Source organism: Psychrobacillus sp. FSL H8-0510, from assembly GCF_038008345.1.
Taxonomy (GTDB): domain Bacteria; phylum Bacillota; class Bacilli; order Bacillales_A; family Planococcaceae; genus Psychrobacillus; species Psychrobacillus psychrotolerans.
The window spans coordinates 106,518-221,860 of the sequence record NZ_JBBOYZ010000002.1 but is presented as its reverse complement, the minus strand read 5'-3'; the positions used below and the strand labels follow the sequence as shown (position 1 = coordinate 221,860).

Annotated in this window: 122 protein-coding genes (2 of these 122 cut by a window edge); 95 read left to right on the top strand and 27 right to left on the bottom strand. The window is 38.0% G+C overall.

Annotation, left to right across the window (positions count from 1 at the left end):
• On the top strand, positions 1 to 813 hold the 3' portion of the coding sequence (locus MHI40_RS20960; RefSeq protein WP_340765189.1) for an endonuclease NucS domain-containing protein. It extends 21 nt beyond the left edge of the window; 813 of the gene's 834 nt are visible here — the last part of the coding sequence; its start codon lies off the left edge, out of view; the stop codon is at positions 811 to 813.
• Positions 814 to 848: 35 nt separating this feature from the next.
• Here MHI40_RS20960 and MHI40_RS20955 read toward each other — a convergent pair whose 3' ends face one another.
• Positions 849 to 1,247: a type II toxin-antitoxin system PemK/MazF family toxin gene (locus MHI40_RS20955; protein WP_340765188.1), complete on the bottom strand. Its 399-nt coding sequence runs from the start codon at positions 1,245 to 1,247 to the stop codon at positions 849 to 851.
• Between the two features lie 166 nt (positions 1,248 to 1,413).
• On the opposite strand from MHI40_RS20955, the gene MHI40_RS20950 reads away from it, so the two are divergent.
• From MHI40_RS20950 to MHI40_RS20855, 20 genes are all read left to right on the top strand, one after another.
• Positions 1,414 to 2,250: a hypothetical protein gene (locus MHI40_RS20950; RefSeq protein WP_340765186.1), complete on the top strand. Its 837-nt coding sequence runs from the start codon at positions 1,414 to 1,416 to the stop codon at positions 2,248 to 2,250.
• Complete coding sequence (locus tag MHI40_RS20945) at positions 2,232 to 2,762, top strand: crossover junction endodeoxyribonuclease RuvC (protein ID WP_340765184.1); 531 nt, start codon at positions 2,232 to 2,234, stop codon at positions 2,760 to 2,762. Before MHI40_RS20950 ends, MHI40_RS20945 begins: the two co-directional genes overlap by 19 nt.
• Positions 2,755 to 4,188 (top strand): hypothetical protein, encoded by a 1,434-nt coding sequence (locus MHI40_RS20940; protein ID WP_340765182.1) that lies wholly within the window; start codon positions 2,755 to 2,757, stop codon positions 4,186 to 4,188. Before MHI40_RS20945 ends, MHI40_RS20940 begins: the two co-directional genes overlap by 8 nt.
• Positions 4,189 to 4,203: 15 nt before the next feature.
• A complete protein-coding gene (locus MHI40_RS20935; RefSeq protein WP_340765181.1) occupies positions 4,204 to 5,025 on the top strand; it encodes a hypothetical protein in 822 nt (273 codons plus the stop codon).
• A 138-nt stretch (positions 5,026 to 5,163) separates the two neighbouring features.
• Positions 5,164 to 5,661: a single-stranded DNA-binding protein gene (locus tag MHI40_RS20930; RefSeq protein ID WP_340765179.1), complete on the top strand. Its 498-nt coding sequence runs from the start codon at positions 5,164 to 5,166 to the stop codon at positions 5,659 to 5,661.
• Positions 5,662 to 5,862: 201 nt separating this feature from the next.
• Positions 5,863 to 6,042, top strand: a complete 180-nt coding sequence (locus MHI40_RS20925) for a hypothetical protein (RefSeq protein WP_340765178.1) — start codon at positions 5,863 to 5,865, stop codon at positions 6,040 to 6,042.
• Positions 6,039 to 6,923, top strand: coding sequence for a prohibitin family protein (locus tag MHI40_RS20920; protein WP_340765176.1), 885 nt, complete (start codon positions 6,039 to 6,041; stop codon positions 6,921 to 6,923). Before MHI40_RS20925 ends, MHI40_RS20920 begins: the two co-directional genes overlap by 4 nt.
• A 237-nt stretch (positions 6,924 to 7,160) precedes the next feature.
• Entirely contained in the window at positions 7,161 to 10,802 is a 3,642-nt protein-coding gene (locus MHI40_RS20915) for an RCC1 domain-containing protein (RefSeq protein ID WP_340765174.1), read from the top strand.
• 136 nt (positions 10,803 to 10,938) lie between these two features.
• Positions 10,939 to 14,250, top strand: coding sequence for an RCC1 domain-containing protein (locus MHI40_RS20910; protein WP_340765172.1), 3,312 nt, complete (start codon positions 10,939 to 10,941; stop codon positions 14,248 to 14,250).
• Positions 14,251 to 14,426: 176 nt separating this feature from the next.
• Entirely contained in the window at positions 14,427 to 14,606 is a 180-nt protein-coding gene (locus MHI40_RS20905; protein ID WP_340765170.1) for a hypothetical protein, read from the top strand.
• 106 nt (positions 14,607 to 14,712) lie between these two features.
• Positions 14,713 to 16,131, top strand: coding sequence for a CHC2 zinc finger domain-containing protein (locus MHI40_RS20900; protein ID WP_340765168.1), 1,419 nt, complete (start codon positions 14,713 to 14,715; stop codon positions 16,129 to 16,131).
• A gap of 130 nt (positions 16,132 to 16,261) precedes the next feature.
• Positions 16,262 to 17,902: an AAA family ATPase gene (locus MHI40_RS20895; RefSeq protein WP_340765167.1), complete on the top strand. Its 1,641-nt coding sequence runs from the start codon at positions 16,262 to 16,264 to the stop codon at positions 17,900 to 17,902.
• Positions 17,903 to 17,962: 60 nt separating this feature from the next.
• Positions 17,963 to 18,268 carry a hypothetical protein gene (locus tag MHI40_RS20890; protein WP_340765165.1) on the top strand — a complete coding sequence of 102 codons (306 nt, stop codon included), beginning with the start codon at positions 17,963 to 17,965 and terminating at the stop codon, positions 18,266 to 18,268.
• Between the two features lie 65 nt (positions 18,269 to 18,333).
• Entirely contained in the window at positions 18,334 to 20,526 is a 2,193-nt protein-coding gene (locus tag MHI40_RS20885) for a VWA domain-containing protein (protein ID WP_340765163.1), read from the top strand.
• Between the two features lie 112 nt (positions 20,527 to 20,638).
• Positions 20,639 to 25,147: a ZmpA/ZmpB/ZmpC family metallo-endopeptidase-related protein gene (locus MHI40_RS20880; RefSeq protein ID WP_340765161.1), complete on the top strand. Its 4,509-nt coding sequence runs from the start codon at positions 20,639 to 20,641 to the stop codon at positions 25,145 to 25,147.
• A gap of 218 nt (positions 25,148 to 25,365) precedes the next feature.
• Positions 25,366 to 29,280 carry a hypothetical protein gene (locus tag MHI40_RS20875; RefSeq protein ID WP_340765159.1) on the top strand — a complete coding sequence of 1,305 codons (3,915 nt, stop codon included), beginning with the start codon at positions 25,366 to 25,368 and terminating at the stop codon, positions 29,278 to 29,280.
• 138 nt (positions 29,281 to 29,418) lie between these two features.
• Complete coding sequence (locus tag MHI40_RS20870) at positions 29,419 to 31,287, top strand: RCC1 domain-containing protein (protein WP_340765157.1); 1,869 nt, start codon at positions 29,419 to 29,421, stop codon at positions 31,285 to 31,287.
• 304 nt (positions 31,288 to 31,591) lie between these two features.
• Positions 31,592 to 35,533: a DNA polymerase III subunit alpha gene (gene dnaE / locus MHI40_RS20865; protein WP_340765155.1), complete on the top strand. Its 3,942-nt coding sequence runs from the start codon at positions 31,592 to 31,594 to the stop codon at positions 35,531 to 35,533.
• 77 nt (positions 35,534 to 35,610) lie between these two features.
• Complete coding sequence (locus MHI40_RS20860; RefSeq protein ID WP_340765153.1) at positions 35,611 to 35,832, top strand: hypothetical protein; 222 nt, start codon at positions 35,611 to 35,613, stop codon at positions 35,830 to 35,832.
• Positions 35,829 to 36,500 carry a TraX family protein gene (locus tag MHI40_RS20855; protein WP_340765152.1) on the top strand — a complete coding sequence of 224 codons (672 nt, stop codon included), beginning with the start codon at positions 35,829 to 35,831 and terminating at the stop codon, positions 36,498 to 36,500. The genes MHI40_RS20860 and MHI40_RS20855 overlap by 4 nt, the downstream gene beginning before the upstream one ends.
• Before the next feature lie 4 nt (positions 36,501 to 36,504).
• Here the strand turns inward: MHI40_RS20855 and MHI40_RS20850 are convergent, their stop codons facing one another.
• Positions 36,505 to 36,984 carry a hypothetical protein gene (locus MHI40_RS20850; RefSeq protein ID WP_340765150.1) on the bottom strand — a complete coding sequence of 160 codons (480 nt, stop codon included), beginning with the start codon at positions 36,982 to 36,984 and terminating at the stop codon, positions 36,505 to 36,507.
• A gap of 238 nt (positions 36,985 to 37,222) precedes the next feature.
• On the opposite strand from MHI40_RS20850, the gene MHI40_RS20845 reads away from it, so the two are divergent.
• The 6 genes from MHI40_RS20845 to MHI40_RS20820 all read left to right on the top strand — a co-directional run bounded on the left by MHI40_RS20845 (position 37,223) and on the right by MHI40_RS20820 (position 41,218).
• Positions 37,223 to 37,825 carry a hypothetical protein gene (locus tag MHI40_RS20845; RefSeq protein WP_340765148.1) on the top strand — a complete coding sequence of 201 codons (603 nt, stop codon included), beginning with the start codon at positions 37,223 to 37,225 and terminating at the stop codon, positions 37,823 to 37,825.
• A gap of 42 nt (positions 37,826 to 37,867) precedes the next feature.
• Positions 37,868 to 38,356, top strand: coding sequence for a hypothetical protein (locus MHI40_RS20840; protein WP_340765146.1), 489 nt, complete (start codon positions 37,868 to 37,870; stop codon positions 38,354 to 38,356).
• A 21-nt stretch (positions 38,357 to 38,377) separates the two neighbouring features.
• Positions 38,378 to 38,863 (top strand): hypothetical protein, encoded by a 486-nt coding sequence (locus MHI40_RS20835; RefSeq protein ID WP_340765144.1) that lies wholly within the window; start codon positions 38,378 to 38,380, stop codon positions 38,861 to 38,863.
• On the top strand, positions 38,860 to 39,315 hold the full coding sequence (locus tag MHI40_RS20830) for a hypothetical protein (protein ID WP_340765143.1): 456 nt from the start codon (positions 38,860 to 38,862) through the stop codon (positions 39,313 to 39,315). The genes MHI40_RS20835 and MHI40_RS20830 overlap by 4 nt, the downstream gene beginning before the upstream one ends.
• A 241-nt stretch (positions 39,316 to 39,556) precedes the next feature.
• Entirely contained in the window at positions 39,557 to 39,688 is a 132-nt protein-coding gene (locus tag MHI40_RS20825) for a hypothetical protein (protein WP_340765141.1), read from the top strand.
• 175 nt (positions 39,689 to 39,863) lie between these two features.
• Positions 39,864 to 41,218 (top strand): IS3 family transposase gene (locus tag MHI40_RS20820; RefSeq protein ID WP_340761762.1). Its coding sequence is split into 2 segments (ribosomal slippage): positions 39,864 to 40,317 and positions 40,317 to 41,218, totalling 1,356 coding nucleotides; the frame shifts between segments, so codons are not numbered across the junction.
• Positions 41,219 to 41,281: 63 nt separating this feature from the next.
• Here MHI40_RS20820 and MHI40_RS20815 read toward each other — a convergent pair.
• Positions 41,282 to 41,752, bottom strand: a complete 471-nt coding sequence (locus tag MHI40_RS20815; protein ID WP_340765139.1) for a hypothetical protein — start codon at positions 41,750 to 41,752, stop codon at positions 41,282 to 41,284.
• Between the two features lie 172 nt (positions 41,753 to 41,924).
• On the opposite strand from MHI40_RS20815, the gene MHI40_RS20810 reads away from it, so the two are divergent.
• Together MHI40_RS20810 and MHI40_RS20805 are read left to right on the top strand one after the other, a co-directional pair.
• On the top strand, positions 41,925 to 46,121 hold the full coding sequence (locus MHI40_RS20810) for a leucine-rich repeat protein (RefSeq protein WP_340765137.1): 4,197 nt from the start codon (positions 41,925 to 41,927) through the stop codon (positions 46,119 to 46,121).
• Between the two features lie 137 nt (positions 46,122 to 46,258).
• On the top strand, positions 46,259 to 50,989 hold the full coding sequence (locus tag MHI40_RS20805) for an RCC1 domain-containing protein (protein ID WP_340765136.1): 4,731 nt from the start codon (positions 46,259 to 46,261) through the stop codon (positions 50,987 to 50,989).
• 175 nt (positions 50,990 to 51,164) lie between these two features.
• Here the strand turns inward: MHI40_RS20805 and MHI40_RS20800 are convergent, their stop codons facing one another.
• The gene (locus tag MHI40_RS20800; protein ID WP_340765135.1) at positions 51,165 to 51,422 is read right to left on the bottom strand and encodes a hypothetical protein; all 258 of its coding nucleotides are present in this window, start codon (positions 51,420 to 51,422) and stop codon (positions 51,165 to 51,167) included.
• 501 nt (positions 51,423 to 51,923) lie between these two features.
• Here MHI40_RS20800 and MHI40_RS20795 point away from each other — a divergent pair.
• The 11 genes from MHI40_RS20795 (at position 51,924) to MHI40_RS20745 (ending at position 58,890) form a co-directional block, all read left to right on the top strand.
• On the top strand, positions 51,924 to 53,765 hold the full coding sequence (locus MHI40_RS20795) for a S8 family peptidase (RefSeq protein ID WP_340765133.1): 1,842 nt from the start codon (positions 51,924 to 51,926) through the stop codon (positions 53,763 to 53,765).
• A 147-nt stretch (positions 53,766 to 53,912) separates the two neighbouring features.
• Positions 53,913 to 54,122: a hypothetical protein gene (locus MHI40_RS20790; RefSeq protein ID WP_340765131.1), complete on the top strand. Its 210-nt coding sequence runs from the start codon at positions 53,913 to 53,915 to the stop codon at positions 54,120 to 54,122.
• A gap of 30 nt (positions 54,123 to 54,152) precedes the next feature.
• On the top strand, positions 54,153 to 54,434 hold the full coding sequence (locus MHI40_RS20785) for a hypothetical protein (protein ID WP_340765129.1): 282 nt from the start codon (positions 54,153 to 54,155) through the stop codon (positions 54,432 to 54,434).
• A 35-nt stretch (positions 54,435 to 54,469) separates the two neighbouring features.
• Positions 54,470 to 54,961, top strand: a complete 492-nt coding sequence (locus tag MHI40_RS20780; protein ID WP_340765127.1) for a hypothetical protein — start codon at positions 54,470 to 54,472, stop codon at positions 54,959 to 54,961.
• Positions 54,962 to 55,020: 59 nt separating this feature from the next.
• Complete coding sequence (locus MHI40_RS20775) at positions 55,021 to 55,308, top strand: hypothetical protein (RefSeq protein WP_340765126.1); 288 nt, start codon at positions 55,021 to 55,023, stop codon at positions 55,306 to 55,308.
• A 73-nt stretch (positions 55,309 to 55,381) separates the two neighbouring features.
• Positions 55,382 to 56,023, top strand: coding sequence for a hypothetical protein (locus MHI40_RS20770; RefSeq protein WP_340765124.1), 642 nt, complete (start codon positions 55,382 to 55,384; stop codon positions 56,021 to 56,023).
• Positions 56,024 to 56,119: 96 nt separating this feature from the next.
• Positions 56,120 to 56,710 carry a hypothetical protein gene (locus MHI40_RS20765; protein ID WP_340765122.1) on the top strand — a complete coding sequence of 197 codons (591 nt, stop codon included), beginning with the start codon at positions 56,120 to 56,122 and terminating at the stop codon, positions 56,708 to 56,710.
• Positions 56,711 to 56,734: 24 nt separating this feature from the next.
• Complete coding sequence (locus MHI40_RS20760) at positions 56,735 to 57,199, top strand: DUF6440 family protein (RefSeq protein WP_340765121.1); 465 nt, start codon at positions 56,735 to 56,737, stop codon at positions 57,197 to 57,199.
• Between the two features lie 36 nt (positions 57,200 to 57,235).
• Complete coding sequence (locus tag MHI40_RS20755; RefSeq protein WP_340765119.1) at positions 57,236 to 57,889, top strand: hypothetical protein; 654 nt, start codon at positions 57,236 to 57,238, stop codon at positions 57,887 to 57,889.
• A 98-nt stretch (positions 57,890 to 57,987) separates the two neighbouring features.
• Positions 57,988 to 58,197: a hypothetical protein gene (locus MHI40_RS20750; protein WP_340765117.1), complete on the top strand. Its 210-nt coding sequence runs from the start codon at positions 57,988 to 57,990 to the stop codon at positions 58,195 to 58,197.
• A gap of 18 nt (positions 58,198 to 58,215) precedes the next feature.
• Complete coding sequence (locus MHI40_RS20745) at positions 58,216 to 58,890, top strand: hypothetical protein (protein WP_340765115.1); 675 nt, start codon at positions 58,216 to 58,218, stop codon at positions 58,888 to 58,890.
• A 60-nt stretch (positions 58,891 to 58,950) separates the two neighbouring features.
• On the opposite strand, the gene MHI40_RS20740 is transcribed toward MHI40_RS20745, so the two are convergent.
• The gene (locus MHI40_RS20740; protein WP_340765113.1) at positions 58,951 to 59,469 is read right to left on the bottom strand and encodes a hypothetical protein; all 519 of its coding nucleotides are present in this window, start codon (positions 59,467 to 59,469) and stop codon (positions 58,951 to 58,953) included.
• A 139-nt stretch (positions 59,470 to 59,608) separates the two neighbouring features.
• Between MHI40_RS20740 and MHI40_RS20735 the strand changes: the two genes are divergently transcribed.
• On the top strand, positions 59,609 to 60,610 hold the full coding sequence (locus MHI40_RS20735; RefSeq protein ID WP_340765111.1) for an LCP family protein: 1,002 nt from the start codon (positions 59,609 to 59,611) through the stop codon (positions 60,608 to 60,610).
• A 67-nt stretch (positions 60,611 to 60,677) separates the two neighbouring features.
• On the opposite strand, the gene MHI40_RS20730 is transcribed toward MHI40_RS20735, so the two are convergent.
• Positions 60,678 to 61,127, bottom strand: coding sequence for an RDD family protein (locus tag MHI40_RS20730; protein WP_340765109.1), 450 nt, complete (start codon positions 61,125 to 61,127; stop codon positions 60,678 to 60,680).
• Between the two features lie 317 nt (positions 61,128 to 61,444).
• On the opposite strand from MHI40_RS20730, the gene MHI40_RS20725 reads away from it, so the two are divergent.
• The gene (locus tag MHI40_RS20725) at positions 61,445 to 62,293 is read left to right on the top strand and encodes a TIGR02452 family protein (protein ID WP_340765107.1); all 849 of its coding nucleotides are present in this window, start codon (positions 61,445 to 61,447) and stop codon (positions 62,291 to 62,293) included.
• 76 nt (positions 62,294 to 62,369) lie between these two features.
• The gene (locus MHI40_RS20720; protein ID WP_340765105.1) at positions 62,370 to 62,855 is read left to right on the top strand and encodes a hypothetical protein; all 486 of its coding nucleotides are present in this window, start codon (positions 62,370 to 62,372) and stop codon (positions 62,853 to 62,855) included.
• Positions 62,856 to 62,916: 61 nt separating this feature from the next.
• Here the strand turns inward: MHI40_RS20720 and MHI40_RS20715 are convergent, their stop codons facing one another.
• Both MHI40_RS20715 and MHI40_RS20710 read right to left on the bottom strand, forming a co-directional pair.
• Positions 62,917 to 64,686 (bottom strand): ATP-dependent metallopeptidase FtsH/Yme1/Tma family protein, encoded by a 1,770-nt coding sequence (locus MHI40_RS20715; RefSeq protein ID WP_340765102.1) that lies wholly within the window; start codon positions 64,684 to 64,686, stop codon positions 62,917 to 62,919.
• 60 nt (positions 64,687 to 64,746) lie between these two features.
• On the bottom strand, positions 64,747 to 65,559 hold the full coding sequence (locus tag MHI40_RS20710; RefSeq protein WP_340765100.1) for a tyrosine-type recombinase/integrase: 813 nt from the start codon (positions 65,557 to 65,559) through the stop codon (positions 64,747 to 64,749).
• A 152-nt stretch (positions 65,560 to 65,711) separates the two neighbouring features.
• Between MHI40_RS20710 and MHI40_RS20705 the strand changes: the two genes are divergently transcribed.
• The 4 genes from MHI40_RS20705 (at position 65,712) to MHI40_RS20690 (ending at position 67,323) form a co-directional block, all read left to right on the top strand.
• Positions 65,712 to 66,128, top strand: coding sequence for a hypothetical protein (locus tag MHI40_RS20705; protein ID WP_340765098.1), 417 nt, complete (start codon positions 65,712 to 65,714; stop codon positions 66,126 to 66,128).
• A gap of 127 nt (positions 66,129 to 66,255) precedes the next feature.
• The gene (locus MHI40_RS20700) at positions 66,256 to 66,441 is read left to right on the top strand and encodes a hypothetical protein (protein WP_340765097.1); all 186 of its coding nucleotides are present in this window, start codon (positions 66,256 to 66,258) and stop codon (positions 66,439 to 66,441) included.
• Positions 66,442 to 66,489: 48 nt separating this feature from the next.
• Entirely contained in the window at positions 66,490 to 66,693 is a 204-nt protein-coding gene (locus MHI40_RS20695) for a hypothetical protein (protein WP_340765095.1), read from the top strand.
• An 84-nt stretch (positions 66,694 to 66,777) separates the two neighbouring features.
• Positions 66,778 to 67,323, top strand: coding sequence for a hypothetical protein (locus MHI40_RS20690; RefSeq protein WP_340765093.1), 546 nt, complete (start codon positions 66,778 to 66,780; stop codon positions 67,321 to 67,323).
• A 55-nt stretch (positions 67,324 to 67,378) separates the two neighbouring features.
• Here the strand turns inward: MHI40_RS20690 and MHI40_RS20685 are convergent, their stop codons facing one another.
• From MHI40_RS20685 to MHI40_RS20655, 7 genes are all read right to left on the bottom strand, one after another.
• Positions 67,379 to 67,693, bottom strand: coding sequence for a hypothetical protein (locus tag MHI40_RS20685; protein WP_340765091.1), 315 nt, complete (start codon positions 67,691 to 67,693; stop codon positions 67,379 to 67,381).
• Positions 67,694 to 67,779: 86 nt separating this feature from the next.
• Entirely contained in the window at positions 67,780 to 68,232 is a 453-nt protein-coding gene (locus MHI40_RS20680) for a hypothetical protein (RefSeq protein ID WP_340765089.1), read from the bottom strand.
• Positions 68,233 to 68,286: 54 nt separating this feature from the next.
• Entirely contained in the window at positions 68,287 to 68,430 is a 144-nt protein-coding gene (locus MHI40_RS20675; RefSeq protein ID WP_340765087.1) for a hypothetical protein, read from the bottom strand.
• Positions 68,431 to 68,460: 30 nt separating this feature from the next.
• On the bottom strand, positions 68,461 to 68,724 hold the full coding sequence (locus MHI40_RS20670) for an LPD28 domain-containing protein (RefSeq protein ID WP_340765084.1): 264 nt from the start codon (positions 68,722 to 68,724) through the stop codon (positions 68,461 to 68,463).
• Between the two features lie 593 nt (positions 68,725 to 69,317).
• On the bottom strand, positions 69,318 to 69,839 hold the full coding sequence (locus tag MHI40_RS20665; RefSeq protein ID WP_340765082.1) for a DUF5698 domain-containing protein: 522 nt from the start codon (positions 69,837 to 69,839) through the stop codon (positions 69,318 to 69,320).
• Positions 69,840 to 69,899: 60 nt separating this feature from the next.
• On the bottom strand, positions 69,900 to 70,400 hold the full coding sequence (locus tag MHI40_RS20660) for a type II toxin-antitoxin system PemK/MazF family toxin (RefSeq protein ID WP_340765079.1): 501 nt from the start codon (positions 70,398 to 70,400) through the stop codon (positions 69,900 to 69,902).
• A gap of 95 nt (positions 70,401 to 70,495) precedes the next feature.
• Positions 70,496 to 71,314: a hypothetical protein gene (locus MHI40_RS20655; RefSeq protein WP_340765078.1), complete on the bottom strand. Its 819-nt coding sequence runs from the start codon at positions 71,312 to 71,314 to the stop codon at positions 70,496 to 70,498.
• A gap of 163 nt (positions 71,315 to 71,477) precedes the next feature.
• Here MHI40_RS20655 and MHI40_RS20650 point away from each other — a divergent pair, with 163 nt between their 5' ends.
• Positions 71,478 to 73,472 (top strand): ATP-dependent DNA helicase RecG, encoded by a 1,995-nt coding sequence (locus MHI40_RS20650; protein ID WP_340765075.1) that lies wholly within the window; start codon positions 71,478 to 71,480, stop codon positions 73,470 to 73,472.
• Entirely contained in the window at positions 73,469 to 73,645 is a 177-nt protein-coding gene (locus tag MHI40_RS20645) for a hypothetical protein (protein WP_340765073.1), read from the top strand. The genes MHI40_RS20650 and MHI40_RS20645 overlap by 4 nt, the downstream gene beginning before the upstream one ends.
• Positions 73,646 to 73,689: 44 nt before the next feature.
• On the opposite strand, the gene MHI40_RS20640 is transcribed toward MHI40_RS20645, so the two are convergent.
• Entirely contained in the window at positions 73,690 to 74,688 is a 999-nt protein-coding gene (locus tag MHI40_RS20640) for a thymidylate synthase (protein WP_340765071.1), read from the bottom strand.
• Between the two features lie 160 nt (positions 74,689 to 74,848).
• On the opposite strand from MHI40_RS20640, the gene MHI40_RS20635 reads away from it, so the two are divergent.
• The 16 genes from MHI40_RS20635 to MHI40_RS20560 all read left to right on the top strand — a co-directional run bounded on the left by MHI40_RS20635 (position 74,849) and on the right by MHI40_RS20560 (position 82,522).
• Complete coding sequence (locus MHI40_RS20635; RefSeq protein WP_340765069.1) at positions 74,849 to 75,466, top strand: transglycosylase SLT domain-containing protein; 618 nt, start codon at positions 74,849 to 74,851, stop codon at positions 75,464 to 75,466.
• A 243-nt stretch (positions 75,467 to 75,709) separates the two neighbouring features.
• Complete coding sequence (locus tag MHI40_RS20630; protein WP_340765067.1) at positions 75,710 to 76,027, top strand: hypothetical protein; 318 nt, start codon at positions 75,710 to 75,712, stop codon at positions 76,025 to 76,027.
• 177 nt (positions 76,028 to 76,204) lie between these two features.
• Positions 76,205 to 76,396 carry a hypothetical protein gene (locus MHI40_RS20625; RefSeq protein WP_340765065.1) on the top strand — a complete coding sequence of 64 codons (192 nt, stop codon included), beginning with the start codon at positions 76,205 to 76,207 and terminating at the stop codon, positions 76,394 to 76,396.
• Positions 76,397 to 76,496: 100 nt separating this feature from the next.
• Entirely contained in the window at positions 76,497 to 76,628 is a 132-nt protein-coding gene (locus MHI40_RS20620) for a hypothetical protein (RefSeq protein ID WP_340765063.1), read from the top strand.
• 357 nt (positions 76,629 to 76,985) lie between these two features.
• Positions 76,986 to 77,159 (top strand): hypothetical protein, encoded by a 174-nt coding sequence (locus MHI40_RS20615; RefSeq protein WP_340765061.1) that lies wholly within the window; start codon positions 76,986 to 76,988, stop codon positions 77,157 to 77,159.
• Between the two features lie 136 nt (positions 77,160 to 77,295).
• Positions 77,296 to 77,517: a hypothetical protein gene (locus tag MHI40_RS20610; RefSeq protein ID WP_340765059.1), complete on the top strand. Its 222-nt coding sequence runs from the start codon at positions 77,296 to 77,298 to the stop codon at positions 77,515 to 77,517.
• A gap of 87 nt (positions 77,518 to 77,604) precedes the next feature.
• Positions 77,605 to 77,796 (top strand): hypothetical protein, encoded by a 192-nt coding sequence (locus MHI40_RS20605; protein WP_340765057.1) that lies wholly within the window; start codon positions 77,605 to 77,607, stop codon positions 77,794 to 77,796.
• A gap of 330 nt (positions 77,797 to 78,126) precedes the next feature.
• On the top strand, positions 78,127 to 78,525 hold the full coding sequence (locus MHI40_RS20600; protein ID WP_340765055.1) for a hypothetical protein: 399 nt from the start codon (positions 78,127 to 78,129) through the stop codon (positions 78,523 to 78,525).
• A gap of 209 nt (positions 78,526 to 78,734) precedes the next feature.
• Complete coding sequence (locus MHI40_RS20595) at positions 78,735 to 79,025, top strand: hypothetical protein (protein WP_340765054.1); 291 nt, start codon at positions 78,735 to 78,737, stop codon at positions 79,023 to 79,025.
• A 53-nt stretch (positions 79,026 to 79,078) separates the two neighbouring features.
• Positions 79,079 to 79,423: a hypothetical protein gene (locus tag MHI40_RS20590; RefSeq protein WP_340765052.1), complete on the top strand. Its 345-nt coding sequence runs from the start codon at positions 79,079 to 79,081 to the stop codon at positions 79,421 to 79,423.
• A 494-nt stretch (positions 79,424 to 79,917) separates the two neighbouring features.
• The gene (locus MHI40_RS20585; protein WP_340765049.1) at positions 79,918 to 80,139 is read left to right on the top strand and encodes a hypothetical protein; all 222 of its coding nucleotides are present in this window, start codon (positions 79,918 to 79,920) and stop codon (positions 80,137 to 80,139) included.
• A gap of 204 nt (positions 80,140 to 80,343) precedes the next feature.
• Positions 80,344 to 80,736, top strand: coding sequence for a hypothetical protein (locus MHI40_RS20580; RefSeq protein ID WP_340765048.1), 393 nt, complete (start codon positions 80,344 to 80,346; stop codon positions 80,734 to 80,736).
• Between the two features lie 30 nt (positions 80,737 to 80,766).
• A complete protein-coding gene (locus tag MHI40_RS20575; protein ID WP_340765046.1) occupies positions 80,767 to 80,925 on the top strand; it encodes a hypothetical protein in 159 nt (52 codons plus the stop codon).
• Positions 80,926 to 80,961: 36 nt separating this feature from the next.
• Positions 80,962 to 81,417 carry a hypothetical protein gene (locus MHI40_RS20570; protein ID WP_340765043.1) on the top strand — a complete coding sequence of 152 codons (456 nt, stop codon included), beginning with the start codon at positions 80,962 to 80,964 and terminating at the stop codon, positions 81,415 to 81,417.
• A 122-nt stretch (positions 81,418 to 81,539) separates the two neighbouring features.
• Positions 81,540 to 82,139 (top strand): hypothetical protein, encoded by a 600-nt coding sequence (locus MHI40_RS20565; protein ID WP_340765042.1) that lies wholly within the window; start codon positions 81,540 to 81,542, stop codon positions 82,137 to 82,139.
• A gap of 215 nt (positions 82,140 to 82,354) precedes the next feature.
• A complete protein-coding gene (locus MHI40_RS20560) occupies positions 82,355 to 82,522 on the top strand; it encodes a hypothetical protein (RefSeq protein ID WP_340765040.1) in 168 nt (55 codons plus the stop codon).
• 194 nt (positions 82,523 to 82,716) lie between these two features.
• Here the strand turns inward: MHI40_RS20560 and MHI40_RS20555 are convergent, their stop codons facing one another.
• Complete coding sequence (locus tag MHI40_RS20555) at positions 82,717 to 83,109, bottom strand: hypothetical protein (RefSeq protein ID WP_340765038.1); 393 nt, start codon at positions 83,107 to 83,109, stop codon at positions 82,717 to 82,719.
• 322 nt (positions 83,110 to 83,431) lie between these two features.
• Between MHI40_RS20555 and MHI40_RS20550 the strand changes: the two genes are divergently transcribed.
• Complete coding sequence (locus tag MHI40_RS20550; RefSeq protein WP_340765619.1) at positions 83,432 to 83,836, top strand: hypothetical protein; 405 nt, start codon at positions 83,432 to 83,434, stop codon at positions 83,834 to 83,836.
• Positions 83,837 to 84,267: 431 nt separating this feature from the next.
• Here the strand turns inward: MHI40_RS20550 and MHI40_RS20545 are convergent, their stop codons facing one another.
• Positions 84,268 to 84,690 (bottom strand): hypothetical protein, encoded by a 423-nt coding sequence (locus MHI40_RS20545; protein ID WP_340765036.1) that lies wholly within the window; start codon positions 84,688 to 84,690, stop codon positions 84,268 to 84,270.
• A gap of 237 nt (positions 84,691 to 84,927) precedes the next feature.
• Here MHI40_RS20545 and MHI40_RS20540 point away from each other — a divergent pair, with 237 nt between their 5' ends.
• Complete coding sequence (locus MHI40_RS20540; protein ID WP_340765034.1) at positions 84,928 to 85,167, top strand: hypothetical protein; 240 nt, start codon at positions 84,928 to 84,930, stop codon at positions 85,165 to 85,167.
• Positions 85,164 to 85,541 (top strand): hypothetical protein, encoded by a 378-nt coding sequence (locus tag MHI40_RS20535; protein ID WP_340765032.1) that lies wholly within the window; start codon positions 85,164 to 85,166, stop codon positions 85,539 to 85,541. Before MHI40_RS20540 ends, MHI40_RS20535 begins: the two co-directional genes overlap by 4 nt.
• Positions 85,542 to 85,850: 309 nt before the next feature.
• Here the strand turns inward: MHI40_RS20535 and MHI40_RS20530 are convergent, their stop codons facing one another.
• Positions 85,851 to 86,357, bottom strand: a complete 507-nt coding sequence (locus MHI40_RS20530) for a hypothetical protein (RefSeq protein ID WP_340765030.1) — start codon at positions 86,355 to 86,357, stop codon at positions 85,851 to 85,853.
• Entirely contained in the window at positions 86,354 to 86,494 is a 141-nt protein-coding gene (locus MHI40_RS20525) for a hypothetical protein (protein ID WP_340765028.1), read from the bottom strand. The genes MHI40_RS20530 and MHI40_RS20525 overlap by 4 nt, the downstream gene beginning before the upstream one ends.
• Before the next feature lie 143 nt (positions 86,495 to 86,637).
• Here MHI40_RS20525 and MHI40_RS20520 point away from each other — a divergent pair, with 143 nt between their 5' ends.
• From MHI40_RS20520 to MHI40_RS20505, 4 genes are all read left to right on the top strand, one after another.
• Entirely contained in the window at positions 86,638 to 88,683 is a 2,046-nt protein-coding gene (locus MHI40_RS20520) for a ribonuclease R family protein (protein WP_340765026.1), read from the top strand.
• Positions 88,680 to 89,123, top strand: a complete 444-nt coding sequence (locus tag MHI40_RS20515; RefSeq protein ID WP_340765024.1) for a hypothetical protein — start codon at positions 88,680 to 88,682, stop codon at positions 89,121 to 89,123. The genes MHI40_RS20520 and MHI40_RS20515 overlap by 4 nt, the downstream gene beginning before the upstream one ends.
• 78 nt (positions 89,124 to 89,201) lie before the next feature.
• A complete protein-coding gene (locus tag MHI40_RS20510; RefSeq protein WP_340765023.1) occupies positions 89,202 to 89,450 on the top strand; it encodes a hypothetical protein in 249 nt (82 codons plus the stop codon).
• A 382-nt stretch (positions 89,451 to 89,832) separates the two neighbouring features.
• Positions 89,833 to 90,498, top strand: a complete 666-nt coding sequence (locus MHI40_RS20505; protein ID WP_340765021.1) for a hypothetical protein — start codon at positions 89,833 to 89,835, stop codon at positions 90,496 to 90,498.
• A gap of 31 nt (positions 90,499 to 90,529) precedes the next feature.
• Here MHI40_RS20505 and MHI40_RS20500 read toward each other — a convergent pair whose 3' ends face one another.
• A complete protein-coding gene (locus MHI40_RS20500; protein WP_340765019.1) occupies positions 90,530 to 91,189 on the bottom strand; it encodes a TlpA family protein disulfide reductase in 660 nt (219 codons plus the stop codon).
• A 191-nt stretch (positions 91,190 to 91,380) separates the two neighbouring features.
• Between MHI40_RS20500 and MHI40_RS20495 the strand changes: the two genes are divergently transcribed.
• The 7 genes from MHI40_RS20495 (at position 91,381) to MHI40_RS20465 (ending at position 96,007) form a co-directional block, all read left to right on the top strand.
• Complete coding sequence (locus MHI40_RS20495) at positions 91,381 to 92,169, top strand: 3D domain-containing protein (RefSeq protein ID WP_340765017.1); 789 nt, start codon at positions 91,381 to 91,383, stop codon at positions 92,167 to 92,169.
• Between the two features lie 790 nt (positions 92,170 to 92,959).
• The gene (locus MHI40_RS20490; protein WP_340765015.1) at positions 92,960 to 93,271 is read left to right on the top strand and encodes a hypothetical protein; all 312 of its coding nucleotides are present in this window, start codon (positions 92,960 to 92,962) and stop codon (positions 93,269 to 93,271) included.
• A gap of 184 nt (positions 93,272 to 93,455) precedes the next feature.
• Positions 93,456 to 93,923, top strand: a complete 468-nt coding sequence (locus MHI40_RS20485) for a hypothetical protein (RefSeq protein WP_340765013.1) — start codon at positions 93,456 to 93,458, stop codon at positions 93,921 to 93,923.
• A 171-nt stretch (positions 93,924 to 94,094) separates the two neighbouring features.
• Entirely contained in the window at positions 94,095 to 94,400 is a 306-nt protein-coding gene (locus tag MHI40_RS20480) for a hypothetical protein (protein ID WP_340765011.1), read from the top strand.
• Between the two features lie 157 nt (positions 94,401 to 94,557).
• Positions 94,558 to 94,905, top strand: a complete 348-nt coding sequence (locus MHI40_RS20475; RefSeq protein WP_340765009.1) for a hypothetical protein — start codon at positions 94,558 to 94,560, stop codon at positions 94,903 to 94,905.
• 69 nt (positions 94,906 to 94,974) lie between these two features.
• Positions 94,975 to 95,601, top strand: coding sequence for a hypothetical protein (locus MHI40_RS20470; RefSeq protein ID WP_340765007.1), 627 nt, complete (start codon positions 94,975 to 94,977; stop codon positions 95,599 to 95,601).
• A gap of 73 nt (positions 95,602 to 95,674) precedes the next feature.
• Positions 95,675 to 96,007: a hypothetical protein gene (locus tag MHI40_RS20465; protein WP_340765005.1), complete on the top strand. Its 333-nt coding sequence runs from the start codon at positions 95,675 to 95,677 to the stop codon at positions 96,005 to 96,007.
• Between the two features lie 81 nt (positions 96,008 to 96,088).
• Here MHI40_RS20465 and MHI40_RS20460 read toward each other — a convergent pair whose 3' ends face one another.
• Positions 96,089 to 96,490: a hypothetical protein gene (locus MHI40_RS20460; RefSeq protein ID WP_340765003.1), complete on the bottom strand. Its 402-nt coding sequence runs from the start codon at positions 96,488 to 96,490 to the stop codon at positions 96,089 to 96,091.
• 194 nt (positions 96,491 to 96,684) lie between these two features.
• On the opposite strand from MHI40_RS20460, the gene MHI40_RS20455 reads away from it, so the two are divergent.
• The 13 genes from MHI40_RS20455 (at position 96,685) to MHI40_RS20395 (ending at position 109,280) form a co-directional block, all read left to right on the top strand.
• Positions 96,685 to 97,275, top strand: a complete 591-nt coding sequence (locus tag MHI40_RS20455; RefSeq protein WP_340765001.1) for a hypothetical protein — start codon at positions 96,685 to 96,687, stop codon at positions 97,273 to 97,275.
• Between the two features lie 147 nt (positions 97,276 to 97,422).
• A complete protein-coding gene (locus tag MHI40_RS20450; protein WP_340764999.1) occupies positions 97,423 to 99,354 on the top strand; it encodes a hypothetical protein in 1,932 nt (643 codons plus the stop codon).
• A 71-nt stretch (positions 99,355 to 99,425) separates the two neighbouring features.
• A complete protein-coding gene (locus MHI40_RS20445; protein ID WP_340764997.1) occupies positions 99,426 to 99,725 on the top strand; it encodes a hypothetical protein in 300 nt (99 codons plus the stop codon).
• 112 nt (positions 99,726 to 99,837) lie between these two features.
• A complete protein-coding gene (locus MHI40_RS20440; RefSeq protein ID WP_340764995.1) occupies positions 99,838 to 100,785 on the top strand; it encodes a hypothetical protein in 948 nt (315 codons plus the stop codon).
• 44 nt (positions 100,786 to 100,829) lie between these two features.
• The gene (locus MHI40_RS20435; RefSeq protein ID WP_340764993.1) at positions 100,830 to 101,651 is read left to right on the top strand and encodes a hypothetical protein; all 822 of its coding nucleotides are present in this window, start codon (positions 100,830 to 100,832) and stop codon (positions 101,649 to 101,651) included.
• A 183-nt stretch (positions 101,652 to 101,834) separates the two neighbouring features.
• Entirely contained in the window at positions 101,835 to 102,215 is a 381-nt protein-coding gene (locus MHI40_RS20430; protein ID WP_340764991.1) for a hypothetical protein, read from the top strand.
• A gap of 88 nt (positions 102,216 to 102,303) precedes the next feature.
• Positions 102,304 to 102,807: a DUF6036 family nucleotidyltransferase gene (locus MHI40_RS20425; protein WP_340764989.1), complete on the top strand. Its 504-nt coding sequence runs from the start codon at positions 102,304 to 102,306 to the stop codon at positions 102,805 to 102,807.
• A gap of 116 nt (positions 102,808 to 102,923) precedes the next feature.
• Complete coding sequence (locus MHI40_RS20420) at positions 102,924 to 103,172, top strand: helix-turn-helix domain-containing protein (protein ID WP_340764987.1); 249 nt, start codon at positions 102,924 to 102,926, stop codon at positions 103,170 to 103,172.
• A 104-nt stretch (positions 103,173 to 103,276) separates the two neighbouring features.
• Positions 103,277 to 103,501, top strand: a complete 225-nt coding sequence (locus tag MHI40_RS20415; protein WP_340764985.1) for a DUF4314 domain-containing protein — start codon at positions 103,277 to 103,279, stop codon at positions 103,499 to 103,501.
• A 171-nt stretch (positions 103,502 to 103,672) separates the two neighbouring features.
• A complete protein-coding gene (locus tag MHI40_RS20410) occupies positions 103,673 to 104,065 on the top strand; it encodes a hypothetical protein (protein WP_340764984.1) in 393 nt (130 codons plus the stop codon).
• Between the two features lie 208 nt (positions 104,066 to 104,273).
• A complete protein-coding gene (locus MHI40_RS20405) occupies positions 104,274 to 105,962 on the top strand; it encodes a PcfJ domain-containing protein (protein ID WP_340764982.1) in 1,689 nt (562 codons plus the stop codon).
• Between the two features lie 126 nt (positions 105,963 to 106,088).
• Positions 106,089 to 107,762, top strand: a complete 1,674-nt coding sequence (locus MHI40_RS20400; protein WP_340764980.1) for a PcfJ domain-containing protein — start codon at positions 106,089 to 106,091, stop codon at positions 107,760 to 107,762.
• A gap of 294 nt (positions 107,763 to 108,056) precedes the next feature.
• On the top strand, positions 108,057 to 109,280 hold the full coding sequence (locus MHI40_RS20395) for a hypothetical protein (protein ID WP_340764979.1): 1,224 nt from the start codon (positions 108,057 to 108,059) through the stop codon (positions 109,278 to 109,280).
• A 47-nt stretch (positions 109,281 to 109,327) separates the two neighbouring features.
• On the opposite strand, the gene MHI40_RS20390 is transcribed toward MHI40_RS20395, so the two are convergent.
• Complete coding sequence (locus MHI40_RS20390; protein ID WP_340764977.1) at positions 109,328 to 109,612, bottom strand: hypothetical protein; 285 nt, start codon at positions 109,610 to 109,612, stop codon at positions 109,328 to 109,330.
• Between the two features lie 332 nt (positions 109,613 to 109,944).
• Here MHI40_RS20390 and MHI40_RS20385 point away from each other — a divergent pair, with 332 nt between their 5' ends.
• Together MHI40_RS20385 and MHI40_RS20380 are read left to right on the top strand one after the other, a co-directional pair.
• Positions 109,945 to 110,433, top strand: coding sequence for a hypothetical protein (locus tag MHI40_RS20385; protein ID WP_340764975.1), 489 nt, complete (start codon positions 109,945 to 109,947; stop codon positions 110,431 to 110,433).
• On the top strand, positions 110,417 to 110,914 hold the full coding sequence (locus MHI40_RS20380; RefSeq protein WP_340764973.1) for a hypothetical protein: 498 nt from the start codon (positions 110,417 to 110,419) through the stop codon (positions 110,912 to 110,914). The genes MHI40_RS20385 and MHI40_RS20380 overlap by 17 nt, the downstream gene beginning before the upstream one ends.
• A 155-nt stretch (positions 110,915 to 111,069) precedes the next feature.
• On the opposite strand, the gene MHI40_RS20375 is transcribed toward MHI40_RS20380, so the two are convergent.
• The 4 genes from MHI40_RS20375 to MHI40_RS20360 form a co-directional block, all read right to left on the bottom strand.
• On the bottom strand, positions 111,070 to 111,726 hold the full coding sequence (locus MHI40_RS20375) for a hypothetical protein (protein ID WP_340764972.1): 657 nt from the start codon (positions 111,724 to 111,726) through the stop codon (positions 111,070 to 111,072).
• Positions 111,727 to 111,918: 192 nt separating this feature from the next.
• Positions 111,919 to 112,740, bottom strand: coding sequence for an ATP-dependent DNA ligase (locus tag MHI40_RS20370; protein ID WP_340764970.1), 822 nt, complete (start codon positions 112,738 to 112,740; stop codon positions 111,919 to 111,921).
• 133 nt (positions 112,741 to 112,873) lie between these two features.
• On the bottom strand, positions 112,874 to 113,617 hold the full coding sequence (locus MHI40_RS20365) for a hypothetical protein (RefSeq protein ID WP_340764968.1): 744 nt from the start codon (positions 113,615 to 113,617) through the stop codon (positions 112,874 to 112,876).
• Between the two features lie 62 nt (positions 113,618 to 113,679).
• Positions 113,680 to 114,309, bottom strand: coding sequence for a hypothetical protein (locus tag MHI40_RS20360; RefSeq protein WP_340764966.1), 630 nt, complete (start codon positions 114,307 to 114,309; stop codon positions 113,680 to 113,682).
• 383 nt (positions 114,310 to 114,692) lie between these two features.
• Here MHI40_RS20360 and MHI40_RS20355 point away from each other — a divergent pair, with 383 nt between their 5' ends.
• Positions 114,693 to 115,343, top strand: partial view of a metallophosphoesterase gene (locus MHI40_RS20355; RefSeq protein WP_340764964.1) — the 5' portion only. 156 nt of this gene lie beyond the right edge of the window; the window shows 651 of its 807 coding nt (coding positions 1–651); its start codon is at positions 114,693 to 114,695; the stop codon falls past the right edge of the window.

Here is a 115,343-nt window from a genome sequence, read left to right as displayed (position 1 = left end):
CAAAGAGATAAAGAAGAAGAAGCTCTTTGTGAACTATTTATTCGTTATGCTATTGCTCACGACACTCGACCATTTCAAAAAGTGGACGACTTGTCTATTTTAGGATTTCTAAAACAGGAAGAGTTTCCTGATGATATATACGAAGCGATGGGGATGTACCATTCATCAATACAAATGGTTCCGTTACGAATACCTTATTGGAAAAACGAAGTAGCGAGTAAGTGGGATAAAATAATACGACTATCAGAATCGATAAAAAGACGCTACGATTTCAATTCCCTCCAAAGTAGAGAAAAACTTCCTCATAAAGACCTTCGTTGTTATTTTCGATTAACTGCGTATCGTGTTTTGTTTGTTCCAGAACGAGATCCTTGCGAATGGGAAACTACTATTCTTCAAAACGGGATTATTATAGAGAAATACGAAAAAATGCGAGAAGAAACACTAGAAATGATTCTATATAAGGAACCATCTTTAATTGAGGAAGGATTAGTGTTCACGGCACGCCAAGTAGAGGTTCATAAAGGAAGAATTGATCTGGTTGGTAAGGACATCAGAGGGGCTACTGTTTTGTGCGAAGTGAAAGTAGAAGAGGATAAAGATGTTTTATGGCAGGCTGGTAACTATCCACGATTGTACCAAGATAAATATGGTAAAAGGAAAGAACTACGCATGATCGTAGTTTCACCACAGATGCAAATATCTCTGGAAGAAGAATTGAAGGAAAAAGGGACAGAAATATTTCACATACGCAATTTCCCAACCTTGCATCTGCTACCAAAAAAAAACAAGCAAAAAATCCTTAATGGATAATTGCTTGTTTTATTTTTTTTATAAATTACTATATTTTATGCGTGTCTTTTGGCTGAATTACTACCGTTATAGGTGTCGAACTCAATAATACCCAACGATATCTTGATCTTTTCATTCATATCGTTGTGAAGATGTACGGGTAATTCTCCAATTTTCTTACGTAAGCATTCCTTTGATATCGTTTGTATTTGTTCAAACAAAACGGTGGAATCTTCTAACAGATTGGCGGTTCCTTTTAGTACTTGCATATGTGTAGGTAAGTTTTTGTCTTTCTTTTTCGATGTAATAGCCGCAACAATCGTAATTGGTGCAAAATGATTGCCTAAATTATTTTGAATGATGACCACTGGTCGCGTTCCTCTTTGTTTACTTCCCTTGCCTGCTTCTAATTCCGCAAGATAGACATGACCCCTTATTAATTTGAAATCATCCATATGATTTCCTCCTTTTTTGAAATGAACACGTAGCAATATATGCAATCGGAAGTATTTTTACCACTTGTGTAAACACGTACGTTTCAGTTCGACTTGATTCGCCTTATAACTTTATGTACTACAGTATACAATAGGTAAATATGGTTGTCAATATGAGGGGGATTTTATGTACGCAATTACTAGCAATAAAGGTGCTTTAAAAATAGGTCTGGGCATTGATAAGCCTGAAATTAACTTTACGTTCAGGGACGGCTACATATGGGAGTGCGAAGCTAAAAGTGCAGTAGGTTTTGAGATGTTAGTTGATATCGTGTCTTCAACTATTACTATGTCAATATTAGAAGATGTTCTGTTGGAAAAAATGAAGGATAAAGAACCGTCAGAAACAGTGGAGTGGGTGAATGAATACGGTGTAGGATACTTTCAGGACTATTACTTTTCTCGCTTAGTAAGACACCAGGTTCATCGGTATCTACAGGTAAATGAAAGAATACAAATAGAGTCATTTGAAACTTTCCTTTTGCCAGGGATACGTCAAGATGCAAGTGTATATATTGAACATTTAACCACAAACAACGAATCGTCCTATCCACTGGAAGAAGAAATGTCCTATACTTCCGAAATAAGTGATATTGTCAGCGTGTATAAGTCTGAATTGGAAAAACTGGAAAATGCACCGAACTTTGAACGTTTCCACTTAATCGAAAAAGACAAGAAACACATGCTATTAGGGGAGTATAAAGGACAACTAACTGTAATAGGGAAAGATTGGTTGCATGGTGTAATACCAGAACTATATACAGTAATGAAAATCGACGAGGATTTAGATACAAATGATCCAATTTACTTTTTACCACTAGCTATGCATATTTTTGATGTAGCGAGTATAGTTCTTCACCGCCAAAATCCAAAACGCAAAAAAATATTTGATCAATTAATGGTAGAGATGGAGATAGATGAGTATGCAATGGTTCCATGTAAGGGATGTCCATTGTGCAAGTAAATCAAGTGTTCTTAGGAGTAGATCAAGGAATTGCTAATTGTGGATATGCTTTTATTCAGGCAACAAAGAATGGATTGCATCTACTTAGTAGCGGAACGATAAAGACACCAGCAAAAACGCCTTCTCATACACGAGTTTACACCATCTTCTGCTTGTTAGAGGAATACTGCTCTATTTACAAACCGATTATTATGGGTGGCGAATTATTAATGTTCAGTCCTCCCAGAAAATCAGGTGGAAATGAATCTGCTTCTATGATGACTGTTAATCTTGTTTCCGGTGCATTGTGTGTACTAGCTGCGAAGCAAGGGATTGATTATAAAGAGTATATTCCTGGTTCCATTCGTAAAACGGTAACAGGGAAAGGTAAAGCTACGCAGCAGGAGTTGAAGGAAGTTTTGTCATCCTTGATTAACAAAAAGAGATTTTCTAAACATGAACTAGATGCAGTTGCGATAGCCGTTCATCTAGAAAAAAAATATAGAGAAGAGAGGGAAGAAAAAAATGACTAAAAGAACAAGATTTATCGGGATAGCTTTCATCCTGCTCGTATTTATCCTTGTTATCAGCTTTATATACTTGTTTTCCAATAAGGAAAAAGATAAAACAATAGAGGAAGAGGTGGAGAAAGAGCCTCGCCAAGAAATTGTTGGATATTCAGATGATGGAAAACTTACACTGTATGATGCATGGGACGGAAAGGTAAAAGATCGTTTTGACCTTAAATCACTTAGCGTAGAAAAAGAGGTAGTAGTAGAAGAAAAGACAGTAAAGAAAGTGGTAGAAACTACTGAAAAGTCTGTTCCTAAAACAAGTGTAGATAATAGCTATAAAGAGTTTGAAAAAATACGAGTTACGATTGTAAACCATGATAATGCGTGGAACATTCAAACCAAATTAACTCCTAAACGAAACACGATTGTCATGCTTCGACATGTACGCGATCTGAATAATGGGTATGCGATGCATCCAATTTATCCGGGAGAAGAATTCATTTTCTTGAAGGAGAAGGATGCTTATGTAGATGAAAAAGATATTGGCATTGAAATTATTGAAGAAGTCGAAGAAATTGTATATGAAGAAGTAATCGAACAAATCACCATTAAGAAAAAAGAAGATCATTACATTTTCTATAAAGATATGCAATCAGAAAACCTATTTGCATATTCAGATATTGATGAAAAGGTCTACTTAGTGACTTCCCAAGAGCACAAATTGGACGTGAAACCAATTGATATGAAAGATCTCGGTAACGCGAAACAGTTTGTGAAAGGAGATGCTGGATATCTCTTTATTTATGAAGACAAAAAAGCCAAGATGGTGAAAGAGGATAGTGTGACGGATATCGTTTTACATGGCGAGCCAGAGAAGATAGTAGTGGCCGGCAAACATGTATTATATGCTTTCGACAAAGAAGTGGGAAGTATTTCTATGGAAGACGCACACCATATCTATGCACACATCGGGGAACAATTAAAAGAAATGATAGTTTTAGATGAACATGTTTATGCTCTTAACATTTTTGGTAGCAATTCCGACAATTCATTACTATTCAAAATAGAGCCGGAAACACTATACGCGGTTAAATTATTAGAGTTAGAAGGCGACAGTACCTCTATCGTGTCGTTTGGAAACGAACAACAATTAATCGTGAGTAGAATATGGGAATCGTTAGATCCATTAGGTAAAGAAATTAAAGAACCGCAAATCGTGGAGATACACAAAGAAAAAATGAACATCGACAAGATTGATGCAGATACATCTAACCGCTTCTTTACAAATGGCTCTGTCGAGAGGCATCGTTTGTTTACAAAAAATCAAGACAAACTCGAAGTCTATGACCTAGCGAAGAAAGAAAAACTAGCAGTATATGCGTTTCCTGAACAAGATTATCTAATCTTGTCTAAACAATTCGAAGGGGGTGAGGGAGCAGAGTAATCTGTTCCTGATTATATGGAGACAACGAATGCAATGGCTATGCATGCAGCATGGAGAAGTAGAATTTACTTGATACACGGAAGCAAGATACCTAAAGGGAAAGATTTGCTACAGGTTTTCCTTGAGGCATACGCATTTACTTGGTCGCACGAACCATTCAGTGAGAAGAAGAAAGTTTATGAATGGTTTAAAGAAGAGGCTGAGGATTATCCGCATTGGTTACAAACAAGAGAAAATGAGTGGTGGGCCTATCATCTTTTAACTATGCTAGCTTTTGCCAAGCAGGATAAGGCACAATTAGCTCAAAATATTATACAGCGTATGCTTAATGATGTTCCAACAGATGAAGTATCTATTTGTTATGAAGTGAACAACATATCAGGATTACTAAGATCATCTTTCAATATCCCTTTTATGCCAAGAATGAGCTATCAACATGCTTTTGAGACAGATGCAAGTATGGCGGACGACGGAGGTGTGTCAGAGAGTATTCTAGGGTCGATGAAGGTGGGATTGAAAGGGTTAAAAAAGGTCTTGCCAGTTGAGAAAATGGAAACATCGGAAATCGAGCCTTTCTTGAAGCCGAATATTGATAGTAACAACCTAAAGTACGAAATCATTAATGAATTATTGATTAAACGGACGTTATCTTGGTTGATGGCTCCGGAATGGAAGGATATGTCTGTCGAAGAGAAAAGCGAAAAGATGGATGAGGAAGTAGAAGTTTACGTGTTCACCTTATTAAAACCAGAGATAGAGGAAAAACTGTTTGAAAATGTTTTCGCTGTTCTTCGAGAGGTTGTTCGTCCTATAGAAGAGATTGACTCGCCCGCATAATAGCGGGTTTTTTTATGGTTCGACATTCTAAACTCTATAAATGGAATATAATTTTCTAAGTCCCATATAATACTGCGTGTTGAGTAAAAAAGGAGTTGTCCACGCTCGACAACAATCATATAAAGGGAGGTATGCAATATGCATACAATCGTAAACACTATTCAAGAAATCAAAGGAACAAAAACAGAAGTTTTAATGTTATTCGGTACGGGTCGTTTAACAAATGATCCACCAGAATTACGCGAAACAGGAACAGGTAAAAAGGTATTGTCGTCACAGAAAGGTCATCGCTTTGCGATTGCTTTCTACAACGGACAGAATAAGGATGCTTCATTCTATGGCATCGAAGCTTGGGAGAAAACAGCTGAGTTGATGAAAAACTTAACGTTTAAAGGTCAAGAAGTTGAAGTAGCTGCACGCATTAAAACAGAACATTTCGAAGTTCAAGGCGAGAAACGCACAGCCGAAACTTTAGTAATTGAGAAGTTTAATGTTAAAGGTTATAAAGAAGGTTCTAAACCAACCACTTCATCAACTTCAACAACTAACTCAAGTGCACCATCTGAAGCGAAAGAACTTGTTGGAGCTGGACATTCTGGCCCAATCGAAGTCTCTGATGATGATCTGCCGTTCTAAGAAACCTGAAGGAGAGGGATTCCCTCTCTTTTTTTTTTGGTTGAAAAGAAAATGAAGCGGAGAACACTCCTGTAGGAGTATTTTTTTAGTGGATATATATGTTTCATGAAGTGTTGACAACTAAAATGATATAATGTATACTATAGTAGATGTAAGGGGTAGCAAGCAAAGTGATTTACTTTATAGGAGGGTGCTTGGAAAATGGTCAGATTGGTGATTGTGTTGGTTTTGTTAGCCCTGGTCGTTACAGGTTGCTTAATTTTTGCAATAAAAGATATGAGAAGGCTAGGAAAGCAAGCTGGCGAATTTATTGAAGATGCCGTAACGGGCAACACTGAAGATGAAGAAGATGATGAATTAACTAAGGGGGAAAAGAAATGAGTAAAGGTTTGAGTATTAAAGGTATATTATGGTTGGTTGGTTTATTTATCACAGTTATGGTTGTAATTGTTGGGTTATTTACGTTCGTTGAACGAGTGCCAGAAGGAAAAGTAGCAGTTGTTTATTCGCCAGCAGGCGGAGCAAAAGAAGTGCTGAATCCAGGTTGGCATTTAATTAAGCCGTTAGAAAAAACACAAGAATACCCAACACGTATAACAATTGTAGAAACAGCAATCAGCGTAACGACTAATGATGGTAAAAAAATCACTATGCCTGCACGTTATGAAATGAAAGTAGATAAATCGAAAGTGTTAGAAATCTTTCAAGAGTTAGGTAGTCAAGACATCGAGCAAATCCAAGAAGGTTATTTATACCAAAAACTATTCAAGGCATCACGTTCGGTCGTTTCGACTTACAGCGTATTGGACATATTCGGCACTAAAACAACTGAAGCTTCTGCAAAAGTTGCAGAATCAATGGCTGATAGTTCGGAAGGTTTAGGATTTATCATCGCAGATGTAACACTTGGAAATCCAGAGGTGGACAAAGATACACAAGCTGCAATTGATGCTCGCGTTCAGAAAGCACAAGAATTAGAACGATTGAACTTAGAGAAAGATATTGCAACAGCTAATGCAGCAAAACAAAAGATTGAATCAACAGGAGTAGCGGATGCTGAAATTGAGCGAGCTCGTGGAGAAGCCGAATCAGCTAAAATTCGTGCTCAAGGGGAAGCAGAGGCAAACAGAACCTTAAATGCTTCTTTAACTGAAAACGTCCTGAAATTAGAGGAAATCAAAGCTCGTCAGAAACACGGTTGGATCACTATCAGTGGAACAACACCATTGGTAGAAGTGAAAGAAAAAGAAGAAGCAAAATAGAATAAAGAAAACTTAGCGTCCTTTCGAGGACGCTTTTTTGTTGTCTCAAAAGATTGCCTGATGGAAAAGCAAAGACTGACCTTCAAGCAAAACTGGATGCGGTTCGAAATAAACAAGACGTGAGCCACTCCTTCGGGGGAGGTTCTTTTGCAAACCAAGGCTAGGTCTTTTTTCTCGAATAATTTAGTACGAAAGCCATAGGATGTATTGTTAAACAAAATAAGGAGGGACAAAAAAATGAACAATGAAACAATGAAGCAACATAAAGCACGAAATGTATTAGCAAGAAGATTTATAAAGACGAGTTTAGTGGCTTCTTTACTATTGTCAGGAGCTATGACGACAATTGGACCATCGGGGGTAGGTATGTCCTTTACCCACATGCAAGTGGCGGAGGCAGCTAGTGAAATAAATGTTTTTGAAGATATCGTAAGTGGAGAAGGACACTTTCTCGCACTCTCTACGGATAGAAGCGTCTACGCTTGGGGATTTAATTATTATGGACAAATAGGCAATACAACGACTCATCAAACGACACCTACGAAAGTAGAAGGACTAACGAATGTGGCGGCTATCGAAACTGGTGATAATCATAATCTCGCACTCACGTCAGAAGGAGACGTTTATACATGGGGAAGAAATGATTTGGGGCAATTAGGAAATGGAAAGACTGGAACAAGTAAATATCCCACGCCAACGAAAGTAGAAGGTTTGTCAAACGTTGTAGCAGTTAAAGCTGGGATTAATCATTCCTTTGCAATTACCTCAGACGGAAGTGTCTTTGCGTGGGGAGCTAATGATAAAGGACAATTGGGCGACGGGACGACTACAAACAAATTAATACCGACAAAAGTTAACGGTTTGTCTAATGTAGCGAAATTAGAAGCTGGGCGTTCACACTCGCTAGCCGTCATGTCGGATGGAAGCGTTTATGCGTGGGGAGCTAACGATCGGGGGCAATTGGGCGATGCGTCAACTATAAATAAAGTAACGCCAACGAAAGTTAACAGTTTGTCAAATGTAACAGAAATTGAAGTTGGGGATTCACATTCAATAGCCATTATTTCTGATGGAAGTGTTTATGCATGGGGACTGAATGATAAGGGACAAATTGGGGACGGAACGAAAATAAACAAATTAATACCGACAAAAGTTTTATCTAATGTTATAGAAATAGAAGCTGGTGCGAACCACTCGCTCGCAATTACCTCGGATGGGACACTCTATGCGTGGGGGCACAATCAATATTCACAACTGGGCGATAGGTCAACAACAGATAGAACTACTCCTTTGAAAGTAAATGGTTTATCTAATGTCACGGAAATAGTAGCCGGGACCTACCACTCGCTTGCAATTACTACAGGCGGAAGCGTCTATGCTTGGGGGAATAATGGGTCTGGACAACTGGGAAACGGAACGACTACAAGCAAAATCACCCCAATGTTGCTAGTGAATATCAAAGCAAGTGGTGGAGAAGAAACTAAAATCTTAGAAGCTGCTACTGCTTCTGTAGTGAAAGCAGAAGGTTCATTGTTACAAGCGGATGTAGAAGCATCTCGTTTACTTGTGAACAATCTTCCATCTGGGACAGAGAAAACAAACTTAACGAATCGCTTAGATGTGGTGCAAAAAGCAATTGATGATGCAAACACGTTGGCGGAACAGAGAGCAACAGCTACTACAACAGTAGTTAAGGCAGAGGGTTCTAAGCTCCAAACAGATGTAGACGCTTCTCGTTCCCTTGTGAACGCTTTGCCGGATAGTGAAGAAAAAACAAGCTTAATAAATCGCTTGAATGTCGTGCAAGTGGTAATTGATGTGTCTGCTGCTTCCTATGAAGAGGCGATGGCGGAGCTTGTAGATATGAAAGCCTACTTGCTCACGGGTGAAGGTACACGTGAAGATATATTAGCTATGAAGGATGCATTAAATGTCATCTTGTCTGATTCGACATCACTTCTACAAGAATCTCAAAGAACAGAAGTTGCTCATTATGTGCAGGATGTACTAGATATCATTGGGTTGCTAGAAACCATTTGGGACAAGATCGCAAACGGCGAACTAGCAGGACTGGATGAATTGGTATCTCAATTGCCAGAATCCGAACTGAAAGATAATATAAAGCAAGAAGTAGAAGATGCGAAGACACCAGAAATCGATAATGCTCTAGTAGAAGCTGTAGAGTCTGTTGAAAAAGCAGAGCAATCGAAACTGCAAGCAGACGTGGACGCATCTCGTTCACTTGTCAACGGTTTAGAAGACGGTACAGAAAAAGCTAGTCTCATAGAACGCTTAGAAGCTGTTCAAAAAGGTATAGACGATGAAAAATTATTGGCTGATCAAGTTATCAAAGCAACGGCAGCTGTTAAGAAAGCAGAAACTTCTAAAGTGCAGACAGATATAGATGCAGCTCGAAAATTAGTAGAGGCATTGCCCTCTATTTCAGAGAAACCAGCTCTAACAATTCGATTAGACTCTATTTTAGTTTCACCTGAAGGGGAGGAACTTGTGAAAGAAGCACAAGATGCTGTCGACAAGCTAAATGACCAGTCGACAAAAGAGCAATTAACTACAGCGAAAGAATTAGTAGCTAAATTGCCTACTAGTTCTACTAAAACGGATTTAAGTGATCGCATCACTAAAATAGAATTAAACCAAAAAGCGATAAACGCTGTCGTTCAAGCAGAAAAAATGCAAACGAACTACAACATCACTTTAGCAGAAAAAGCGATTAATCAACTACCAGATGGCCCGCTTAAAACAGAACTGGCGGAACGAATTCAACAACTCAAGCTGACTCTAGAAGCTGAAAGTAAAGTGAAGTCTGCTGAATTGACTAAACGAGACCCGTATATAACGGATGCTATGGAAAGCATTAATAAACTAAATGATTCGCCTAAGAAAACGGAGCTTACTAACCGCATGAAAGTCATCCAAGATGCACTTGCTGGCGAAGCAGAGGCAACACTCTTAGAAGAAGCGACAATCCACGTGGTTCTTGCTGAACAACATAAACGAGATCCGTACCTAACAAGTGCAAAAGACCTTGTTTCTAAGCTGAAAGAAGGAGCGGACAAAACAGCTCTCGAAGCAAGATTAAAAGCGATACAGGATGCTGCTCCAGTTACACCAGAGGCTCCAGAGGTCGACCCAGCACTCTTAAAAGCAGCGGAGACACAAGTTTCTTATGCAGAACGTTACAAGCGTGACCCGTACCTAACGCGTGCACAAGAGGCCGTCGACAAACTTCCAACAAGTGAAGTGAAAACAGTCATGCAAGAAAGATTAAATGTACTAACAAATGAAGCGAGTGATCAAGTCGAAGCAGCTAAGCTAAAAACAGCGAGTGATAGGGTAGCTAAGGCAGAAACAGCTAGTGACTTGTTCGTTATCGAAGAAGCTCGTTCGCTTGTGAATGGACTAAAAGATGGAGATGCTAAACAAACACTCTCTGAACGCATAGAAGCAATTGAAGTAACGGAATTGATGCAGTTTGCGTATGAATTAAAAGTCGAAATCGACGCCATCACCGATGTAACAATCAAGCAAGCACTTCAAGAAGCTTACACAGCAGTTGGAGTGGCGAAAGAACGCCAAACATTGACGTATATGACAAAGGCTTCTAAAAGTATCGAAGCTCTAAACAAATATGAGGCGACTTACAGCAATGTCATCGAGAAACTGTCGACATTCTTCACAGACATGCAGAAAGAACTCGAAATGCAAAAGCTCATTGTTGCTGCTGATAATGCAGTCGCTCTAGCGGAGAAATATAAACGTGCACCGTACTTTGTGAAAGCACAAGCAGCTATCGATTTAGTGCCTGTAGGGAAAGCAAAAACCGACCTCCAAACTAGACTCGATGTTGTAATGAACTAAACAAGACATGAACCACTCCTTCGGGGGTGGTTCTTTTAATATTCAAATAAATGTGGTCTCTATATTGCTGAATGATGTAGGACAAAGGACATATAATAAAGGGTTCGACCAAAATAAAGGAGGAGAATATAACTAAATGAAATCAAACGCTCACAAAAAACACGAAGTGCGTAATGTTCTAAGTAGACCAACTGCTAAAGTTTTACTGGCTACATCAATTCTTTTTGCCGGGGTTCATTTACCAACCCATTCATTCGAAATTGCTACTTTATTTTCTATTCAGGAAGCACAGGCTTTAGAATTGTCGCTAAATAAGATAGAGATGGGAACTTCCCATACATTTGGGTTGTTAAACGGAAACGTATTGGCATGGGGAAATAATAGTTATGGTCAATTAGGAATAGGTTCGAAAAAGAGTCAAGAGCTACCTATCGGAGTGAATAGCCTCACCCATATTATGGACGTTTCAGCAGGAGAGTCTCATTCCATTTTTCTCAAGGAAGACGGAACTCTTATGGCATCTGGATATAACAATTCAGGGGCATTAGGAGACGGCACATTTAAGGACAGTATGGTCCCTGTTCAGGTCAAAGGGATTGCACGTGTCGATTCTGTAAAAACGGGGGCTAACCATAATGTAGCGTTGAAAACAGACAGAACTGTATGGACCTGGGGAGAAAATGGATTAGGGCAACTGGGTAACGGAACGTATCGGAATAACAATGTCCCTGCAGAAGTTGTGGGCTTAACGAATGTGATTAGAGTAGAGGCTGGAAACAGACATAATTTAGCGAAAAAAGCAGATGGAAGTCTATGGGCATGGGGAGCAAACGATTCCGGACAACTAGGTAACGGGAAAATTGATATTAAGGGATTGTCTAGCCCTATTAAAATACCTATTAACGATGTCGTAGATTTTGCTATGGGTACGAAACATTCTGTTGCTGTGAAAGCAGATGGAACCGTGTGGAGTTGGGGTGCGAACGGAAAAGGAGAATTAGGCTTGGGAAATAACAACAAAACGAATCTATCGTCTACTCCTATGAAAGTTCCTGGACTTACAGATATCATAAAAGTAGTTGCTGGAAAAGAACACACTTTGGCTTTAAAGAAAGACGGTACTGTTTGGGCGTGGGGTGCTAACGATAGGGGACAGATTGGAAATGGAACGACTAAAGTTCAACAAACACCCATCAAAGTCTCTGGTCTCTCTGATATTATTTCCATCCAAGCTAGTGTGAATGGGCAAAATTCATTCGCAGTGAATAAAACAAAAAATGTTTATGTGTGGGGTTTTAACGGATTGATTAATGGAACAAATACACAGCTTTTGAGTCCAATGAAACTCGATGGGATTAAGGAAATCGGTGAAGAAGTAAATGAGTTAGAAAAGAAATTGCAAGCGGCCAAAAAAGCGGTTGGTCATGCAGAAACAGAAATCACGCAAGTAAGTGTAAATGATGCAAGAAATTTAGTTGATGAGATTCCAAACAGCACGAATAAAAACGAATTAAGTGAACGTCTGAATGTCGTTCAAGAGAAAATAGACGAAAAAAATGTATTGGCTGAGTTGCTAAAAAACGCAATTAAAGCGGTAGAAAAAGCGGAAGATTCTGAGCATCAATTGGATGTGACAAATGCTTGGCCTTTGGTTTTATCTCTCCCGTCTGGAATAGACAAAACCAACCTAACAGTGAAACTAAACGCCGTGCAAAAACTGATTGAACAAGATCAAATGCTTAGCAACGCTATTAAATCTGTAGAAAATGCCGAAAAGACTTTGCTTCAAGAAGATGTTGACGCATCTCGTTCGCTAGTGAACCGTTTGGAAGATGGTTTGGATAAAGAAAGATTAAATAATCGTCTAGATTTGATTCAGGCGAAAATCAATAAAGCAATAGAGACCGAGAAGTTTTCGAAAGCAAAAGAAGCGGTAGAAAAAGCAGAAAGAACCAAGCTCAACGCAGATGCAAAAATTGCTAGAGTATTAGTAAATGAATTAAATGAAAGCGATTCGCAAAAGAACTTTAGTAGTAGGCTTGATGCAGTTGAGTACGCGAACAGTGACGAAGCGAGACTTAAAAATGCACAAAAAGCAGTATTAGATTTGACAGATAACTCGACCAAGGGAGAGTTAGATACGGCAATTTCGTTTATATCTCAGTTGCCTGATAGTCTTATAAAAGTAGAATTATTTGAGCGTGTAACTGCCATCACGCAAAAGCAAAAAGCCATAGCCGCGGTTAACGCAGCAACAGAATTACAAACGAATTACAATATTGTCCTTGCTGAAAAAGCAATTATTCTTTTGCCTGATGGCTCCATAAAAGAGAACATGCAAAAACAGTTAGAATTTCTGAAGCTCTCTTTGGATGCTGAGATCAAAGTAGGAAATGCTGAAAGGACGAAAAGGGAGGCGTATATTTTAGATGCTTTAGAAAGCGTAAGCAAACTCCCAACTAGCGAGGAGAAAAATAAGTTAGAACTGCGTATTCAAACAATTCAAGAAGCATTAAGTAAGGAAATACAAGCATCACTTCTCCTAGAAGTACAAAAAAGCATGGGGCTTGCACAACAATATAAAAGGGATCCATACATTAAAAAGGCACAAGAAATGGTAGCGAGTTTACAAGATAGCTTAGAAAAAACGGCTTTTCTATTAAGACTACAAGAAATAGTAGATAATTATCCAGATAAATCAGAGGAACCTAAAGAAAATCCGGCTCTTTTAAAAGCTGCGGAGACTCAAGTCGGTTTCGCGGAACGATATCAAAGAGAGCCGTATTTGACTCGGGCCCAAGAAGCCATTAATAGCCTTTCGGTTAATGAATCGAAATCATCTCTTCAAGATAGATTAAATCTCTTGTTAAATGAGGCAAGTGAGAAAATAGAAGCTGAAAAAAGACAAAAAGCAATAGAGGCCATCACGAAAGCAGAAAAAGCGAGCGATCTAAGTCTTATTGAAGAAGCACGTGGATTAGTAAATGAAATAAAAGACGCGGTAGAGAAAACAATACTGCTAGAACATATAGAAGCCATAGAAGTAACAGAATCCATGCGATTTGCGTATGAGCTGAAGCGGAAAATTGAAACAGTGAATGAAGCAAGCGTAAAGCAAAAACTGCAAGATGCCTATGAAGCAGTTGGTGTGGCAAAAGAGCGTCAAAGTGCGACGTATATGAATAGAGCGATGACAAGCATCGGGTTAGTTACCCCATATAGCTCTACGCATGGTGCTCTTATTGCGATGCTTTCGACATATTTCGACAACATGCAAGAAGAAGTAGAAGTACAGAAATTTGTCGGAGCAGCCGATAAAGCAGTCCAACTGTCTGAGAAATACCAACGGGCAACGTACTATATAAAAGCACAAGCTGCAATAGATGTTTTACCTGAAGGGAAATCAAAAAAGGACCTACAAGTTAGGCTCGATGTAGTTATGAACTAAACAAGACGCGAACCACTTCTAAGAAGTGGTTCTTTTTTGTTCAAACGATTTCCTTAGTTGCTTCTTGTTTTAAAAGGAAAAGAGGACTGTAGATTGGACATGGTTCGACCTTATAATCGATTGGCATTTCTATATTTGAATATGATAGAGCAAATGGTGAAGGAGGAAGATAGGGAATGACGAGAGAAGAAATGATTAATCGGAAACTTCGTAAAGCAAATATGTATTTGCGTCAGTCTCAAGAAATAAGGAATCGTTACGCAAAAAACGATTTAATTAGGCATGCCTACTTACTTATCGAACAGGCAAAGGAGATGCAACAGACTTTATGCAAAAAGGAGAGAGCCTTGAAATGAGGACTCCTTCTTTTTTTGTAAAAGCAGTGACTTGTGCATATAACGAAAAGAGACAATGTAAAAAGGAGATCCATTTTGGGATCATTGTTAAAAAGGAGGGTTTGTCATGAAACGAAATGAATTTTTTGACGCCATTAAAGAACAGGTAAAGAATATTTCTATCTCAACTATCATAGGTTCAAGGTTGGAACTTCAAGCAAATGGTCGTAATCATTTGGCTTTATGTCCATTTCACGACGATAAGAATATTGGTTCGTTTGTAATAACAGAAAGTAGAGGGAGTTATAAATGTTTTGCTTGTGATGCTGGAGGAGACGGAATTACCTTCATTATGGATTACAATGGGATCGAGTTTAAAGATGCCGTATTCACTATCGCACTAGAATTCGATATCATCACAGCAGAGGATTACAAACGGTATTATGCAGAAAAGTCTATTGATGAGTTGTCAGGACTACAAGTTAGAAAAAAATACAATAATCCACTTAAGAAAAAGACCTTCTACCCATTAGCCGAGGCTGCTGTACTAGACCGGGTTTACAGATTATTTATGAATGAGTGCGGATTGTCTATTGGTCACAAGGAATATTTGACAAACGAACGAAAAATGTCCGATGAACAAATCCAAAGAGGTATGTACTTTACGATGCCAACAATGAAGTTCATGAATCATTTTGTTGGATTGGTTGAAGTTGCATTTGGTACACAAGAAATCCTAAAAGGCATACCGGGATTCTACTGGTCTCACAAAACGGAAAAGTGGGAAATGCGGATATCAAAAGGGTTGGGCATTAGTATCCAAAATGCTTTTGGTCAAATCGTAGGAATTCAAGTGAGAACGGACCGCGTGACAAAAGCTGGTCGGTATCACTGGTTTACATCATCGTTTGCAGAAGACGACGACGCACTGGAATTTGGTGTTTCTCCGGGTTCTCCCGCAGATGTGGTAATTCCACTTGTTGTTAGGAACCGAACAGTCATTATCACCGAGGGTCGCTTTAAAGCAGAAATTCTAGCAGAAAAAACTGGTAGTGTGGTTATTTCTTTACAAGGGGTTGCCTCTTGGAAGGGAGTAGCAGATGAGCTAGAAGCACTTGCTAAAAATAAGCATTTGATGGAGGCATATCCAGAAGGATTCATGGTGTATTCCGTGATGACCGCATATGATGCAGATACTTCTTCGAATGTCTCGGTATTCAAACATTTGAAGAATATGACGGATACTTTAATCGATAAGCGTTATCCTGTTTATTATTTGAACTGGCCGCACTCTCTTTCTAAAGGGATTGATGACCTAATTAGAACAGGTCGTATGGCGGAAGTGAAAAGATATGATAAAGAAGTATGGGACAACATGTATGAAACCATGATAGAGGATTTGGAAAAGGAAGACGAACTCCCTATTATGAAAATACCTAAAAGTGTGATTGGTATGAGTTTCACAAAACGTATTAAACAGATTGCCTTTTTAAATGCAGGGGAAATAAGCAAGATGCACAAGTTATTGCTAGAGGGGGAGGACTAATTCCTTCCTCTTTTTTTGTATTTTCCTAACGATTTAGGTAGGCATGAATCCGGACCTTTCCCCATAGAATAGACTGCATTCAAAAGTTAGGAGCAGATTTATTCTGCATATAAAAAGGAGGAAGTTAATTATGAGTAAAGGTCTTAAAATGTCTGGTGTATCTATCGCAATGTATAAACAAGCAATGTCAAAGGTGATTGTAGGAGATGAGGTATTGCTACGAAAGGATCCCACAAATGAATACGATAAATTTGCTATTAAGATGCTGAATAAAGACACATTGGAAGAGCTGGGTTACATCAGCTCCCCTAAAACGGTTCGTGAAGATAAAGGATGTGTCGATAATACCGTAGTATTCAGCCTTATGAAAAACGACGAGACGATAGTAAGGGTCTCCGAAAAATTTGTCGATCGTATGCCTCGAGGTGGTCAAATAACTGTGGTTGTTTTAGAGCAGGTCGTAAAGGCTGAAAAACCTTCTCAGGCACAAGAGTTGATTATCCAAATTGGCGGAACCAAAACGCAGTTCCCAGTTCGTTTTGGGATGATAGACGAAATTCGTGGCGGTAGGAACTTCACCTTTAAGCTAGTTATTGAAAATGAAAAAGTAGTTGCTTATATGGGTGACGATCGAATCGGCTACGCGATGGATAAGTCTACAAAAGATTACAACGATGTAGACGATATCAAAGCAGCGATTGAAGAAATGGATGGGGAACTAACAGCTTTAACCTTTAAAGTGGATCGCACAACTGTGATTTGTAAGGCAAGCGTGGACATGACATTAATAGAGCAAAAGAAAGCGGAAAAACAAGGGAAAAAGATGATGGAAAACCTCATAACGGATGGCATTTTGTCCAAAGAAGAGATAGAGGATCGCGTGACTACGCTTCAGGGATATGGAGTAACACCAAAACAACAGCTAGCACTATTTGCAAGCATGGTGAAATACGCTGATCCAGATGTTGCCATGAGAATTCCACCAAAACCTTCAGTAATGTATCAAGACAGCACGGGCATTGTGAAAAAATCCGTGGCGTATATCAATATGAAGCGTAATCTTCTTTTGGAAGGAGAGCGTGGAGTAGGGAAAAACGTATTGACGGAAACAATTGCTTGGTTATTTGCTCGACCACTTTATGAGTTTTCGTTGAACTCGGGTCATGATAATAATAGTTTGCTAGGTGGCAAAACAATTGAAACGTTACCGGACGGCACTACAAAGATGGGATTCTCTAAAGAGTCGGTTGTAGATGCGGCAGAAAATGGTGGGTTCATCGTATTTGATGAATTCAATACCGCAATTTCTAGTTCTATGTCTATCTTTAACTCCCTTTTAGATGATCGTCGTCGAATTCAAGTACCGGGATACCAATTAGTAGAAGCTCACGAGAATTTCGTGGCAATTGCGACACAAAACCGCAACTACCAAGGTACGTTTGATAATAACGAAGCGACAATTGACCGTTTTGTTCCAATTATCTTCCCAGAATTGAAAGGTATTTCGAACGTCATCATAAACAAAGTAAAAGAGGTTAAATCCGATACCTTGAACGTGATGGAAAAAGTGTTCGAATCCTTGCAGAAACTGGTGAGGGATGGAGAAGTGAATGAGAAGGCTATGACTATTCGAGGATTCATCGATGCTGCTCTTGCTGTCAATATGGACATCGAGTTAAAAGATGCCCTGACTGACAATATCGTTAACCGTATGGGAGACGAGGACGAGCGACTGCTTGTTCAAAGCATGATTGATGATATTACAGGTTGATTAAGAGGGCGAGCCCCTCTTTTTCTATCTAATTAACTAATTAATAGGAGGAATGTCCAAATGGCACATTTAAATCATGAACAACAACAAGTAGTAATAGAGGCACTAGAGAGGTTCATCGAAGCTAATCCGGAATCGGAAATCAGTCGAAAACTAATCAAACTGGATGTGATTGAGAGTACGAAAAAGAGTGCTCATACGGAGAACGCCAGAGAAAGTATTATTGAGAAGTTTATGGAAGATAACGAGAACGAAGAGCCGAGTGAGGAATTTGTGGAAGAAGCTTTGTCTTTCTACCTACGTCATGAAGATGATTCGGAGTTATTAAGTGAATCGTTAGATGTTGCAAAAACGCACAGAAAGTAAACGGTAATAAACTGGCTGAACGGAGGGGGGATCCCTCTGTTCCATTTAAAAAGGAGGAAAAGAAGATGAAAAAGGATATGCCGAAATTAAAACAACGGGTCGAACGATTGGTGGAACGTAAGAACTTCAAGCGAATTATGGAAGGTTTTGTTTCCTACATGATTCCAGCTCGTTCGGACGTAATTAGCATTTTGACAGTAGGTGGCGGTTCTTATACGGATGGAAAGAAAGTAGTGGTTGGGATTCCGGAATGGGTATGGGATTTGAGTCCTGAGGAAATATTCCTTGTGATGCGTGCCCTATCTATTCATGAGTGTCAACACGTAAACTCTTCTAGTTTTACTGGCTATGTGGCCTATCAAGAGAAAATGAAAAACTACTTCCTCCAAAAGTATCCCAAACTACGTAGCAATTACGTTGTGACTGCCTCTCAGTATGTAGGGAATGGCACAGAAGACGGGCGTATCGAGCGAATTGCTGCAAATAAACGACCAGGAACACTGATGCCGATTAAATTCTTCCGAGGGATCTGGTGGAAACATCAGCCAATGTCGGGAGATAGCGAATATGGAGATTTCTTGTTTGCTATAGTGACACTATCTACGATGGGGATATTACCAAAAGAATGGGAAACCCACTGGAAAGGTACGCGTGCAGAGAAAGAAATTGACGCAATTCGTCCCTTAATCAAAAAAGCAGTATTGGCTAGAACAAGTGCCCTTCACTTAAAAGTTTGTGAAGAAATCATGCTGGCTATTGAGCCATATCTAGTGATACTGATGGAAGAAAGACAAGAAGCTGATCAACAGTTCGCGGACATGATGAAGGATGTAATGCAAGACTTTACATCATCTTCGGAGACCGAGGAAAATACGGGTTCTCGTTCTACGCATTATGACGACATCGAAAAAGAAGATGAGCAAGAAGAATCAGAAGATGCTGGTCAAGGAGAATCGGGAGAAGATCAAGAAGGTGAAGAGGGAGAAAAAGGCAATGAGAAAGGCTCTGGTTCGGAAGAGAACGATGATTCTGAAGAAGGAGAAGATGAGAAGGAGAAATCGGGTAAAGGATCGTCTGATTCGAAAAATAATGACGAAAAGTCTGATGAAGAATCTTCTGGGTCTGAAACAACTGGTCAAGGAGATGAAAAGGAAGGAGAATCTGATAAGGACGAAGAAGACAGCAAAGATGGAACTAGTTCTGATAAGAACAAAGAGGAAGAAAAAGAAGGAAATACAAATTCTGACGAGCATTCAAAGAAGGACGCCGAGGCCAAGATCCAAGAAGAAATGGAGAAAGAATCGGATAAATTATTCCAAGATGCTAATCGTCGAATGGAGAAGGCAGCTCGCGAAGCCAAGTTGGAGAAAAAGCAGAGCAACGAGTATCCATTAACGGACCAAGAAATAAAAGAGGTCGTACACAAAGCTATCATGGGTGACAGTAATGTCCAAGGACATCGAAATGAGAAAATGACTTACCGGAATAAGATGAAGCTTACAGGCGTGCTGTTGAAGGAAGCAAAGAAATTACGACGAGATGTGGAAACAATCTTAAAGAATAAAAAATCGTATAATCTTTACAACCAAAGACGAGGCGTAGTAGATGCTAACTCTATCTGGAAAGTCGGCATAAAAGAAACGGACGTGTTCATGAAGAGGGGCCATGAGGATCAAACCGATTACGTGGGGTATCTTTTATGGGATGGTTCGGGTTCGATGACAGAACGTCTAGGCAATTCGAAATCTAAGTATATGTCATCTGGTGAAGCTATTGCAGTGGCAGAGGAAGCATTGCGGGGACTAATTCCTTTCAAGATATTGCAATTCTGCTCCAATAACTGGAGTACCCTGCATCGCCAGATTAAAGATTTTGATGAATCATCGAACTTTAATCACGCATTAACACATTTATCTGAATGCAGTCCAAAGGGTGGAAATCGTGATGGATTAGCTATTCGAGTGGCAACCGCTGAGCTGATGAAAAGACCTGAAAAAGAGCGTCTTTTGATTATCTTCTCAGATGGGATGCCAACGGTATATGCAAGCGACAGCGTAGCGAAGAAAGACGTTAACAACGCTGTTAAAGAAGCTAGGAAGCTAGGTATTCGCGTTATTTCGGTTTTCTTTGGAAGTGAACACATGCGAAAACAGTTAGCACCTAATTTTAAAGAGATGTATCAACGAAATATCATCTTCACGGATGACCAATCCTTGACACGTCACTTGTCACGCACAATCAAACAAACAATCAAGTAACTAAGACACCCTTTGGGGTGTCTTTTTAGCTTTTTGAAAGCTTGTTGTGTAGTGAAAAATATCCAAATACATACAATGAACAGATACGAAAAAACAGAGAGGGGAATAAATAATGAAAAAAGAGAAAAGAGAAAAACAGAAAGAAGCACGTAATGTACTATCGAGTTCATTAGTGAGATTCACGCTAGCAGCTTCTTTACTATTATCGGGTGTTACAGGCGTTATCGGGCCGTTGTCTTCGAGCAATGGAATAGTAGGGGTGTTTTATGACACAACCCATGCAGAAGCAACGGGCATATTTGCTGGTGGAACGGGGACTGTGGAGGATCCGTATTTAATAGAAAACTCTTCTCAACTGTCGTTTATGGGAAATTTTAAAACGAGTTATTTTAAGCTTAATAAAGATATTTCTTTAGCTGAGATAAATTGGATGCCTATTCCCTTGTTTGAAGGTGTATTGGATGGCAACAATTATACGATCAGCGATTTCAAATATTCAGGTACTAGTGGTGCGTTGTTTAGCATTTTGAAAAACGCTAGTGTCAAAAACTTGAATATAGAAAATGTTCAAAATAGCTCTACAGGGAGTGCCTCCGCATTGTCTATCACAGCCTTTGAATCGAATTTCGACAATATTACTGCGGAAGGAACTATCAAAGGGAATTCGGTTGGTGGGCTTATACAGACCATGACTAATTCTGTTGCTACTAATATTTCCGTAGACTTGTCTCTGGAATCTAAAGGTCTATCAGGAGGAATAGTAGGATCTGCATCCAAGAGTACACTTAAAAACATTTATTCATCTGGAAGCATTAAGCATAATTCTTCTGCCCATGTTGGAGGCTTAATAGGGTATGCTAGCAGTAATACTCAGGTAGAAAATGGCATTAGTAAAATGTATATGGATATAAGTAATAGTGCATATTCAGGGGGATTATTCGGAAGTTTTTCAGGTAATGCAAAAAATCTGTATGCTTTCAATGAGTTTAGTAAAGCAAATGTACTTGTTAATGAAAAAGCTATTGGAGTATTAGTTAACCCAAGTAACATTTCTAATATATATGCTCCAAGTAATAGCTTTGTGACTAGTAGTTTTAAATATATTACTCATTTCTTTACTCCTTCTTCGGAAATTTTAGATATGCAAAGGGATTATGGAGTTTTGTTAACTGGTTCTGACTGGGAGATTAAAAAAGGTCTTAATTATCCTATCCCATCTAACTTAACTTCTAACTTTGAAGTAGCTCCTTTGCAATTGGATAATTCGGAAAACCTTTCAAACGAAAAGGGTGTTACGGTCAACCTAATTAAAAACCGAGGTGACCTAGAGAATATAAAATACAACTTGTCAGGGAATTATGTCTTACAAAATGACATCGATTTAACTGGTGAACAGTGGATGCCAATAGGAAAAGGTCTTGCAAATCCTGTTTTTAACGGCAAATTAAGTGGAAATGGTTTTACTATCAATGGCTTGACAATTAGAGACAACACAAGATATGTCGGATTCTTCGCTGAAACGAACGGGGCTAATATAGAAAATATTAACTTTACTAATGTTGACGTTCAGGGAACGCATTCCCTAGGAAGTATAGCTGGGCAACTCAGAAATTCAAATCTGAGCAAAATGTCGGTAAAAGGAATTGTTAAAGGTACTTATCAAGTGGGAGGAATAGCTGGAAGTGTTACTGGTTCAACACTAAAGGAAGTTTATACAAACTTGAATGTGTCGGGTACTGTCAACTCCTCTGTAAGTAACGGAAATGCTGATGTAGGCGGGTTCTTTGGTCATTTTGGCATAGGGAAATTAACGATAGAAAACAGTTATTTGAAAGGTTCTGTTAGTGCTCTAGGGCCAAACGTTGGTGGGATCATAGGATATTTGAATGGACCCCCAGTTATGAATATTAAAAATGTATATGTAGCCAATGGAATAAGTTCAAATGCATCATCAAATGTAGGTGGAGCATTTGGCGAAGTAAAAACAACTGGCTCAACTTACAACTCAAAAAATCTAGTAATTGAGAATTTATTTATGTCAAATCCTTATCTTAAAGACAACAGCAGCTCTACTTCTAGTCGTCATTATGCATTTGCAGGATTTAGTAATTTTACTAATAATGGCGTTATTGCTTCACAAGGCATTCGCTTCTATAAAAATTCGATATTCAATCCAGAACCCACCGGGCATTTAGCTGGAGTGACGCAATCCATACAGGAAGAGCAAACATTGCAAAGAAATACGTATTTATTAAAAAATTGGAGTTTTGGCGTATTTGGAGATGAAGCTGTTTGGGGTATCGATGAAGGACAGACCTATCCTTATTTACTCTTTAATCCAGAGAAATCTATGTACAACCAAGAAACAGGGAAATGGGAAGAGGTTGAATTAAATGATGAATTATCATTGGCTACCGAATCCGTTGAAAAAGCAGAGAGTTCTAAACTTCAAGCTGACGTTGACGCTTCTCGATTACTAGTGAGTGCTGTCTCAAATGATTTAGAGAAAACAAGTCTGATTGAACGACTGGACGCCGTGCAAACAGCAATCGACGGTTCTAATGCGACCTATGAAGAAATGATGGTGGAACTTGCGGACATGAAAACGTACCTACTAATTGAAGAAGGAACACGTGAAGATGTCCTTGCAATGAGAGACGTACTAAAGATCATCTTGGATGATTCATTAACCCTGTTGAATACAACGCACCGTACCAATGTCGGGAATTATATACAGGACATACTAGATATCATTGATTTACTGGAAATGATTTGGGATAAAATAGCAAATGGAGAACTCGCAGGTCTGGATGAACTCGTTTCACAACTACCAGATTCAGCTCTTAAAGATAACACTGAACAGGAGGTCGAAGAAGCAAAAGGAACGGGCCCAGACCCTCAAACAGACTTAGATATTGCAACTGCTTCCGTTATGAAAGCAGAAAGCACGAAACTGCCGGCAGACGTAGAGGCATCTCGTTCACTAGTGAACAACTTATCTGAAAGTATAGATAAGGAAAACCTGAAGAATCGTTTAGATGCAGTGCAAGTAACGATTGATGAGGCCGCAGCTCTTGCTGAACAAATTGAGATAGCAACTACTGTTGTTGTCAAAGCAGAGAGATCTAAGCTCCAAGTAGATATTGATGCTGCCCGTACTTTGGTAACGGCATTGCCTAACGGAACCGTCAAAACAGAATTATCGAACCGATTAGATGGAATTAATTCAGAGGAAAATTCGGACAAGTTATTGGAAGATGCTAAACAAGCAGTGGATGCTCTTGAAAACAACTCAACGAAAGAGCAGATTGCAGAAGCAAAGGAATTAGTCATAAAATTACCGAATAGCCCAGAAAAAAATGCACTTCTAGACAAAATTACAGAGATTGAGCTTATTCAAAAGGCTTACGTTGACGTATCAAATGCAGAGAAACTTCCGACGAGTTACAATATCTCGATCGCAGAGAAGTCCATTCAAAAATTGGCGGAAGACTCTATTAAAGGAGAGCTTTCTGACCGAATGAAGGAACTGAAGCTCACAATAGAAGCAGAAAATAAAGTGAAATCAGCAGAATCGACCAAGCGTGAACCGTATATCACGAACGCAATGGTTAGTGTAAATAAATTGAAGGCCGGTCCAAAGAAAACGGAACTTGCGGCACGGATTAAAGTCATCCAAGACAGTCTAGCGGGTGAAGAACAAGCAGCATTGTTAGTCGAGGCGATTAACCAAGTCTATATGGCGGAGCAACAAAAACGTGAACCGTATATAGCAAACGCAATAGCTACAGTTGCAAAACTGCAAGATGGACCCGATAAAGTTGCTCTAGAAAAAAGGCTCCAAAGGATTAAAGACGCTGCTCCTGTAGAACCAGAAGCACCTGCGGTAGACCTAGCTCTTCTCAAATCTGCGGAGACCCAAGTTTCTTACGCAGAACGATACAAGCGTGACCCGTACCTAACGCGTGCACAGGAAGCTATCAACAAACTGACTAATGGGTATGAGAAAGCTGGGCTGCAAACTCGGCTAGATGCACTACTTGTTGAGGAGAACGACAAACTCGAAGCTGAAAAACTGCAAGCAGTAACTGTATTGGTAACGAAAGCGGAGACAGCAGGTGACCTGTTTGTCATCGAAGAAGCTCGTTCTCTAGTGAACGGACTAGCAAATAGTGAAGCCAAAACAGAACTTACGAAACGCTTAGATGCTATTGAAGTGACAGAAGCTATGCAGTTTTCTTTCGACCTCAAGGGAGAAATTGATGTAGTGACAGACGCTGTAATTAAAGGGAAGCTACTCGCAGCTTACGATGCTGTAAAGCTTGCGAAAGAACGTCAAAGCTCCACATATATGGCCAAAGCGATAGCTAGTATAGACACTCTTAGTCTGTACGAGGCGACTCATGGGGAAATGATTGAAAAAATAGCAACTTACTTTGGGAATGTGCAAGAGGAAATTGAAACACAGAAACTAATCGCAGCAGCTGATAATGCAGTTACTCTAGCAGAGAGATACAAACGTGCACCGTACTTCACGAAGGCCCAATCAGCTATTAATGTGTTGATTGATGGGAAAGTAAAAGCGGACTTACAGGCACGTCTAGATGAAGCAATGAAATAAATAAATGAACAGACCACTCCGAATAATGGGGTGGTCTTTACTTTGGTGGTACTAAATTTACTCATGAATCGTCCCTACCGTTAATGATAAAGCCAAGTCTAGTCTAGACTATTCATCCCACACTTAAAGCCATCTATTTTCTAGCACAAATATCTAAAATACTCTATACAAATACTGCATAGAATGAAAAGTACTTAAAATTTAAGGGGGATATTAGAGTGGAAAAGAGAAACGAAAGAGAAAAGATGTCTTATAACGTACTAAGCAATCGCATAGCGAAAACGACATTGGTAGCGGCTTTGCTGTTCACCGGATTTACCTCAGCTAATTCTATTGGAAGTCCGAATAACGGAATCGCTGAAAAAATAACTGGGTTCAGTTATGCATCAGCTGCAACTGCAGAAAGCGAAAAGAAAGCTGATTTAAACTTAGCTTTTTACGGATCTCTAAGTTATGGAACACATGAAAGAGGTTTTCAATTTGAACGAGTTGAAGGAGCTACAAGTTATGACCTGTACCTAGAAGGTACCTTAAAAAGCAATATAGCAGCAACCATCCAACCTATTCAGTATTTTACAGGGGATTTTTCCCTGAAGGATGAATTACAAGTAAAAGTAGTTGCAAAAGATGCAAAAGGAACTACCATTGCCTATGATGAAAAAAAAGTTACAACGAGAAAGAACTATTTAAACTTTCCTATAGTGAAGAGCACGAGCGAACTTGATTTGGCGTACGAATCCTCTCAATCTAGTATAACTTATAAATATAATGCTTTGCCGCAAGCAGAGATTGATGAGGTCAATAGGTATATTGATGAGAATCCAGATGTGTATGTCTACCGTGTTTACAAATTTGTGCAAGGGGCAAATTGGGAAGGTATGATTGTCCAAAGCCTCTCCGAGATGATTGTAATCTCAGACAAACCGGTTTCTCTTATCAATGAAAGCTATCATCCTTATATGGATCAGTTTTATAATTCCAATTACTCGTTCATACGCTTTGCTAATGATGCCAGCATCAAAAAAATCAATATGGCTGATGTTTCAGAAACCGAACACATTATAGGACGTTTCGCTTTAGATAGATACAATCATTTTGAGATGTCAGCACCTGCAAAAGAAGTAAATGCTATTGCTTTGAGCACTCCAATAGCTACTTTATCAACAGAAAAGGAAACAATTGAAAACATTTTAGTGGATGCTACATTTGATGAAAGAGCCCACCGCAATCTTTACAGATTTAATGGTGGCGAATGGATGAACTACGAAGGTAGTGTTACTGTTACGCAGAATGGACTAATTGAATTTAAATCCATAAGCAATATCGGAAAAGAAAGTGTTGTTTTCTCAAAAGAAATAAAAAATAAATTAGATGAGAAAACGATGGGAGAAAAAGAAATAGGGGAACTAACTGCTGGAGACAAGATATTCTTTTCGGATAGAGAATGGACGGTTCTAGATCCTGAAACAGGATTGTTAGCGGGCAGTGAAGAAACAATTCCTGTTCCTTTCAATCAGTCCTTTAACTATCTGAACAGCGACTACTTAAACACATTTTCTGACGCTGAAAAAGAACTGATGCTAGACAAGGATTGGTATAGCTACGACTTTATGAACTACAGAGACTATCTAACCGGTACTTTCAAGATGGGATTCATTAACAAAACAGAAGCGGATAAATATTTCAACTTGATAAAAGGGGATGGATTAACCTACTGGCTGAATTCGTCTGCTACGATATTCCCTTCTGGAGGTGCGAGACAAGTAACTTATACAGTTAATGCCGGCTCAGAAATGGCGTATGTAGAAGACGCCTATAATCCTAGACCCATTAAGCCTTTTGTCTATTTGTCGACAAGTCAAAAAATAAAAGACGGAAAAGTAATGGTTTCGGAGACCCCACAAAATATAGAGCAAATCCTTCAAGCTGTTGAATTGGCTGAAAACTCAAAGCTCCAAGCAGATTTGGATTCAGCTCGCGTGCTGGTCGATGAAATGCCAACAGGGGAAACAAAAGTGGACCTAACAAACCGACTGGATAAGCTACAAGAAGCAATTGACGCTTCTGAAGCTGCATACCAAGAAATGAAGGAAGAGCTTGCAGACATGAAGGCATATCTACTTACGGGAGAAGGTTCCAAGTCCGACGTGCTAGCGATGAAGGAAGCATTGGAAGACATCTCGACAGATGCAACATTGTTGCTAAACAAAGCACATCAGGATGACATCGTTCGCTATGTGAAGGATGTGCAAGACATCATCGGACTGCTTGAAGTGATCTGGAACAAGATTGCTAGTGGCGAAATAGTAGGATTGGAGGAATTGGTTTCGCAACTGCCAGAATCAGAACTGAAAGACAATACTCAAGAGCTAGTTGCCGAGGCTAAAGAATCTGCGGAAGCAATAGCACTGGCAGAACAAATTGCAATAGCAACAAAGTCTGTTGTAAAAGCAGAAGTGTCTACGGTCCAAGCAGATGTTACAGCAGCACTCACACTTGTGAATGTATTACCTTCTGGAGTAGAGAAAACTAGCCTCACAGATCGTTTACATGTCGTACAAAAAGTAATAGACGATGCGAAATTGGTAGCGGACCAAATCGCCAAAGCAACGGCATCCGTAAGGAAAGCAGAAGGTTCGAAAGTGCAAGCTGACATAGACGCCGCTCGTTTGTTAGTAGAGGCATTGCCTGAAGTTTCCGAGAAAACTAATCTTACACAACGATTAAATACTATCGTTATTACGCCAGAAGGTGCGGAACTGTTAAAAGAAGCACAAGAGGCTGTCGATAAGTTAAACGTTCTTTCGACAAAAGAACAAATTGCGACAGCAAAAGGACTCGTGGCTAAGTTAGCAAACAGTTCTACGAAAACGGAACTAAATGACCGTATTGCTGAAATTGAATTAATACAGAAAGCTACTAATGCTGTTGGCCAGGCTGAAAAAATGCAAACGAACTACAACATCACTTTAGCAGAAAAAGCGATTAATCAACTACCAGACGGACAGCTTAAAACAGAACTGGCGGAACGAATTCAACAACTCAAGCTGACTCTAGAAGCTGAAAGTAAAGTGAAGTCTGCTGAGTTGACTAAACGTGACCCGTATATAACGGATGCTACGGAAAGCATTAACAAACTAAATGATTCGCCAAAGAAAACGGAGCTTACTAACCGTATGAAAGTCATCCAAGATGCACTTGCTGGTGAAACAGAGGCAACACTCCTAGAAGAAGCTACGGCACACGTGGTTCTAGCAGAACAACATAAACGAGATCCGTACCTAACAAGTGCGAAAGACCTCGTATCAAAACTAATAGATGGAACAGACAAAACAGCTTTAGAAGCACGTTTGAAAGCGATACAAGATGCTGCTCCTGTAGTACCAGAAGCACCAGAGGTGGACCCAGCTCTTCTAAAAGCTGCGGAGACACAAGTTTCTTACGCAGAACGCTACAAGCGTGACCCGTACCTAACACGTGCACAAGAGGCAGTCGACAAGCTTCCTGTAAGTGAAGTGAAAACAGCAATGCAAGAAAGATTAAATGTCCTTACAAACGAAGCGAGTGATCAAGTCGAAGCAAATAAGCTAAAAACGGCAACCGATGCTGTTGCGAAAGCAGAATCGACAAGTGACCTGTTTGTTATGAAGGAAGCTCGTTCTCTTGTAAACGGACTGAACGACGGCAAAGCGAAACAATCACTAGTCGAGCGTTTAGACGCAATCGAAGTGACTGAAGCGATGCAGTTCGCTTACGATTTAAAAGTGGAAATCGACGCTATCCCCGATGTGACAATCAAGAAAGCACTTCAAGAAGCTTACACAGCAGTTGGAGTGGCAAAAGACCGCCAAACCTCGACGTATATAACGAAAGCTTCTAAAGCTATTGAGGCTCTAAGCAAATATGAAGATACGCACAGCAAGGTAATCGAGAAGCTATCGACATTCTTCACAGACATGCAGAAAGAACTCGAAATTCAAAAACTGGTAGCAGCAGCTGATAATGCAGTAGCTCTAGCGGAGAAATACCAACGTGCAGCGTACTTCGCGAAGGCACAATCGGCTATCGACGGCTTACCTGATGGAAAACCGAAAGTGGACATGCAGGCACGTTTGGACGTAGTAATAAAGTAATTAAATGATTAGGCCACTCCTTCTTTGGGAGTGGTTTTTGTCATTTCGAAGATTGCTTAAAGGTTTGGTTTTAATCGAATCAACTAGTTCTATTTGCATATGATGAAAAGCTAAACAAAACACTGGAGGATTGAAAGAATGAAGAATGAAACAAACAAGCAATATAACGCACTTAATGAATTATCTAAGTCTTTGTTAAAATCAACATTAGCAGCATCTTTGTTGTTATCAGGGTTTGCAGGGGTAATAGGTACGTCACTTGTGAATTCGGAATTGTCGATTATGCAGGTTGCGGAAGCTGAGGGTTTCGCAAAGGATTTGAACACAATATCAGCAGGAGAATTCCATTCCCTCGCAATTTCCCAAGACGGGAGCGTTTATGCGTGGGGATATAATAAAAGTGGACAGTTGGGTGATGGAACGTTAACGGACAGAAAAACACCAACGAAAGTAAACGGTCTGGTGAATGTGGTGGCGGTGGAGGCTGGAGAGGCTTACTCCTTCGCATTGACCTCAGATGGAAGCCTCTATGCGTGGGGACAGAATGTATATGGACAGCTGGGTGATGGGACGACAGGAAACAAAACCACGCCTACGAAAATAAACGGTTTGTCGAATGTGGTGACTGTTGTGCCTGGATGGTCACACTCGTTAGCACTCACATCCGATGGGAGCGTCTATGCGTGGGGACAGAATGCATATGGACAGCTGGGTGATGGGACGACAGGAAACAAAACCACGCCTACGAAAATAAACGGCTTGTCTAATGTAGTGGCAGTAGCGGGAAGTCAGACTCACTCGCTAGCACTCACCTCCGATGGGAGCGTCTATGCTTGGGGATATAACGCACAAGGGCAGCTTGGGGACGGGACGACCACGCAGAAAATCAGGCCAACGAGAATAAACGGTCTGCATAATGTAGTGGCTGTGAAGGCTGGAAGAGAACACTCGCTAGCACTTTCCTCTGATGGTAGTGTCTATGCTTGGGGACGTAATAATTATGGACAGTTGGGCGAAGGAACGACTACACAAAGGAATACGCCAACGATAATAAATAGCTTGTCTAATGTGTTAGCGGTTGAGGCAGGAACTTTACACTCCCTCGCAATTGCCTCGGATGGAAGCGTCTATGCGTGGGGAGATAATTCAAGAAGACAGCTGGGCGATGGAACGACTACACAAAAAAAAACGCCAACTAAAATTAATGGCCTGTCTGAAGTGGTGTCGGTGGAAGGTGGGTATGGTCATTCCCTAGCAATCACATCCGACGGAAGTGTCTATGCTTGGGGACAAAATGGAAATGGGCAAATAGGGGACGGGACGACAACAAATAAAACTACGCCAACTTTATTGGTGGATATTAAAGTGGGGATAGGTACTGACACTGCACTAGAAGAGCAAATCACCACAGCAACCGCTTCCGTAGAAATCGCAGAAGGCTCTAAGTTGCAAGCAGACATAGATGCTTCTCGAACTTTAGTAGAGGCATTACTTAACGGATTGGAGAAAACAACTCTCCTAGAGCGACTAGATGCTATCGTAGTATCTCCAGAAGGTACGGAGCTTCTTCAAGCACAAGATGCTGTCGACAAGCTGAATGACGAGTCAACAAAAGAGCAAATTGCCATAGCAAAAGAGCTCGTTGTTAAATTACCAAATAGCTCCACTAAAACTGAGCTAAATGACCGAATCTTTAGCATTGAGTTGAATCAAAAAGCTAAAAACGCAGTAGCTCATGCAGAAAAAATGCAAACGAACTACAACATTACTTTAGCAGAAAAAGCCGTTAATCAGCTATCAGACGGCCCGCTCAAAACAGAACTGAGTGAACGAATTCAACAACTAAAACTGACTCTAGATGCTGAAAGTAAAGTAAAATCGGCAGAACTGACGAAACGTGAACCGTACATCACGGAGGCTATGGATAGCATAGCCAAGCTAAAAGATTCTCCAAAGAAAACCGAACTTGCGAATCGTATTAAAGTCATCCAAGATCCAACCGTCTGAGAAATACCTACGTGATATGTACTTCGAGAAAGCACAAACTGCTATCGACGGCTTACCTGATGGGAAAGCGAAAGTGGACTTACAGGCACGTTTGGACGTAGCAATGAACTAAATAAACGATGAGACTACTCCTTCGGGCGTGGTCTTTTTGTTTTATCGAATCTTTTCCCTCTTTTTTGAATAAGATACTTCAGATGGAAAACAAAGTAGAGCCAATGAGAGCTTATTGTTCAGAAGGGAACTTCATTCTATTGGGGTGTTCGGCATATGATAGTCCGAACTATTAAAAAGGAGGATGTTAAAAATGTGTAAAGAAAAAGCAAAACACGTAGTAACTTTACCAGTTGCTCTAGAACCAAAAACATTTGTCATCGCAACGTTCAATAAAAATGCAGATACCTTAACAATTACGGATCGTACGTCAGGAGAAGTTTTCTTGGTATGTGAATCCAAAGGGTATGAAAATGCTTTTAGTGTTCGAGAAGTGATGTTAGGGGTTGTACTTTCTAATACTGGAAAAGAATCAGAGGTCATGATTCTAGAAACTGCAGATATGGAAGAACAACATGTAGTAACGGTTTCTAATTTGAACTTACCAAAAGGGTCATTTGTAGACGTAACGTTAAGCGGAGAACTATTAACGTTTTCACTAAAGGAAGAAACGTTAGCGATTACAAGTGCTGCACCAGCTATTGGAGCTTTTGGACGTCGGAAAAAATTAAAAGCAGTCGTGTTGAAGAATGTAGAGGAGTTTGCAGTGGTTTTAGTGTTGCGTTTTGTGGATCCACACAGACACTCAGGATACTCTTTTCTAGACGGTTCTAACAGTATTGATGCTCTAGTTCGTAAGACGGAATACGCAGGAGCTTTAACAGACCATAGAGGTATGTACGGATCATTAGCATACTACAATGCGATGCGAAAAGCGGGAAAACTACCGATTATTGGATTTGAAGCATACGCGGAAAATATCCAAGGGTCAAAACAAGGAAATCACTTGTTATTATTAGCTAAAAACGAAACAGGATATAAAAACTTAACGAAGCTGACGAGTCTAGCATTTGAAAACTTCCACAAGTATCCGCATGTTTCCTATGAAATGCTTTCAGAATACTCGGAAGGCGTTATGTCTACAACTACATGCCTTGGTTCAGAAGTGAACAAGCTTCTAGCTGACCGAAAATTTGAAGAAGCTCGCTATGTGGTAAAACAAATGGTGAAAATATTTGGAAAAGAAGATTATTATGTCGAAATTCAGCGACATGGAGCAGAAGAAGAATTAATTGTTAATCCTCAACTGCAACAGATCGCCAAAGAATTTGATTTAAAACTAGTAGCTTCTACGGATGCTCATTACGAAAATGCTGAAGATCGTCCTTCACAAGAAGTATTAATGTGTATAGGAACAAAAAAACTAATGAGTGATGAAAGCCGTATTAAGTTTCCAGGTGGAGGATACCACATTCATACAGCAGATGAGATTGAAGAGTTATTCTCGGATATTCCAGAAGCACTCGACAATACATTTGAGATCATGGAAAAATGTGCAGATTTCAAGATACAAACTGGTAAGAACTTTTTACCTGCTTTTGAATTCCCAGCACCTTTTAAGTCGGAAATCGAGTACCTTCGTCATCTGACAAAAGTAGGATATAAAGAGCGATTTGATGGAAAACCAGAAGAAACTAACCCTGTTTATACAGAGCGTCTTGCTTACGAGTTAGATGTTTTAGAAGGGATGGGCTTCCCAGGGTATTTTCTAATCGTGAATGACTTCATCGTGTGGGCTAAAAACAAAGGGATATTGGTTGGTCCAGGACGAGGAAGTGCTGCAGGTAGCCTTGTGGCTTACTGTTTACACATAACGGATCTTGACCCGATACCATACGGATTACTTTTCGAGCGTTTCTTGAACCCAGACCGTATTTCTATGCCGGATATAGACATCGATTTTCCAGATGGCCGTCGTGAAGAGGTACTTGCTTATGTTCGTAATAAGTACGGGGAACATGCAGTATCGAAAATTATCACTTTCCAAACTCTGGCAGCTCGTTCTTCCGTGAAGGATGTAGCTAGAGTACTAGAATTCCCGTTAGATGTTGTAAACAAGGCAGTTAAATTGATTCCAGTTAGACCGGATATCACGTTGAAAGAAGCATTAGAGGAGTCTCCTGAATTTAGAGATGTCGTAAATGGAAATCCTGCTTTGAAAAATGTGGTGGAAACAGCACAGCGTATCGAAGGCTTACCGCGTAACCCATCGGTTCATGCATGTGGATTAATTATTGCTCCTGGAGAGGTTTCTGATTATGCTCCAACGAGTTTAATGATGAACAAGAAAATTAAAATGAAGGAAGCTACTTGCCAATATACAATGGGTGAAGTAGAAGAAATCGGCTTGCTGAAAATGGATTTCTTGGGACTTCGTACGATGACGGTAATTGCAAGTGCAACAGAATTAGTCAATGAAAAACGTGCATTAGAAGGACTTCCACCGATGCATTACTTGGATATTCCTCTAGGGGATCCAAAAGTGTACCAAAATATCTCGCAAGGAGATGCGTATGGTGTGTTCCAGTTGGAATCACCAGGTATGCGTGCATTTATGAAGGAACTGTTTGCAGACGCATCTGATTTTAAAGAGAATGACATTGAGTTGTTTGAACGTCTGGTTGCAGGAGTTTCCCTCTATAGACCCGGCCCAATGGATTACATTCCAGAATACTTGGATAGTATGCGTAACCCATTAAAAGTACGTTATGATCATCCTCTACTAGAAGGGCCATTGAAAGGAACATACGGCGTTATCGTGTTCCAGGAACAAACAATGCAAATTGTTCGCTCTTTAGCAGGGTTCACAAAAGGTGAGGCAGACAATGTGCGTAAGGCGTTTGCTAAAAAGAAAAAAGAAATGATTGAACCTCTTGGAAAGAAATTCGTGGCTGGTTGTATCGCGAATAATATTTCTACAGAAATTGCAGAAAAAATTTGGAGCAAGATGGTGAAGTTCGGTTCGTATGCCTTCAATAAATCGCATGCGGCAGTTTACTCAATGCTATCGAATGCAACTGCTTGGTTCAAAACATATCATCCAGAGGAATTTATGGCCGCAACGCTAAACAGTTTCCTTGGAAAGTACAACAAATTAAAATTGTACCTGTCGATCATTTCACGCATGAATATTGAAATATTGCCACCAGATATTAACCGTTCTGAAGCAATATTTACAGTAGAAGATAAGAAAATTAGATTCGGACTAATGGGTTTAAAAGGTCTTGGTCAGTCAGCTGGACAAATATTGGAAGAACGCAAAGAGCGTGGTGAATTCTGTGATATGCAGGATGTGATTGAACGTATGGTCGTGAACCAAAAGATGGGCAAGTCAACAATGAAGAGCCTTATCCAAGCTGGTGCTCTGGATTCAATGGAAGGAACTCGCCGAGCGAAGATAGATATACTGGAAGCGATGTTCAAACATGCAGATAAGATGAAAAAAATAAGCTTAAACAAAGAACAAATGAGTATGTTTGACTTAATGAATCAAGATGAGGTAAAGCAAATGCGTCATATCATCCCGGTTCCAAATTTACCAGAAATGATGAAAAATATCATGATCACTCTAGAGAAAGAAGTAGCGGGATTCTATATCACTGCTCATCCGCTTGACGATTATATCGACGTACTTAATAAAGAAGGGGTATATGATATAGGATTCCTGTTTGATGAATCAGAGGATGAAGATGGTTATGCGACTGGAGGGACATCTGATTACGAAGGACAAGTGGTGAAAATTGCTGGTGTTGTAGAATCAGTAGAAACATTTTATGCGAAAAAGTCAGGGAAACCGATCAAGAAAATCCTTATTGAAGACCGTTCAGGAGAATTTAGCTGTGTGGCTTTCGAGGAAACAATCAAGCAAAATGCTGATATGTTCGTAGAGGGTCGTGTATTGATGGTTCAGGGAGTCGTGAAAGTAGACGATTTCGGAGCTTCTCTTACAATTCGTTCGATGGTAGACATTTCTGAGATGGACCGTGGAACTAAATCGGTCGGTGTGGAACTTGTCACAGAAGATAAGGGTCAAGCTAGAAATTTTTTAGAGTATGTAAAAGCAAATCCGGGAGACATTGACACATTCGTTGTCATGGGAGGACAAACTTATCGTTTGCCAGCATCACTTGATGCAGGTATGCAAAAGGGTCTGTTCGACATCTACGGCGAAAGAATAAGATTAAGACATGCATAAGACAGGCTTCGGCCTGTCTTTTGTTTTGTCTTCTTTCCGATATGCATACCATAGAAAAACAGGAAGGCGGATTCTGAATGTATATTTTTGTTTCAATCATTACTTTTATATTAGGTGTGTATTTAGTCTTTAAGAAATCAGACAAATGGCAATATGAATTTATCGGTTACTTATTCGTTGGAATAGCATGTCTTTTATTGCTGTTTGGATCCTTCATGGGATGGATGGAACGAGTACAAATAGAAAAAGAAGAGGCGGCTATACAGCAGGAGTTGAATTATAAGGAGTGGGCAAGATGAGCGAGAGCTTAATAAAAGAGACAGGGAATATGGTGTTCGGAAGTAAACGACAAACATTCGATAGCCGAGTTGAGATCTTGAAATGGATAGCAATGATTACAATGGTTATTGACCATGTGGGCATATTCTTTTTTCCGGAAGAAACATGGATGAGAGTGATTGGGAGGATTGCATTTCCTTTGTTTATGATCTTATTTGTCGAAGGAGCAGTCAGAACAAGGAATCCTAAGTCACACGCAGTCCGTATTTGGCTATTCGCACTCCTCTCACAAGTTCCGTACACACTTCTTTTTAACACATATCAGTTGAATGTACTTTTTGCAATGATTCTCGTGTTAATGGTCATTCGAGATATTCGGATGATTGGTTTAGCCGTACTTCTCCTTTATATGTTTGATGTCGATTATGGGTGGTATGGTGTAATCTTAGGTCTGTCTTGGTATTATTTGAGGAAACATAAGGGATTAGCTTGGGTCATTGGTTCCGCACTGACATTGATTTACGCATGGGAAACTGGTTGGTATGTGCAAATAGGTGCAATTATGGGTCTCGTATTGTTAGTACTTCCGATTAAAGCCCCTATGCCACAAATGCCAAAGAGTTTCTTCTTTTGGTTTTATCCCGTTCATATGGCAATTATCTTTGTCTTGTGGATGGCAACCCTATAGGTATCTATTGGAGTAGACGAGCAATATGTTCGTCTGCTTTTTTGTGCGGTATCCAGTAGAAATAAGAAGAATCTCTCAACACGTTGTCTACATTCACACGAACGACAAATTCAACCAAACTGGAAGAACTTATCTGAAAATCAAGGTATTCAATCTGTTTTATTTCCGCAGAAGTGATATTTAGCAAACTATCGGCTGCATGTTTAACCGCACCATTCAAATCTAGATCTCGTCCATTTTCACATATGTGCTTACTATGTATTTCTGCGGATGGTAATAATAAATCATAAGGTTCGGAAACAAACATGACCTCTTTGCCATTGTCCACAATCATGCGAACACGGACTTCTTGATGATTCGTCGTGAAAATTTCGTCGGGAGAAATAGGCTTAAAAGGACCAAGCTGCTCCTTGCTAATTATATTTGCATTTCCTACAGTTTGAATGCCTGTAACAAGATGTTCAGAAGAAAACGAACTAACCATATTAAACACCTCTTTCATTTTGTAAAATATATTTTACATAATATACCCAAAATATATATTTGTCAATCATCATCCAGCAAAACTTGTTGTTTTATAGTGAAGCCAGTTGAATAGATTAACAGAAAAACGAATAGTTCTCACACATAGTCGCGACTATTTTTAACCCTCTCGCATAACATACAATGATACGAAAAACATGGAAGGTCAAACTGGCCTATTTAAAAAGGAGGACGATGTTATGTTGAAATCGGCTATCGTGTTAAGTTCGGATAATTGTTATGAGGGGTACGACAATGTAGAAGAATGTTGGGTTTTAGGAGACTATAGCAGTCTGGAAGAACTCGAAAATGTCAATTCCGATACAATTATTTATTCTGAGTCTGGATGGAGTGATGAAAAAGAGTACTTCACTAGCTTTTTGGAGAAGTGTAAAGAAGCATATAAGAAAAAATTTAACAAGCCAGTAGCACAAATGGTTTTAGCAGGCAAATTGGGTTTATGGAATGGAAGTCCAATCGGTGGGAAGCTTATCGATTTGAATAATTCGCCCTTAGAAGCGATGGGTAATTGCGATACCGTAGAATTAGAAGTAGACAGCAACGGGGAAGTAACAGTTTTGGGTCATCATCATGATGGAACGCATCGGATGAAAATTTATTTATTCAGTCATAATTTGTACCGAGGAATGGTGAAAGAATTTGGAGAAGGTTCCGAGTTATTTGAGCATATTCACGAAAAGATGGATGAACATATGCTAAATGCAAATGATGCCGAAGATTTTTTTCAAGTTCCAACAATAACAGAAAACGAGGTGATAGAAGCGGTTGGGGTATATTGGTAAGTCCCCGCTTGCTTCTACTATTTAAATGGATGGGGTGTTCCAATGAATCGGAATCAAATTGAATTATCTGGTAAGGTTTATTATTCTTGTACACTGTCAAAAGAAATGGACAGTGAAGCAGTAAGAAATTTTCACGAACACCTGGAAAGAACATTAATTGGTTCTGATAAGCAAGTTATTGGAATGTTAATCTCTAATATTCGAGGAGAAATTTCACGATATGCAATTTCCATGCGACCGGATGCTACATTTCAAGTCCTTTCTAATTTTTTTAGAAATAATTTTGAGTGGTGGGTTAGTGAATTAGGAGAATTAGCTGCAGTCGGTGAATATAACGGTGTGACTACCTTTGTGTTGGTGAAAAAGGTGGATTTCAATACCTGGGACAAAGCAGTGAAATTCCTATCTAACAATGAAAAGATTCTTCACATAAGTGAGAGAGGGAAATCTATTACAATTGAGAACCAAGATACAACATTTTCTCAACATTTGTTCTTAAGATGGGAGAAATCGATTGGATGTTTCTGGTGAGATATGTAAGAGGGGGAATACATGGAAGAATATAAAATCAACATGACAGACCAACGAATTTGTTTGTATGGTGGGGAGGACTTATTCAAACTTCATGCAAATCGCAAAGAGGTAATACGGTTTCAAAATTCGTTAGGCGAAGTGATTATGCATGCCTGGACTACTCATTCTGACTTCCGTCTGTTAATGATGGAAAGGGAAGGAGGCAGGAACGTTATAGTAACGGACGTAAGTGAAAACTCTTTAACCTATATAAAACAAATCATGACATCTGGCGATATGTTTGTAACAGCAGATGGGACATTAATGACCATTGTTGGATCAAACAACGTGAACAAATCGGAATTCATACTCGCATTTGGAGAGATGAATAATTTAAAAAGGAAAGATTTTGCAAGGATTCAGGATGCAGTAGAAGGTATAGAAGGTTTTTATCCCTTCCGAATTTTTGATGGTGGGGGATTTGAATTGAATAAATATCAGGAACGAATGGGGGCCTATTGGTGATTACTATTGGGAGACGAAAAGATTCAGGAATTTTGTGGTTGGATACCTTTCAGATGACAACCATGGTCAAAGTGGCTTCTTTTCAAGAACAGGCAAATATTATCGTTCTTCTTGTAAGAAATGGGAAGTATACTCAGCTTTTTTCTCCAGCAAAAGAATGGGCGAAGGATCCGATATTGTCTAGTTTTTCAGAGTTGGTCGTAGATGAATCAGGGTTTATTACGGTACGTTTAAATAAAAAAGAAAACGGAAATGCATACAGCGTTGAAGAATATCAAATACTCGTAACTACAAGAAATAGAGAGAATCTGACAAATTCTGCTTCTCTTGATGAAGCGATAGCATGCGGTTCCATTATGTCTGTATTCGACTGCAATCAATTTTTAGACGCCAGGAAGCAATATGAAGAATGGTCGAAACAGAAATTAATAGCTTTGAATGCCTATTGGTAAGAGTCTTGCATTGTGCAAGGCTCTTCTTTTGTTTAGAAGCGAACAATGCTTTTTTAAAAAAAGAAGTAACGATGACTCAAAATGAAATTTTGACACTCCAAAACTGGTTCGGCAATGTTAAGCAGTATTTAATTTATAAATACCCAGCAAATTGAATACAATAGCCCAAATCAACTTAACCTTCTCCCTCGCGATGAATGAAATCGCTGGCCACGGAAGTGTTAACAAAGGAGGGTTTCATATGCTCACAACAGCAATCGTTGGGTCCTTAGCGGTTATTACTGTACAAGCCTATCGCAATATGAAGAGTGTTCCTGCCACATTTATTGCTATTACAAATGGGGCAATTACCGTAGCTGTAACATTGGCATAAATAAAGCTTAGTGATTCGATTCACTAGCTCTTTTCTTCAGTCTTCTACAAAAGCACCCGTTAATATTATAGGGTGTTTTTTTGCGTTTTCTGGTTGATACAGCAAAAAGACCCGCGGTAATGAACTGCACCCCAATTGTTAGACACAATCTAACAATTGGAGGTGCAGTTTTTCTATGACAAAATATAGTTCTGAATTAAAATTACAGGCAGTTTTAACGTATCTAAAAGGAACAGCTTCCTTTAAAACAATAGCTGATCAGTTTCATATTAGCATAAGCCCATTAAAGGTTTGGGTAGTCCAGTATAAAGTAAATGGAGTAGATGCTTTTAATTCTACCTATACAAATTATGATTTGAACTTTAAAATGGACGTACTAAACTATATAAATGATTTTGGAGTAACTCCTAATGAAGCAGCTGCGATTTTTAACATCCCGTCTCCATCAACGGTACATAAATGGGTTAAATTGTATAACTCAACTGGTATTGACGCTCTGAAATCAATGAAAAAGGGGCGTCCAACCATGAAAAAAGAGTCAAATAAACAGTCAAAACGAATTCAAGTTGAAGGATCATTCGAAGCTCTTGAAGCACGTATTAAGCAACTTGAAATGGAAAACGAGTATTTAAAAAAGTTGAATGCCTTAGTTCAAAGCAAGGAAAAATCACCAAACAAGACAAAACACAAATAGTCTTTGAATTAAGGCATAAATATCTGGTGAAGGAGCTCGTTGAGCTCGCTGGTATTCCACGAAGTACCTATTATGATTTAGTGAAGCGAATGAATCGTCCAGATTCAGATGCAGAGTTAAAAGCTGAGATTAAAGTGATTTATGAAGAGCATGAAGGTCGTTACGGTTACCGTCGTATTCGCGATGAGTTAGCGAACCGTGGGCAAAAAGTAAATCACAAGAAGGTTCAACGCATTATGAAAGAGTTAGGTTTAAAGTGTGTTGTACGTATGAAAAAATATAGATCTTATAAAGGTACTGTTGGTAAGATCGCACCAAATATTTTAGATCGTAATTTTATTGCAAATGCCCCCAATCAGAAATGGGTAACCGATATTACGGAGTTTAAGTTACTTGGTGAAAAGCTTTACTTATCTCCTGTTTTAGATTTATTTAACGGAGAAATTATTACGTATACAATAGACACTAGACCAACGTATTCGCTTGTTTCAGAAATGTTAGAGAAAGCTTTAGAACACTTATCTGATGACCACCAACTACTGATACATTCAGACCAAGGTTGGCATTATCAAATGAAGCAATATCGTCACGCGTTAGAATGTAGGGGTATTGTACAAAGTATGTCCCGTAAAGGAAACTGTTACGACAACTCTGTGATGGAGAATTTCTTTGGCATTATGAAATCGGAATTCCTCTACTTAAAGGATTTTGAAAGTGTGGAGCATTTTAAAATCGAATTAGAAAAGTATATTATTTATTACAACACGAAACGGATGAAGGCAAAATTAAAAATGAGTCCGGTGCAATACCGAACCCATTTTTACCAAATTGCTTAATGAAATAACTGTGTCTAACTTTTAGGGGTCACTTCATAATTGCGGATCTTTCTTTTTAGAAAATTACAGTTTCTTTACATACAGAGCTGGAACCTCTGAATTGGCTTCCAATAATACGGTAAAACCAGCCTGTTCAAATAGAGTTGCATGTGTCTCTTCTTTTGGATAGGCAAATAAATGAACACCCTTGCGTTTCAAAGTTTCTTCCGTTGCCATTTCTAATAATTGTAAAAATACAACCTTATAATCTTCAGGGAGTAAGATCCCTTCTATCTCCATATCATGCAAATATCCAAATCTAGTACCTTTTTTCAGGTTCTTCATGAAATAGGGTACTAGTTTTTTTGCTGTTTCCTTGGGATCTACTTGAATCTGGTCCAACATGATAGTCATCATCATGTTATCAAGGTTCATTTCGTGCAGAGATAGGAACATCGCAGCGGCATCATTTTCTGCTAAGGGCTTAATAACGTCTATTCGCTGTTTAGTATAGGCCTTTGCTGTTTTTATTGGACTCTTTTTCATTCTTTTCATCGTAAATCTCCTCCTCTTTGATATGACATCATATTCAATTAATAAAAAAGTTATTAGGAAATAAGATTCGAATACAGTCGAAGGTTCGCTCCTATGGTTCTTCGAATAAACAAAGTTAGCACGCATATAATAGACAGCTTAATAAACTGAAATCATATTGGAGGAAAAAAGAATGAAAGAAGAGAAAAACAAGCAATACAAAGCACGAAATGTACTGAGTCAAAGAGCTACTAAAGTGGCTTTAGCAACAAGTTTGCTTTTATCAGGAACTGCCGTAATGGGGGATGCATCAAAAGAAGGGATATTGCACGACTTGTTTGGTTCCGAACAAGCAGAAGCAGCTTCGTCTGGTTATTATGAAGACTTTCAGTATGCAGAGAGTAATGGCGAAGTGATGATAGTGTCTTACGTTGGAACTAATTTAGACATAATTATCCCTAGTGAAATAAATGGGAATAAGGTTATATCTATTAACTCCGCGGCCTTTGAGTATAAAAACTTAAATTCGGTCGTAATTCCTGAAGGTGTAACTACTATTGCAAGCGATGCATTTCAATACAATAATTTAACCTCAGTAACATTGCCTTCCACATTGAAAAGACTATCTAGTAATGCTTTTAAAGGAAATCAGTTGACTTCAGTCGTTATACCAGAAGGCGTAACTAACATGGAAGAGGCTTTCCAAGATAATAAGTTAACAACTGTTACATTACCTTCATCTTTAAATTCTATTAACGGCTTCAAGGCATTTATGAACAACCAGGCAGTTGATTCAGATTTAACATTGAAAGGGTATGACAATCCAACGCTTACCAAAGAATATGCCTTAAGAAATGGATACACATTTGTATCTCTTGGTAAGGAATATGTCGCACCACCAAAAGCACCAACTTTTGCTCTAAGTACAACTGAATGGTCATCTGCACCAATCACCTTAACGGTTGATTTTCCAGCAGAATCTGTACATGCAGAAGTGAAACTAGGCAATGCCCCTTGGCAGATCTATGAAGGACCTGTACAAGTAGCAGAAAATGGTTTGGTTCAAGCTGTCTATTACGATGATGAAGGGAACGAAAGTGAAGTTTCGACATTCACAGTATCAAACATCGATAAAAACAAGCCTACAATTTCTAAGGTAGAGATTGTGAACGGCAAACTTGCTATTACATCATCAGACGTTGGTTCTGGGGTTAAAACAGTGGAAGTTAAGTTGAACAGCGGCGAGTGGATCCCTTACCTTGCAGACTCGATTAACATTAATGACAACACAGCAATCAATGTACGAGTAACGGATATATCTGGGCTTGTAACAAATGGTGCTTACTATGCTCAAGTAGATCTGACGCCACAACAGTTTGCATTGAACTGGTTTGAAATCAAAGATGCAGTTAGTTACGACATTATGCGTAACGGAGCAAAAATTGGTTCTGTAGACGCACCGGCTGTACGTTTTGTCGACAGTAAAGTAATTGCTGGCACGAGCTATCGATATGAAGTCGTCCCTGTATTTGCTGACAAATCTAAAGGGGAACCGGTGATTCCAGATGTGGAAGCAGAGCCGGTCACACCAGAAGATCCTGAGAAAGACAGCGACAATGACGGTATTCCAGATAAAGAAGAAATCGAAAACGGAACAGATCCAAATAACCCAGACAGCGATAATGATGGGATTCCGGACAAAGAAGAAATCGAGAATGGAACTGACCCAAAAAACCCAGACAGTGACGGTGATGGAATTCCTGACAAAGAGGAAATCGAAAACGGGACAGACCCAAAAAACCCAGACAGTGACGGTGATGGCATTCCTGATAAAGAAGAAATCGAAAATGGGACAGATCCAAAAAACCCAGACAGTGATGGCGATGGTATTCCCGATAAAGAAGAAATCGAGAACGGAACGGACCCGACAAAACCTGGTGATACGAAACCAGAAGAGCCAGGGGAATTAGAAACACCGGTTATTAAAATCAGTATTGTCGACGGAGAAATAAAAATCGAGTGGTCATCTGTTTCAGGAGCAGGGAAATATATCGTGTACCGTAACGGCGTATCGCTAAAAGAAGTGCCACATGATGGTAGTCCGTTCTACACATATGCTTTCCCATTTGATGGAACGAAAGGCTTCTTAGAAGTAGTTCCTGTAAAAGCTGGAGAAACGGGAGAAAGTGAGTACGATCCTAATGAAGACAGCGATGGTGACGGATTGTCTAATGAAGATGAAGAAAAATATGGCACAGACCCTATGAATCCAGATACAGATGGTGATGGAGATTCAGATTTAGAGGAAATTGAAAATGGAACAGATCCGTTGGTAGATGAAGACGGAGAACTAGCTATTTACAATGGATTAGTAGCTGAACTGGAAGAGATGAAAGCTTATATTCTGACCGGTGAAGCAACAAAAGACGACATCCTTGCGATGAAAGATGATTTAACAACTATCTCTGTTAGCGGAAAGAAGCTTTCGAAAGAAGCTCATCGTACAGATATTGATAATCGTGTGAAAGAAATTCGTGCTCTTATTGCTCTATTGGAAGAGATTTGGGAGAAAATAGACAGTGGAGATGTTACGGGTATCGATGACAAAGTGAATCAATTGCCTGATTCTGTACTGAAGGATGAAACGAAAGAAGACGTAGAAAAAGCAAAAGAGTTAGCAGATTTATATGCTGCTGCAACAAAAGCTGTAGAGAAAGCAGAAGCTAGCGTTACCCAAACGGATGTAGATGCTGGTCGATTACTTGTTAATCCCCTGCCTACAGGTTCAATCAAAACTGATTTGACAGACCGTTTAGATGCTGTGCAGAAGGCAATTAATGACGCAAAAGCAATTGAAGATGCAAAAGAAGCGATTGATGAAATTGGAGATAATCCAACACAAGAAGAAATCGATGTCGTAAAAGATAAAATCGATAAGCTTCCTGATGGTCCTGACAAAGAAGAGTTGGTCGAGAAGATTGAAGAAATCGACCGCACGCAAAAAGCGACGAAAGATGTCGAGCGAGCGGAACAATTCCCAACTAGCTACAACATCTCGATAGCAGAGAAATCAGTTGCGAAGCTAAAAGATGGCCCACAGAAGACAGCGTTGTTAGAACGTATCCAAGAACTGAAAGTGTCAATGGACGCAGAGAGTAAGGTACAAGCTGCCGAAAGATCAAGTCGTGATCCGTATCTACAAAATGCAATTGATAGTGTTGCAAAACTAAAAGAAGGACCGAAAAAGACACAGCTAGAAGCGAGAATCCAAGCAATTAAAGATAAGCTTGCAGGTGGAGAGCAAGCTGCTCCATTTAAAGAAGCTACTGCTCAAGTGGAGCTCTTAGAACAGCACAAACGTGAACCATATCTCGCAAAATCTAAAGAATTAGTATCTAAACTTCCAGTGAGTTCAGAAAAAACAGCTTTAGAAGTAAGAATTAAAGTTGTAGAAGATGCCATGAAAGCAGATGCAGACAAAGCGTATGAAGCATTGCTACTAGTAGTAGAGCAAGATGTGGCGAATGCAGAGAAAAATAGTACACTTGCAACCGTGAAAAAAGCAGAAACATCTATGGCTAACCTGAAAGATGGAGAAGTGAAAACTGCATTTGCAGCACGTTTACAAGTAGTGAAAGATAAATTAAGTGCACCAGCAAACGATGCACTTCTGAAAGATGCAGAGACTCAAGTAGCATTTGCAGAACGTTACAAACGTGACCCTTACCTGACACGTGCACAAGAAGCAATTAATAAATTGACTGATGGTGAAGCGAAAACGGCTTTCCAAGCTAGATTAAATGTCCTTTTAAACGCGGCCGGTGAAGAAGTCAATGCGGAGAAACTTAAAACTGCTACTGACTCTGTTTCAAAAGCAGAAACGGCTAGCGACTTGACTGTTATAAAGAATGCACTTTCCCTAGTCAATGGACTAAAGGATAGCGAATCAAAAACATCCCTTCTTGAGCGTTTAGATGCAATTGAAGTAACGGAGTCAATGCAGTTCGCTTATGACTTAAAAGTCGAAATTGATTCTATTGAAGATGTGAACATGAAGCAGAAGTTCCAAGCTGCTTACGAAGCGGTTGTTCTTGCAAAAGAACGACAAAGCTCTACGTATATGACAAAAGCAACTGCAAGCATTCAAGCACTTGGTGTTTATTCAGAAACACACAGCAAAATGATCGAGAAGCTCTCTACATTCTTCACAGACATGCAGAAAGAACTCGAAATGCAAAAACTGGTAGTAGCAGCTGATAATGCAGTTGCACTAGCGGAGAAATACAAACGTGCACCGTATTTTGCGAAAGCACAATCTGCTATTGATGGGTTGTCTGAGGGGAAAGCAAAAACCGACCTTCAAGCAAGACTCGATGCAGTTATGAAGTAAACAAGATATGAGCCACTCCTTCGGGGGGTGGCTTTTTTATATGAGATAGAACTTCATAAGCTACCTAATTCGAATCTTGAAACCTGACCTGCATACAATGGATAGTTCAACTAAATCAGACACAGGAGGAATATTAAATGAACGAAGTAAAAAACAAGCAGTATAAAGCACGTAATGTACTATCAAAATCTTTATTGAATTCAACGCTAGTTGCATCTTTATTATTATCAGGCTTCGCAGGGGTTCTGGGAACGACTGGCACGATTGCGGAATTTTCTGTTGTGCAGGTTGCAGAGGCGGCAGCTCAGCAACAAGTTTCGAATGTCATTGCCGGGGGAAGTATGCATTCACTTGTTATTACACCTGATGGCAACGTCTATGGATGGGGTTTTAATGGGTCATTGGGAAGATTAGGTGATGGTACAAAAGTGAACAGACCCCGCCCAACGAAAATACAAATTTTGTCCAAAGCAGTATCGGTGCAAGTAGGAATTGCCCACTCAGTTGCACTGACTTCGGACGGAAGTGTCTATGCTTGGGGAGCTAACGGAGACATGCAACTTGGAGACGGGACGACAACGAACAGGTCACTTCCAACGAAACTAAGCGGATTATCTAATGTCGCGTCGATAGAAGTTGGAAGCTACCACTCTCATGCAATTACCATGGACGGAAGCGTCTATGCTTGGGGACGCAATATGGCTGGTGAACTAGGAGATGGGACACAGAAATCAAAAAATAACCCTACAAAAATAAATGGTTTATCGAATGTAATAGCGACAGCGGCCGGAGCTAATCACTCACTTGCAGTTACCTCGGACGGAAGTGTCTATACATGGGGAGCTAACGGAGAGGGGCAGCTTGGTGACGGGACACAGACATCTAAATTTACACCCATGAAAATCAATGGTCTCACGAATGTAGTAGCTGTGGAAGCAGGGGATGCTCACTCGCTTGCGATCACCTCAGACGGAAGTGTTTACGCATGGGGTTACGCTTCTTATGGACAACTTGGTGATGGGACGCAAACAAGAAAAACTACACCAATAAAAGTGGATGGACTAGAGAACGTGATAGAGATAGAGGCGGGAGAATATCATTCTTTAGCTCTCACCTCAGATGGAAGCGTTTATTCATGGGGAAATAATGCATCTGGACAATTGGGAGATGGAACGACAACTCGCAAATTCACTCCAACAAAAATCAATGGTCTTTCGAATGTGATCAAAATAGAAGCTGGTCAAAAACATTCGCTCGCTATGACAAAAGATGGAAGCGTTTATGCATGGGGAGAAAACGTAGACAATCAATTAGGTGATGGAACAAACGTAAATAAGCTTGTGCCCACTTTACTCGTAGATATCAAAGGAGCCGTACCGGAAGTTCCTAAAATCTTCGAAGGTGGAACAGGTACAATCGACGATCCTTATTTGGTTTCTAGTGCTGACCAATTGGATAAAATGAGGGATCATCTGTCTAGTCATTTTAAATTGACGAAGGATATCGATTTGACTGAGGTAGATTGGACGCCTGTTGGAACATCCATGAATCATTTTACTGGTTCTTTTGATGGTGGAGAGCACACGATCGACGGCTTAAAAATAAGCACTTCAAATGGTGAGGTCGGCCTTTTTGGTACCTCTAGCTATGCAACTTTGAAAAACTTAAAAATGAAAAATGTAAATATCGTAGGAGGGTATGATGTTGGTGCACTACTAGGACGTGGAACATTCACAACAATAGAAAACATTGCGGTAGAAGGGAGTGTATCTAATAAGCAATATAATGTAGGTGGGATAGTTGGTTACTATGGCGGAGAAATGACAAATGTTTCCATGAAAGGTAGCGTTAGCACAGAGGGTTCTTCAGCAGGTGGTTTGGTGGGAATGAGCCATAACTATGGAACTAACTGGATCAAAAACTCTTTTTCGCATGCTAATGTAGTTGGAATTGGATATGCAGGAAGTATCGGAGGTGTCATTGGTTATTCAACTCCTTCTCTGGAGATTGAGAATGTATACTCTACAGGGGATGTGAAAGGTGGCAATTCGGTAGGCGGCATATCTGGAACTTATGGGAATGTTAAAAATGCCTATGCAACTGGTTCTATTGAAGGATTTAGTGCTGTTGGTGGTATTGTTGGTTACGAAGGTTCTGCAAGTAATGTCTTTGCTTTAAGTAAACAAGTAATAGGAGACGCTACTCAGAGAGAGCAAATAGGTAGGGTAATGGGAACTAGCAGGGCTTTTGAAAATGCATTTGCTCTAAACACAATGAAAACGAATGGAAATAATGCCTTTTTCAACAATACTGTTACAGAAGAAGAAGCAAAACAGCAATCATTTTATGAAGCGAGAGGATTTGATTTTGGAGAGATATCCGGAATACCTATTTGGATAATAAATGAAGGAGAGACTGTACCTTATCTTGCATTTGACCCAGAGCCAATTCCGTATAATCCAGGTGCTTTATCTCCAGAAGAATTGATTGCTCAAGCTCTGGATGCAGTTGTGGTAGCAGAAACTTCAATAAAACAGCCAGATGTAGAAAGAGCTTTAACGCTAGTTAATAAGCTATCGGAAGGAACTGAAAAGTCATCCTTAATTAAACGTTTAGATGCAGTACAACAAGAAATTGAACTAGTACTAAGTCTAGAGATTGCAAGAGAATCTGTCGAAACAGCAGAAAGAACGAAACTTCAAGTAGACGTAGATGCATCTCGTTCCTTGGTGAACGATTTGCCTGAGAATGATGAAAAAAAAGCCCTTGTAGAACGACTAAACAAGGTACAAAACGCTATTGATGAAGAAGCTACAGAATCGTTTTATGCAATGATTGATGAACTGAAAGACATGAAAGTTTACTTGCTTACTGGTGAAGGTACAAGAGCAGATGTCTTAGCCATGAAAGAAGCGTTAAATGACATTTTAGACAGTTCTAAGCTACTGCTAAACGAATCCCATCGAACAGAAGTGGCACATCATGTACAAGATGTGTTAGACATTATCGACTTGCTTGAAATCATCTGGGATAAGCTTGCTAGTGGTGAACTAGCCGGTATTGATACGTTAGTCACTCAGTTGCCAACATCCAATTTGAAAACAAAAACACTTCAAGAAGTGGATGCTGCAAAAACAGAAGAAGCGAACGAAACGCTTAACAAGGCAACTGCTTCCGTTGAAAAAGCAGAGCAATCCAAGCTGCAAGCAGACATAGATGTATCTCGTTCCCTTGTAAACGCTCTAGCAGAAAGCACGGAGAAAGCAAGACTTATAGAGCGGTTAGATACCGTTCAAAAAATCAATGATGATGCGAAGTTGCTGGCTGAACAAGTTTCAAAAGCGACGTCATCGGTAAAAAAAGCAGAAACTTCTAAAATTCAAGCAGATATAGATGCTGCACGTAAATTAGTAGAAGCATTGCCATCTGTTTCGGAGAAAACAGCTCTAACGGTTCGATTAGATGCTATTATCGTGACACCCGAAGGTGCGGAACTAGTAAAAGAAGCACAAGAATTAGTAGATAAGCTAAACGAACAGTCTTCCAAAGAGCAAATCACTATAGCAAAAGAATTGGTAGACAAATTGCCTGATAGTTCAACTAAAATGGAGTTAAGTGACCGTATCACGAGCATTGAGTTGAATCAAAAAGCAATAAACGCAGTAGTTCAAGCAGAAAAAATGCAAACGAACTACAACATCACGTTAGCAGAAAAAGCGATTAATCATCTATCAGACGGCCCGCTTAAAACAGAACTAGCGGAACGAATTCAACAACTCAAGCTGACTCTAGAAGCCGATAGTAAGGTGAAGTCTGCTGAGTTGACTAAACGTGATCCGTATATAACGGATGCTATGGAAAGCATCAACAAACTAATTGATTCGCCTAAGAAAACGGAGCTTACTAACCGTATGAAAGTCATCCAGGACGCACTTGCTACGGAAGCGGAAATAGCACGTCTAGAAGAAGCTACAACGCACGTCGTTCTAGCAGAACAACATAAACGCGATCCGTACCTAACAAGTGCGAAGGATCTCGTATCCAAGTTGCAAGACGGAGTAGACAAGACAGCTCTCGAAGCAAGACTAAAAGCGATACAAGATGCCGCTCCTGTAGCACCAGAAGTACCAGAGGTGGACCCAGCTCTTCTAAAAGCTGCGGAGACACAAGTTTCTTACGCAGAACGCTACAAGCGTGACCCGTACCTAACGCGTGCTCAGGAGGCTGTCGACAAACTTCCTGCTAGCGAAGTGAAAACAGCCCTTCAGGATAGACTGAATGTTCTCTCCGATGGAGCGAGTGACCAAATAGAAGCAGCTAATCTAAAAACAGCGAGCGATTCGGTTGCTAAAGCTGAAACAGCTAGTGATTTATTCGTTATCGAAGAAGCTCGTTCACTTGTGAACGGACTAAAAGATGACGAAGCTAAAACAGAACTTATAAAACGCTTAAATGCGATTGAAGTGACAGGAACAATGCAATTTGCCTACGACTTGAAACTCGAAATCGATAATGTGTCCAATGCAACGATTAAGCAAGCACTACAAGAGGCTTATACAGCTGTTGGAGTTGCTAAAGAACGTCAAACATCGGCATATATGACGAAAGCTTCTAAAAGTATCGAAGCTTTAAACAAATACAAAGAAACGCATAGCAAAATGATTGAGAAGCTTTCTACATTCTTCATAGACATGCAGAAAGAACTTGAAATGCAAAAACTGGTAGTAGCAGCTGATAATGCAGTCCAACTATCAGAGAAATACAAACGTGCAACGTACTTCACGAAAGCACAAGTTGCTATTGATGTCTTATCTGAAGGGAAAGCTAAGACTGACCTTCAAGCAAGACTCGATGCCGTTATAAACTAAACAACACAAGAGCCACTCCTTCGGGGGTGCTCCTTTTTTGTTTTATTTAGAAAGTTGTCGTATGGAAAGAAACTACAAAATCGTGCGACATAGTAAGGTCTTCATGCGGTTGTGCCACATTAAGACTCATAACACAGTTAAGTGGAACGACGCCATCAATTGTGTAAAGAGACTTTCAAGCAGATACAAGGATGCTTCTCAAGCTATCGTACTCCTCAATGCATTGCTTCCACTCTCGGAACGCTGTTTTTCGATTGACTGGTAACGTGTCCGTTTCTGGAAGAATAGGGGAATCAATACACACGGGCAGATTCAAAGAAGGAGCCACAGGATTTAAAGGAGGTAAAGGAGATTCCTCTTCTACCTCCATATCAATAACAGCTAAGAACAACTCTATAAAAAGTATAACGACCTCTTTTATCTTGTTAAACATAAATGTATGACCTCCTGATAGTTTCATTTATTAACTATGTTATGAACATATAATGAAATGCCTAAAATCGCAACAACTTTCGTACGACTATATATAGGGGAAAACTTGAAATTTTGATAGCGTTCGACCAGTCATAGCAATGGTTCTTAAAGATACTTGTTAAAAGTACTTGTATCATGTCGAATCTTAAAGCTGAAATACAAGCAAGACTAGATGTAGCTTTGAACTAAACAAAGATATAAGCGACTCCTGGGGGGGGTGGTTTTGCCTATTCAGGAAATCAAGAAAATAAAATATAATTTACAATAATAATGGCTAAGCATGACAATAGTAGGACTAGTTTGTATGTTTTTTGTTTTTTCAATAGAGCCTTTAGTTATAAAGGGCGTAGGACGGAGTCGCACGTTATCGTATAATAGTTTACAAGGAAATCGCATACAATGAACGGAACACACAAAAAAGGAGCAGTATATCTGCAAAGTAACTAAGGAGGAAATTGAGATGGTAGGTAGAAAATTGGGTTTTAAAAAGACAGATTTGTTATGGAAAAAGCGTATGGGAGCCTTAGTGTTGTCTGGCGTGCTGCTAGGCAGTTTAGTAGCTCAACCTGGAGAAATATCTGCATCTTCGATAGAAACAAAAGAATTGAGTAAAGAAATTAAACTTACGGGAAATTTAGGGGATGGAAAAGTCACTAATAATGCTAATCTGACATTGAAAACAGATTTAACAGGAAAAACATTTGAAGCACTAGTAATGTACAAGAATCTCAAAGGGAAGCAACTAGCTCTTAAATTAGGAACAAAAGTTCAAGATAATTCATTGGAAGACCTAGGAATTCTCGTTATTCAAGTAGATGAAAAGAAATTTGTAGAGTTAAGTAAAAGTAATGATATTTTATATGTTGAAAAAAGTATCACCGCAAATGTTGCAACTGCGACTCCGGATCTTTCCACTATAGGGGAAGTCATTGATTTAGACAATGGAGAGCAAGCATCTTGGGGACATCAGTATGCTGGGATTGTGAATGCCCATAAGAAAGGCTATACAGGAAAAGGAGTCAATATTGCTATATTAGATTCCGGTATTGCCCCACATGAGGAATTAACTGTTTCTGGTGGAGTGTCTTTCGTAGATTACACAAACTCCTATTCAGATGACCATGGTCATGGTACGCATGTAGCAGGTATTGTAGGTGCTAAAAATAATGGTAAAGGCATTGTAGGTGTTGCACCTGATGCATCTATCTATGCAGTAAAAGTAATGAGTGCCGATGGCAAAGGTGATGTCCTTAACTTTATCAAAGGGATCAACTGGGCTATTGAAAACGATATGGATATTGTCAATATGAGTATTGGCACAACGTATAATTCACCAATTCTTCAAATGGTAGTGAAAAAAGCAATGGATGCAGGAGTAACGGTTGTTGCGGCTGCAGGTAACAATGGTTCAAATCAGAGAGAAAATCTACTGTATCCAGGTAATTATCCTGAATCGATCACTGTTTCTTCTGTGGGACAAACGGGAAAAATTTCTGAGTTTTCATCGAATGGGGCAAATGTAGATTTTGCTGCACCTGGTGAGCGAATTGTCAGCACAGCAAAGAATGGGACGTATGAAGGTAGAAGTGGAACATCAATGGCGACGCCTTACGTAACTGGAATGGTTGCGATTTTGAAAGAATCGGAGAAATATACGAAGCCTGCTCAATTTGAATTAAGATTGAGAATGGGCATTGTAGATTTGGGGGCTAAAGGAAAAGATAATCTTTATGGATATGGGTTAGCGAATCTAACTTCGTTTTATCCATTAGTTCCATCAAAAGAAGTAATTCCGCCAGTAGTTATAACGCCACCTGTAGGAAATGAAATCAATCCTAAAGATTTAGACAATGCTAAGAAAATGGTAGACTACACAGTAAAATATAAGTCAACATACTATTTAGGACGTGCACAATCAGCACTGTTAAATATGCCAGCATCTGGTCAAAAAGATGAACTATTAACAATGATGCATCAAGCAAATTTCATGTTAGACACACCGTTATCTAATGGAAATGGTGGAACACCAGTGGCTCCAGCTCCAACACAGCCAGAACCAACAAATCCAACACCAACAGAACCAATCATAACTGACCCAAAACCTACACCAACAGAACCAGAGGTCAAGGAACCTATTATCTCTCCTGTAGTTATAAATATAGTGGAGAAGTGGTTGGGTTACGCAGAGAAATATAAATCAACATATTATTTTAACAAAGCACAGAGTTCTATCCAAGAACTACCGGATTCAAAAGTAAAACGTGCATTTCAAGCACGTTTGGATGCTGTCGTTATTAAGTAAAAGAGGAAGGCTACCTTAAAAGGTGGTCTTTTTTTATTCGCTATTTTTGACCACTCTAATTGGGGTGGTTTTTTCTGTTTGTATTGACAACGACAATTAAAATATGTATACTATAGTATAAATAGAAGTCGGGAAGGAGCATCCTTAATGGCTGTTACAAGTAGCGAAAAACTAGGGTTGAGATTTACTTACTCCACAACAAATATTGAAGAGGCAGTTCAAACTTTAGAGGTGGGATTTGGCTTCGAAGGTGACGAATGGGAGCAGATGAAAACTAAGAAAAGTATGGAATCCTTGATGGATTTTTTGAATGCTGAAGGAATGGAATACGACAAATTTTTCCTAAGAAACAACTAAAAAATGTTAAAAGATTAAGGAGTGGAATAGATGAATTCTGTAGAAATGCCAGAGCACTTAAAAGGCAAGAAAATTAATCAAGCGATCCTAGCAAGATATAAGGATATTGTCTGGTTTGTCGTTGCTCATAAACAAGAGATTATCTTATCAAACTTAACTAACACTTTTATGAAGGAAATCATGACAGAAGCCTTTTTTATAGAACTGTTTTATCAAGGGAGAATTCAGTTAGCTTTTGATGTCGTGGCAAATTTAGACGCATCTTTTATATCTGTTGCAGAAGAGAGTCAGAAAACAACGAACGAGTCTTGAATTGTTTAATCAATGGACAAAGGAGAGTGATTTTATTGAATTTGAGGCAAAAAAGAAAACAAGCGAAAAAGGAACTTGGTTTAATGGAGGTTCAACCAGGAAATTTCTGGTGGTACGAGAAAAGAGAAAAGCTGCAATCTGTTATTAACACGAAACGCAAATTAAAGAGATATTACAATCCTGACAGCAAACTGGATTCTAATAATTTCACATACATGGAATTTACGTGTGGCATGACTATACTATCCATTGCAAAAAACAAGAATGGTAAACGTTTATCCAAAAGTCAAAAATCAACCTTTTTGAAAATAGCCGCATCTGCTCTTGTAAAGCATGTCCCGGTTATTTACGAACGCTACCGAGACAGGGATAACTTGCCAGATGATTTTCATGTGATTTATAACCTGAGCGTGTCCACTGATTCGACAAAACAGAAGAAAATGTATGATTTACTCGATATTTATCAATGGAAAAACAGTACGGAACTCTTTATTAAAGAGGATGGGAAATATGTAAAACTCTTATGAGAGTAAGAGAGGTTTGCTATTAAGATGATAAAAAAATAGTTTGAAATGGGGAATCGAAGATGAGCAAAGTCGGAGTTTTAGGTGGACAAATAAACTATCCAGTATTAACACACAAATTACCAGGGGAAGAATATGCAAAGGCAAAAGCTCATATGTGGATACACATGCTTAATGACGGAAACAAGCCTAAAAAATGGCTTAAGCCAAATGGAAAAGGAACGAAAGTTAATTTTGAACGAATTCATACGAAGGAAGAGTATCTAAATGGCTTGGATGAATTAAGTCTTTATTTAACACAAATCAATCGCGAGTTTGGGCTCGATTATAAAGTAAAAGTTCCAGAGTGATGAGTGCCTAGAAGAAATCGATGAAGAAAAAATGGACTTCACATGCTGTAAATATCTAAATGGGGGGAATTAGATGAAATGGTTCTGGATGTTTAATACACCCTTGGGATTTTTATTTAGTTTAATGGTTGCAGTGTTCCTGTTACTTGTTGTTTTGATTTCTATAATGAATGCGGTAACTGAGAATGCGTCTCCTACTGGTCGTTTGATATCATTAGCTTCTGCATTACTTAGTGGTTTAGTAATATTTACACTCATTTATAATGGATTATTTACAATAACAAAAACCACAGACAAAGAAAACATGGTAATAAGTAAAGCGGAAGAAATTTTGGATGCCACAACAGGCTATATAAAAAAAGGGCAAGGCCCTTTGCACTACAGTGTCATTATTGATAATGTAGAATATATTTTTCATTTAAGCCAAATTGGTACGAATGTAGATAGCATTTACCGAAATGATGATTTAACCTATGAATTAGTCTATCAAGGAACGAAAGAAAATATAGATGAGTGGCTAGATACAATTGAGAAATTAGCAACAGCTAAAGTTCGAGAAATAACAAAAAATCAATCAGCATTAATACAAGATATAAAAGGATCTGGAAAATACCTTGTTGAATCGGAAGATAAATTATATACAGTTAAAGTTAATTCTAAAGAACATGAAGTAGAATACGTCTTACACAACGATACGTATATTTACAAAAAATAATCTAGTTATCTATCATAAATCGAAACGCATTTCTGTTCAGAACTAAACAAATTGGAAAGTGACAAAAATAAAAAATAAAAGAGGGGGAGAATAGAAATGTTTTCATTGTTCAAGTCGAACAAAATATCCGAACCTAATTATGAATTAATTGCAAAGACCGCTTTTACAACTCAGAACATGTTTGTAGACTGCATCCAAGATATTGCAGAGTGGAGTCCTAAACAATCTAAAATTTTGAACTGGATAAAACAAATAGAGGAGGACCCTACTCATTCAGAATGGTTTTATCTACACCAAATTAGAAGTAATAAAGAAGTGTTCCACCTCAATACAAAAACGATGGACTATGTTAAAACTCTTTTGAATACCAATTATTTGATTGGTAAATGCAAGAGTATCATCTATTCTGATTCTAAACCAGCATCCGAATATTTAGTTGCCAAATTAGTAGATGTGGTTTATCTATTGCAAGAAGTGGATAGCAGTTTGAGAAAAGGCGTTCCGTTACATCATCAATCAATTGTCGAAGCGGTCACTGTCATTTACCAACTGCTAGAGGAAAAAATGAATGAGTATTTTCAGTTGAATACCGAGTCCTTAACACGAGAGGTTCAAATTGCCAAACAATTAAGAGTGGAATACCAAGAAAGAAAGGCCGACTTTATACTGCAAGCGAAATATAACTAAATTACGACAGGGTGAAAATATTAGATGAAAAAAAGAGGAAAAATAATCGTCGGTCTTTTAGCAGTAATTATTTTAAGTGGTTGTAGCTCAGATCCTTCAGAGTCTCTCTTTTCTGCGGTAATCAAATCTGATGACAATGTGATTAGTTCGAATTCTCGATTTGAAGTCGCAAAGATTGATATGTTAACGCATATACTGACGGACAAAGAAACTAAAGTACAGTACTTGCAGTTATACAGAAATGGTGGATTTGATGGAGGTGTTGATGTTACCCCATTATTAAACGGTGATGGAACACCTTATCTAGATGATGATTCAGATAATAAGAATCGATTTACCAAGGAAGAAATAGATTCTTTAACATATATTCTCTTGGATAGTAAAACAGGTATAGAATATCTCATTAATTACAGAAACGGAGGATATGATGGAGGTCTATCCGTAACCCCTTTGTTAAATCAAGACGGTAAGCCATATCAAAAAGCTTAAAAATTATAGAAGAACTTTTAATGAACAGCGGAGGGTATGATGAATAAGGTAATCGAACGAATTTCAAGAGACGGTATCTTACTTCAAAAGCATTATAGCGATAGTTATCAATATGGCTATCATGCAGACAAGCAGATGATAACTTATCCAGCACTTGATAATCTACAAAATCCTCAAAATGTCTTTACATTAGCTCACGAACTGGGACACCACTACCAAGGGCAACAGGGTAATTCATTTTTCCGTATCTTTAGCAATTTAGGAAGGATGAAACACTTACTAGGCGTAATATGCTTTGTTTTTGTTCTTTGGGAGGAAGTACAAGCCTGGTTAATCGGTTGGAAGATATGTAAAGAAGAACATATTAACACACAAGGATTTTGGGAAATTGCAATTAAATCGGTACTGACATATCTGAAATTCTTTTTTATCCAACTATTAGGTGTAGGAAAAGCTATAGTAAGTCTGTATATTGCAATAGTCTTTAGCATTAAGTTTTTATTAGTGAGTGAGGAATTAAATTTAACGCAACCGCAATGGCTATTAGATGCTAGAGGTTCCCTTGTATCTAGTTCTAAATCATATGGCGAGGTGGTTTCAGAAACGTTCTTCATTGTACTAACAACATGGGTATTTACCATGCTGATGTTTCTAGGCATGAGAATCCTGATTCATATTTCAAGACGTTAAAAAACAGGTTCAATGCTGTTGAAGTCAGAAAAATCTATATATTTCCATATTTACAAAACGATATTGCTACTACTACGATGAAGAAGGGATGTTAATTAATGATTGGAAAGAAAGTAAGATTTCACAGTGGGACTCATTATTCAAAATGCGAAGGCGTTGTTCAAGAAGAAGGAGCGACAAAAGGGGTCTACAAAGTCAATGTAACCGCAATAGAGGCAGATGGTAAAATGATTTCATCTTCATTTATGGATGTATTTGGACTTAATCAAGTGATTGCACTGGAGGAAGAATTAGAGTTGATCGAATAAAGGAAAGGGGTAGTTTTAGTGGAAGAAATTTGGGTAGTATTGCAAGTCACAATTGCGGGTGCAGTTATTTGTAGTTTGCTATCGCTTATTCTTAATAGTCCAAGTGATGTCTTAATAGAAGACAGAAAAAAGAAGGAATTACATCTTTTGTTAAATAAAATATTTGTATCCACGGAACAGAACTTTATACGAGGTTATCAAATATTGCATAAAAGGATGGAAACCGGTGAAGTTTCTGTCACTGCAGAAATACAAACGATTATTAAGTCATTTTCCGATATACCTTTTAAGGAGATTGAGCCACAAGTAAGAATGTCTTGGATGGATACCGCTCCAGAGTTTCCTTTTATAAAATTAAAGGAATGGGACCATCGAGTTGAAGAATTGAAGAGATCACATAAAACGGAGAAAGAAGAAATTAGAAAGATAAGCAAATCCGTGGACCAAATGGTCGAAGCAGAAACTTTTCAGTATTATTATGGTGTGAATCCTACCCTGAGTGAGCCATTTATGAATGATGTTCTATTAGAAATAGAGGAGCATAAGAAAAACATATCTACTCAACTGGATATACTTGCAGCCACCGTGCAAAATCATCGAATAATCGAGGAAATAAAGTCAATTCAAGTAAGATTGATGAAATCTCCAGAAGAGCATCTTGCTATGACGAAAAAGGAGCAAATGCCTGCATAGCTGAGTCTATGGAGGCTATTTTTTTTTCAAAAAAATGAGACGGACATAGGAGCCCGCCTTTTACAACCCCATTTTTACCCGATACATCTTCTCTTGCTCTTCCAAGTGCCGTCGTTTGATCTTTCGATTCCCGTCAATAAACACGACATCTGGGTACGAATCCTTCAAAAAGGAGGTAATGGTCTTACTTCCCTTGAAACGTCTAACTGTTTTGTCTATTTTTTGCTTGCCTAAGAATTCTTTGGCACTTTGTTCAGAAGTGAACAAGAAACAAGTTGACTGTGTTGTTTCTCCAGCTCGACGATTCCAGATCCACATGCCTTTCCCTTCACTCAGATAATATACATGGTCGAGCTGCACCAACTTAATATAGAATTTGGCCGTCGCTAGTTCATGCTCATGTTTCGGAATTATGCGTTCGACATAGCCAAAAATGCCATTCGTTAATTGCACGCGAACTCCTTTTTGAGCAGAACCCCCTTTAAACTCCGCAATAAAACCGCTAGTCATGTCTTCTTTTTTATCAATTCTGATTTCCACCAACATGCCAATCTTCAGGTGTTTTTTATCTATACTCATACATTTTGCTCCTTTCCATTAAAGCTTCTATCTATCGTATGCAAATTTACAAAATTCACGGGTATTCGACGTGCTACCACTGCACTTTCGTTTTGCTTGCTGTTAGGACTGCATAGGATAAGTGAAAGGTGGAGTAAACGTGAAAAAGAATAAGAATGCAAAAAAAATATGGAAGATAATTGGCCTTTTACTAGTATTTATTGGTTTAGTTAGTTTTTTAACGCTGTGGTATCAAGTAAATCGATATGAAGAAGTTGAAATAGAGAAAACTAATGAAGCCCTAGGGATTAAAGAGATAAATGTACCGGTGCAAATCCCAGATGTTATTGATGTTGAAGGGGAAGAACCGTTACCAATATTACAAGTGGCGATATTTGGTCTCGATAATAGAGCTAACGAAACGCCTAGATCAGATGCTATTTTGGTTGCTCAATTCGATCAAGCTGCAGATGACGTAAAAATAATTTCGCTTATGCGGGATATGGACGTTCGGATTGATGGCCACGGAACGGACAAATTGAATCATGCCTATGCATATGGCGGACCGCAATTAGCAATAAAGACCATAAACCAAAACTTTGGCACCGCCATTAAAAACTATGTGGCGGTAGACTTTAAAGAAATGGCGAATGCTGTAGATGCGATAGGTGGCGTAACTGTAAATATCACGTCTGAAGAGAAAACGGAAATTAATAAGAATACAAACAATAAAATTGGACAACTTCTAAACGAAGGAGATGTATTACTAAATGGGGAGCAGGCGGTAACTTATGCAAGAATCCGTTCTATCGATAGCGACTTCAAACGTACAGAAAGACAGAGAAACCTAATGGAATCTCTTCTGACATCAATTAAAGGAGCAGATAAATTGGAATTCGTTCAATATTGGATGAAGATTGCACCAAATGTGGAACTCTCGATGTCGAAAGAGGAATTGCTAGACTACGGGATGGCCTATGTAACAGGTAATTATGGATTCAGTGAGAAACGTATACCGGAAGATGGTCATTGGAGCAGTGGGAGAAAAGAGAATGGGGCATGGATAATGAAAGTAGATGAATCCTATGTGCGTGATTCTATCAAGCATTTCTTTGGGCCTGCAAAAAAGCCGGGATTATTAGGTCCACAGGATATGAGATAAGGGGGAGCAATCCCTCTTTTTTTTGTACATAAAAAAGACCCGAGCACACAACGGGTCTGTTTTTGTGTTATTTTCTCTTCGCAACCACGTAAGAATTCGCAATTAAGTCATGAAGAGCTCTCTTTTGAGAGTGGAAAGCAACCATCAGGTAGCCAATGTTGAGTATGATGCCAGAGAGGATCGAACCGATATAGCGGACGAAAGACTTTCTGTAAGTTAATCCTTCACCTGCTTCGTCAACTACTTCGATACTCATCGCCATCTTCCCTAGTGTTCCTTTATGCTTAGAGCCAGTCATGAGCACGTAGTACGCACCAGTTATCAGGTAGCCAATCAGTAAATAAAGACCTAAGTAGGAATGCATATCCGTGTTGGTCGTGCCATAATTCATAGTGCCTTGACCTTGCATAAGGAATTTAGGCATTAGTGCAAATTGTAATAGCATGAGTGGAACCATAAGTACGAGGCCGTCGATAAAGTTAGCAACGAATCGAATCCAAAAACCTGCATAGTTCATTTGTTGTTCGTTCTCCTTTCAGTGTTTCTCTATAGTATTCAACTTGAAATGGTTTGATTCGAAAACTTCCTTGTTAATTTGTCGAACATTTCAGATATCTGAATAGAGACCAGAAATAGCGGAAATTTATCTATTTTTTTAAAAACTTTTTTTTCGACTGGTTGTTGTGTTTGTGAGGAGTTCGAACACATTTTGCAAGTTCTGATTCATTCGCATCAGTACGTTAATAAATGTATTTAAATGTGCCTTCAGTTGAATATAATAGACAGATTTAATGTTCAGGACATATACAAATGAACAGAAAGGCGGAAAAACAAATGAATGGTATTAAAGCGATGAAAATAGCGATGCAGACCTTGTTGGTCTTAAAGAAAGGTTCTTATAAAAATGAGAAGATGCAAGTCGTGGAGATTGCAAAAGAATTACAGGAAAGTGTGCGATCCACGGTACTTTACACTCCAGAAATATTAGATAACATGCTAGAACAAATCACACCAGGAGAGGCAAGAGAAACGATTTTGGAGATAACAAAAGAGACAACTTTGGAAGCATCTACTAGATTAGTTAACGAAGGGTATGCGAATATTGCTTGTTTAAACTTTGCAAATGCTCGTGTTCCTGGAGGCGGATTTTTAGCAGGAGGTTTAGCTCAAGAAGAGAGCCTCGCAAGAGCTTCTGGATTATTTCCCAGCATTGTAAAAAAGAAAGTGTTCTATGATGAAAACAAAAAAGGGAGAACAGCATTGTACACAGATCATGTGATCTACTCCCCAAACGTGCCGGTTTTCAGAAGGGATGACGGATCATTTCTGGATAAGCCTTATTTGTTGTCGATTATAACATCACCAGCTGTCCATTCCGGGGTTATTCATCTATTAGAGAAATACCGGATTAATCAGATTGAGCCGGTGATGAAGAAGCGAATAATGAAAATATTGGGCTTGGCTAAGGAAGAGAAGCAAGATGCGATAATCTTAGGGGCATTTGGGTGTGGAGTTTTCAAGAATGACGTAGAGATGGTTGCTCGTTTGTTCAGAGAATGTTTAGAAGATGAACGATTCAAAAATCAATTCGAAAAAGTAGTTTTTGCTATTTATGAGGGCAATTCAAATCAACAATACACGACTTTTCAAAATGAATTCTTTCCAATAGAAACAGTAAACTAACTAGACAAACAATGGCGACTTCTCTGAGGTCGCTTTTTCCTGTATACTAGAGGCTACATCTATAAGGAGGATTATTATGATCCATTACATATCAAAAGATAGTATGAATACAGTGATTAACCAAATTATGATTGAACAAGAAGTAGAAAATAAAAATAAAAAAGATGGACACCCTATAAGATTGACAAGTATCGAAAAAATAGATGGTGGTTCTATCGGTTATGCAGAATTTTTGTTACTTTCCAAGAATAGGTCAAAATATAGTCTGTTGTTTTTAATCAGTCTAGAAGAGAACGATAGCAAGGGATATTATTTTGAGAAACATCGTTTTGACCACTTAAATGTACACGAATTACTAAAGACTGTTTTATCTTACTCAGCTACACTACCCTTTGAAGAATACTTCCAAGAGGAAATCGCTTTAAACTTTGCAAAACGCATTCATAATACCATTCAAAAAGATTTTCCGGATGAATATATGAATTCACCTTCGTTCTTTTTTGAACTTTATCATGAGTCTACGGTGATGGAGTCATGGAAAGAGTTTATTGAAAAAAAATAGAATAAGAAAAAGACCGAATGCAAGATATAACTTGTCAGACGGTCTTTTTTGTACTGTTTTATTAAGCTGCAACGTGCAGATGTTGTTGTAATATGGCATCTAACTCTTCACCAGACAACGTTTCTTTTTCTAACAACGCCATAGATACTTTTTCTAAAAGGGTTTTGTTTTTTGTTAACAGTTCGAAGGTTTTTAGATATAAGTCTTCGGAGATTTTTCTTGCTTCCTCCACCATTCGTGTACCATCCATGTCTTGACCATTTTTAGTTAACAAGTCGATATTTAGCATCCCATACTCATTGCTCATCCCAAAATCAGTAATAATAGAGCGGATACGACCTGTCGCCATGCGAATATCCTGCTGAGCACCAGTCGTTACTTCTTGTTCGTTTCCAAACAGTATTTGTTCCGCAGCTCTACCCGCATACAATACTTGAATTTCAGCAAGCAACTCACTTCTTGTATGGAGGCCCATTTTATTTGGTGTGAAGAAAGTAACTCCACCGGCTCCAGATGTAGAAGAAATAATCGTCACTTTCGGCACTTCATTTTTCGTCAATAATTTAGCAACAAGAGCATGTCCAGCTTCGTGCCATGCTACAAGTTTTAATTCATCTAAGTCACGACTCTTATGGTTGTTACGTTTGTGACCTTTCATTACTAGCTTATAAAAAGCATCGTCAATATCTTCATTCATGATGACTTTTTGTTTCTTTGTGGTAGCAATAATAGCGGCTTCGTTCATAATTGCCTCTAAATGAGCACCTGCCAAACCGATCGTAATTTTTGCTATTTCTTCTAATTTCACCGATGGGTCCAATGGTTTATTTTTAGCATGTACTTTTAAAATATCTAACCGACTCTTTTGATCTGGCAGTCCAATAGATATATGCTTATCAAAACGTCCGGGACGCATGAAGGCGGCATCTAAATCATTTAAGCGATTAGTAGCACCGATAACGATGACACCTTCACTGCTCGAGAATCCATCCATTTCTGCTAGAACAGCATTTAACGTTTGACGTTGTTCCGCATGCTGCTGTTGGTCTCGTGAACCACCAAGTGCATCAATCTCATCTATAAAGATAATTGATGGAGCTTTGGCTCTTGCTGCTGCAAATAACTCACGCACACGTTTTGCCCCAACTCCTACGTACATTTCCACAAAATCGGCTCCGGAAACGGAGAAGAATGGTACGCCGGCCTCACCTGCAATTGCTTTGGCTGTCAATGTTTTACCTGTGCCTGGTTCTCCGTATAGAATAACTCCTTTAGGTAGCTTTGCACCAAGTTGTTCAAAATCCTTTGGTTTTTTCAAGAAATCAACTAAGAATCGCATATCTTCTTTAGCTTCCTCATTTCCTGCAACTTGGTCAAACGTAATCTTTGGTGTAGAGGCAATGTCTACTGGCTTATTCCCCTTGCCTTTACCCATTCTTTTTTGCATATACATAAATCCAAAAATCAATAACCCCATAATGAAAACGGATTGAAAGAAAGACCACATCTGTTGACTAGCAATTTGTTCAGCTCTGCCATCAATTTCACTCACTTCTACACCAGCAAGGAGTAGCTGTTCTTTAAAATTATCACGTTTAGGATTATCAACTTTTACATACTTTCCTTTAGCCGTTTCTGCTGTGAATGTGCCACTGGCTAAATCGATCGATACTTCTTTGACCTTCTTATCTTCAACTAAATTAAGGAAGTCTGGATAGGACATATTTTCACTTTTTGCGTCGTTCGATACATCTATATAAATAGACAGCGTCATGGTAATGACGACAATAAATGCGACAATGGCTACGATGAGTTTGTTTTTCTTTTGCATAATGGATCCCCCTAAGTTTCTTCTGTATAGGATACATTATACACTAAATGTGTACTGTAGTCAACGACTATTTTTTATCATGGTCTGTATTACTTCCCTTTGTTGCTCTTTCATTGTAGAGGCACGTGTATACCCAAGTTGTTTAGCTCTTACCTCGTTTACTTCTGAACGCAACACTTGATAGTTCTTATAGCCAGACGGGCTACCATACAGAGCAGAGGCTTTTAGTACTCGTTCAATTGTTCTTGTAGATACCGGATAGTGTCCAGAAGACCCTTGTCTATAGAAGAGATAATGACATTTAGGGGCATCTATGAGAGTAGAATAATGCTGAAACAGCTCTAGTGTCATGTCTCTTAAGTGAATGGTTCTACCCGCCTCTAAGTGGATTGTTTGTTCTTCAATTGCTGAAATCGTAATGCTGGAAAGTTCTTTTGGTGTTAGTCCAAATGATTTAGCTAATGAAACAACTAAAGCATTTCTAGCAACAAGCCATTTCTTTCTGTCACTTGCTTTTTCTTCAATACTCTTAGTCATGGAAGGAATAAGGATGGCATTCGGCGGAATGGGTATACGAGACTTTCTGTTTTTCGGCATAGATCTTATCTGAAGCTCTATGGCTTCGGCACCTCGACTCTCCGCAAATCGTAAAAAGGAATTGAGGGATGATAGAAATCGATTACAGGTTGAGGCGGACCTTCCTTCTGACAGCAAGCGAGAAAGGTATTCCGAAGCAGCTTGTTCTATCGACTTGTCTTCTAAGGAACCTAGAAAAGTGTGGAGGTCAAAATGGTAAGATTTTTGGGTGTTTTTCGAGCGACCTAGACGATCTAAATGGAGAATAAATGCAGGCAATAATTCATGCAATGTCATGCTCATCACTCCTTTTTCTATAGAATACCAAAACTGTGTCGAATGTCCACGCTGAACCTGCATATAATAGAACATCTCCAACAAAAAAGGACATCCTTGAGATGACATAAACAGAGATGGAGAAATGAAAAGGAGCGAAAGGAGGAACTTGCATGAAGTTCCTTGCGTACGGAGCTGTTGGCAGCATCGTATGGTTCGTGGTATTGGTTATGGTTGTTGCATCTGTATTTAAGGCCATAATCTCTTTAACGACTATCATCATGATGTTGGTCGCGGTCGGTATCCCTGTCTATGGGTTACTGAGAAATCACTTCCATTGGCAAATCGGATTGAAAGACTGCCTGGAACTCTATACGAATAGAGAAAAAAAGGGGAGCGGAAAAGCATGGCTGATTATTGTATGCGGTATGGCATTAGTAGTAAGCGATACTGGCACGATGGGATACTTAATCGGATGTGTTCTTCGAACTTTAGGATGGTCAATCTGTTTATATGTCATTTGGGAAGGCGTACGTCTCGTAAAAAAGGAGTTGCCTAGTGTGAAGGATTTATTCGTGAATGCTTGGTGATTCAGACAGTGAGTGAGGGGAAACCTTCCTCACTTTTTTTGTTCCACATACATCCGACATGTTTAATCGAATTTATAAAGAAATATTACATATGATAAATCAAAGAAACTGAAAGGAGGACTTACCCTTGTTAGTCAACCATCCCACACAAATGGAATATGACAGACAACAGGGACAGACGAACAAAGTGAACCCATTGATTTCTCTTTATGCACGCATGGAGGAATCGGGGAGCTTAATCGATATCGCAATATGCAAACATGAAATCGAAAAAATTCGTCTGCAAAAAGAAAAAGGGATGAAGAAACTGTAAAGTGACAAAACAATGGAAAGTTCTAACACTAAGAAGGAGGAAGTTTAAATGGAACAACAAGAGATTATCGTAGGGGATTACGTGGATTATGCATACAGCAAGAAGGTAAAATATCGTGGGTTTATTCGAGAAATCAAGGGAGACATATTAAAATTAGAGGTATGTCTAACAAAAAAAATTAATGAAGATAACATCACGGAGTTAGTAGAAGTTCTGAGAAATGATATTGTGCCCGTAAAAGTGGCAGCCTGACACCTTAATTGGTGTCTTTTTTTTTATCGTTTCGAACAAAGTTGCATAAGATAGATCAAACAAATAAAAAGGAGGCTGTTATACATGAGTTATTCATGTGAGGCTACGTACCGTACAGGGTTAATATTTGCTTCTGAAAAGTGCACATTCACGATGTTGCAACCCAGAGTGTTCAAAGATGAAGTGACAGGATATTGTTTAGAAACAGGGAAAGATGCGATTTGGAAAAAGGGAGTGTTTCAGGAAGGGAAAAATTCTTTCCCTTTAGAAGAGAATCAAGAAAAGGAAGTATGGAAGTATAAAGAAACTGTAGAAGCTATACTTACTGCCTACAATCAACGCATGAAAAAGGAAACGGAGGACATTTTGATTTATCGTTCTTCCGAAGGAACCTTTTACGTAACGACTAAGACAGAAGAAGACATGGGTCGATATTCTCCACGGTTCTTACAAGGCTTTCATTATTTTTTGAAAATGAGATTAGAAGTAAACTATTCATTTGATGAAATTCAACGATTAATCGGACATGGATTAACGAACCGAATGGCAGGAGTAAAAGAGGAAGAACCATTCCGTGGTACTTTGGAGCAATTTTACGGTTTTATATTAAAAGATAAAGAAGCAGCATGACAGCAAAAAGAAAGAGGTCCGTCAAATGACGAGACCTCTTTTATTTTGGATAGTATTAAGTTAATACCAACACTTTTTCGTTTTGCATATGTCTCTCTCGAATGCTCTTACGAGCGAAAAGGACCTCTGTTGATACACACTCCATTGCTTCAATATGATGGCGGATGAAATGTCTGATTAGTCTAAGACGCATAGATTCTAATTCACCTTCATATCTAGCTACTTGGCCTGTAGCCTCGTCAACTAATGGATGAGAAGTTAATGACTCATGGTAGGTGTTGAGAAAATACATATACACATTTAGACGTTCCTTCGTTATTCCTGGTTCTTCTTGAATAATCCAAGCAATCAGTTCCTTTTTATGTCTCATTCTCATTTCCCCTTTTTTAGCTGATTAGTTTTCATTATGCAGTCACACAGCTACTCCAAAAAGAAGCAACTGAGACTGCTTGTCTATTACAGAATTTCCACATCGAATGAATGTTTTTCGAATTTCACTTGCTTTTCTTTCAGGTAATCTTCCCATTGACCCGTAAATTGTTCTTCCTCGAATTCCTCATCATACTTTTCATTCAAATCGCATATTTCTTTTTTAGTCAAGCCATAAATTATTCCTTCCCACATGTCTTCTTGTTCTCCATTACCGTACAAATCAATTTTCACGGTTAGTCCAGGAGCACGTTCCTCATGAAATGTTTGTTTCCACCAACCAGATGCGACAACTTCTATTTCTTCTGAATTAACAACTGTGTCGAGAAGCATTCCTTCTTGAGAACCTTCCTTAATCATTTTAGAAATATGTTCTATGCTGTTCTCCGTCATTTCTAACAAGGAAGTGTCCATTTCTTCTGAATGATGATGCCAGTATTCTATTTTTACTCCGTTTATAGTAATTGTTTTTTTGTTCATGATGTTTTCCCTCCAGTTTATTCTCTGTTATTCAAGTTATCTTCAAAAAGATTTCTACAGTTTGTTTCCTAACTGTATATGACAATTTAAACTCGCCATCCGTTGTAGGTGATGTAAGCGAGTTGCCTGAACTTTTGATACGTCTTTTCCGGCAGGTGATTTCTTCAACTCTTCTTCTAGCATTTTTTGAAACGACATTCCCGTTTCCCCCTTTGTATGATAGGTAGTTTAAATAGTGTTCGTAATTTCATCGGATTCGTCTTCAGAAAGGCTATAAAATCCTTCTGTTCCTAAATCGAGGGCTTCTTCTGTGGAAATAGTCCCTAAGAAGTTCACAAGCACGTATGGCTCCACCGTAACAGCAACAAGTTGATCATCATCATGATGTCGGACGTCGTAATAATGTAAATCCGGATCCTTTTCGTGATCTTTCACTCGTGTTGCAGACATTGAAACTACTTTTTTACCTTGTATTATCACTTCGTTTTCCAATATTGAACCTCCATTGCAGATTAACTGCTCCATTTTTATGTTATTCAGGGCATCTTATGCAAAAGAAAGTGGAGGTATAATAGTTTGAATATTCTGTTTATATTTTTATAGTCTTTAAAAGTGGACCAAACGGTTCTTTTTACTAGATTTCATTAATCCAAAAATATTTTAAGTGCATATGGAATGTGACCGGTTTAGGAGGGGATAGTATCTCGAAGGGGCATGCATTAGTTCTTCATCTGTTCTAAGAAGGATACTTAACTAATCCGCCTCTATTTGCTTTAAAACCCCTCGAGCACACAATGCGAGTATTTAGTAATAGGAGAGTGATACTATGGAGTATTAATAAATAGAATATTCTGACATAATGAACCAATAACCTATATACCGAAACGCCGCAGATTATTCCCTATTTCTTTCCGAAGGCGAGAGGGATGAATGTGATATGTGTAGGTTTATTTCAAAGCTCCTTGATTCAACTACGTAAACATGTCTTTCGATAGACTTTTCGCTTTGATGGGGGCTCTATTCTTAGTCGAACGCGTTTGTCGCGAGTTCAATTGAATAAAAAAGAGACCCTAGTCAGGGGTCTCTTAGCGATATGCTAAATGTCCGGTTACTTTGTCTAGTTCACGTACAAGCATCGTAGGATCTGTGATGTCATGAGCTAACAAAATGCTATTCAATTTACCACTCCATTTTTTTGGTAGTGTTACTTGAATGGCATAGCGTTTATTTCCGTTGATTCCGAATATCGGTATGGTATTGACAGACATACCTGCATCTCTAAGCGAATCTGCTACAGATGATACTTTTTCAATGTTACTTAAGTATATTTCTGCTTCTAATACACCAAGTTCGAGCATCCTGTCGATTCTATCACCTACATAAACCCCTGCAACTTTACCCAGGGAAAAGGCCACCAAGAACCAGAATCCATCACCTTCTGCAATTTGCTTGAGTGCAATAGCGAACACAAATGCGTCCATGAAAGTAACGATATAGGCAGGTTTTAATTGCCTTTTGGCAATAAAGATTGTTTTTAGTGTGCCGATAGAATTGGACAACATATTTAATAAAAATATCCCTATCAGCGGGATTAATAGTTCGAACATATATACCTTCTCCTTTTTAATTGAAAAAAGGGGTGTTCAATTGGAACGACCCCTTCGTTCTTAACCTCCAGTTTTTAAACCCAATGCTTGATTCATGGTCCAATCTAGCTTGTCGAGCACCGACTGACTCACGCTGCCAATTGGTTGCTTTCCAAGTCTTGCTTTTGATACCACTCGAATCTGCTCTGTCATTATTGAACCGTCAATGGAACAATTTTCATCCATTGTGTCTTCCGGCTTGATGCGAACATGGGAGAAAAATCTAGGTTGACGCTTGGTAATCGGCAAGATAACCGTTGTCGTCGCAACACGGTTCGTCTCATCATCTTGAATAATTAAACAAGGTCTTATTTTGTTCTCTTCTGAACCAACATTCTCTCCTAGATCAACTGTCCAAATCTCCCCACGCTTAGGTGCTTGGAACTGACGAATCTGTTTTTCTTTCAATGTAAGACTCATCATGCGGCTTGCCCAATTAATCATAGAAGTAAAGCGTTCATTTTCTTGCCCTTCTTTACTGAATCTTTCTACCTTTTCATTTACCATTTCCACTTCTTGCATGTTGAACCCTCCTTAATCTGTCAGTAATAACTGACTCCATTAGTGTTTAGAACATTCTATTCTATACAATTAGGAGGGTTTCAATAACAAACGTTTTATTGCACGAATACTTTACCGTTTTCTTCGCTGTACGAAATCTCTTGTTTTTCTAAATAGCGGATAATTGCACTAAGCTGACTGCTGTCTTGCAAACTATCTATCTGTCTATGTGATTCGATGACCCGCTCAAAATTCTTTGTGCCTCCAACAAGTTCTTCTATTAGTTGTGTAGTGAAGTCTACAGAATACTCGTTACGCTCTGCTGTTTCGTGAAAAACAACGGACATCCCTTGTTTGTCAAAAGCATTTTCTTGTTGCAAAAATTCTGTCTGAGCGATTTGTTTTTCACGTAAAGATTTTCTCAAGTGCGACTCTAAGCCAATTTTATTTGCTTGGTTTGCTCGGTACTGCTCAATGTAAGTTATGTTACTCATTGATTGAGTTACCATTGTATTGTTAGATACCTGAATGGACGTCAATAACAACTGGAGAGCAGTTGGCGAGTCGGCTGTTGCTGCTTTTTCATCAGCTACTACTTGTTCTTTTTCTTCATTTATTTGTTCCAACACCACCAGAGGAGTATCTTCTTTGTCAGGAGTTGATTGCAATAGACCAGAAACGGAAACTGCAAGCAACAGCATGAGTATTATTCCTCCTATGACAAATAGCCACATCTTATAGCTACTATAGAAAGTTTCTAATTTATCAAGGAATGTTAGTTTGGGTGATTCTTCCTCCTGTGTTTCTGTTTCCAAAGGTTCTGTATCTAGTTCTTTCTCTTCTTTTTCTTCTTCCACGGAATAGTGGTCATCTGCCTCCTGGAAATCTAGGAGGTCATCTTCTGGGGCAATATATTCTTTCTCGTCTTTCTCCATTCTCTTCACTCCTCTTTCTTAGTTTGTTTATCATATGGGAAAAGAGATTGCTTTATTATCTAAATCGGACGTGGTTGAACTCATAATTTCCTCTGATTCCCATACAATAACGAGAAGATGATAGAAAAGGAGAGAAATCTCACTTAAAAAGGAGTGTGTCAATATGACAATAGGGGTATTAGAGCTGCCGAAGGCAAAGGAAAATCAATTAAAGGCAAAAGGAATAGAAACCATGGAAGAATTAGTAGGATTCATACCAAGAAAGTACAAAGATTATCGAGCTCCAATGATGATCAGTCAGGTCAAATATGGTGAAGACGTTGCGGTAATTGGGAAAATAACTGGAAAGAAAAGCAGTCCGAAAACATCTTCTTTTCAGCTGGTTGATGAACAAGGGAAGAAATTTTCAGTGGTGTGGTTTGGAGCAGAATATATGCTGAAAAAATATGAAGAAGGAGATACGGTAATTGTCGGCGGGGTCATCGAATATGACAAGTTTAGTTATGGACCAAGATTTACGGTTCCCTTTCTATTTACAAAAGACTCACCATCTGCCCGTCGTATCTATCCGATTTACTCCAAGATTAAAGGAATGTCGGAAGAATATTTGACGAAAACCATACATTCAGCCTTGTCTGTACATGCTTGGTCGGAAACACTCGAACTTTCTGTGCGTACCAAGTTTCAGTTGATGGACGGAAAAAAGGCGATAGAAACACTTCATCGTCCGAAAGCGTTGGATGCAATTGAACATGCGAAAAAAACCAAGGTGTTTGAAGATCTCTTCACTTATGCAATGAAAATGGAAGAAAAAGACCGCACCTTAACTAAGGTGTCTCCGTACAGAGTAAAGGATATGGCTTTGTTTAATACGATTCATGATAAACTACCGTTTAATTTAACGGATGGACAAAAAGACGTTATTACAGAAGTTCACCGAAAATTAAAAGCAGGAGACCGAGTGGAAGCCCTTGTTCAAGGGGATGTTGGTTGTGGTAAGACCATTGTGGCGATATTATTAATGAGTATATTGGTGGGAAGCGGACACCAAGCAGCAATTATGGCTCCCACACAAGTGCTAGCAAAGCAACATTTTGAAGAAGTAGAACGAATCCTAACCGGTACACCTTATAAAGTAGCTTTTTTATCGGGAGACATGAAAGTAAGGGAAAAGAAGAAAGTAATCAAGGAAATTGCAGAAGGTGAAGTGCAGGTGATCGTTGGGACACATGCAGTTATTTCCAAAGATGTACGTTTTAAAAGCTTGGCTATGACGATTGTCGATGAAGAACATCGTTTTGGCGTGAAACAACGTGAAGCATTGAGAGAAAAAGCGAGAGCTGGCGTTCATCACATAGGTATGAGTGCAACTCCAATACCAAGAACGTTGGCATTTGCAGTCCTTGGAGAAACGGTTGATGTGTTTTCTATTAAGTCAATGCCGAATGGTCGAAAACCCGTCCGTACTGTTAGATTAGAGACAGAAGAGCGAGCGTGGACTGGGGTTGTTGGTCAGGTCGAGAAAGGACACCAAGCATATGTAGTTTGTCCGCTAATTGACGAATCAGATGCCGAAGCCATGCAAGGAGTGAAATCTGTCGAAGAAACTTTTAAAGAGCTACAGGAACTTTCCAAAAAAGAACCTCTCCTTAAGGTGGAGATGATTTCAGGGAAAATGAAAGGTTCAGAAGTGGAAGAGGCCATTGGGCGGTTTACTAGAGGTGAAACGAATGTTTTGGTATCCACAACCATTATTGAAGTAGGTGTGAATGTGCCAAATGCGACAATTATTGTATTACGTAACGCAGAAAGATTCGGATTAGCACAGCTTCACCAACTGAGAGGACGTGTAGGACGTGGCGACAAAGCATCTTATTGTATTCTCCTTTCGAAAGCGGAGGGACAACGTAAACTAGATGTCATGACGAGAACGAATGATGGATTTGTCGTTGCAAGTGAAGATCTGGCTCTTCGAGGAACAGGAGATTTCATTGGGACCGAACAGAGTGGACAAAACCCTTATGTAGACCTTATTATTAACCATAGAGAATGGTACAATGCGATACGTGAAGAGGTACAGCAGGTATTTAATGACCCAAGACGTCTTCATTTTTATCGAATTCAGCAGGTACTTGGTTTTGAGGAGGATGCTTCGTGAAAGAGTTTAAGCCCACTGAAAAAGATGAAGAAGCGATGCTTTCGTTTACAATGGATGCGTTTAGAACTCCAGGTTTTTTCAAGCTCTCTCAAAAGGAGCAAATGGAAATCGCAATGGGGTATCTGAAACAATCACGTGTGACACCTATCAAGAAACAATCCAGTATGGATTGACATAAAGAGACCCCGTTCAATTGAACGAGGTCTTTTTTATTTTATTAAACAGCTACGGGTGCTTTTATGGCTGGATGATGATCATAATTTAGCAATGTGATGTCCGCAGGATTGAGCTTGTAGATATCTTCTAGCTCTCCTATATCTTCAGGCAAGACGAGGGTTGGAAGTTCTCGGACTTCTCTGCTCAACTGCTCATTCACTTGCGTCAGGTGATTCGAGTAGATATGAGAATCGCCGAATGTCACGACAAGTTCGCCAACTTCTAATCCGGTCCATTTTGCTAGGAAGTGTATCAGGAGTGCATAAGAAGGAAAATTGAAGGGCCCGCCAAGGAACAGGTCGCACGATCTTTGGTATAGCTGTCCGTCGAGTTTTCCATCTCTTACGTACAATTGAAACATTGTGTGACATGGGGGAAGGGCCATTTTGCCGTCCTGTACGTCTGCAACGTTCCACCCGTTTAAAATCAGTTGTCGGCTGTTCGGATTTCGTTTGATTTCCTTAATAATCCAAGCAATCTGGTCATATCTTCCCTCTTTTCCTTCCCAAGCACGCCATTGTTTTCCGTATACAGGTCCCAGTTCCCCGTATTGCTCCGAAAAGACATCATCTTTTAGGATCTTTTCGCAAAATAATGCCAGCTGCTCCTTATATTGCACTTCGAACTGTGGGTCTTCCGTCGCTCGCAAGCCGAAGTCAGTCATATCTGGACCCGTATAGTCGGTAGAGGCAACGTAACGCTTGAACGCCCATTCGTCCCAAATGTGATTGTTGTGCTGTAAGAGGAAGCGAATGTTGGTATCTCCTCGTAGGAACCATATCAATTCAGATACAACCAAACGGAAGGGTACACGTTTTGTAGTAACTACAGGAAAGCCCTTTTCTAAGTCAAATCGCAGTTGCCTTCCAAACAGGCTGAAAGTACTGACTCCAGTTCGATCTGCACGTGCATGTTCTTTGTCCCCCGACTGCAAATATGCCTCTATTTCTAGCGAATTCTCTTCCAGGACCTCTTTCAAAAGTGATAAATAGTTCTTCATTATGTGCTCCTCCTTTTATTATTCGAACCATCATATGTGTATTGATGAGAAATGATTCTACTTCTTCCCTACATGGCATAAATTCATCTGGCTTGCTTATAATAGTCAGTCGAATAAAAAAATGGAGATGCATAGTAGCATCATATGGAGGACCTTAGATATGAATACGAAATGGATGGACGCAGGTAAAAAGGTAGCATTAATTATTGGAATGATTACAATATCAAATCAATTGGTGTCGATGGGTGAGAAAGTAGAAGAAGTTAAAACAATGGAGAAAACACCTGTTGTGGAAGCTCAGGTAGAAAAGGCATCGGTAGAACTAACAGAATCGACTATTTACCGTTCTGATATCCCTTTACCCAAAGAACAACAAGAATTTCTGCATGAGCGAACAGTAGAGTTAGGACTTGATTATGACAAAACACTCGCGATTATCAAGCATGAGAGTAAGTTTGATGCGAATGCAATAGGAGTAACTAATGATTACGGATTGTTTCAGATAAACCCGAACAATCATGAATGGTTAGCGTATGCAACGAAAACAAAGAATGACCCATTAGATCCTTTTGTAAATATCATATGGGGTACATTCATGCTGGATGACCTTTATGATAAATGGTCTGATGAAGGAATTAATGGACAAGAGTTAGATGAGTACGTTTGGAGCTCTTATAATAAGGGCGTTGGTGGGTTTAATCGTACCGGAAAAGCAACGGACTATATTAAAAAGGTGCGGGTGGCCATAGCTGAAGTAAAAATTCACGACGAAGGATAATTAAAAAGGAAAACTAATTAACCCTAATGAAAAATATAGGTAGAGTCATAACAGACAGGTTGAAGGGAGCAATTAGGTGCTTCCTTTTTTTTGTTCAGAAATGTAGAACTTTCGTTTTCTTATGTATTTCAAATCTGCTGCATAGAATAGGAAGCATCAATTAAAAAGGAGCAGTGTGCATGCAAATGAGGAGGCATAAGTTAGTTCCATGAACTTTAAGACACTTAAAAGGAGTGACGAGTGATGAAAAGGTATAGATACATCATGAGCGGCATTGCATTAGGGGACGGTAAAATTGGAAATTTTAGACTTATCGCAGGCAACAATATTAAACCTTCTTATAATGGGGAAGTGGCTCTTAGAGTAAACATACCGGAGGATTTAAAGATGAACAAGTATAGTTGCGACTCATATTCGACAACAGATGATCAGAGGACGCTTGATGAATTGGGATATGACGTATTAATTTGGCATAAAAAAGCAAAAAAGTGGAGAGTGCATAATAATTACAAAGGAACCAAACCTTGTGACATTCATCATCTTAGTCCCTACTACATGTAAGGATGACGATTTTGGATGGTGAAAAGTATTGAAACCGTAAAGCTGGTCGTCAATTACAACAAATATCTTGTAGACGTCGTTTAAGACGTCTTTTTCTTATTTCTTAGAGCCTTACTGCATAGAATAGGAAGCATCAATTAAAAAGGAGCAGTTTATTTGCAGATAAGGAGGAATCGAATGGAATGGTGGGGTGTTTATTTAAATGGAGAACGAACCGAAAGGTATCTGTCTTATGTATCGGAGGAAAGAGCAAGAGAGCTTAGTCAAGCATTGAATAGGCGTAACAGGACAAACAGAGAAGTTTTTTTCGAGCCGATGGAAATAAGGTTTTTATTAGACGAGAAGTATAAAGGGGAAAGAATTTATTAAGAAACACAGTCTGAGACAACATAAACATCGAATCAAATTGTGCAACAAAGGCAAATGTTTGCAGCTGTTGACACAAAATGATTAGGAGGGAGGCTATTTAGTGTACAAATATGAAATTAATTTTTATACAGAAGATTATAAAATGAAAACTGAATGGACTAATAGTTGGTTTGCTTTTATGAAGCTAAGACTAACTACAAGATGGCACTCATATCGGATTAATCGACACTGAACAGATCGAACGCATACTGTGCAGTTGACATAAACTATGTAGAAAGGAACTGAAGTTGTGAAATGAAGGAATCGTACCGAAATAAGCACGGGAAATTCAGGTTTAGAGAACTTCCAGTGAACAATAATAAGCCACCGAAAACAAAGAGGTTAAGGAAAAAGAAAAGGTGGGCTAAATGCGGAGATTGCAACATTTGGTTCAAAACTTATACGCAGACGAGTGGTACTTTGTCTAACGGAAAAGAAATCTGTCATTCATGTCTAAGAATCAGAATTCGAAAAGCCAGACCTGATTTGTTTACTACGTAGTACGACCATATTTGTCGCAGGAGACACATAATGAGAAGGAGGTTTTTCTATGAACGAAGAAGTTGAAGGGATAACAATAGCATTATTAAATCAAAAGGATTTAATCATTCATGGTGAAAGCAGGAAATTTGCTTGTGAAACATACGAAGAAAAGAGGATCTCTTTAGTAGCTATTGATGGGGTTATGAAAATATTAGAAGAAATCACTAGTCGTAATGTATAGTGCGTAAACTAAGTTCGTAGAACCTATGAGGCACAACTCTAAAGAATGATAGACAACCATCGGAAAGTTCATTATTGCTGAACAATTCGACCATACGTTGCAGTAGACACAAAAAGCGACATAAGGAGGCGTTAGTATGACTAAAAGCATGATTGATGAAGTAAAGGAATTATTAGCCTTAACTGAAACCGAATTAGATGAAATATTATTATCTGAGAAATACAATAAAGCAAATCTACGAGAGTTGGTAAGACGATGCTTACAAGTTGCAAATGAATATAAAATCGCCTTCGAGTACGAGATAAGTGAAGCCAAAAAAGAGACAGAAGAATCCTTAAAACGCTATAGCCGAGAGTAAAATTTTGTGTCACATTACGACCAAACGGTTCAACAAAAAAGAGGAACGATATTTCTAGGAAAGGTAAATAGGAAAGGATGTGAAGCAGTGGATAAACCATATTTTTTAATTTCAGCAACGTCTGGGAACACCCAATACCTGATTGATAGACGAATTCAAAAAGATAAGGATACAGAAGCCATGCGGAAGCGTGTGGCAAGTTCGGGTTGTACGCAACAGGAACTTACGCAAGAAGAACGAGATACACTTGTTGGAAGTCAAAAAGGACAGTGGATTTAGCAGCGGATATAGGACACAGATGAAACCATGCAATTCACTTTTCAGAGCAAAGGAAATAAACATATTTGGAAGAGACGTCCTTTAGGGGGGGTCTTTTTATTATGGCTTGGAACCAATCTGCATAGGATAAAGAGTGTTAACTAAAAAGGAGCGGTACTGCTGCATATTAGGAGGTTTTAAAATTGAATAAAAGAGAAGCATGTAGTTTTTTGCTTTCCATATTTCTACCTCCCATTATAGTTATAGGGTTGTACTTCTCCCTAGTCTTCTTAACGAAGTGACTACGTAGTAAAACACGAGATAATATAAAAACATGAGGGAGTGATTAGTATGAAATCAGAGAAAGAATTGATGGAAGACAAGTTGGCAGACATTAGGGATAATTTGTTTGATGAAAATGACTATGGATCCGATGAAGGACATAATTTGGTGGGGGCTTATGCTGGAAGTGCTTATGAAGTAGTCTGTGGAGTCGAAAGAAAACTCAAAAGACAACAACAAGAAATCGCAGAATTAAAAGAAATTTTGAATAAGAGACCCACAAAGACAATGACAATAATGGAACATATTCGAGAAGAGTCTCAATGCAACTATGCAGATATAATAGACTATTTGTCAGAATTGAATCAATGTGGGGATGAATTAAAGGCAAAATACCTTGGCGAATTAATTTGGCATATCCACAAGGAAGAACAAAAAGAACTTATAGGAAACAAATCGATAGAATAACTAAAAATATTAATTATAATATAGACGTCTCATGAGGCGTCTTTTCTTATTTCAAGATCGGAAGTAAACAAATCACAGAATGTCTTTTTGTAAAAAGAAAGGGAGCTGCATATGATGAAGGGAACAGATAATGCAGGAGCGATTATGTTCGCAAATGGTGTGTGGGCATCTATAGGATTATATAGGTGGAATAGAAAGGGGAATGAAAAATGGATTTAATGGATTTTATTAAGGTTAAAACAATTGAATTAAAAGAGATTTATGGAAAAGTGGAGTATGCCTCGAATGAAAATGCAGTGTTGAGTAAGGATAGCGTCAGAACAGAGTTTTCGGCAAAGGAAACGCCATTAATTAAAGCAGGACAAGAAATTAACCTGTCTGAAATTAATGTGGTATCGGCCATAGCATTTGAACCTAATGGGACATTGTTAAGTTTTTATGTGACGCCCCCGAGAAAAAGGAAACCAATTCTGAAAGAGTTTTACTTCCTATGGGATTAAGTTATTTTTTGTTGGATTAAGGAACGGTATAACTAATGAGGAGATGACTAAAGTTGAAAGAAACAAACCATGATTATCAAAATTGTTTAGTAGGGAACTATTACGACAGTGATTGCACAGGAAAATTTTCATCTTGGCAAGATTTTAAAGATACACATGCAGGGTTTTTGTCTAACGGATTTGATGATACCTATCATTTTGTTTTTCGATACGACATTTACAAACAGAATGATGAAGAATATACATTGGAATTATGTATGATGCTTCAGCGTAAAGGGATATACACTCATCTTTTCATCGAAAACATTGACCAGAATACTTTAGACGAAGAAGTTCAAGCATGGTTAAGAAGTCGAAGCGAGTATATAAAAACCCTATGGAAAGAAGTAATAGGTTAATACATTGTAGAACAAAAGGCATAATGAAATTTAGAGTTGATGGAGTGTATCAGATGGATAATATTTCAGTTTTACAGCTTCGTCCCTTTTCTAAAAGAGTTAGAAAGGAGCATGACCTTGTTTGAAATATCATTTCTGAAAAGATTATCACAGTTTTTTTGCAAGCATAACTACTTTGCTGTTGCTGTAACGGATTTTTATAAAGAACCTAGTAGTGATATTAATGAAACCGTTTCAATTTATAAGTGTGAAAAGTGTGAACATGTAAGGATATTCAAGAAAAATTAAACAAATTGAGATTGTTAGGAAGCACTTACCTGTGCTTTCTTTTTTTTAAAAAACAAGAGAGAGTGAATAAACAAACCAATAGACCTTTGTGAAAAGATAGTGTGCTGCATAAGATGTAAGGATTACAAAAAGAAGGAGCGAGGATCTCGCATAATTGCAGGTTTGGTATGAGACGACAAGTAATAAATAAAAAGGGGGATTATTGAATGAAAAACAAAACAACTAAAAAATTGACTAACGGTCACAAGGAAGTTCCTTTGTTTTACGTTACATTTGATTTGAACAAATATCTAGAAACAGGGGAAAAAGGTTCTTGCAATATAAGATTACATCCTTCGGTAAAAGAAGACGAGACAATTGTGGAAATATTAAAAGACTTAATTGAGCATATTCGAAAGAACTATGATATGGAAAGCTTGGTTAAGTAGTTTATTAATCGACTCAAGCGAAGAATGGAAGCACTATATGTGCTTTCTTTTTTTTGTAGGCAACATTCCGATCGTTAGTAAACAAACTAACTTTACTTCTTTGTGAAAAGAAAGGCTCCTGCATAAGATGTAAAGATTACAAATAGAAGGAGCGAACATAGTCGCAAGTAATTTGATATGGACATCGAAAGGGGAATATTAAAAATGGATAAACACAAGGCTCAGTTAAACTGGTATTACCAGCAGGAGAAAAAGCGAAAGGAAGCAAGGGAAAAAAATGACACAACCTTGATTAATCAGCGGATGCAAGAACTTCTAGGAAACGCTTGGCATAAACTGAGCGATGAAGAGAAGGAAGATTTTAAACCAGTTGTAAAGTGTATCGAAAGAAAACTTGTACAGTCTCCGTTATTTGGGATGCGTTACAGAGATAATTTCGAAAACTTGGATGTCGCTATTCTACAAGTCATTCTATTATCTATGATTGCACCGAATAGGAAACAAGAAATAGCTCGTTGGAAGGGCGAAATCTCGCGTGTTGACTTTCATTCAAATGTGCGATTTGTCCAATTAGAGCGTGAATTAAGCAGGATTTGATAATATTAAAATGAAAAGGTGGGTTTTTATATGGATTTTAAAGATAGTGGAAGAGCACAAGTTACATTGGACAATATGAAAGAAAATTTGGAGACAATCGAAGAGAGTATGAAATCCTCTGAAGATACTTCCTACTTGGTTAAAAAATTAGCGAATCAAGCAAATGAACTAGTAAAGCTATGTGAATAGGCATATCTTGTGACTATTAAAAGGAGGAGTTATGAATTGGAGAAAACAGAAAAGAACGCAGCGGTCATATCGAAGAGTAAATTAGTGACGAATAATCCATTAGTTTTAGTCGCACTACAAACAGGATTAGATGATGACTCCAATAAGAAATACAAAACTATCACTGTAGATTACCAAACACTTGAACATTATGTCTTTCGAGTTTCTACATTGTTTGATGATGTAGAGGGTTTTATGGCACACCACACATGGGAACAGGCAAAGGAAGTGGGAGAACTTCAAAAAACTATTAATTATGCAATACAGAGCTATGAGGTTCATTTCGAAACGGGAACACCTGTAAAAGTGTCAGCTAGTGTCTATCACGAAGAGAAGTCGTTACTTTCTGAAGAAGAAATTATTACAGAAGCGAAAGGTTATGTTGTCGAATTTTGTGGATTTTCTCCAGAAGTAGAGTATTCGATTCACGTTCTGCAAATTAAGGATGAATAACAGAATAATCGACAGGAGCAGCCGATGGTTGCTCTTTATTGTCGAAATTATTTGATATCTATTACTTGTATCGTTCAGTTATAATGGGAAGTAAGGGAAAGTAGTCTTAGGGGGTTATAGTGATGTTGTGGCTAATGATAACGGAATGGTTAATTCCAATTTGCATGGTTCTTATATTCGGTGTATTTTTAAGCTTTTGGAAAAAAGGACAACCGCCTATTTTGCTTGCCCTACTAGAATTTGTCGTGTTAGGAGCAGGTCATATAGCATCGAGAAGATATGCAACAGGAGTGGGCGTTTTAGTATCTTACTTTATTATTTTGTTTGCTGCAGCTTATGTTGATGTAATTGCAGACATACAGCTGAATGACAAATACATGATCACATTCATAATTGTGTCTTTGCTCTTTGTGTCATTTTATTCGGCACGGGCTGTAAAAGATAAGGCAGAAGAACAAAGGATGTACAGACGTATCAAGAAAAGAGATGCTTCTACAGTCAAATTATTGAAGAGTCGAGGGAGTCGAACTGTAACGGTGGGCACTTCTGGAGCTCTATATTCAGATGAACAAACAAGCCGCTTTTTTGATTACGATGGTGGTTTGTTAAATGACATGTTTAGGCAAGAAGAGGAGCAACGTATAGATCAGGAAACGAGAGACAATTTGGATAGAGATATGAATGACAATACAAATGATCATCATTATGATCACGATTATTAAATTGCGGTAAAAGGCACAGGACTTCATAGTCTGTGTCTTTTTTCTACATATAGAAGGCTGTCCTTTTATAATTGGTCAAGAAGGAAATTCAATGTGGAATATACACATTTCTATTAGAGGTTTTACATATGAAATGGACGATTAGTGCATATGATGGGAGGTAACTAACTAAAAAACTGGAGCAGGACAGCCTGCAATCAAAAGGAGAAGATAATATGTTTGAATTAACAGTCGAAAATGGAAAGTATACATTTATTAATAATAATGGAGTAGTATCTATTTTGCGATACGGGAAAGAATGGCGAAATGAAGCGGGTGACAAGGCTCTTCTTAGTTTGCTGCAATATGTAGAGGAGATGTCTAAATCGGAACTTGACAAATAAGGTTGGATTAACATCAAGAACCTTGGAAATGTTGTACGATAGAGGTATGGGTAAGATATTTTGATTATTGAGGTGTTTTAAAAACTTTGTTAAAGTTAATGGTTGATTTTGTATAGAAAAATGAGCTTGGAGAAGCATTTCCAAGCTCATTTTTTCCTGTCTATTTTTTACTAAAGCACCCGTTAGTTAAGTTATTACAGACTAATTTCTTCACCTATACTTATAGCATGAAAAGGATTTCTTTCCTTTGATTTTAACGATTCAATAAAGTCTGAAGTTAAGTCCTCTTTGTTAATAATTATTCTTGTAGAACCAGATACTACACCGTTTAAAAAAATGGGTTCAATAGATTCTGGATTCTTAAGTCGTTGATAAAAAAAACTGTCTAAAACAATAGTTGCATAACTAAAATTTCCTGTATTGTTAGTGAATTGAAAGTTAACTTCAATAATAAGTTCGTCATTGTTTTCCTCTATCTCATAGGTAAAACTTTTTACTTCTGCACTTTTATTAGGAAATAAAATCCACACTAAGCACAATAAAAAAATCACAGATATAATGAAAATTATTACTTTGTTTCTTTTCAAAAATTCACCCCCATTTTATTTTATTAAACTGCCGCGTTAGTTTAAGTGAAGCCTTTCACAATCTTACGTTTATTTTAACATAAATATCCAGTGCCAATACTTAATAGGGAAACACATTTTCCACTTTCATTAACTTTACTTTTAACAGAGCCTACGTATACCCTACGTCTGTTTAAAATAAACTCAATTCAACTGGATATTTATGTTAAAATGAAAACGAGTTTGTGAAGAAGAAATTAAGTAATTAAGCGTTTTTTTATTTTAAGAAAAAGTCCCATACAGGTATGAAAAAGAGTGTAGTTCATTGAAGGGGGAACATATAATGAAACTTAGTCAAATTATATCTTTTACAATCAGTGTATTCTTTTCAATAGTTTTACTCATTTTTTGTTTTTTGAGGAAACTATTATTAACTACCTATACACCAGTCACTTATAGCATGGAAGAGTTGAAATCATTCATTTTTTTAGCAGCATTAACAACTTTGTTTTTCGTATTAACCCTGATATTTGCGTCAAAAATACAATTGATAGTAATGACGGTTATTTATTGGATTTTATTTATTCCAAATTTCATAGCATATATAAAGAGAAATATTAATTTCCTAGATTACGAAATGCTTAAATTCCTAGATGAAACGATGTTAGTAATATATTTATTTCCTTGTATTTTAGGAATAATTTTATTAGTAATTCATAAATCAGATTATAAATTGGATCGGAAATAAGCACCGTATCATTCTTAAAATGCGATGTAAGGGTGTTATCAATTTGTTCCATTAGAATCCTACCTGAACCGACCTTTGTGAACACGCCCTTAAGAGGCGTGTTTTTTTGCTTAAAAAACTAAATAATATACTCGAAAAAACTAAATTCACTAACTATTAAGACATTTATCAAAATTTATCAAGGTTACTATAATACAAAAAGAAAGGAGGACAATATGCTACTTTTTCTATTCTTCATCACCGTAGTCTTGTGTGTCATTCTAGAAGATAAAGGCTTTACCTATAACAAAACTGAACACCAGCTTGAAGCTGAAAGTAGATTGAACTATTCTTGTTAATGGACATCATAGAGTATGAGCCTTGTCTCCGAAGATAAAGGCTTTTTTTATGGTCCTATTATTATTTCGCCGAAAAAAGAACCGCAGCTTATATTAAGTCGGCTTATTTTTATCATTTCCAATCGGTTCTGGTTCACTTTCGTGAAATTCATAAAACTGTTTTCTACATATCATTAGAATTTCTTCATAACTTAGGTCCTTGTGAGAACTCGGCATTTGTTCCCATCGTTTAATAGTTTCTTCATAATCGACAAGAAAGGCGTTTTTTTCCTCTGAAAACTTTTTGTTCCGACGGATATTCCCTATTAATAGATAAATACTTAAAAAATTAATTAACAAAATATAGCTAAATTCTTGGAGAATAATAGGAATAATAAGTGCTAGTGAGACAAGAGAGATAGAAATAATTGTAGTCTTCCATGCTTTGCGTTTCTTCCTATCTATAAATTGTGCATACTCTAATAAAAATTCCCTATTTACTTTGATGAATTTTTTGAATTGCCAGTGAGGGTTCAAAATGCTTCCTCCTCTTAGTTATATTAGTGGAACTATATACTATTTAAAGAAATTATCATCCACTTATTACTCTTATCGGTCAGCAGTTCGTTTTTTTTCCAGAATCGAACAAATATCAGTAATTTACAAGGCAAATCGGTCTAAAGTCTTACTAAGCGAATCATATTGTCATGCTTCTACTATAATAGAATGTTCAAAAAGAAAGAGGAGAGTCAATAGACTTAAGGAGGAATAACTTTGGGATTTACAATAGAAAAGGTATATACCGAGAAATATATATTCACAAATGTTCATCGTAATTATATAAAGTATAAGGAATTCCGTAAGTACAGGAAAGACTTGGATTCTTGCAATCTTTGTGACACGAATTTTAAAGCCGAAGATAATTTACATCTTGCTTTTTTGGAAACTCATAAAAACCAATTGATCTGTGATGCATGTGCAGACAAAGTGGAAGAAGGGATAGAGGCAAATTGACAAAGGACATTGAATGGTTGAAAGGGTTGAAAGTAGGAGACAAGGTTGCCACGCAAAACGCATTGGGGTGGAGTAGGAATAGCGTTTACCGAGTACATGTGATTGTAAAAGTAACTCCCTCTGGAAGAATAAACTTAAACAGTGGGGAAGTCATTGATCCAATAACGGGAATGACTCGAGGAGAGAATAATAAAAAAATCTTACCTATTACATCAGAAATCGAAGCGAATATTCAGCATCAAAGGAATGTGTCTATGATTAAATCGCATCTTTCAAAAGTGGATTTATACTCTCAAGACTTGGATAAGATACAGAAATTATCGAAATTCATGGAAGATTTAGGGTTAACCGAAAAGACAGAGACCAATAGATAGACTAAACTTGTGTTATAAAGGAGAGAGATTATTGAGTAATGTAATTAAAGAAGTTGTCCAAATAGCAAGAAGAGATTATATTTGTGATGATTGTCGAAAACCTATTACTAAAAGGACTAAATATAATTACCTGTTCGGTTCAGCTTTTGTTGGAGAAAAGCCTTATAGTATTAGGGTTTGTCAAAAATGTAAACCAATTAGTTCATAGTTTGATAAACTCTATGAAATGGTGAGCTACGAGAATATATATAACTAATATGCATGAAATAAAAGAGAAGCAGTAGCCGAAGAGGGCTAACTGCTTCTTTTCTATTTTTCGACATGAGATAATTCGACACTTGCGGCCGGACCACTTGCTTCTCTGAGATTTGCGGTTACTTTGTAATGACCTGGACTCAAATTTAAAGGGAACACAAATCTAATTTTTTCACCTGATTCCATGATCACCTGCGTATATTCCTTGTTTTGAGATGGGATGCTGTATACAGACTCTCCAGTTGCATCTATAATCTCAATGTTTACCATACTAGGATCTGTCATTAAGGCAATATCTTCCGGAGTTGTATTTTGCACAAGATAGACGAACTTTGTTATTTCTTCTTCTTTTTCTACAAGCAATTCACCTTTAATAGCAGGTTCTTCTTTTATAGCTTCAGGACCAACAGGAATTTTTTCCACTTGCACATTTTCAATCTTGGGTATATTTATTTTCTTCTCTTTAGGTTCTTCATGATTTGCCCAAACATATAACAATACTAGAGTAGCGATAAACAATGAACCCGGTATCAATATGAATAACTTTGTCATTGGTTTCATATAAGACTTTTACCTTCCATCGCAATAGGATATTCTACAAAGTCCCCAGGGGCAATTTCTTCTTGTGAATTCGTTATGTGGTAACTGCTAAAGGCAATGATTACGATTATTACTGTTGAGAAAATCCAAAATTTCATGTCGTTCACTCCTATTTGTTTTTGTATTCTACGTACTGGTTGTCTTTCCTATGCCATTTAGTTAGTCGAGCAGTGTCGGACGCATCTGACTTATCGAAGAAATCAACACTGCATAAGATAAGGTAAAGAGAGGATGAGCAGCATTGAAAACAATCAAAGAGAGATTAGTAGAACATATGCTAAATAGCCAATCAAAGCCAAGGCTTCAGACAGAGATTATGGGCCAGATGAAAATGCGTAAAGACGCAAAGAAACTATTCCGTAAAGCAATCAATGATTTGACTGATATTGGTTTCTTAACTCGAAATATGAAAAACCGAATTAGCTTAACTAAAACAAAGCCATGGTTTGTGGGAACTGTTTATCCAGGGAGCAACGGAACTCTTCACATATTAACGGATTCTGGCTTGACGCACGGGAAACCATCGGCAGGGAAGTTTCAAAATGGAGACCGAGTTTTGTATGGACTCACCAGTCAGGGGAACGTAACGCATCTGGAAATTCTAACTAGTGCAATACAAACGTTCCGTGGAACTTTCTTGCGTTCTATCGAGAAAAGTTATTTTGTGCCTGAAGAAGGAGGAGCGACAGAAATGGAAATCGTAAACCCACCTGAACAAGCTAAACATTTAGACATTGTGCATTGTTGTAAGCTGTCGGACGGTAGGTTCAAAGTAGTGAAAGTGTTAGGCTCTACATCTCATGGGACCCTTTCACCAGATGACATTTGTGAGGAACGAGGCATTCCGATTGAATTTCCTTCAAAAGTGTTGAAAGATGCAAAGAAATTGCGTGTTGATATTCAATCAGAAGAAAGACGTCGCCTTGATTTAAGAAATGAACTTATCTACACAATTGATGGTGCAGATGCAAAAGATTTAGATGATGCGATTTCTATTGAGAAGTTAGATAACGGTATGTTTCGACTAGGCGTACACATCGCAGATGTGAGTCATTTCGTACAAGAAGATTCAACAATAGATAAAGAGGCATTTTATCGTGGGACTTCCGTTTATTTCCCAGGACATAATGTGCCAATGTTGCCTAGAATATTATCGGATAAGCTATGCAGTCTGGAAGAAGGAATCGACAAATTGACAATGTCGGTGTTTTTAGACATCGATGAGTGGGGAAATGTGCAGAAACACACCTTCCACAAATCAATTATTCGGTCGAAGGCTAGACTGTTCTATGATGATGTTTCGGACTACTTAGAAGGTGCGGAAAAATGTCCAGACTTTGAAGTAGAAGGACTTGTAGAAAATCTTACAATCGCTCACCAATTAGCGACAATTCTCGAAAGCAGAAGAAGGTTGAGAGGGGCTATACGTTTCCAAAATAAGAAGCCGAGCGTTCAAGTTGATAGTGAGACAATTGATGTGAGACCCGAGGAGAAGAGAGTCGCAAATCGAATCATTGAATCTTTCATGGTTGCTGCTAATGAAGCTGTTGGAAAAATTGCATTGGAACATGAGGTTCCCTTTTTATTTCGTACACATCCAGTACCGAATGAACATCGGTTAGAAAGGCTGGAGAAATACTTGAACAGTAAAGGGTATGTAGTCGATCTTACAGAGCCTTCTTCTAAATCTATACAGTCTATCCTTTCCGAGATGCGAGAAACAGAGCATGAAATTGCGGCAGAACAACTACTATTGGAGTCCATGTTACCAGCTAGTTACGAAGCGGAAGTGGCTGATCACTTTGGATTGGGTTCGGAAGCCTATTCCCATTTCACTAGTCCAATCAGACGCTATCCAGATCTTGTCTGTCATCGAGTGTTGTCTGCGATTCTAGAAAATACACTTTTAGATAAAAAGAAAGAGGAATGGTCGAGTCGTTTCGATGAAATCGCCTCCCGTTCATCCAACAGAGAACGAATTGCGGAAGAAGCTGAGAAAGAAGTGCTCGATTCGCTTATCAAGGAATGGGGAGAGCAGCATATGGGGGTCGTATTTTTAGGACAAGTAATGTCCCTCATGGACGGCGAGATCAGTGTCCAACTAGAAAACGCAGCGACCGGCTATATTCTGGATCACAACATTGTTCACGATAGTACAGATGAGACCGTGTCGTTCGGAACAGAACGCTATAGCTTAGGAGAAAAGCTGTACATTTGTCTACAAGGCGTAGGAGAAGATGGATTAATATTCAAAGTAGTCACAAAGCTTAAAGGAGGGCTTACATGAGTCAAACAATTGAATTCGAATGGATGGAGGATGAAGGGAGACACCGAGTTAAAGTAAAAACGAAAAAAAGAGGATGTCTATTTTATCAGGAGGAAGAGGAGCTTGTTGTCTCCTTTTCTGATCTGGAGCAGTTCGACTTAATTGATTTTCCTAACACTGCAAGAATCACTCGTTTTGTAACATGGAAAGAAGCAAGAATAACTCTTGGCGATGTCAAAGAGTTACTGGAGTTGTTGGATTCTATGCGAGAAAGCAAAATCGTTCGGTATCGATGGGTTCACCGTCCACAAGGAAGAAAAGTTCCATATTTGATTAATCCGAGGCTTCTTGGAACGCTGTACAACGCAGCGTATTCACTAGTTCTGCACGGTAGTCTTGTCCGAGACGATATTCGAGACATGTATATCACTGTTCAACAACGTACGAAAGACAAAAAGTAATTGGTCCTTACCGCTATGCATACGATAAAGAAAATAGAGGGAGTGTCGCATATGTGGTTCAAAAAGAAAAGGATTGTAATGAAGAGATTTCCATTAAGTCAATTAAAAAAAGCTGAATTTGCTGCTTTCTTAATAGAAACTGGACCATCTTTTAAGGGGGATAAATATTCTATCAAAGTTGGGCTAGGGCTAGCTAAATTCACTTATCATCCAACGGATTATGTGGTGGAATGGCCATCTGTGGGGACGCTCGAATATGCGTATGCCAGCAAGGATTTATCAGATGAAGTATTCCGAGACATATTGGAGATTTGCCGACAGAGCTAAACAGCAATGAAATATTGCATAGGTTCCTTTAGGTTCATTGAGTTTGAAAGCTCCCTACTTCCTGCCATATCAATAGTTGAAGTGGGGAAAACTCAAAATGAAGGCACATAGTAAGAAGCCATGCAAAGAACAGAAATAATTAATACATCGTAACAAACGCTAATGGCTAAGTTGGGAATTACATTCATCATCTTTTTCATCAAGATAATCACACCTTTCTGTTAGTTTTACAATATATAGGGATAAAAATAAAATGAAACACTATATCTAGTTCTTGTTCTCATCATAACGTGGATTGGTAATTAAGTCAATTATATTTGACAGTGATACATGTCTTATGTTGTTCGGTTGAGGACAAAAGCTTGAGAAAGGAGAGCAGAAAATGGAAGAAAGAAAACTGTTTAGTGCAGAAGATCAAACTCCAGGAGTAATACCGAATGTTGAACAAGCTCACTGGAGAAAACAAGATAAGAAAATAGAACAAATACGTTTCTATTCCGTTAAACATGCCTACATAGGGATGCTTGTGTCATTGGGAATTGGAATGTTGGGTTCTATTATCCGACTGGATTTAATGGGAATCATTTCAATGGTTTTTGCATTGGGGTTGTGTATCGCTACTCTTAAGTACCGTAGAAAGAATGTTTCTGAAAGATGGCAAACACATTCGAAAAATATGGGTACAATCATACGAGTTGCAATTCAATCAAGCGACTTAGACATTTTCTCCGTGAATCGTAAGCAATTTATTCATTGGGGTCTTGGCACAATGTTAATCGGAACAGTAATATTCGTCCCACTATTCCCTGCAGTAGGTTCTCTGGCTCAACTGGTAGGGGTAGTTCTTATTCTGTGCGGATTACTGTTGTGTCATTCGCGAAGAGACAACGTGGGTCTAGAAGGTGCTATCGCGTCTTTATCAATAGGTCTTGTGTTTTCCTCTGGATGGGCAACAGCCATTGGTCATGGAGAACCTATCGCCTTGGCAGTATTGTCTAGTCTGGTTCTTAGATGGTGGAAGCAATCAATCAAGCTGAGAATGACATAAAACAAAGAGAAGGGGCCATGTGGCACCCTTCTTATTTATTGTCCAGTGATTTTACCTGATCGAAATGACTCTGGTAATTTTCTAATCCTTCTGCCCCTATGGTCATCAATCGAACGATTCCTTCAGTATCTATATAATAGAAGGTAGGCGTGTAGATTGCTCCATACACATCTGATATAGCATAATCACCCTTGCCAATTAAAGGTATTACTCCTGGCGTTTCTTCTATTGTAGATAAGTGTTCAAGAACAGTATCTTTTGACTCTCTGTCATACACCTGCAATAACACGGCGTCCGGGTTGTTTTTTGCAAATTGTTCTATAGTATCTTGGACTTCAATGCAATAAGGACATATAGTACTAGCAAATTCAATCACTATACGTTTCCCGACGAAATCTTTTAGAGAGACATCTCTTCCATTTGAATCTTCTAAAGTAAAATCTTTAAATGGTTGATCGATAACTCCTTTCATAGCATCTTCTACTTCTTTCTCTCCATAGATTTCTGCGTAGTCGATTCCAAGTCCTCCGGCTGTTTCTAAAGGTTGTGTATTTGTTGATGTAGATTCGTTTTTATCTATGCTTTGCATAGTGTAATCTATTTGATTGGCTTTTTGTTCGCAACCAAACAGAACGAGACTCGACATCGCTATACCTAATATCAATGCATTTAATTGGCGTTTATTTTTCAATTATTTCATCTCCTTTTCTTCTATTCTATTCATCAAAAAAAGAACTAATCGTTATTCCGTTTCGAATGAGTAGGGACCATTTTATATTTCATTTAGATGACAACTGTGTCAAACGTGTAACGTTAAACGCGGTACTAGATGTGTTTTGTCAAATGGTGCATAGGATAACTCGAAAAGGAGTGAGAAAAACAATGAAGAGAAGTCAAAAGGAGAAGTCGAAAACACTGAACATTCACAGAAGAAGTGCCTTCATCTTGAGTGCAGGACTGTTTTCCTTGTTTATCACACAGTTAGCGTTAGCATCTGAACTGGGAACAGAAGAAAAAGAAGAACCTAAGAAAACAGTCGTCATCCATGACTATGATGCCAAGTATGACGAATTGACCTTGGAAACAGAAGAACTAGAATCCATGAAGCTAGAAAAGTATAAATTACAAGTTGCAGAAGAAAAAGCTGAGGCAAAACGAGCGGCAGAAGAAAAGAAAGTTGCTGAAGAGAAACGAATCGCTGAAGAAAAGCGAGTTGCGGCAGAAAAGTTAGCGAACGAGCAGAAGAGAATAGCGAAAGAGAAGAAGGTAGAAGAAGCAAAAAAAGCTAATATAGCTAAGGAGAAAGCCGAGGCAAAAAGAAAAGACATACAGAAACAGAGTAAGTCTGCTGTGAAATCCGCGTCTGCAAGTACGTTTACGGCAACCTATTTTACGGCAACCTGTAAGGGTTGTTCTGGAATAACGGCTGGAGGAACGAATATCCGCTCAACCATCTATAAAGACGGGTACCGTATTATTGCCGTTGATCCATCGGTTATTCCACTAGGAACACTTGTGAGCGTGTCAACACCGAACGGGACCTTCACAGCAATCGCAGATGATGTAGGAGGAGCAATAAAAGGACAAAAAATCGATATTCTAGTTGGAAGTACCCAAGAGGCAATTCAGCTCGGTAGGCAACAAGTCGTGTTGACAATTTTAAGTAAATAAAATACCGCCCTAGACAACAGGCGGCACAACGGAGGAGCTTTGCTCCTCTTCTTTTTTTGTTTTACGTTCGTGTATGTTCGGAGAAAAACATTTAGAACATACAGGTTTTAAAAGTATTTTATTAATCCAAAGACAACCGACGACGAAGACAATCCCTGCTAAGTAATGCCAGGTATACGTAAGGATTCCGCCCCCAATCACGTAAAGAATCAAGTTTAAAATGCTAAGTCGATGAACACTTCGCACATATTCTCCGCAGTCTTCACATTTAAAACTGCTACTAGCTACAGTGTTTGCTGTTCTAGCCTGTACATACTTCTTTAGTAGGAAATTCCTCACAGTTAGCTCACCATCTCTTCCAAAAATTTTGTGTATTGTTGTGTGATATTGTATACAATAGTAGACACTTTAAACAGTGTTAAATTGTCGAACAAAGTAAATCAAAGTCATAAAAATAGGGAAGTTACTACAATACGTTGAGCATAAACTGTTAATTTAAAGTTTATGAATGTTGATGTGTCAGTGTTTCAAGGATATAGTGGTCGAGTGTTAGCAATCTTAAAAGCGACTTAAAATCATTCGACAATCTTTTTATTTAAAAGCTTGACTTTGTACACTGTATGAAATATTATAAAGGTACAGATAGAAACAATGAACTAGTGTCATTCGTAGGTATAATTTCGTGCAAAAAGCTGAGCCAAAATGAAGCACTTGAACTTGTCAGCAGTGAATAGGCTATGGTATCATTAAAAAAGGGAACGAATGTTCTAAAAAAACTGGGGGAAAAGAAATGTTTAATAAAGAGATAACAAACTTACTAGTGGTAAAAGAAGATAAAATGTACGAAGTTGTTAGAGCTGCATATGAATTAAAAACAATGAAAAGTGGTCATGTAAGCTCGTGTGATATGTTTGAATCAGAAGAAGGAGAAACGCTTGTGGAATTCAAAACACAAACAGGCATGAATACCCTTCCGGTGAAAGAATTGTTTGAAGAAATATCAAGTATTTTGTCAAAAGACTGTGGTGGAAGAAAGATTCACTCATACAAGTCACTTGAAATTGATGATTATTTTGATCAACATGTGTTTTTTGTTGCTTAATTACGGTTCAGACTACCCAAAGGTGGTCTTTTTTTTTGTTAAAAATTTGATTTTTGTCACCGTGATAATTAATGATGCTTATTGATTAACGACAGTTCTAATTTCTTCCGGGTTAAATGCATATCATGGGACAGAAAGACAAAAAAGGTCAGGAAACTCCTGAAGCTGAAAAGGTGGAATCTATATGTTGGTAAAAGTACTTAGTATGAGTCGAGCAAATTTGTATAGGACAGTAAAGAAAGCATGTATTATCCGTATCGGGGATATGGAAAGTGATTTCCGACCTCTAGAACAGGAATACGTAAAAGAATGTACACTGTGCTTTTATGATGTGGAACCTAGCACAACTCTTCCAAGTAATTGGAATTGGTTTAATAAGGAGCAAGGAGAAAAGGTTTTGACGTTCTTTAAGAGCTTTAATAATGAGGAGGAACTAATCATACACTGTCATGCAGGAGTCAGTAGGAGTCCAGCTATTGCACTTTCATATGCTTGGTATGTAAATGATTTAGTATTAGAGAAGGCAATACTAGAAGGTAAATATGCACCAAATGCACAAGTATTAAAAGTAATGGGCAAACTTCTTGGCGTGTATAAGGATAAAAAAGACTATATTCACTCTTGTTCTAGACTTAGCGATACAAACTATTAAGGGGGCAAATAATTAATGAAGTGTTTTTAAGGATGAATAAATTATTTCTAAGAGAGCTGATAGTTCATGCTCTTTTTTTGTTGAAATATTATAAAGTACTGAGGTTCTTCTCTTATAGTTTATTTTTTCCTTGCATAAGATAGAAGAAGACTTTTAAGGGAGGTTTTAATTGTGAACCAATTTTGGATACAAATCATTGTTTTTTTAGCATATGTCTCATCTTTTGTGATTTTATTTACTTCATTCATATCTTTGGCTGCTTGTCACGCAAATCCACAGGGTCGAAGTGTAGCACTTAGTCGAATTCTATATGGAATTATGCAATTAGGTGTGTCTAGCTATTTTATGGAATTTTATTTCTCCATATGGTTTTGGCTTCCATTTGCTTTAATAATGGCAATAGTGATGTTCTCCTTTATATATTGGGCTTCTTTGTTCGTAAGAACTAGATTAGAACTCTTATTTAACAAGAAGTGAAAAAAGTAATGAAAGAAATGAAACCAACGATAGATGATTAGGAAATGGGCTTGCTGTATAAACAGCAGTTTTTTTGTAGAAATTGTTCCATCTGCATATGATACAAAGTAACAATCTAAAAGGTATTGTAAACCAATAATTAAAAAGGAGTGGTGGTATGGAATCCGTTGAGTATTTTGAGCAGGAAATTCTACCGAGTCCTACATCGGACGAAATTGAGGAAATGTGGCAATGTTTTATGCATCAAGAAATTGAACGGAATAAAAATTTGATTTCAGTAATGGGAGATGCCGAGGAACTAGATCGGCTATTTCAGGAGAATGCTATTATCTTATCCAAAATGGAAAAAGTGAGAGATAGCAGCGGAGAGTATTTCTGTGAAGAAGACCAAGCGATTTATGAATCTTTACAAAAAGATATCTTACTTCCGATTATTGAACGTATGAAAGAACTTGGAGAGTTTTATTGGATTCGCTTCAATGATAATTTTGTTAAACACCATTAATCACTTTAAGTATTAATGAATTTCAAAGGGATATAAACAATATCGCAAACATTAAAAGGAGGAGTTATTATGTTAGAAGTAGGCACAGTAGTTTATGTTGATCAAGCGGGTTCTGGTTTCAGAAAAATCGAAGGATATTCCGGTACGATAATAAGTCCGGAGGATGCTTTGAGTTATGAGAAGGCTGGTACTACTATAGAAGGTTTAGATACTAACGAAGAAGGAGTCTTTTTCATTGAAATAGACAGCTCAATTTTTGAAGATGATGAAGGAGAAAACAGTGAAATGGATGATGAAGAACGAGAGGAAGAGTATGATTCCGGTAGTATTTGGGCTGTAAGACAAGATGAAGAAACGTCCTTTGTTGTTCAATCAAACGAAGAGCCAAATAACTATGGATTAAACGAGATTTCTGTGACAGAATTGAAGGAATTAGTTGGTGAAAATAATTTTGAAATGATCCTTGTTCCATCTGAACAACCCATCTCTAAAAGTTTATATTTTGACGATTCAGAAGTGTGTGGGTGGCTGACGTTGAAACAAGGTGAAAAAGAATATCTGTTTTATGTATATCAAAGAAGTTCTAATGCAAAAGTCAATGAACCTCATGTATATTTAAAAGAACGATTGACGGGCGAAGAACTAAAAAAACAGCTAGTGAACATTTCAGAAGAACGCGGCTTAGATAGAGAGTGAATTATATCAATTAACAAGATGAAGTCAAGCCCTTTGGGTTTGGCTTTTCAATTTAGAAGGGATTGGTGAATTGATGACGAAAGTGTCTTCAGAAAAATGCTATCATGGAACGGAAAAAGTTCGCGAGGGGTCAGAAAAACAATTGCTTGAACGAGATGGAAGGCTCGTGAATCTTAGGATATTTGATTCTAGATTAACTACTCCAGTGATTAAAAAGTTATTACGTTTCAAAATAACTAGGTTGAGTGGTCTTCTCAAAATGGATGAAGATGGCTTAATGATAATGGCTTATCATCACCGGCTGAGAAGGAAGGAAATACATCAGATAAAGGAATATATACACGCATATTTTCCCGAAAGATTCTCCGAAGAATTTGTCTTATTGCCAGAAACTGCACTTGCGTAATAAATATTACGCATCAGATGTCCTTTAGGGGACTTTTTTTATGTGCAAAAAAAACATGTCGTTAGACATGTCCTCTTCTTCTTAATTCAAATCTTTATCTGTGGAATAACGTTCGCCTTCAGTGTCTTGAATAATCCTTTTTCCTATGCGTTTAAGCTTGATATCCACACCTTCTCCTGTGATATGGTATTCATCACCGCTCGTTTTGACTTTATACTTTTCTATTATCCATTCTGACTTAGTACCTGCATTAACCAGGTCATTTTCGTCCATAAAAGGTTTAATTTTTTGGCTGTTTACCCTGATTGTCAGTTTGTCATCAAAGAATGATAAGGAGTTGTCCATATTATTTTCGCTTTGGAAAATTACATTCTTCAGATGCTCTTCTTTCGCAGGAAATTCGATGCCCTCTTCACAAGCGACGAGCAAAGTTAAAAGAGTCAAAATGACAAGTGCCCAGATATATTTGATTTTTTTTGACATGGTAACTGTACCTCCTTTTTTGTATTCATACTACATAATACGCAACAAGCTCCGAAAAGATTCATATTTAACAGAATATTGAAATCGTTCGTAATCGTTCGACAATTAAAGCATATAAAAAGATTAGTATAAATGGTATAAATATATTGTACTACAAATAAAGGTTGTAGAAACCTAAAACAGGGGGAATTTGGATGTTGAGAAAAGCTTTATATCTTATTATGGCCATGTGTGTATTTGGAAGTGTAATGGGAACTACTGCTTCCGCAAGCAATACGGTGGGTTCAACCAATGAAATTAATGAAAAGAATCTAATTGAAACGAATGCAGAAATAACAAGGATTTGGAAAACGGGAGTAGCAAAAACAACCAACGGTGGACAAGCTCCACCACTAACAATCTGGTTTACACAATCTGGTTTTGGTGGGCATCTGACACAATATGACAAAAAGACGTTTCCTGGATACAGCGTCGCGTACTACGAAGGCTACTTGTATAATATGAATAACCCAATTCCATTACCAACTGTAGTAAAACCTGAAAATTTATTACTGTTAGATGAGGCGATGAATGCACAAGCGGATACAATGACTTATGCTGTAACATTGAAAAAATTAGATGTTGTTGAGTTTCCTCAAACACTATGGAAAGAAGTGAACGGATATGCTGGTTATTTAACTTTGGCCACGCTAGAGTATAATCGTGATGGTTATTGGTATGGTGTCTATAAGGGGACTTTACGTAAAGGTCCATATGGAAGCAATCAAATAGAAGAAGAAAAATAAACTCTTATTAGGAGTCTCCATTCTGGGGGCTCTTTTTTGGTTTCTCAAACTTTCTTCGACTTATCGAACAGCTTTGACTTGCATATAACAGTATGAATCACAAATTCATGGAGGTCGCATCGACCATATAAAAAGGAGGAAGCAAAAATGCAGTCAATTAAATTAATCAGTTTGTTCGTAGAAGGGTTTCGTGGGTTTGAGAATTCAGTAACATTCGAATTCTCGGAAGGGCTAACGGAATTTAGAGGAGTCAATGGAGAAGGAAAGACTACCATAGGTGAGGCAATTGCATGGGCTATGACGGGGAAAGGACTTGGGGGAAGCGTAAAGAACCTAAACATTAAAAACATAAACGTTAGTAAAGCTCGCGTTGTTTTAAAGTTTGAAAGTGATGGACGTGAAAGAGAAATCGAACGCAGATTGACGACATCTACACGCATTAAGGTAGACGGTGTCGAAGTAGCACAAAAAACAGTAGAGGAAGAATTTAATTCACTATTGTTCCTGATGTTATTCAATCCAATGATCTTTTTGACTCTTACAGAAGGACCAGCTCGTTCAATGATTACGAAGTTGTTCTCGGAAGCTACCTTAGACGATGTGTTAAATACAATGACGTCAGAAGAACAAGAGTTTCTAAGAAAAGAAACTTTTAACGTCAATGACACGAATAGTTATCTAACGGCATTAACAAAGAAGCGTAAAAATGCTGAGGACGAATTGAAACATATGGAGGGGTACATTCAAAAAGTATCGGAGCCTATCATAATTAAAGAAGTAGAAGTGGTGTCTAACGACCGTATTAATGCGATTCGAGAAAAAATCGAAGAAGTGATCAAAGATAAAGCGAAGAATGACAAACCTGCTGAGTCTGAAGCACAAAAAAGAGAAATTGAATCCAATATACGTGAGGTGAAATCTCGTGCATATTCCGGTGCTGTCGAAGTGGGAGAATTAAATAAAGATGTCAAACGTGTTGAAGTCGAACTTGCACATCTAGATAGATTGAAACCAGACACAAAAAAGACAGACTCCCTTCATTCAGAACGAAATATGATGCTTCAAAAGTATCGCTATGAAAAAGATAAGCTTGCGGAACTCGATAAAGAAATAATTTCTTTAGATGCAGCGACATGTTCTGCATGTGGACAAAAAACACCGCCTGCTCACATTGAAAAGCGTCGAAAAGAAATAGAGGCAAGCAAAGCGATTATCGATAAAGATCTACTCGAGATGGTCGAAAGCGGTAAAGCAATTAAGGAAGAAATCGAGAAAACGGACAAAGCGAATCTCATAATAGAGAAAAACTTCGAAAAAGAGCTTTTAGAAAAACGCAAAGTTCTAAAAGCTGAATTGGATGATGTTTTGAAGAAGTTGAAGACTCATGAAGAAAAACGCACACAGTTCCAAAAATCAATAGAGGAAGAGTTGTCTAAACTTGTAGAACGCAAAAAGCTTTTAGAAGCTGATGCAGCAAATAACAAAACGAGTGGTGCTAATTATGAGGAACAACTGATTTCACTCAAACAAGAACTTGTGAAGGAAGAAGAACGCTTCACTGCTGCTAAAAAACTAGAAACAGAAGCAGAAATAGCGAAGAAACAAGAAGCAAAACGAGCAGAAGATCTTCAGGCACTTATTGTGAAACGTGAGGAGCAAGAAAAGTCGATGGAGCACATGGCTAATCAAGCTTTCCATATGAAGCAATTCGTGTTGGCGAAAACGACCATCCTAAATGCAGAGATCTCGAAGCATCTAAAACGAGTATCGATCGAATTGGAATCCGTAAATCAAACTTCTGGAGAAGTTCGTGCATGTTTCAACGTTCTTTATGATGATAAGCCTGTACATGTATGTTCATTATCAGAGCAAATGCGTGCTGGCATGGAAATAGTAGACATGATTAGCAATATCAAAGGATATAAATATCCCCTCTTTGTGGACAATGCAGAAAGTATTATTGGTTATGATTGCGGTGTGGAACAACGTATTGAAGTCCGTGTGATGAAGGGCGAATCGTTGATGTCTCAAGCAAAAGTAGGAACAGCACCATCGCGTGTTCAGCCAACTTCCGCATAATACTTGACAACGGATGGATAATAGTGTATACTATAGTATATAAACCAAAACAATTTCAGGGGGAATGCCAAATGGCAACAACAGTGAAGAAGTTAAACCAAGCAGAGATCATTAACATTTTGAACGAGAAGCAATTTTCGTACATTGCGAAAGTGGAAGGAACAGCAATCGAGTTTCAATTCGGTCTGTTGCAGCAAGTAAATGATAAGGTCGAAAAACATCGTCTATCAATTAAGCAAGATGGAACGGTCTCCGTTGCAGGTGTTGACAAGGAAATGAACGAAGTAGAATTTAAAGAATGGCTAGATAGAGTCATTGCTTACAAGAAAAAACAAGAAGAAATAGCAGAGTTGTTCAAAGAAATTATTTAAACAGCTCAACTAAAGGAGAGGGGAAACCCTCTCTTTTCTATACATAGGATTCAAACAGGACAACTTTATTGGTTGAACATACTGAGTCCCTTAAATAAAGGGGGAAGGAATAATGAGTAAAATAGTCGAAATGATTAAGCAAGAAAAAAAGCGGTTAGCAGAAATGAATGATGTTACGAGGCTAATACTGGACAATATCTCTGTCATGCTGGGATTGCAAATTGTTTCGATGAAGAAAATGGACTTAAGTACCTGTGTGATCGCAACAAAAGGAGATGTTAATTATGAATTCTCTTTAGAATTAAATGACTGGGAAGTATTTCAGCCGTTCTCTCAGCTAATCGTTGTTCAGAACGTGTCCAGAGGAGAAGAAAGGTTAGTAGGTCCTTGGTATGTATCCATTCAGAATCTTTCTGATAGTCCCAATTTTATTTTCACTGATTCATTTGATGAAATAAAGAATAGAGCAGAAAAGGATGGCTTTAAGGTCAGTTTTGAGAGGGTTGAACAGCTGCTTCTACTAAACGAAATCCCCTTTGAAGTTTCTACTGAGGGAGAACACATGATCAAAGGCGAAGGCTTCCGATTAATTCAAGGCTTCTCTAACACAATCCAAGTAGAGATTTATAAAGTTTGTAATTCTTTTCAAGTAATAATAGGAGAAGAACTAGATAAACAGGAAGAGTCGTTGTCATCTATTGTGAAGTTTATAAAAGCAGCCCTTTCTGGCCGGGTGATTGTCGGCAAGCATAACCTTATGGAACTGCTTAAGGCTGCTCAAGAAAACAAATGGGATACTTTGCTTCAAACACGACCAGATATGTCTAGGGCAGGTTATGTGTGCCAACCTTTCGTTTTAAACGGCAAGGAGATTCCTTTTGAGATAGAGCTTACTGAAGCGTCAAAGGAGCAGGTATTAATACAGATAAGCTACATACCAACTACCGATTGTTTCCTTATGGAGGTGAATTATATGATGAGAAGAGAATCCGAAGAGTTCGCTGACATTCCCAAACTTATAGCAAAAATAAAAGAACTTGCTCAGTGTATTAAAGAATAATTATATAGATGTTGAGTGGGCACATGATAGAAGGAGGTGGCATATTGTTCAAATCAAAAATGAAAGAGGAAGAAAGATTGCCTAGCGGTATAAAACCGTACGAATACAAACGTGTAAATTTTTTAAATGCCTTTCGTCAGATGGGTTTTTCTTTTTTAGAGGATGAACCGTCCCTCTTAGTGGAAAAAGTCTTGTCAGTGGATCCTGATTGGATAGGGCATGCTAACTACGAAGCCTATGGACAAAGAGATTTCCATGATCCAGAGTTTTATAGATCTAATGCAACAGAGGTCCCGTGTTTAGAAGGAGAATGGATTGTCGTATGTTATAACAGGGAGTGCAAAAGAATAGAAGGAAACGATACGCGTTACTGGAGCGAATGGCATAAGTATTATGTTTGTCAAATAGACTTCTCCAAAAGCTATCTTTTTAGAATAGTTGAAGAATTCGAGCATATCTATGATGCCTTTAATTATTTATATGAGAATAAATTAGTAGCAATTGTGAAAAGTGAGGAAAAATATAAGCAACAAATCGTCGCGACCAAAGCAAATAATATATTAGCTGTACTGGGAGATTATGAAAATGAAGAGGAAGTATTTAGTTATGATGAGCTCCTCAAATTTTTCAGTCAGCATGCTGAGAAAAGCGAGAAAATTAAAGAGTTATTAAGTTTGTATGATGAAAATAAACCATCCATTTGCGATGAAAGTCCAGAACATAGAGACGAATTAAAACGTATCAGAATAAGACGGTTTTTGTCAGATGAACCTTTTCGACTTGCTGGATGGGATACAAAATTCACAATTAAGGAATATTTATCGTTCGTTCGGAAGTTTAAAGAAAATTACTTGTGGAATTTGTAGAATGTCATATAGATTACTCGAGGATTTTCTCCGTGTTAGTAGGAGTTAACCCCCTGGAAGACCTAAATGGGTCTTTCACTTACATAATAATAAACTGCTTGAAACAGAGCAGTCGCAGTCGCAATCGCAATTAAAATGAAAATAGAACACTCGAAAATTAAGGAATAGCAGGAGGAGTACAAAATGAGAATACGGCCCGATGAGATATTATTTGACCTGGAATCATATGCAATTCATGTAGAGTCAGAAAGACAAAGATTATTTGGTGATTCAGGACCAGAAGAAATTCTATCCCGTGCATCTAATGATCACCAAGCATTTCGCTGGGCAACGATGTATGCTGTGCTAGGCAATGTGTCTGGGGACATATGGGAAAAGCACCTGGGTATCGTGAATGCTTACCTTGCTAGTTCAGAAGGGACGGAAGCATTTCGTGAATCAATGAAAAAACAATTAAATCAGAAACAGGGACAGGCAACGGCGTATCAAGTCCGCACATTCTGGAAAGACATGACAATCTACCGCCTACTGACGTGGAAAAGAATTTTAAAAGAAAATAAGTGAGCGATTGAAAGACATTCTTTTGCATAAGATACACCAAACGAAACGTAAATGGAATCGCTTTAGCGATACGTCAGGAGGGTGATAGAAGATGGAAAAGGATGAAATAGTAATGAACTTAACACTTGCTGCAGAATACCTGCCAGAGTCGTTAAGGAGTCATCGAGACGTGCTTATCGTAGGTGGAGCAGCAATGGTGCTAGATGGTTGCACATCTAAGATTACGTATGATATAGATGTGATTTACGGTGTAGAGGATGCGGCGGAACACTTTGAAATGTTTTCAATTGGAGACGCTGCTAAAGAAGTATGTCATCTTCCTAAGGGTTACGAGGAGAGAATGGTTAAAGTAGGAGAGTTTGAGAACGGAGTAACTTATTGGAGATTATCAAAACTAGATATTATCCATACTAAATTACAAAGAAATGATAATAAAGATAAACAGGATTTGCAAAGGTCTGGTTGGTTAGACCTTATTGACTGGAGTACACTTTTGGACATTTGTAGAGATGAAGCTGAAACAAATCCTTTTTTTAGAGGAAATGTAGAAAGATTCTTTGGTGACAACTACTTATTTAATGGGTGGGCGGCATAGCCGTTCTCCCACAAGTATTGTTTACTCAGTTGACTTTATTTACAGATCATTGTTGACTACAGTTCATGAGATGACGTATACTATAGGTAACAGATAAACTGGAAGGGGTTATTAAAATGGAAGAATCTAAATACTTAGAAATACATAAAGAGAAAATGATTGCCTTTGGGCAAATGATTAAGGAAAAGAGAAACGAACTAGGAGTTTCGCTAGAAAATGTTGCTAAAGAAACGGGTATAGGGAAGGCGTACTTGTCGAGAATTGAAAGAGGAGACAGAGGAAACCCATCATTTATCATTGTTTACGAGCTTTGTAGATACTTCAATATCGACATATCGAATATACTTAGCAATCCTGCAGCTTAAGGCGTTCCTTCTGGAGCGTCTTTTTCATTGGAAAGAACCTACCTGCATATACTAAAGAAAGAACAAAAAATATGGAGCGATAGGTTCGCAACTGGAGGATTTTTATGAGTAGACTGGACGAAGATATCTTAGATGCGTTAAGAATTTCACATTCCCCACAGAAGCGAGTGCGTTTAATCCTAATGAAAGATCCTTACCAACCGGTTCCACCTGGGACAGAGGGTACTGTAGAAAGTGTGGATGATATGGGAACAGTTCAAGTAAGGTGGGATACTGGATCAGGTCTAGGACTTATTTACGGAGAAGATGAATGGATTGTTATTACTTAATAGTAGCAAGATACTCTCTTCTCCTTCTTCATAATAGTGGAAGGGAGAGGCATTGTAGGATAAACTAATAAAATAACAAAGAAACACATAGAATAGTCTGAGGAACATATATAAGGATACGCGTGACGTAGGCTTTTAAAGTCAATACATGATAAGGTGGGATGAATAGACATGAGGAATCGTTCAAAGGAAGGTCATTTAACAAATAAAATGAATGAGCTTGTTTCGTTTAATACGAAGATCGAGAATGATATAAAATGTTTAATGGATCAAAAGAGAGACGAAGGTGACATGGAGATTGGACTTTTTCTTTTATCATTCATCGTCCATGATATGGTGGAGAATTTTATGCCTAAATTAAGTAGAATGGAAAAGCTTTTACATGATGCAGAGTGGTATTTAGGGTATTACGGTGTACTTTCCCCAGAGACGTATCCGGAACGTCTTAGTGAAGCACGAACCGTTGATTTTAGGATATACCTGACAAGTCAAGAAAGAAAAGAAGCGATGATCCAATTTTGCGAAGAACAAAAGATGACTCAACAATATGGAGAACATCCCTGAACTAATGGGTGTTCTTTTTTTTATGCAAAAACGGATTATCCGACACTTTAGTATTGATAATAAAATTTCTGCTCCAACTCATATACATACCTCAATACACACCCACCCCAGTCATCAAGTAGTAAAGGAGTATGGTTCTGCATAAAATGCACCGTACACACTAAAAAGGAGAAACCTAAACGTTTCAATTAAACTGGAGGGAATATGTATGGTAATCATGCAGCGTGAGGAAAGTCAATTGAATATATTTGAGGTAGTTAAAGAGAAAAGGGAATTTGAATTAGAAATGGAACTCATAGATTTGCAAAAAGTTGTGCCAGGTGTTGATTATAAAGGATACTCTGTTCATGCAAGATCTACAAATTATTACGGTGCAGACGGAGAAGTATATACCATTCATTGTACATGTGGTTTTATCAGATCGAATAGAGTTTATTCTGAGTGGTCACCTAGTATTGCTAAGAAAATGACTGAGTATAGAGAATCTGAAGATGCAAACAGTTACCATCTGCAAATACGAGAAGCTAGAGGACTAATGAAATCCATTCAAGAGGTTCTTGTCGAGCACAAAAAAGAATGCGACAACAAAAAATTGCATCATGGTGCTCTTAAAGATTATGTTTTTAAGGAAAAGAAGGCTACCACTAAATATTGCTCCTACTTCACTTTAGATAAGTTTGATGAGGAATTTCTAAGATTGCGTCGTTATGATTTGCAATTTAGTTTCAGTGGATACGATGTAATTTTTGAAACAGCCCCAAAATTCCAAGTCTATATTGGAAAAACAGGATTTGAAAACCTGCTCATCGGAAGAAGATACAAATCGGAATATAAGTTTACAGAGGTAGAAGCGGCGTTTAATACACTGGATGAAATATTTGAAAAAGGAATATCTACAGATAAATTGGTGATTTCAGAGGATGTGAAAAAACACGACTTGTGGAGTAAAACAGGACTTGGTGATTTCTCAGATCATTTAAATTCGGTGAGAGGTTTTGAACCTTCTTTATATGGTTATACCATGGCAAAAAAACTTATAAAATATATGCATCAATTTCATTTGTATCCAGTTATAGAAAGGATATGGAAAGCAGGACTTTACGCTTATGCATGTGACGCCATTAATAAGCATACGGAGATAAAAGAATCGATTCAAGCAGAGTTACTATTGCCAAAGCCAATTATCAAGCACATCAAGACGCTTGATGCAGAGAGTATTAAGCATATCAGAGAATTGAATAAAAAAGGTGGAATGACAGAAAAAGAGGCTCAAATGGTCATCGGCCAACGTTTAAACAGTCAGACACTTAATAAAATGGTCGAGTTGACTGAGATGGGCAATTACACGTGTCGAGAGTTGTTCCAATATGCAGATCGTGCTTGGCATTCTCAAGCAATAGAAACGGGAAGGGTCGTCCTTATGCTTAGAGATTATGTCAATATGAATATCATGATGAATGCTGAATATGAAAAGTTTCCAAAGTCGCTTATTCGAGAACATGATGTGACAGCTAGGGATTTTAAGTTTGTGAAGGATGACCTATTAAATGAACAGTACGAAAAATCAAGATTTCCTGAAGTAGAAAATCAATTTAGTTACGAAAATAAAGAGTTCTTAATTCGTGCTCCAAAAAATCTCGAAGAAATTGCAATAGAGGGCAGTGCATTGAGTCACTGTGTAGCATCTTATGCGGATCGAGTAGCACAGGGGACGACAACCATACTGTTGGTAAGAAAAAAAGAAGAAGTAGAAAAGCCGTGGGTAACTATAGAAGTGTCCAGTTCCAATACTATAGTACAAGCAAGAGGGAAGCATAATGCTCATTACACGGTTGTTGGTGGAGCTCCACTGAAGTCATTCATTGAAGAGTGGAAAAAGTTGAAGAAAGTTAGCTAAGAGAGGGGGCATTTCGCCTTCTCTTTTTTATTGCACTTCCTTCGAGTGATGGACATTCTTCCGACTGCATACCATAGAAGGAATGAATAAAAAGGAGAGCACTAGCTCATATAAGGAGGAGTTAAGATGGTTACACTTAACAGGGATAAAAAAGAAATACTAGAAGATAAAGGCATGACTAAAAAGGAAATGGTTATAGAATTACCTGAAGTAAATTCTTTGGAGATATTTGGGAAATTTTATGGCTTAACTGGGCTAAGAGTTTACGGAAGTGGGATGAGAAATGAATACACATTTCACTGCCCGTGTGGAGCGAAGTCGTTTAGATCCAACTCAACAACATGGTCACCTGAAATTTCTCGCAAGTACAAAGAATTACTATTGCTTGTGAAAGATGGAAAAGGAGAACAATATAAGAAACAGACTGCTTTAAATGAGTATAGTAAATCAATTTCTAATAAATTTCTTCATTATCTGAAACCCCATAACAAAGATTGTGTCCATCGATATCAAGATGAGTCTGGATATAACAGAACCGAATTCTTACAATCAAACAAGCGAACAATAACCTATGGTTCGCATGTAACAATGGATGTGTATGATGAGGAATTAATCGTTATTCGTCGTTATGATCTGCGATATGTGATATACAATAAGACGGTGCAATTCGTGTTAGTTCCAAGAGGGCAAATTTATATGTCTTCTGAAGGAGTTCAAAAAGTTATCACAGTCATTAATGGGCAATATGGTATTAAGTATACAGATAAAGGAAAAAATGATGCAGAAGCAATTAAGTTAATGTCCACAGGAAGAACGACATGGACATTCGAAGAGTTTTATAGAACAGACCTCGAAAATCATGTGGCTTATAACAGGACTGGATTAAAAGAACTTGTTGAAGGAACTGAAAAGACTAAAAGGTCTTTGGTTACGATGCAAACTTGTGTAATGTATATGAATTATAGAAGAGATAATCCAGCAGCGGAGAGTTTTTTGAAAATGGATATGTTTAATTTCGTGATGGACAAGATGAAAAATGGTGAAAAACTTAGTGAGTCAGTCAAAGAGGAAATCTCTTTGCCCCGACCTATAATGAAGCACTTAAAAACACTTGACTCGATGGAAATTGAATATTTAAAAACGATGCATGAAGTTGGCACCTTAAATGAAGAAGAAGCACAGTACCTTGTTGGTATGCACGACCGTAAGTATTCACTGAGTTTATTTGCGGAAATCGCAATGAATTCGAATTATACATCAAGAGAACTGATTGATTACATGCAGCGAATATATGACCAGCAAGCAATTGAAGTAACATCGGCTTTAGTATTGTTAAGGGATTATGAGTCAATGGCAAAACAAATGAACATGCAAGTAGAAAAGCGTCCAAGAAGTTTAAAACTGGTTCATGATATTCTGGTCAGAGATTTCAGTATGGTAGAAGATGAAATTCTCGCTGATCAGTATCAACAGTTAAAAGAAAGACTCGAAAAAAAATACAGGTATGAAAATAGCCAGTTTGAGATACGTCCTCCATACTCACTGGAAGAAATATCAATAGAAGGACGAAGGCTGAAACATTGCGTGTCCTCTTATGCCAAAAGTGTTGCGAATGGGAATACAACCATTTTGTTTGCACGTAGAAAAGAATCACCTGATAAACCATGGATAACTATAGAGGTGAATAACGGAATTCTGACACAGGCAAGAGGTAAAATGAATTTAGATTACAGGAAAATTGTGGATAAAGATTTCCTTTCCTTTTTCCAGAAATGGAGAGAAAATAAAAATGTTGGATAACGGGGGAATTTCCCCTCGTTTTTTTTAATTTCTTTAAGTACAATGGAGGAAGAAATAATTACTTTTAGGAATATTGCTACCATTGACAAAAGCATTTAATGTTGTATACTATAGTAGAAATATAACTTTGGTCTTAGTAAACTCGCAAGCAATAGGACTTCATTCCTTTAGTCAAAAAAATGACAAAAAGAACAATATATTTATAAACCTTGTCAAAAAAACGATATACATAAAACAATAATTAATGTAAAATATAATTTACAAGTTACATTCTAGAATTGAGGTGAAAATAGTTTGCGAGATGTCAATCTATGTGCTTCCACTTTAATTGATGCTGTCAGCGTGGCTAGTGCTTTGCCGCAACCGGGAAACCTGCAACTAAATGATCAAGTCAACCTGATTAGAAGAAGAGGTCTTATGAAAAAGCTGGTTCAAATAATTTATGAAGGAAAAAAAATTCCTGAAATAATGGAGACGGAAATTGAGAAAGGTGCAACAGACCTTACTGAGACAGCCACTTGTTATTTTGATCAGATTGGTCCTGGAGTACGTTTTAGTCAAAAAGCTGATTATTTTTACCATTTTGTTTTGCTCCATGAGGAAAAGCGATACAAGTTGACATTTCCAATATTTGAACAGAACATAGAAGCTTTATTGGTAGGAGCTATTTGGGCGACGGAACCAGAAAAATTCTTGCAACTGTCAGAATACTCGATAACAATAGAATCTAATAATACAAAAAGGCCAAAGAAGTATTTGATGACTCCAAACGAAAAACGTATCACCTTACGTCCTGAGTTGTTCATTTTATTTTTGGAACTTGAAGATAAAGCTATGTATGGTTTAATGGATAGAAATATTAAGCGAGCAGAGAGCTATATATGTAATGATGATGGTGATTTTAAAGATGATTTATATCTGTTGCTTAATTGGTCAATTGCTTACAATGATGTGGTTAGCAGTAACCAACATTCCGGTATAGACAATTATGATTTAGATATTTTTTATAACTTTGAACAGTTTAAATCTTGGGCAATTCAAAATGGTTATGTTAGAGGTGCCAGGCTAGAGCAAGTAGATTTGCTGAAACCAGTTTCCCCTAGTAATTATGAGTGGATCGACCCAAATTTAGTTTTTCCGAAAGCTTCTTTAATAGAAAAGAAAGCGTCATTCCGACCGACAAGATATTATGCAAACATAGATTATACAAAGTTTGAGCCATTCGCAGTGCAAATGAGCATAGAGGTAACCCATGATGGGAAAACACAATCTATTAGAGAATGGAGTGAAGAGACTGGTTTACGTATTGACTTATTATATAATCGATACCTTATGAACAAATCCTCCTTTTTAGACCCTGATGTTAAAAGGATGCATGAGTGGCCGATTAATTACGAAGGTGAGACTCTTTCTGTTCGTGAATGGGCTAATAGATTAAATATCCCTGAGACAACGATTATAAATCGAATAAAATTGGGATGGGAAGCAGAAAGGCTGTTACAACAGGTAAAAAAATAAAAAGAGACGGAAAGAACCAGCGTGAGGGTTCGTACCGTCTCTTTTTATTATTTCCGCTCTAAGAGATAGATTACTTCACCTTTTTGAATACTTCCAGCATCTTTTCCTTGGTTTGCATAGGGGAAAAGCGATACCGCATCAGCAACATATTTACCATTGTTTAATTCGCGTTGTAACAACCATACACTTTGACCTTCGTCGACTACATGAGCAACTACTTCGTAATCATTCAATTGATTATACGAATTCTTCTCAGCAGCATTTGCAAACACTTGACCTAAGCTACCTGCATGTTGCACGTCAGAAACGACCATTCCCATAAAAAACGCCATAAATAAACCCGTTACTATCCAAATCTTTCTCAATTACGCCAGCTCCCTTTTTAATTAGCGAGTATTCTCGCACCTTTTTTCATTCATTGGCGTAATATATGCAAAAACATCCCTTTTGATAAGGTTTGGAAGTAAACCAGACTAAATTATTCAGATATAGAATATTGCTTATGAGAATTTTTCGACAAAACACATTTCTTTCCTTCATCATAACAGAACAAATGTTCTATAGTCAATAGAGTTTTCATTTGGTTCGCTTTTATACGCTATTCTTTTTCGAATGGAATTTTGTATAACTCATACAATGAAGTATAGAAAAGGGGGAGTTATGTTTGCATACAAAAGGAAATTGGAAGGTCTTTGAAACCTTCTCCTATATCATAGGGGGTACAGTATTGTTTGTTTACTTGATTTTGGTAGGAAGTGGAACATTAGACAATAAAGATAGAGTCAAGAAGCCAATGACTGAGTACAATCCGGTAGCAGTAGCAGAGGAAAACTCTATGTTTTATATTAATTTCATAATGAGCGATTCTATTAGTAATATTTTAACTGCAGGCGTTTACAAACCATCTAACTTATCAGAAAGAAACATATTGCTACAAGCAATGATTGCTGAAAGAAATAACTTAAAAGTTCTGCAAGACAGAGCTACCGACCGTCTAGATCAAACAATCGAAAAAGTCATTAAACTAGCTGCCATTACAGAGGTTCATTTGATTGATGGCGACCGTAAAGACGAAGTGGAAAATGCTTATAAGATTTTGCAACAAGATATAAAAGAACTTAAGGAGGACATTTCAAATGAAACCATTTCATAAAACATTACTATTTCTCATCGCAGTCGTGCTGGTTTTTGTTAGTTTGTATTTTGCAAATGGTTATCAAGAAAATCCATACGAGGACATCACCTTAGAAGAGGTATTGTATATAGGGAAAGTGACAGACCAGATATTATTAGTGGGCGAGATTAACTCACTGGCTATAAAGAATGGAACGTTAACCAATGTATATGGAAAAGAAATTCGTAAAGAAAAAGATTGGAAGGATGAAACCCAAAAGTGGTTTGATATCACAAAGGAACAGGCTTCCATAGAATTAACTGCTCCTACAGAACGTTTTAAACCACTTGAAAAAAAGTACAAGAAGGTTATGAATAAGTATCTAGATGATGTAGAATTAATGGAGAAAGTCATTTTTCAACAAGATAAAGAAGCAAAAATTAGTTTCTTGCATGGACAATCAAATGTATCCTTTTTGGTTCAAGAAGTTCACGCAGAGATGAAAAAGTTTAAGCAATAACAGCATAGGCCCTTAACAGGGTTTTTTTGCTTCATAAAGAACTTACAGTTTGTTTGCTTTTCAGTAAATATAGTGTCGTAAATGTTATTATAATTCTTCGGAAAGAAAAAGCCCTCTCTTAAGAACGGAAATGTTCTAAAGGGAGGGCGAAATGTTCATTTGTTACTAGAAGCAATCATATCTACAAAATTATGCATGATATCCATTAGATATATTTCTATATCGTCATAAAGTTCGAAAACAATATCTCTTTGTTTTTGAGGCTCTAATTCAAAAGTAATATTTGAATTTAACTGGTCAACAATGTTCGCAAGTTTTGACTCTTCAATAAGAAAGCAATCTCTATGTCTATAATTGGCGTCACCATCTACTCGTTGCGGGTATTCTACGATTTGGTCAAAAACTATTTGGCAAAGGTTTCTCAGATGTAACAGATAAGCTTCTCGTGTCTCTAGAAGGATTGATTTCTTCAACTGCAGAAGATACTCGTTTTTCAAGAACTCTTGGTACGATAGATTTACAACCTTGTAAATTCGTTGATTGATTTCCTCTCGTTTGCTTAATCCGTCTCTCATTCGATTCAACGAGTTAGAGAAGGAAGGTGAAGCAATTCTAATACAATTTGCGACACTTCCCATAATGCGTGATTGTACAAGCTTATCCAACTTTTCTAGAATGTTCTTCGAAAGTTCCACTACGTTTTTGTCTAAATAGGAATGAGCAAATACATCTGCATCACTACTATATTTTGCTTCGACATATTCATCGAAAAATTCCTCAACTTCTGCTAAATACGTGTAACATCTTTCCACAATAACCATTCCTCTCAAGTTAAATGTGAAAATGACAAATTTTGTTCATGGGTTATGTATGTAGGTAGTTTACTATCTTGATATGAATTAAATAAGTGATGAATAGGAACATGCTTGTTATTTTCACTATATGTATCGGAGAATTAATAAAGAAGTTTAGAGGCAAGAAGATTAGAACAAAAAAAAGTGGAGTTAAGACCACTCCACAAATGAAGGTATTCTCAATAATCCGTTTTTGGTCAAGTTTCTATATTTAATTTTTGCTCTCATTTTCGGATCTAAATATATATACTTTTCATTTTCTTCTAAAATAAAGTCTTTATAATGGCTGTAGAATTCATGTCTATTCTTGGTTGTCATAAATTCTAATACGCCAGCATATTTGCCGTTTTCAAAATTAAGAAGCAATCCAAATTTATCTTTTCTTAGTCCGGCTATATAAACAGTGTCATACTGATAACTAATAATTTTTAACCAGGCATCTGAACGTTTGTTGATCTGGTATCGCGAATTAGATTTTTTTTGTACGATCCCTTCAAGTTTGTGCTGCTTGATCAATTCAAAATAAGCAGTCCCGTTTCCTTCCACCCACTGCACTTTGTTTAGAAGGGGACTATCTTCGGTGACGACAGTAGCTAGCATTTCTTTTCTTTCTAACAGCGGATAACTTGTTATTCGTTTGCCATTGAAATAGAGAATATCAAAGACACTAAAAGATATCGCATGTTCTGAGCTCTTTGACATAAAACGTTCCATCAAGGCTTCAAAATCTGGTTTTCCGAGTTCGTTCGTGACGATGATCTCGCCATCGAGCACAGTTCCATTCGGAAGTGACAAATTTGCTAATTCCGGAAACTTGGAAGTGATTTCGTTGTTGTGCCTTGTATATATTCGTACTCTATTATCAAATTTTGTCCATATTGTTCGAATTCCATCTAGCTTTAGTTCTGTGATATGCGTTATTTCATCAATTGGCTCAGTTGATTTTTGTAGTAACATTGGGGAAACAAACATGATTATCACCTCGTTCCCATTATATCACGACAGCAAACTGATTTTTCGTGGCAAATAGAGTAAGTAAACCATAAATTATGGAGGTTGTTATTATTGAAGGTCCTATAAGAAAAATAAGAAAAAGACCGCATAATTAAGCGGTCAACAGGGGATTTGTATACCATTTGTAATAATTATCTTGCAAGTCCTCTAATGCAACATGCAGGGCGGTTCTATCATCCCTTAGATAACGTTCCGAGAATTCTAAGAACTGATCTAGTAGCATATAGCGATTGTAGTCTATGAATCGAACTTTGAGGTCTTCTCCTACCAAAACATTCGAGCCATTCAAATCAAGAGGTATAACATGATGTTCTAAACACATGTGAATGTAATCCTCAATCTGTTTAAATATGCCTTGCTGAAGAGATGGATATCCACTAGTTTTTAAAAAAGTATCTAAATTAATGCCGGATACCTTTGATACAATTATTGCGAAATCATTTGAAGCCAGTCGTTTCATCAATCGTTCATCATCTGGTAGTCGCGAAAAAATTTCTTCTTCATCAATAGTAGGGAATTCTCCCTCATTAATATCTGAAAAATGTTCATCGTTATATAACTTAAGAATAGAATTAGGAAGTTCTTTGTGGGTAAATGCAGCAGAATAGGAACCGCCATTTATTGGAGTCCACCCAACCTTGTGACAAGCTTCTATCATTAGGTTGAAGTAAAAATCTTCATCTTCCCACTCGTCATCGAATTCATTCCCTTTCGAATTTAATTCTCGCTTTTCATCAAATGTTTTTTGTGCAGTTTCTAAATCCGGTAGATGTTCTTTGGCCCCTTCGAAATCTTCATATACTTTCCATTTACCTATCCAAGAAAATGTCTTCATAGTAACACTCCTTTTTATTTCATCCTGCGAAAGCTCTGCGTTTTAAGAATACATACTGCCAATCATTCGATACAAAATCTATCTATCCATGTATCTCTGGAGACTCCGTTACGGTTCGCCAAATGGAACCTAGCAACAGGAGTGAATCGGTTGTAATCAATACAATAAGGAATATCTTCCCTTAAAATGATGTTCTCGCCGTGCATGTCGTTTGGAACTAAACCTCGTTCTATACAACTATTGGAAAACTCGAACAAATTTTCCTCGATACTCTTTTGATTTTCTTTCAAGTAGGCAGAACAAGCATGTTCTAGTAAATCGCCTTTGATAAATTCCACGACGCAACCATAGTTAAAGCTGGCAAATAATTTAGGAACGCCAGGAACATCTTTTAATACATCGAGTACTTCATGTTCCTGTACCGTAGCATTTTCTAAGTTGTACAATTCGCTCATGTGCTCTACACCATAAATTTTTAATAAGAGACCTGGTAATGATTCATGTTGAAAAACGCGATTATAATAGCCCTTATCAACCCAAACCCAACCTAATTCGGTAGCTTCTTCTTGCAATTTCATACTTTCAGCAAAGCCGTATTGTTCAAATTTGTGCATCGGTAACAATTCTAATAATTCTGCGGGAGCATCCTCATACATTGTCCAATTGCAGTTCCTTTTTACTTGTGTATTCAATCTGTCACACCCCTTTTTCTTCATTTGTTACATAATATGCAGGATTCAACAGTCTTATCATTCTTACAGGCTATTAAAATGAAGCGTTTTTCATATAATAGAGGGATAAAATAAAAAAGGAGACATAGAATTGTCTTGTCAGGAAGAGAACGGAGTAATCAAAGAGGTTAAATCTAATACCGGACAGAGAATTTCGTCTAAAAGCAGAAAACAACTTGAATGTTTGGGAGCTAGCTCGCTTTGGAAAAAAGGCGAAACGAAAATCTAAACGACAAATGAATAGATAGCAACGTCGTTTGGAGAAAAGAGAAGTCTTAAATGAACGACTCAATGATTAAGAGGGAGGGAAAGTAGTCGTTTCTATAGAGCGATTGCGTATTTGTATGAAAATAGGACACTTATCGGATTTACATTTAGATATTAATCAGGAACACGTAGAAGAAGATATCGTTAAAGTACTGTGTAATACAATCAAGGAGAAAGACTGGGACATCTTGTTGATTTCAGGGGATATTTCCAATCATATGGATGATACCTTGTCCATTTTGCATGAAATAGAAAAACAGACTGGTAGACCAGTTCATTTCGTTCCGGGGAATCACGATTTGGCTAGGACGATTTCAATGGGGAGTGACGACGTGTTAGCTTCCTATCTTGCTGACAAATCAGTACCTATAGGCAAGCCCGCCATTTACGGGGATATAGCTATTGTGGGGGCACTTGGTTGGTATGATTATAGCTATGGCCCTCATACGCATACAGCAGAGCTACTAGCACGTTTGAAGGGAAGTCTTTGGTACGATGGTGGTCATATCAATTTCAAGGATGGAGATATTGACATCTCGGAAAGATTCTTGAGACAACTTGCAGACGATCTTGCAAAGGTAAAAGACAAACAGGTATGGGTGATGACACATTTCGTTCCATATGAATCGAACATTCGGTATATAGATGCTACTTGGAACATTTGCAACGCCTATATGGGTTCGGAATCTGTTGGAGAATTATTAGACATCCATGAAAACGTTCGATAT

Bases quoted from the DNA above. Each gene is read 5' to 3' on its own strand.
- MHI40_RS20955 (WP_340765188.1), bottom strand. From the start codon at position 1,247: ATGGATGATTTCAAATTAATAAGGGGTCATGTCTATCTTGCGGAATTA.
- MHI40_RS20950 (WP_340765186.1), top strand. From the start codon at position 1,414: ATGTACGCAATTACTAGCAATAAAGGTGCTTTAAAAATAGGTCTGGGC.
- MHI40_RS20945 (WP_340765184.1), top strand. From the start codon at position 2,232: ATGTCCATTGTGCAAGTAAATCAAGTGTTCTTAGGAGTAGATCAAGGA.
- MHI40_RS20940 (WP_340765182.1), top strand. From the start codon at position 2,755: ATGACTAAAAGAACAAGATTTATCGGGATAGCTTTCATCCTGCTCGTA.
- MHI40_RS20935 (WP_340765181.1), top strand. From the start codon at position 4,204: ATGGAGACAACGAATGCAATGGCTATGCATGCAGCATGGAGAAGTAGA.
- MHI40_RS20930 (WP_340765179.1), top strand. From the start codon at position 5,164: ATGCATACAATCGTAAACACTATTCAAGAAATCAAAGGAACAAAAACA.
- MHI40_RS20925 (WP_340765178.1), top strand. From the start codon at position 5,863: ATGGTCAGATTGGTGATTGTGTTGGTTTTGTTAGCCCTGGTCGTTACA.
- MHI40_RS20920 (WP_340765176.1), top strand. From the start codon at position 6,039: ATGAGTAAAGGTTTGAGTATTAAAGGTATATTATGGTTGGTTGGTTTA.
- MHI40_RS20915 (WP_340765174.1), top strand. From the start codon at position 7,161: ATGAACAATGAAACAATGAAGCAACATAAAGCACGAAATGTATTAGCA.
- MHI40_RS20910 (WP_340765172.1), top strand. From the start codon at position 10,939: ATGAAATCAAACGCTCACAAAAAACACGAAGTGCGTAATGTTCTAAGT.
- MHI40_RS20905 (WP_340765170.1), top strand. From the start codon at position 14,427: ATGACGAGAGAAGAAATGATTAATCGGAAACTTCGTAAAGCAAATATG.
- MHI40_RS20900 (WP_340765168.1), top strand. From the start codon at position 14,713: ATGAAACGAAATGAATTTTTTGACGCCATTAAAGAACAGGTAAAGAAT.
- MHI40_RS20895 (WP_340765167.1), top strand. From the start codon at position 16,262: ATGAGTAAAGGTCTTAAAATGTCTGGTGTATCTATCGCAATGTATAAA.
- MHI40_RS20890 (WP_340765165.1), top strand. From the start codon at position 17,963: ATGGCACATTTAAATCATGAACAACAACAAGTAGTAATAGAGGCACTA.
- MHI40_RS20885 (WP_340765163.1), top strand. From the start codon at position 18,334: ATGAAAAAGGATATGCCGAAATTAAAACAACGGGTCGAACGATTGGTG.
- MHI40_RS20880 (WP_340765161.1), top strand. From the start codon at position 20,639: ATGAAAAAAGAGAAAAGAGAAAAACAGAAAGAAGCACGTAATGTACTA.
- MHI40_RS20870 (WP_340765157.1), top strand. From the start codon at position 29,419: ATGAAGAATGAAACAAACAAGCAATATAACGCACTTAATGAATTATCT.
- dnaE (WP_340765155.1), top strand. From the start codon at position 31,592: ATGTGTAAAGAAAAAGCAAAACACGTAGTAACTTTACCAGTTGCTCTA.
- MHI40_RS20860 (WP_340765153.1), top strand. From the start codon at position 35,611: ATGTATATTTTTGTTTCAATCATTACTTTTATATTAGGTGTGTATTTA.
- MHI40_RS20855 (WP_340765152.1), top strand. From the start codon at position 35,829: ATGAGCGAGAGCTTAATAAAAGAGACAGGGAATATGGTGTTCGGAAGT.
- MHI40_RS20850 (WP_340765150.1), bottom strand. From the start codon at position 36,984: ATGGTTAGTTCGTTTTCTTCTGAACATCTTGTTACAGGCATTCAAACT.
- MHI40_RS20845 (WP_340765148.1), top strand. From the start codon at position 37,223: ATGTTGAAATCGGCTATCGTGTTAAGTTCGGATAATTGTTATGAGGGG.
- MHI40_RS20840 (WP_340765146.1), top strand. From the start codon at position 37,868: ATGAATCGGAATCAAATTGAATTATCTGGTAAGGTTTATTATTCTTGT.
- MHI40_RS20835 (WP_340765144.1), top strand. From the start codon at position 38,378: ATGGAAGAATATAAAATCAACATGACAGACCAACGAATTTGTTTGTAT.
- MHI40_RS20825 (WP_340765141.1), top strand. From the start codon at position 39,557: ATGCTCACAACAGCAATCGTTGGGTCCTTAGCGGTTATTACTGTACAA.
- MHI40_RS20815 (WP_340765139.1), bottom strand. From the start codon at position 41,752: ATGAAAAGAATGAAAAAGAGTCCAATAAAAACAGCAAAGGCCTATACT.
- MHI40_RS20810 (WP_340765137.1), top strand. From the start codon at position 41,925: ATGAAAGAAGAGAAAAACAAGCAATACAAAGCACGAAATGTACTGAGT.
- MHI40_RS20805 (WP_340765136.1), top strand. From the start codon at position 46,259: ATGAACGAAGTAAAAAACAAGCAGTATAAAGCACGTAATGTACTATCA.
- MHI40_RS20800 (WP_340765135.1), bottom strand. From the start codon at position 51,422: ATGTTTAACAAGATAAAAGAGGTCGTTATACTTTTTATAGAGTTGTTC.
- MHI40_RS20795 (WP_340765133.1), top strand. From the start codon at position 51,924: ATGGTAGGTAGAAAATTGGGTTTTAAAAAGACAGATTTGTTATGGAAA.
- MHI40_RS20790 (WP_340765131.1), top strand. From the start codon at position 53,913: ATGGCTGTTACAAGTAGCGAAAAACTAGGGTTGAGATTTACTTACTCC.
- MHI40_RS20785 (WP_340765129.1), top strand. From the start codon at position 54,153: ATGAATTCTGTAGAAATGCCAGAGCACTTAAAAGGCAAGAAAATTAAT.
- MHI40_RS20775 (WP_340765126.1), top strand. From the start codon at position 55,021: ATGAGCAAAGTCGGAGTTTTAGGTGGACAAATAAACTATCCAGTATTA.
- MHI40_RS20770 (WP_340765124.1), top strand. From the start codon at position 55,382: ATGAAATGGTTCTGGATGTTTAATACACCCTTGGGATTTTTATTTAGT.
- MHI40_RS20765 (WP_340765122.1), top strand. From the start codon at position 56,120: ATGTTTTCATTGTTCAAGTCGAACAAAATATCCGAACCTAATTATGAA.
- MHI40_RS20760 (WP_340765121.1), top strand. From the start codon at position 56,735: ATGAAAAAAAGAGGAAAAATAATCGTCGGTCTTTTAGCAGTAATTATT.
- MHI40_RS20755 (WP_340765119.1), top strand. From the start codon at position 57,236: ATGATGAATAAGGTAATCGAACGAATTTCAAGAGACGGTATCTTACTT.
- MHI40_RS20750 (WP_340765117.1), top strand. From the start codon at position 57,988: ATGATTGGAAAGAAAGTAAGATTTCACAGTGGGACTCATTATTCAAAA.
- MHI40_RS20740 (WP_340765113.1), bottom strand. From the start codon at position 59,469: ATGAGTATAGATAAAAAACACCTGAAGATTGGCATGTTGGTGGAAATC.
- MHI40_RS20730 (WP_340765109.1), bottom strand. From the start codon at position 61,127: ATGAACTATGCAGGTTTTTGGATTCGATTCGTTGCTAACTTTATCGAC.
- MHI40_RS20725 (WP_340765107.1), top strand. From the start codon at position 61,445: ATGAATGGTATTAAAGCGATGAAAATAGCGATGCAGACCTTGTTGGTC.
- MHI40_RS20720 (WP_340765105.1), top strand. From the start codon at position 62,370: ATGATCCATTACATATCAAAAGATAGTATGAATACAGTGATTAACCAA.
- MHI40_RS20715 (WP_340765102.1), bottom strand. From the start codon at position 64,686: ATGCAAAAGAAAAACAAACTCATCGTAGCCATTGTCGCATTTATTGTC.
- MHI40_RS20710 (WP_340765100.1), bottom strand. From the start codon at position 65,559: ATGACATTGCATGAATTATTGCCTGCATTTATTCTCCATTTAGATCGT.
- MHI40_RS20705 (WP_340765098.1), top strand. From the start codon at position 65,712: ATGAAGTTCCTTGCGTACGGAGCTGTTGGCAGCATCGTATGGTTCGTG.
- MHI40_RS20695 (WP_340765095.1), top strand. From the start codon at position 66,490: ATGGAACAACAAGAGATTATCGTAGGGGATTACGTGGATTATGCATAC.
- MHI40_RS20690 (WP_340765093.1), top strand. From the start codon at position 66,778: ATGAGTTATTCATGTGAGGCTACGTACCGTACAGGGTTAATATTTGCT.
- MHI40_RS20685 (WP_340765091.1), bottom strand. From the start codon at position 67,693: ATGAGACATAAAAAGGAACTGATTGCTTGGATTATTCAAGAAGAACCA.
- MHI40_RS20680 (WP_340765089.1), bottom strand. From the start codon at position 68,232: ATGAACAAAAAAACAATTACTATAAACGGAGTAAAAATAGAATACTGG.
- MHI40_RS20675 (WP_340765087.1), bottom strand. From the start codon at position 68,430: ATGTCGTTTCAAAAAATGCTAGAAGAAGAGTTGAAGAAATCACCTGCC.
- MHI40_RS20665 (WP_340765082.1), bottom strand. From the start codon at position 69,839: ATGTTCGAACTATTAATCCCGCTGATAGGGATATTTTTATTAAATATG.
- MHI40_RS20660 (WP_340765079.1), bottom strand. From the start codon at position 70,400: ATGCAAGAAGTGGAAATGGTAAATGAAAAGGTAGAAAGATTCAGTAAA.
- MHI40_RS20655 (WP_340765078.1), bottom strand. From the start codon at position 71,314: ATGGAGAAAGACGAGAAAGAATATATTGCCCCAGAAGATGACCTCCTA.
- MHI40_RS20650 (WP_340765075.1), top strand. From the start codon at position 71,478: ATGACAATAGGGGTATTAGAGCTGCCGAAGGCAAAGGAAAATCAATTA.
- MHI40_RS20640 (WP_340765071.1), bottom strand. From the start codon at position 74,688: ATGAAGAACTATTTATCACTTTTGAAAGAGGTCCTGGAAGAGAATTCG.
- MHI40_RS20635 (WP_340765069.1), top strand. From the start codon at position 74,849: ATGAATACGAAATGGATGGACGCAGGTAAAAAGGTAGCATTAATTATT.
- MHI40_RS20630 (WP_340765067.1), top strand. From the start codon at position 75,710: ATGAAAAGGTATAGATACATCATGAGCGGCATTGCATTAGGGGACGGT.
- MHI40_RS20625 (WP_340765065.1), top strand. From the start codon at position 76,205: ATGGAATGGTGGGGTGTTTATTTAAATGGAGAACGAACCGAAAGGTAT.
- MHI40_RS20615 (WP_340765061.1), top strand. From the start codon at position 76,986: ATGAACGAAGAAGTTGAAGGGATAACAATAGCATTATTAAATCAAAAG.
- MHI40_RS20610 (WP_340765059.1), top strand. From the start codon at position 77,296: ATGACTAAAAGCATGATTGATGAAGTAAAGGAATTATTAGCCTTAACT.
- MHI40_RS20600 (WP_340765055.1), top strand. From the start codon at position 78,127: ATGAAATCAGAGAAAGAATTGATGGAAGACAAGTTGGCAGACATTAGG.
- MHI40_RS20595 (WP_340765054.1), top strand. From the start codon at position 78,735: ATGGATTTAATGGATTTTATTAAGGTTAAAACAATTGAATTAAAAGAG.
- MHI40_RS20585 (WP_340765049.1), top strand. From the start codon at position 79,918: ATGAAAAACAAAACAACTAAAAAATTGACTAACGGTCACAAGGAAGTT.
- MHI40_RS20580 (WP_340765048.1), top strand. From the start codon at position 80,344: ATGGATAAACACAAGGCTCAGTTAAACTGGTATTACCAGCAGGAGAAA.
- MHI40_RS20575 (WP_340765046.1), top strand. From the start codon at position 80,767: ATGGATTTTAAAGATAGTGGAAGAGCACAAGTTACATTGGACAATATG.
- MHI40_RS20565 (WP_340765042.1), top strand. From the start codon at position 81,540: ATGTTGTGGCTAATGATAACGGAATGGTTAATTCCAATTTGCATGGTT.
- MHI40_RS20560 (WP_340765040.1), top strand. From the start codon at position 82,355: ATGTTTGAATTAACAGTCGAAAATGGAAAGTATACATTTATTAATAAT.
- MHI40_RS20550 (WP_340765619.1), top strand. From the start codon at position 83,432: ATGAAACTTAGTCAAATTATATCTTTTACAATCAGTGTATTCTTTTCA.
- MHI40_RS20530 (WP_340765030.1), bottom strand. From the start codon at position 86,357: ATGAAACCAATGACAAAGTTATTCATATTGATACCGGGTTCATTGTTT.
- MHI40_RS20525 (WP_340765028.1), bottom strand. From the start codon at position 86,494: ATGAAATTTTGGATTTTCTCAACAGTAATAATCGTAATCATTGCCTTT.
- MHI40_RS20515 (WP_340765024.1), top strand. From the start codon at position 88,680: ATGAGTCAAACAATTGAATTCGAATGGATGGAGGATGAAGGGAGACAC.
- MHI40_RS20510 (WP_340765023.1), top strand. From the start codon at position 89,202: ATGAAGAGATTTCCATTAAGTCAATTAAAAAAAGCTGAATTTGCTGCT.
- MHI40_RS20505 (WP_340765021.1), top strand. From the start codon at position 89,833: ATGGAAGAAAGAAAACTGTTTAGTGCAGAAGATCAAACTCCAGGAGTA.
- MHI40_RS20495 (WP_340765017.1), top strand. From the start codon at position 91,381: ATGAAGAGAAGTCAAAAGGAGAAGTCGAAAACACTGAACATTCACAGA.
- MHI40_RS20490 (WP_340765015.1), top strand. From the start codon at position 92,960: ATGTTTAATAAAGAGATAACAAACTTACTAGTGGTAAAAGAAGATAAA.
- MHI40_RS20485 (WP_340765013.1), top strand. From the start codon at position 93,456: ATGTTGGTAAAAGTACTTAGTATGAGTCGAGCAAATTTGTATAGGACA.
- MHI40_RS20475 (WP_340765009.1), top strand. From the start codon at position 94,558: ATGGAATCCGTTGAGTATTTTGAGCAGGAAATTCTACCGAGTCCTACA.
- MHI40_RS20470 (WP_340765007.1), top strand. From the start codon at position 94,975: ATGTTAGAAGTAGGCACAGTAGTTTATGTTGATCAAGCGGGTTCTGGT.
- MHI40_RS20465 (WP_340765005.1), top strand. From the start codon at position 95,675: ATGACGAAAGTGTCTTCAGAAAAATGCTATCATGGAACGGAAAAAGTT.
- MHI40_RS20460 (WP_340765003.1), bottom strand. From the start codon at position 96,490: ATGTCAAAAAAAATCAAATATATCTGGGCACTTGTCATTTTGACTCTT.
- MHI40_RS20455 (WP_340765001.1), top strand. From the start codon at position 96,685: ATGTTGAGAAAAGCTTTATATCTTATTATGGCCATGTGTGTATTTGGA.
- MHI40_RS20450 (WP_340764999.1), top strand. From the start codon at position 97,423: ATGCAGTCAATTAAATTAATCAGTTTGTTCGTAGAAGGGTTTCGTGGG.
- MHI40_RS20445 (WP_340764997.1), top strand. From the start codon at position 99,426: ATGGCAACAACAGTGAAGAAGTTAAACCAAGCAGAGATCATTAACATT.
- MHI40_RS20440 (WP_340764995.1), top strand. From the start codon at position 99,838: ATGAGTAAAATAGTCGAAATGATTAAGCAAGAAAAAAAGCGGTTAGCA.
- MHI40_RS20430 (WP_340764991.1), top strand. From the start codon at position 101,835: ATGAGAATACGGCCCGATGAGATATTATTTGACCTGGAATCATATGCA.
- MHI40_RS20425 (WP_340764989.1), top strand. From the start codon at position 102,304: ATGGAAAAGGATGAAATAGTAATGAACTTAACACTTGCTGCAGAATAC.
- MHI40_RS20420 (WP_340764987.1), top strand. From the start codon at position 102,924: ATGGAAGAATCTAAATACTTAGAAATACATAAAGAGAAAATGATTGCC.
- MHI40_RS20415 (WP_340764985.1), top strand. From the start codon at position 103,277: ATGAGTAGACTGGACGAAGATATCTTAGATGCGTTAAGAATTTCACAT.
- MHI40_RS20410 (WP_340764984.1), top strand. From the start codon at position 103,673: ATGAGGAATCGTTCAAAGGAAGGTCATTTAACAAATAAAATGAATGAG.
- MHI40_RS20405 (WP_340764982.1), top strand. From the start codon at position 104,274: ATGGTAATCATGCAGCGTGAGGAAAGTCAATTGAATATATTTGAGGTA.
- MHI40_RS20400 (WP_340764980.1), top strand. From the start codon at position 106,089: ATGGTTACACTTAACAGGGATAAAAAAGAAATACTAGAAGATAAAGGC.
- MHI40_RS20390 (WP_340764977.1), bottom strand. From the start codon at position 109,612: ATGGCGTTTTTTATGGGAATGGTCGTTTCTGACGTGCAACATGCAGGT.
- MHI40_RS20380 (WP_340764973.1), top strand. From the start codon at position 110,417: ATGAAACCATTTCATAAAACATTACTATTTCTCATCGCAGTCGTGCTG.
- MHI40_RS20370 (WP_340764970.1), bottom strand. From the start codon at position 112,740: ATGTTTGTTTCCCCAATGTTACTACAAAAATCAACTGAGCCAATTGAT.
- MHI40_RS20365 (WP_340764968.1), bottom strand. From the start codon at position 113,617: ATGAAGACATTTTCTTGGATAGGTAAATGGAAAGTATATGAAGATTTC.